The sequence below is a fragment of the Myxosarcina sp. GI1(2024) genome (assembly GCF_053543375.1).
In genome coordinates this window covers 361,389-476,731 of the sequence record NZ_JBKGTY010000002.1, presented here as the reverse complement: position 1 = coordinate 476,731, position 115,343 = coordinate 361,389, and the positions used below count along the sequence as shown (strand labels likewise).

Sequence of the window (115,343 nt, the reverse complement as noted above, 5' to 3'; positions counted from 1 at the left end):
CGATGACGCTACGGGAGGAGATAGACAGACACCTTAGCCATAGACCTAAGAAGACCCCCTTGGAGTTAGAGCGTGAAGCCGAGGCTAAACGTAAGAAGCAGATAGCTGAGGAATTTAGTGATGAGCTTATAGACATTATTTCTACTTACATTCTTAACCTACGGGCTAAAGAGCTATCGGCTTGCGTGAATATCCTAGTTGAAGCGTTATACACCCTAGAGAAAAGTGGATGCGACATCAGTAAGATATCAACTGGTACGTCCCTTAAAGACCGTTTACATAGCTGGCTACAGCAGGAAGATAGGCTTAACTTTGGTATGGCTCTATTAGTTCGTGCAGGATTGGTAGAGCGAGGATAGAAGGTTGTGAAGTGGGTAAACTTACCAGGGTACGACTATGATTGTTTAGAGTCTGACTTGGAATATGTCTACTTTATCCGTCAAGGAGATACAGACGCATTCAAGATAGGACTTACAACGGTTGACTCTGTTAAGCGGCTTCTAGCACTCCAGACAGGAAATGCAGAAGAGTTATCCTTAGCCCACGTTATTTATTGCTTTGAGTTTCACGCGCAAGACGTAAAATTATTTTTACATTACACATTACACATTGTCCCACCGAAGAATCAGAGGCGAATGGTTCGATTTAGGGGACAGTTATTATTACTGGCTAGCCGAGTACGGAAGCAACCTTCAGCTATTTAAAGGGTTAGAATAAAGAGGTATAACTTATAAGCATTACGCAGTATGCGTTACTAAGTTTTTAAAGTTATTCATTATACGCGAGGCGAAGCCTCAACGGAACGAAGTTCCTACGCGAAAAGACCCACCTACAAACTACTGGGGGCAGTAGAAAGTAAGTGGGAATTTTTGTATGAAGTAGCACTCGCTACGCTTGTTTATGTATATATTTATTGCTTATTCTTGACCATTATTTAGGGACTGTCCTACTTTGAGTAAAATCTGAGTAAAAGCAGCTATTAACGTCCTTGTCGCAAACCTGTAACTCTCGCTGTTTTTGACATACGGAGATATGCGGATGGCGAGAATCGAACTCGCAAGGCGTGAGCCACACGCCCCTCAAGCGTGCGTGTCTACCAATTCCACCACATCCGCATGATGGCGATCTTTAATTTATCACACAATTTACATCTCGCGCTAGAGTTTTGCATCGCGATCGCGGTTGAGAGTTACAGTGCAATAGATTAAAGCTGCTGACGACGATCTTTGACAATTTCCATGAATTTTTGACGCTGTGGTAAGGTAAGTATTTCTCTGGCCGCCAACATACTCTCAAAGCGCAATTGTTCTATTTCTCGACGCAACACAATTAATTCTTGATTTTTGAGCCGAACTAACGCTGCGGGTTGTGCTCCTGCCATCATTTGTGATAGTTGTTGCTGAAGTGATTCGAGCTTGTCTTTACGCTTACCTATTTGTTGTTGGTAGTCTCGACGAATGCGGTTAATTTGCTGTTTTTGTTGTAGAGTAAGATTTAATTGTTCTAATAAACTTTTAGCGCTATTGTCTCGATCGTCTTTATTTTTTCGGAGCTTCTGATGGGGAGAATTTACAGTTGAAATAGAAGCAGAATTCACTTTTTCGGATTTAGAATCAACTATTGGAGCGGAAGTCGGCAGGGTGAATACAACTCCAACAGCGAGAGGTACAACTAAAGCCGATAACAGTAAATGTTGCCATCTAAGCATAATTTTTCTCTGAGACAGCTAGAGATATTTAGCGAGCAGATACTGATAGAGCTGGCTGGGGTGAAGCTTGCTCGAGAGAGCTGCCGGAGCTTCCTTCGGCAGATTCATGAGCTGGCTGTAGCTTAGGCAACAACCAATCCATTTCTGGTTCCTCTAAGATTTCCAAACTCCTAGCTTTTAAAGTTTCGTTCCAGCTATTGACCAGAAACTCCTCTAATTCAATCGCTTCTACAGCTAATTGAGGTTTTTTGAAGCTTAAACTGGCTGCAGATAATAAACAGCCAGCCGCGATCGCGCTATAGATTCCCCACCGATAATCGAAGTGCAATCGCGCCTTTTCTCTAGGTTCTTGACTCAGTTTTTCCATCAGTTGCAGATCGAGGTCTGCTTTAGGATTGGGAGCGGCAGGACGATTATCTCGTAGAAAATCAACAAATTTCCGATTGCGGTTATTTGGAGGTACAGACATAATTTATCATTTTATTAAAAAAAAAGCTTAGTTGACGATTAATCTCGAGTAATTAGAGCGAGATCCCCTGCTGGATTAAAAAGTTTTTCATTGAGTTTCTCGCGTGAAACAGCCGAGATTTTACGGTTCCTATGGGAATATCTAAAATTTTAGCGACCTGTTTTTGCGGCAGATCTTCTAAATCGTGTAACACTAGAACTGCACGATGATCGAAGCTTAAATTCTCTAAGCCTCTCTGTACTAAATCTTGATAGTGTAGCTGCATAATATCGGGAGAAGTTTGAAGGTTACTCGAGCTATTGGGTGAGTTAGATTCTTCTTCATATGAAGCTAGTTCGACAAGATTGCCCCGTTCGCGATTTTTTGCTAGTTTGCGTCGACGATCGATCGCCACATTCCAGCAAATACGATACAGCCAGGTGGCAAAATGTTCGTTTTTTCTGAGTTTAGGTAAACCTTTCCAAGCTTTGATAAATACTTCTTGTACGAGATCGTCTAAAAGTGAACCACCACACAATTGATAGAGAGTCGAACGCACCCGTTGCTGATAGCATTGATAGAGCAAATAAAAACTGGCGCGATCGCCTCGTTGACAGCGTAAAATTAATTCTAATTCAGTTTTAGAATCGAGCTTATGGAGAGATTTTAAATCTTTTGAGCTAGCTTGTTGGCTAGCGAACACCTCAATCATGTTCGTTAAATATTTAGTTTTGTTTTATAGACTTAAGTTCAGTACTTTTGGTTCAAAAAGGCAGTTGAGAATATTTAGATAGCATATCGGCAGGATCTCGGTAAATAGCGAAACATCCTGCTTCTGTTAGTTCTTTCTCGCTAAAGCCGCCACAGAGAACGCCAATAGTACGAAGAGGAACTTTAGCTGCGGCGATCGCATCATAAGGACTATCTCCGACCACAATTACTTCACTTTTGTCGATACCATCAAGTTTACTTAAGGCAGCGATAAAAATATCTGGTTCTGGTTTGGATTTGTCTACATCGTCTGTAGAAGTAGCACTTTCGATTAAATCTTCGATTTTGAGTATCTGCTTGTAGTGTTCGATAGTTTCTTGTCTGGCAGAAGATGCCAAAACTATTCTTTTACCGTCTTCTTCGATCTTTTCAAATAATTCTCTAACTTTAGGAAAAGGACGTACCCGTGCGAGAAGATGTTCTTGATAATATTGTTTGCGGTAGCTAGAAATATCGTCATAAAACTTTTCGTATTCCGACTGAGAAAGTAGCTCGCCGATAATATATTCGCTACCTTTACCAATCTGCTGTCTTAGCGTTTCAAAGGAAAAATCGTAACCGTATTGTTTAAATGCTTCTACCCAAGCTTGGGCGTGCAAGTCAACCGAATCGACTAAGGTACCATCTAAATCGAAAATTATCGCTTTAATCATTGAATTTGCGAGCGAGTGCCAATCTCGATTAAAACTCTATTTAATTTTTTAATCATCCTCTAAAAGCTAGAGATTGATTCTAAGCAGATGATAGAGAGTAGGCAGGAGCGATTATGCCGTTAAAGTGAGGATAAGCAACTGTGTCACAATTATTACCAAATAGTCGTAAATTGTCTCGACGATCGACTCTTAACCATCAACAGGAAATACTACCCAAAAATGTTCGGGAACGAACTTAACCCTGGATTAAATTATTTATTGCCCCAACCAAACGCTCGATTTCCTCTGGTAAGGTTAAATAATGAACGCAGGCGCGAATGCAGTCGGGGTTGGCAATCGTCCTTAAGAAAAATCCTTGCTTTTCTAGAGAACCAACTATCTTTTTATGTTCGATGTTGGCTATTTGAAAAGAAACCAATCCTGCTTGGGGGGGAGAATTTTTCAAACAACTAACCCGAGAGATTTGTTGTAGGCTTTCCCATAACTGTTGACTAGATTTACAGATAGCTCGGTAACGTTCTTCGGGAGTTTCCCAACTGCGATGAACGGCAATCGCGCTACGCAATCCTTCATATTCGGGATATGCTGAAGTAGCCACCTCAAACTTGCGTCCGTCGCGTTTCCAGGCTGCGGGTTGCCCTTGAGAATTAGTTTCTACACTGCGCCAACCAATAAAAGTCGGTTGCAAGCGAGCGAATGCGGCTTCGCTGATATAAAGTCCACCAACTCCAGCCGCACCACAAAACCATTTGTGTCCCGTAAAAGCGTAGTAATCTACCCCCGATTCTGGCAAGTTTAAAGCTAGAGAACCTGCAGACTGTGCTGCATCTGCTAAGACGCGAATCGGTTGATGATTGGCGGGATAGTTATGACAAACTTCGACTATTTCTTTTAAGGGCAATACCTGTCCTGTATTCCACAGTAAATGACTTAAAACTACCAAACGAGTATTAGAGGTCAAATGCTCTTGGATGACTTCTACCGCATTTCCGCCATTGAGAGTATCTAAAATCGGACAGATAGCAATTTCTACTTGAAAACGCCGCGCAATTTCTTCAACCGTAGCAATGACTCCGGGATGTTCGCAGTCCGTCATCAACAGGCGATCGCCAGGCTGCCAATTGGTTCCCCACAAAGCGATATTACAGCCTGCAGTTACATTTTCAGTTAGAGTAATAGTTGCCGCCATCGTACCCAATTCCTCTGCCAATGACTGACGCAACCATGCCGCTCTTTGATTCAGCCAAGCATTAATTTTTTCTGAAAAAGGTCCTACTTCTTGAATGTATTGATGAGTTTCTAAAATTGCCTCGATCGCAGCTTGAGGCATGGTACCCTGACCGCCAAAGTTAAAATAAAATTTATTTTTAAGTCCTGGAAATTGCTCTCGGTGTTTTTTTAAATCTATTTTGGGTAAACTATTAATCATATTAAAGTAGCTCGGTAGCGAACCCTTGTTAGTATATCTCGACTTGGAGAAGACAACAGCAGTCGATCGACATCAACTGGCAAAAAATCCAGCATTGGCATGGCAACCTCATATTCGGTATTGGTTGGTAACGAAACAATGCTGTTAACAGACCATCTTTTACTCAATTACAAACGCTGTCGCCGCCGCACTTTCTTGGATATTTATGGCAATCGAGAGCGACGAGATCCAGAAAAAGAATTTTTACTTAAATTAAAAAGAGAAAATCAAACTCACATACATCAGGTTTTGGCAGCGCGATCGCAAACTTACCAACAACCTGAGGTATCGAGGCAAGATTGGCAACTCAACTCGCAACAAACAGTTGCTTTGATGGCTGAGGGAGTAGATTGTATTTATGGTGGCATTTTAGCGATTAACTGCACGGAATGGCGATCGCAACTCGATCGCAATATTAGTGAGCTAGGATATAGTGACGACTGGGAAAGTGTCTTGGGCAATTTAACCTTTTTGGCTACTCCCACTTTACTGCTCAAACAGCCCGGATTTTCCAAATTTGGCAATTGGCAATATATACCCGTCAATATCAAACTAGGTCGTCGTCCCAAACCAGAATATAAATTAATTGCTGCCTATAACGGACAAGTTCTAGCCGCCATTCAACAAGCAGTACCTCTGAAGTCTCAGTTAATTTTGCGTCAAAGTAACGATTACAGCATTAATTTAGAATACTGGCTACCTAAAATGCAGCTGACTGTAGCTGATTGCTTGCAAATCTTGGCGGTAAAAGCTCAACCAGAAGTATTTATTTCTCGACAAAAATGCAGTCTTTGCCATTGGTATACTTACTGTTATAGTGTGGCTCATGCTCAGCAGCATCTGTCCCTAGTTCCTGGAATTACTCCCAAACGCTATCAATATTTACAAGCAATGGGAGTTAATAGTTTAAAATCTCTAGCCGCAGTTGCACCATCCCAGCTTGAAGAGATTATGGATGACGATAGTGCCGATCGCTTGAGACAACAGGTAACAGCAATTATCGAGCAGCGAGCCATACTAAGATCGAGTTATAGTTGCCACAACAATAATATATTGCTTCCTACTGGGGCAATCGAGCTTTATTTCGATATCGAAGCCGAACCAGAACGCCAAATTGATTATTTACTGGGAGTTTTAGTGGTCGATCGCATTCACGACAAACAGCAGTTTTATGGTTTTTTAGCCGAAAGTCTCGAAGATGAAGGCAAAATTTGGCAGCAGTTTTGGAATTTTGTCTCTCAATATCCAGACGCGCCAATCTTTCACTATTCCGAATATGAGGTAGATACCGTCAAACGATTGGCAAAATTATACGGAACTTCTAAAACAGAATCTAAAGCTCTACTTTCTCGTTTTGTAGATTTGCACCAGCAAATAATGGAGTCGGTAGTTTTTCCCGTCGAAAGTTATTCTTTAAAATCTCTAGCTAACTGGATCGGGTTCAACTGGCGCGAAACTGAGTCTAGCGGCGATCTTAGTGTCTGTTGGTATGATAACTGGTTGGCTACAGGCGATCGCGCTTGGTTAGAGTTAATTTTGCGCTACAACGAAGATGATTGTCTGGCTACCTATCATCTTAAAGACTGGCTAGTAAATTTTTTAGCCTTAACAGAAAAAGTTAAGTAGTGAAGCTTTCTATAGACCTCTTGCATGAATAGTCAGAAAATGAGAAAAGTAGGACAGTAGCGCGATCGCGAATAAAAATATGACCTACGAACAAATCAAAAATTTGAGAGCCAAAGAATTTAAGCGTTTATGTGGGGTCAAGCCTCAACTGTTTAAAAAGATTGGTAGAGCTATTAAAGCAACAAGTACCTGAATCGAGAACAAGAGGCGGTCAACCAAAACTGAGTATCGAAGACCAATTATTAATGACCTTAGAGTATTGGCGAGAGTATCGAACTTATTTTCACATAGCTCAGTCATGAGGAGTTCATGAATCGACAGTGTGCAGAATAGTTCATCGAGTAGAAGAGCGATTAATTAAATCAAGGAAATTCAGTTTGCCAGGAACAAAAGGACTTTCATCTTCTGAAAGGGAATGGTCAGCAGTAATTGTGGATGTGGGCGAAAGTCCGATTGAGCGTCCTATTGATTTGTTCTAAAATAATTGCAACTATCAATGGGACTTGAATCGATGCCAAAATCACTCATTTTGAAGCTTTATTTGAGTTCAGAAGAACTAAAACAGCGTTATCGAAACAGTAGTGACCCAGTGGAACGTTCTCATTATCAAATCATCTGGCTTTTAGCTAGTGGTAAAACTGTGCCAGAAGTAAGTAGTATTACTGGCTATAGTACAAAATGGATTTATCAGTTAGCTAGTCGCTATAACCAATCAGGAGCGCAAGGATTAAGCGATCGCCGACATCAAAATCAAGGATATGCCTTACGTTCAGTCTCTTTTCAGTCACCAATTTTTTCCATTATGCCGGGTTTTACGTCTGCTAATGCTCCTCGCTCCCGATGGCGATGTCATGCTTGGGCAGGGCCCGGCGAATGCGGAGACGCCATTCGCGACCGACTGCCCATTGTTGCGCTGGTTCGGTCTGAATAGAGGTCTTGAGGATCATACCTTTGTTAGAAATTCTGTCGATACCCAGCACTGTCGGTTCGGTCAACATTGTGCTGTGCCATTCGGGGTCGTTGTAAAATGTTTGGGCCATTTCTTTAAGCACATCCAGGCATCTGTCAGGGTCAGCTTCATAAGCCACATTAATACTGAAAGATACCCGCGACCAGTTACGGGTTGAATTTTTTACCTGGGTGATGCTGCTGTTGGGGATGCTCACCAGCTCACCGTTGTCGCTGCGCAGTTGGGTAATCCGCAGGTTGAAGTTTTCGACCAAACCGGCGGCGCTACCAATATCGATCACATCGCCAACCGCATACTGATCTTCCGCCAAAATAAACAAGCCATTTACCAGGTCTTTCACCAAGTTTTGCGAGCCAAATGTAATTGTTAGACCCGCCACACTGGTGATGGCGATCAACGACACGGTAGAGACCTTTAGAAAGTGCAGAGCCAACAGGATCCCAATCAGCAACAGCAACTGTTAAAACCCGCAAATTACGACGCTTGATATCCCCAAACGCCATCAGATTTCCCAAATATAGCCCTTCTCGTTCGGTGGCGAAGTGGTCAATCAGATGACGGCTAATTCGAATGGCAAGACCTATAAAAAACCAAACAGAGAGCAGGCCGACAATGACTTTAAGCGGCTCACCAATGGGAGAATTAAGCAGTATATAGGGAGATACCCAAGCTACCCAAGCTACCCCGCCATACCAAGCTAAAATAACGAGCCAAAACAGCAGCCACTGGATAAAGTCTAGGATTGAGAGTCGGCGGTCTAGGGTAGAGGTCTGCTGTAGCTCCCGCAGAAGATTAGCTCGCTTTTGCTCAACCTGTCTGCGGATAGTCTCTGGACTGGCTTTGGTTTGGAATTCTTCAGCTGAAGAAGCGTGCTCTACTTCGGCGTTAATGACTTTTTTGCGCTGTCGAAGCTGTTTTTGGCGTCGCGAAATCGCAAATTTTAAGCCAAATACAACCACCGACAAAATTATTAGGGAAGAAACAATAGTGTTGACCCGCTGTCTGCTTTCGGGCAGATTTTCGAGCCCGCTGCGCAGATCCTCTTCCAAGGCGTCGCGCCATTTCATCGCTAGCTCATCTACCGGTACGCCAGCGTAGTTATCATCATATTCTGTAACCGTTGCTAGAATTAGAGGTTCAGGAAATTCGGCGTCTCTAACGTCGATAACCGGTAAATTGTGGAGCATAGATACCTCGAACACCAAGGACTCTGGGTCCATAGGGCGCTTGATTAAAAGCAAGAGCTTATCCTGGATTGCTGCGGCCCGCTGCTCTACAGGCATTTGCTCACCAATGCTATCGGGGCTACGATCGTAAACGGTGGGTGAGGCGATTGTGAATAATTTTCGACTGCTCAGGGGAGATTTGACCACGATCGCTTCAATATTGCCGTAGCGAGTGACTCCAGACGATGGGTCGGCGGTGTCTTCTAGGGTCAAATCTTCTAATAGTAAAAACTGGGCTGAGCCAGGTTGACCTGCTGCAAAGCTTATTCCTAGAGCTAGTAAAAATGCCAGGATAAAGCTTAAGAGTCGAGCTCTAAGAATAGACATAGACTTTGAATTGATTTTACCTTTCATTGTAAGCGTCCTTCAGGGCCTCACGGGGTGGCAACATAGTCAAAAGGATGAAACGATAAGCTTTTTAGCTCTGATACCCTGTTGATAAAAAGGCAGCTTATTAGGAGTAAGTATCATTAGTCGTTCAACCCAACAGTGACACATTTGAAAATTCTCAATCCACAAACTACCGTATAAACCTATCCAAAAATTGCTATGCCTTTTATCTTTTCTCTGATTTTCTTTTAAGCGACAGATAAACTCTCAGGAGTTACGCAGTTGGTGAAAGAGTTAACCAAGGAGAAGCCAAATAGGAACAAACCGCCTCTCGGACAATACTAATTTTGGCTTCATACCAACTGATGCCCGTGTTGAACCAGTGATTTTCTAAACGTAAAAAGGCACGAATTGCTAAACCAATGTGGTTGCGCTGAGCGCGAGAAGAGAGTACTTGAGCCTTTTCGACTCCGCAACATTGCTTGAGTCCTCGATGATACTCTTCGAGCGCTCATTCAAACTCAGCATACTGCAATCTTTGAAGGGGATTCATTTGTAGGTTATTAGTAGCCCAGTAATCAATGTCACCAACGGACAGCTCACGGTGCTGAACTAAATTCAGCACCCGTGTCCTTGTCTATGGCAACTAACTTGAATAACTTAATCAAGCCATAACCTTTGAGATGAACAATAGTTCCCGTTTCACTCAAGTTAACTTCGTCTACTCGACGATTGCCAAGGCGCTCGGGATTGACCAAGCGATTGCGCTTCAGTCGAGTCAACCAAGTCCAGCCATAACTGCGAATTAACTTGAGATTGTCTAGAGCACTGAACCAACTAACGAGTAGTTTTGGCACTTGACAGAGAATCTGTTCACGTTAGCCAAAATTTAACAGTTCCTCAAGGCATACATTTAGTTTGGATGCCGCCCAAATCTCCAGAACTTCAGCCAGCCGAAAGGTTATGGCCTTTGACCAACGAAGCGCTCGCCAATCAAACTTTTGACAATCTCGACGGTTTGGAGGAAGTTATCGTTCAACGATGCCGTACTTTACTTCGGCAGCCAAAATTGGTTCGAGGATTGACTAACTATCATTGGTGACCTGAAGATTGAATTTAATTGGGCATTTAAACGGATTTGATATTACTAATTTTTCTTGGTGGCCACAGTCTAGTTTGACAACAGCAATTTAATTAGAACTAATCAAACGGACTTCATATCATTCGCTGCTTGAAAATTTTTTGGATTCTCGCTTACCCATATCGTAATCGTCGCCGTCGGTTTGGGTTACGCTTTAACCTAATTGCTGGGTTGTATAATTACGGTTTAGATTTAGCGATCGCCTCTGGCACTGCGCGGAGCGCAATCGCCTGATTCATGCAAGAGAGATGCCATGAACTAGCGTTCACAACCCAAGAATGAAAATAGAGTCCTCAACGAATTTGCGTTGTTTCAGCTTCTATTTTCAAGTCAGACACCATGCGCGATCGCGCACAACAAAGAAATGAAAATCTGGTACACTTCCTTCCAGGCAGTTGATCTAGTTGATCTAGAGGTCGAATCGATATTAGTGCTAGGAGCCTGAAAGTCAGACGGATCGGGATGCCGATACCTAGCTTCAGTTTAGGAAACACGTAGAGGAGAATCTCTAATTAAGGGCATCTGATTAGCTGCCATTTTAGATATGAGGAACTCCAAAATGGAAGTTAACTACAATCATGGTGCGGGTTTAGATGTTCACAAGAAGTCTGTAGTCGCTTGCTATCTCACCGCCGACCCAGGAAGTGAACCAGTGCGTCAAACAAGTAGCTTTGGTACCATGACCCAAGAGTTGTTGTCACTTTCCGACTGGCTTTTGGCTCATGGAATTACTCATGTGGCGATGGAAAGCACTGGAGAATATTGGAAGCCAGTATACAATCTCAAAGATAGCCAACTTCACCGTTTTGGTGGTCAATGCCCAACACATTAAAAATGTGCCTGGGCGTAAAACTGATGTTAAAGATGCTGAATGGATTGCCGATTTATTACGTCACGGCTTATTAAGAGGCAGCTTGATCCCGCCCCTACCTCAACGAGACTTAAGAGATTTAACTCGCCAACGTACTAACCTGGTCCGAGAGAGAGCAACGGTAATTAACCGTCTTCAGAAGGTGCTGGAGTGGGCCAACCTGAAACTTGCTTCCGTAGTCACCGATGTAACGGGTGTCTCTGCTCGGAAAATGCTCAAGGCGATCGCTCAAGGGGAGACAGATACCCAGACTTTGGCTGAATTAGCTAAGGGACGTTTGCGTCGGAAACTCCAGGAATTGAAACAAGCTCTTTTCGGTCAACTGCGCTCACACCATCGCTTTTTAATTTCCAATCACTTAACTCATCTCGATTTCCTGGAAGAGCAAATGGCTGTTTTTGATGCTCAAATTAGCGAACAGATCCGCGCACAGACCACCTCGGGACAACTGGAAGTAACAAATGCACTGCTCTCAACTGAGTCAACCGAACAAAACTTATCTCAACTAGAAAATTTATCCCAGAGCTGGGAACAGGCTGTTGTTTTATTGGATACCATTCCTGGGGTGGGACGTCAAACCGCAGAGTTGTTGCTGGCGGAAATTGGTATGGACATGAGTCGATTCAAAAGCGAAGCTCACTTAGCGCTCGTGGGCTAAACTCTGTCCTGGTAATCACGAAAGTGCGCCTTCTGCGTTACTCTGGTCGAACTGGTCAGGGCAACCGTTGGTTACGCAGTGGTTTAATTCAAGCAGCTCACGCTGCCGTGAGGTATAAAGGTACCTATCTCAAAGCAGTGTATCAACGTTTGGTTCGACGCCGAGGTCAAAAAAAAGCCATTATTGCTGTTGCCCATAAGATTTTAACGGCGGCTTACCATATTTTATCGAAACAGGAGCCTTACAGAGAATTAGGGGAAAATTATCTAGACCAGCATCGTACTGACAAAATGCTCAATCGCTTACGCCATCGCATTGAAAAACTTGGCTACCAAGTCTCTCTGGAGCCTAAACTCAAAGGAGCTGGTTAAGCTGCGATCGCTCCTGACTGATAACCCTACCTCAAGATCAAGTTTATTTTCAGAGGAGAGGAGGTCTTATGAATCTAGTTCAGATTTTAATTCAATCAATTTTTCATCAACCAAAAACCTGCAAAAGATTCTGAGTCAGGCGAAGACTGTACCGCTAAAAAGTGTACGCCGTTAGCCTGTTGTTTTGCAGCTTCAAATTGTTTACCTTCTTCGACAGTAGCACGATTGGTTAAATTGAGTAAAATCCAACTGTCACTTAAACCGGTTTCTAACTGTAGTTGAGGACGTATATCGGTTTCGAGCTTTAAAAAACCCATTTCCAAACCAGACATCCAAGCAGCGAGGGGAATGGCGCGGGGAGAAAAAATTATCAAGCCAGGAATTTTGGTACTGGGGGAAACATCCGCTATGGATATGGAAAAAGATTCTTCAAATGCAATCTCCCATTCGTCCATCTCGTCAAAAGCAGCTGCTTCTAAATTGACAAACATCCATTTATCACTCCTGTCACCCCTTACCGCATCGGGGAGAGGAACGGCATTGGAAACGGGATACTGCACCGATATAGATTTGGCAGCTTGGGGATCGTACCCAGTCTGATTGGGATAGACTCGTTCCATTCTCTCTTCAATCCAATTTTGTAAAGCATAAGTACGACGACTGGGAAGGGGAACGATCTCGGCATCCTCACAAGCTTTAACGATCATGTTGTTCATTTGGCGACGAAAGAAACGGATTTTTTGCGGTGGAGTTTGAGCCTTGGCGATCGCTCTGGCAATGGCTTCTCGCAACCAAATTGAATTTACTGTCTTACTCGAACAGTATTCAGCATACTTAAATAAAGTATCGGGCGATCGCTTTAAATTTGTGGGACTCTCGCAAATTAAAACTTCCCAAAGCTTTTTACCTTCATCATCTAGAACTGGACGAGAATAATAATCTAGTTCCCAAATAGTTTTACTCATAGCGGTTAATTATGCTCGATCGCTTTTATATTCACAGTATTGAGTATATTGATTAGTGGACGAACAGCCAAATTTGAAGTGGAGTAAACTCTAGTAGTAGCAAAAGCAACGAAAATTACTACTTAAGATTTAGTTTGAACTAATTTTTGACGAAGTGAAAGTCAGCCCTGCCCTAAAATGATAAGGTACTGTTCACATTTAAATCATTTTATGGATGCCAATTTTGGTTGACCTATGGCAAGATGAGATTGTGCCTCTATCTATCAAAGGGAATATTTAAAAATTATGAGTGAACCATTTTACTTTGCTAACGGTCAACAAGCTCATAACGCCGACGGTTTAATTAAATTATGCCAGCAATTCCCCTCCGAGAGCAGTCAACATTTAATCGGAGAAGATTTTGAAAAATGGCTGACTTATATTGGTGAAACCAAACTCGCACGGTTTGCTACAGAGGCGCGTCAATCTAATTTGGACAATCGCCAGAAGCTGACAGAATTTTTGACTAAGTGCGATCGCTACAAAAATTTGCCATCACCTGAAGATAAACTGGCTATAGAAGAAAGACCGGGCAATTTCGTGGATGCGATTAGAAATTTCTTTAAGCCCAAAAAAAATAAAGTCTAAATATTTCCAGCTCTTAATTTCTAAATTTTTTGGTAATAACACTATTAATTTAATTTAGCATTGACCGAGTTTGACGGTTTGGCACTATATGACCTGCAACCCCCTAACTCTTTGACATAAACTGAATTTCTGGAATTAGGGGATCTTTGACGATGCCAATTCCCTGATAACCCCAACGTTGCAGAACTCCTTTAACTTGAGTGGGAGAAACGGATTCTACCGTTAAGCGATCGCTCATAGATTTGCCATGAGTGTTGATGTAACTTAAAGCCTCGTGATCGGCTTGAAATAATAGCAAATAGCTAACCTCATCGGCGCGATCGTTTGGTATGCGGGCGACTAAGTATTTACCATTTTGTTTGGAACGAATTAAATAATTAATTTGTAACAGCATTTTTATTTACTTCAAATCTTCTAATTGAATCCGAGGATCGACAGCTTTTAGGAGCAAATCTGCCAACAAGTTACCAATAATTAACATTGCCGCACCCATCATTAAACTAGCCATCACTAAGTATTTATCTTGGGCAGTAACTGCTTGAAGAGTCAAAGTACCCAAACCGGGCCAGTTAAAGAAAAACTCGGCAATAAACGAACCGCCCAACAAACTAGCAAATTCAAAACCAATTATGGTGATGAGAGGATTGATCGCATTGCGTAGGGCATGAACGTAAATAACTTTATTTTCGGGCAGTCCTTTAGCACGAGCGGTTTGAATGTACTCTTGTCGCAAGACATCCAACAGTTGTCCTCTAGTGAGGCGTTGTAGCCCTGCAAAACTAGTAATACTCAAAGCAATAGTCGGCAAAATCATATGCCAACCAATGTCTATTATTTTACCAAAGGGCGTTAATTGCTGATGATAGATACTGGTCATACCTCCTACTGGAAAAAGAGGAGAAGTGTACTGAGCAAAAATGAGTAATGCCAAAGCGGTAATAAAGCTAGGAAAACCCTGACCTAGATAGCTCAATACTCGCAAAACTTTATCCAAAAGACTGTTTTGATGGACTGCGCTAATAATTCCCAAAGGAATTGCAATTGTCCAGGTAATAATAATTGAAGAGACGGCGAGTAATAAAGTAGCGGGAATTCTAGAAATTAGTAGCTCGGAGACGGGACGAAAGTAAACAAAACTAGTCCCAAAATCAAAGCGGGTCAATACTCTGACTAACCAACGCCAGTATTGTACCAACGGAGGCTGGTCTAACCCAAATTGCTGATTCAGTTGCGCGATCGTTTCTGGCGATATTTGAGGATTTTCTCTTAAGGTATCGAGGTAGTTACCCGGTGCTAGCTGAATGATTGCAAAACATAAAGCAGAAGCCAAAAACAAAGTCAAAACTGCTTGGAACAGTCGCTTGAAGATATATAGAGTAGTCTCGCCCGTCAACAAACTCTTGATGCCGGTAAGTGGCGAATCTGAACCCTTGGTGATACTTCTACTACTATTCATAGGTAGAGGGTCAATAAAAATTTACTATATTCTAGAAATCTAGAGTAATTTAAATGTTTTAATTTTAATCTGCAAACGAAAGGATTAGACCTAAGTTTGTTTTCTCTACTTATTTTAGTTTTTGACTTCTAAATTTTAGGTTTTTATCGTGGGATTTCTAAGCGAAATAAGCTGCAATCCAGAATAGGCTATCTACTAAAATCGTGCTCAATACCGCTCCTGAAAATGCCCACCAGTGAAGCTCTTTTTGCTTTAAAGACCAAAAACCCACTAACAGCAAGATGTTTACCAGAACAATTGCCCAACTAATACCCCAAAGAGATTGAATTTGAGTTAATGCTCCTCTGAAAATTGGCGAAGCTAACGCTGGTTCTACTCTCATCAATTCGCGCCAGTAAGGAATTAAATCAGTTAGGTAAAAATACAGGTCGGTAATTGCGGTTCCCAATAGAGAACCCAAATAAAAATAGTTGCCGACTAATCCCCAACCCCGCCAGATACACCAGAGAGCAAAAGGTACGCCAATGGATTCGACGGGAATATGAATCAGGGGTTCCCAACGCAACCAGCCCCAGTAAATCGAACCTGCCAGCCAACTCCAGCTAAATCCTAAGATGATATCTCCCCACCATTTGGTTTGAGGGCGACGATATAAACCCCAACCCAATCCCAACCAAACTAAAGTCAGAATTAAGCTCAGTTCGGGAAAGGTTCTAACTATCGGTGCTTGCAAAAATACGGGTATAGATACTAAAAAAGAAGCCCCACCGAAAACTCGCCAAGCTAGGGTTTCGCAACTATGATACGAACTAAGGTTAAAAACGCTTTCAGTTGTAGGTCGAGTGGAACAATCGGAGCTAGAAGAACACGACACGGGCAAATAAATAATTAAATGGACTTGAATTGCTAAAACTATTAATCAATCGCAGAGCGATTATTTTAAGTTTTGTTACTTATCTTCACATTAATTCACGATATCATAGTTTTTTGAAAAGAAGATCGCCCCTGAGAACTAAAATAATAATCTAAATAATAATCTTGAGTGGAAATAAACTAGCATAAAGAAAAAGTATATCGACCCGATCGCTTCTTTTAGCATTTAATTTAGATTTTTTTTGTTTTTTTTGCTAATTTAAGCGCAAAAATCCAGATTGCGACTTCGCGAGCGACTACGATCGCCGTAAGAAATTGTTAAGCTCTTTTTAAGATTTCTCTTTCGCTCGCTTCAAGGGTTTAAGCTACCTAAAATAACCTAGAATTCTCTGGGAGTTATGTTAGTAGCGTCATAGACCGCCCAATTACTAATCTGCCGATTTTTAAGAATCGCTTCAGCTCCATTAACTTCGGCTTCCGTACCCTCTACTACAATGACATAGCTACCTTGAGATAAAAGCTCTTGATAATGTTTAGCTTCTTCTTCGGGAATACCCCAGCCAATTAGAGCGCCAACTAACCCTCCTCCAGTCGCACCAATACCGCTACCTAATAAAGCATTGCCTAATATTACTCCTGCTTCTACTGCAGGTCCGACACCTGGAATAGCCAAAATACTCAAGCTGCCAATTATACCTAAAAAACCACCAGTTGCCGCTCCCATGCTTGCCCCCAAACCAGCACCACCTTTAGCACGATCGCCAACTGATTTTAATTCCACTTCTCCATTTGCTGCCTCACCTTCAGCAGTTTTGGCGATCGCCGAAACTCGATCCATATTAAATCCAGCATCTCGCAATTCGATTAAAGCTTTCTCGGCTCTAGAATGAGTAGGAAAAGTACCGACAGCACGTTTGAATTTATTTGCAGTCATCTTTGTTTGTTCTCCGCTGTTTGTTTTGTCGAACGCTTCTATTAATACCTCAAATTTTGCCTCGGCTTGGGTCTGTCTTGGAGTTAGCTTCCTCGCTAGTCGCGTCATCGCTAAATTCTGTTGCGGCAGTATATAGAACAAGGAACGCTGACGGTGAGTAAAGGATTTTCAGGCTCGAGGGCACTAAATACCGTGCCGTCTTCGAACGCCAAACTCTCTGCCCTAGTGGTTAAAAACAAACCACCGAGCTCTAATCTGGCATTCGCACCGAATTGTGCGATTTTTTGGGTTTCTTCACCGATAGTAACCTTAGTTTCGGTATAATTGTCTGCTTTTATCGACAATAAATATTAAATATACTTAAGGGATTACGAACGGCAGTCTTAGCTAGTTTTAATTTTTAATAGCGATCGCTCCGAGCTGGGTTTGACTGGGTAGATCTCATCTACGCTGAGAGCAGTTCTCTTACCAAGGAATGGTAGTATATTTAGTTAGCATTTTGGATAAACTTAAAGTTTGCCAGCGATTAAATCAAGTGCATTTCCTAGATAAAGACCATTTAAAATCTGTGGTCTAACTAGCTAGTTATTAACCCTCAAAAGAGCTGTTATTTTCGTCGGTATAATTTATGACAACTTACTATTACGTTTTAGCCAGCCAAAAGTTTTTGTTGGAAGAAGAGCCTTTAAACGAAGTTATCGAAGAGAGAAAGCGTAACTACCAAGAGCAAAATAAAGAAATCGATTTTTGGTTGGTCGAACAGCCCGCGTTTCTAGAAACCGATGAATTTGCCGAAATTAAATCTAAGGTTCCCCAACCTGCCGCAGCGGTTATTTCCACTAACTCTCAATTTATTACTTGGTTGAAACTCAGATTGGAGTACGTACTAACGGGAGAATTTGAAGCTCCTTCCTCGACTTTTTAAATAACATAAGCTTTTATGAATTTAGCGGAACTGAATTTTCATGCCGATCTAACAGAATATTTAATAGAATTAGATCCTGTAGAATGTTTATTGGGTTGCTTCGGTCGAAGATTTATCAGTCAATTGGATTTTATATTTAATAATATAGTCAACCAAAATGATAATCTCACCGGGACAAAAAGTGAGAAACCGATTGTGGGCGGTAGGGGAGACGATTGGTTAAAGGGAGGCGAGGGTCGAGAGCGGCTCATCGGGGGAAGGGGAGACGATACTCTCTTCGGCTATCGTGGGAATGACAAATTAATTGGTGGCGAGGGAGACGATTGGTTAGAGGGAGGCGAAGGTCGAGATTCGCTCATCGGGGGAAGAGGTGAAGATATTTTTGCGATCGCTCCAGGTTCTACTCTCGATACCGTCAAAGATTTTCAGGCTGGAAAGGACAAAATTGGACTAAAAGGCGGCTTGACCTATTTCGATCTCTCTATTATTCAGGATAAGAATAACGTTTTAATTAGAAATACTAAGACCGACGAAGCTTTATTAGATATAGGCAACTCCAAAATCGAGCAATTTAGTAAAGCAGACTTTGTCCTACCGATACCGGATATCGAGCGACTTGTTATTTTTGGCGATAGTTACTCCGATACCGATATTGCTGATAATTCAGGAAATTTATACGATTTACTAAATGGAATATATCCACCTAGTCCCCCTTACTTTAAAGGTAGGTTTTCCAATGGTCCAATTTGGGCCGATATTCTCAATTCTCGCTTCGATCCTGCCGAAGTTGAAGTTCGTAGCTTGGCTGTGGGGGGTGCCCAAACAGGGCGTGATAACAACAGTGAAGTTGATTTTAATGTAGATTTACCTGGCGTTCTCGACCAGATCGAAAACTTTGTTGATGAAACAGATCCGGCGGATATTACTGCTGATGACGCTTTTGTAGTTTGGGCGGGAGGCAATGATTTTTTTGGCGTTTTCGAGGAAGCTGAAAATCCGGTAGAGGTAATATCTGAAGCAGTAGGTAACATCGCTACTGCAGTTACAACTTTAAGCGGTATAGGTGCCGAGACAATTGTCGTCCCCAACTTGCCAGATTTAGGATTGCTACCTCTTACCAACAGTGCTGGTGTAGGATTTTTAGCAACTGAGGCTACTATAGCTTACAATCACGCATTAGCAGGAACTATATCCAATCTCGAGCATAAATTAGACCTCGATATCATTGAATTGGATCTTTTTAACCTAACAGAGCGAATTGAGGTAAATCCAGAGGAATTTGGTTTTACCAATATTAGCGATCCCCTTCTCGGTAACTCTACGGCGGCAAATCCCGAACAGTTTCTGTTTTGGGATGAAGTTCACCCTACAACCCAAGGACACGAAATTATTGCCGATGTTTTTCAAGCCACTTTAGTTGCTAATATAGGTGCCAACTCGATCGCCAGTCTTTGAAAAAACATGATGCTGTTTAAATTGGGTGACAAGCAGGGAATTAAAGCCGTTACGGTTGCAGCGATCGCTTTTTTTCTCACTACGTTATTTTTGACTCTCCATCGCCACTTTACTTTTTATTCTTCTTACGACCAAGGGATCTTCAATCAGGTTTTTTGGAATGGCATTCATGGTAATTTCTTTCAAAGCAGTCTTTCTTCTCAACTCTCGACTAATGTAGTTCATAGCGGTGAAGTTCCTGCCGTCGATTATCATCGTCTCGGACAGCATTTTACTCCTGCTTTGCTGTTGTGGTTGCCAATTTATTATCTGTTTCCCCATCCAGCCACCCTAACCGTCTTGCAGGTAACTTTTGTCACAGCTGCAGGTTTAGTCTTGTATGCCTTAGCAAGAGTTTATTTACAGCCGGCGATCGCTCTTTTAATTGTCATTAGCTTTTACTGTGCCAATGCCGTTTTAGGACCGACTCTGGCTAATTTTCACGATATTTCTCAAATTCCGCTATTTATCTTTGGGTTGCTCCTAGCAATGGAAAAACGCTGGTGGTGGCTATTTGGCATTTTACTAATCTGTATCTTGGCAGTTCGTGAAGACAGCGGCATTACTTTATTTGGGGTAGGGGTGTATCTAATTCTCAGTCGTCGCTATCCTCGTCTGGGTTTGGCTGTTTGTAGTTTGAGCGTGATTTACATTATCGTTCTGACCAATTTAGTCATGCCCTTATTTTCCGACGATATTGCCAAACGATTTATGTTGGAAAGATTCGGGCAGTATGCCGAGGGCGATGAAGCTTCGACCATAGAAATTATGGTTAACATGATCCGCAACCCAGGATTGTTGCTAGTCGAGTTATTTACCCCGTTTTTCGGTACGGTTAAATATTTACTGGGACAGTGGTTACCTCTAGCTTTTGTACCCGCAGTAGCCCCTGCTTCATGGGCGATCGCTTCTTTTCCCCTACTGAAGCTACTTTTGGGTAAAGGAGAATCGGTGTTGGCTATTTCTCTGCGTTACGCCATGAGTGTTACCCCCGGGTTGTTTTATGGGGCAATTTTGTGGTGGGCAGGACAGGGATTTGGCAACCTCGACAAACCTGTGGCTAGTTGCCAACCGCGTCGGCTTAGAGGCGGATTTCGTCGTTTTTGGATTATCTGCATCATTCTGTCTTTATTTTTCACCATTACTTCTAACCCCAGTCGTACCCTTTACTTCTCGATTCCCGACTCGATCCGACCCTGGGTATATGTTTGTGCTCCGGAACAATGGGCGAGAGTGCCGCAAATTCGCTCGCTTTTAGCTAAAATACCTGACGATGCCAGCGTTTCGGCTACTACCTATTTAATTCCCCATCTTGCTAGTAGAAGAGAAGTCATTCGGTTGACCGGACTAGAAATAAAAAACGATCGCCAAGAAATAGAGCGCGTAGACTATATTATCGCCGACCTCTGGCGGCTGCAACGCTATCAAAATGCCTTTGAAGACGATCGCCACAGACTTCAAGATTCGATCGTTTTATTTGACACGCTGACTGCTCGTCAGGAATACGGCATCATCGGCTTTAATAACGGCGTAATTTTGTTACAAAAAAATGCTACCTCTCTACCAGAAGCAGAGGCAGCCTGGCGAGCTTACCTCGAAGCAATCGCGAGTCAAGAATAGGAAAAGTATCAGAGTACGCTCTTATTCCACAGATGCTTCTGGCTGTAACTCAGGGGCGCTTGTGGGAGTCGAGGAAAGATATTTATCAGTTTCTCGGACTCTCTTACTCAAGAAACGGCAAATTTCTAGGATAATGTGGGGACGTTGCGAAATTAAACTAATAAACCGTTTCTTCTCTAGTTTGAGAAGGGTACAGTTAGTCAGAGCGATCGCGCCGTTCCAGCGAGGAGCATCATCAAACAGAGCAATTTCGCCGAAGTACTCTTCGGCAGCTAAGCGCTCGAGCTCTTGTTGTTTGCCATCAACCTGTTTGACGAGCCGAACTCTACCGTCGGCAATAATATAGAGGTGAGAACCCCAGCTTCCTTCGGTGTATATAGTTTCGCCGGCTAAAACTCGCTCCGTTTCTAGTGCTTTGTCGATTAAAAATAGTTCGTCTAAAGAGAGGTTCTTAAACAGAGCGACATTTTTAAGCAATAGTAGTCTGTTCATAGAAGTATTGCTAGGAGGCAGTAAATTGACTGAGTTAGAGGCAGCTAGATCGTCACAGGGCGGAGTCTCTCTATCTGGATATTGAGTAGCAGGAGACGGGATTAAATGAAGTTCGCCGTTCAAAGGTGCGATCGCTACTTGAGAATGGGATAACTGGTGTTGATGAGTGAAAAAAATTTCTCTAGCAACCAACCGGACTACGGGATCGCGATCCCCAATAAGTGCCGAGGGAATTGTTGCCAGAGGGATTAAGGCACCAGTTCTAATCCATCTATCTTTTGATTCTAGTGCTTCTAGTAAGATTTTGTAGCCTTTAGTTCTCAACCATTGATGAGTGGGATAAACTGAATTGGACGATGGTTTGGATTCGAGAATGGGAATTAAGGGAGCGATAAAACGACGTTCGCCGAGCGAAGCTAAAACTTCAATGGCGTTGGCTACTTTTTTAGTATCGGTAGTCGCCAAGATCCGGTTAACGATATTAACCGTTCGCGAGTATCCCAAACAGGACAAAATATACAGTACTTTCTGAATCAGACGCTGGTGATAGTCGGCGATCGCCACAGCTAACAACCGCCAGTTAAGATCCTGTTGGGGAATCTGTTGTTGCCACTTACGAGTCAGAGAAAGCTGCTCGAATTCGGGAGCTAGATGTTGGAACAAAATATCGCTGGCTTGTTTGGTGCGAATCCTACCGATTGCGGCGATCGTGGCACTGACTACTTCGGGATTGGTTGAGGCTAGACTTTCGGTTGCCAAAGCCAGTCCCGATTGACCGTATACCGCCAGAGTAAGTGCGGCTTGTTGTCTGACTCTTGGTTCCCTATCTGCCAAACCCTGCTTGAGATAGGACAGCATCGCTCCACAACGAGTAACCTGGAGTAGTTTATATGCTGCAACTCGAACTAGAGGTTCGGGATGTTGGAGTTCGGCTACCGCTAGTCTGGCTAATTCTATTTCTCCTGGAAGAGCCAGTTGAGTTAGAGCTTCTAAGGCTTCTTGTTTGGTTTCGCTATCGGCTCGTTCGAGAATTCCTCGCAGTAGAGGAATCAAATCGCGATCGCCTCGATGGGCGATAACTCTAATAACAGCTTTAACTGCCGTTCTGTCTAATTCTAATTGCCAAACCGTTTCTGACGCACTGGCAATTGGGGAATTCTCATTGTCGTTAGCAATTGCCGCTACTGCTGCTAACACCCTAATTTCTAAATGCTCGTCGGCAAGTAACTCGAGCAGTTGCTGCTCTGAAAAAGGGTAGCAATTGACAATTAGGATTTCTAAAGCCATGGCTCTTACCTGCGCTTCCGCATCTCTGGTTAAGAGCTCTTCCCACTCTTGTAAGGACGGCTCGCTATTGAGAAATAACTTTAGTACTGTTTGACGCAGTTGAGCATCGGCATTGGGTAGTAGTGCGAAAATTTCGCTCGAAAATTGACTGGGATGCCCCAAACTTGGAACTAGCTCTAAGCCTTTAATTTGTAAGTAGCGATCGCCACTGCTGAGAAACTCGCCAATGGTGCTGGCAGATTGAGGCGGTAACTGAATTCCCTCTTCGCCAAAATCATCTAAATTAATGCTGTCAGAGCGAATGATTTTCTCCAAACTTTGAGCATAAAATTTGCCCATCGGCAACCTTATCAACAACAGCAGGATAGTCAGGCTAGCCGCCAGCCAGGTAATTTGCACCAAATCGAGATAGAGATGGGCGAACCACAAGACAATTCCTGCTAGAGTCAAACCGATAGAGTAAACAATGCCATCGCTTACAGCTCGAACTCTACCGATAAATTCTTGAGGAATAGCATTGTAGTTAAGTTGGTGAACGGGGAGATTAATCGCCTTATATAGAGCATCACCATTGACATGAAGACTAATAGCAGCAGGTAAATTGAAATTGAGTAGTAGTCCTAAAAAGCTGAGTAAAGTAGTCAGAGGATAAACGGCATTAAGCCGCGCTACTCCCAACCAGTGCAGTAGGGGACGAGTAACGCCGTAAAGAACTGCTACCTGGATCGAACTAATGACAATTCGCATTAGTCCCAAAAAACCCGTTAAAGCTCGTTCGTCAAAGTTTTGACCGTAAATATTCAGCCAGAGAAATTCCGAACTGACATAAATAATTACCAGTAGAAAGCTACTGCTGGCTAACAAAAGTACTAGGGGATAGCCTTTGACTAAATCCGGAAATGTTTTTAGAGACTCGATTAGTCCTGCGGTTTTTTGCTCTCTAACTACATCGACCTGGCGTTGAGAACTTTCTAGATAGAGTAATTGTCCGAAAGCGATCGCCAAAAGTAAGAGTAAAGGCAACAGCAAGTCCTTCGTCGTCAAATAGCGAGACAGCAAAATCGTCAAACCACCACCGATTAGGGTTCCTGCTGCCTGTGCGATGCCGATAAAAGGAGCATATCGCTTGTATTCTAAAGTAGTAAAGTAATCCGTTAGCAGACTAGGATAGAGAATATTATTATGAAAATCCCATTGAAAAAAGATAAAAATTAGCAGGATATAGTAAATCCAAGTAGCATTTAAAGTTAACAAAAACCACAAGCTAAGAGAAATTGTGGCAAAACCCAACAAAGCATAGCGAAATAGCAGCGGACGACTATAGCGATCGATCGCCAGAGAAAAAATTCCATAAGCTGGTATGGAAAATAATCCAATCGAGATAAAAGCTAGAGGTAGGTTTCCCGCTCCTACGTTACTGATAAATAGGGAATTAGCGATCGCCATGGCAACCACACTATAGCTTAAAACTGTAGCTGCCAATAGTAATAACTGCGCTACGAGGGTTTGACCGACAGTTAAAGCAGGCAAAGTAAAACGCTCGAAGATCTGGCTAGCTTGGGTCTTGGGGCGACCTACTATTTGATAAACTCGATTAAACATAAATTTTTCTCTGAGGTTGCGCTTAGGTCGTTTGCGTTTTGGTATCTGGCTCTAGTGTTTTCTCCGTCTCTGGGCTTTCCTCAGTAGTTTCTACTTCTGCTACGGAGGTACTAGATTTGACGAATAGGGTCAAACCAGCAGCAACGATCATACACACTCCACCCACGACTACGGCAAGTAAGCGGTCTTCATGAAGCAAGTTAGTCATGATCCAGCCAAAACCTAAGGAAACAGCAATTTCTGGCAAAACGATAAAAAAGTTAAAAATACCTTGATAAATTCCGCGGCGCTCCGGGGGAATGGCTCCGGTCAGCATAGCGTAAGGCATAGTCATCGCACTCGCCCAAGCAATACCCAAACCGATCATCGCGACGAACAATAAATACTTATTTTCAATTCGCAATAGTAAAATCGCACTCAGACCGCCACAAAGCAAACAGAGAGCGTGAGTTTTCTGGCGACCGAGCCATTTACCTAAGTAAGGCAAGATAAAAGAAAATGCCACACAGACAGCATTGTAAACTGCAAAACACAGTCCAGCCCATTCGATACCATCGCTATAGAGCACTGAGTTTTGGCTAGTAGCACCAAAAATATTGCGAGCCACGGCAGGGGGAAAATAAAGAAAAAAGCAAAAAATACCCAACCAGGTAAAAAATTGCACTCTTGACAACTGCTGCATCGTGGTGGGTAAATGCTGTACGGTATGCCAAGTTTCGCGAATACTGCTACCGATGCCGCCGCGTTTTTGCTGCAGTTTTTCAAAATTTTGCAAGTTTTTAGGAGGTTTTTCTGGGGTAGTTATTACTGTCCAGACTACCGTTCCCAAAAATAAAATTCCGCCGACGTAAAACGAAATTTCTACGGTTAGAGGGATCTGGCGAACTGTACTGCTAGCGTTTGCAACCCCGAAAAAATGATTGAGCGACCAAGGTAGAACCGATGCCGTGACAGCACCAATGCCCACCATTACGCTCTGCATGGCAAATCCGCGGGTGCGTTGTTCGTTGGGCAGTAAGTCACCAATAAAAGCTCGAAAGGGAACCATGCTCACATTGGCACTGGTATCTAAAATCCAGAGCAATCCTGCAGCTATCCAGAGAGAAGAGCTATGGGGCATGAAAATCAGACCGATAAAGCCTAAAATTGCTCCCATTAAAAAATAAGGTCTTCTTCTGCCTAAGGGCGTCCAGGTATAGTCGCTGAGATTGCCAATAATTGGCTGAATCACTAAACCCGTTAGAGGAGCAGCAAGCCAAAGAATGGGAATTTGATGGGCATCTGCTCCTAAGTGTTCGAAAATGGCACTCATATTTGCCATTTGTAGTCCCCAAGCAAATTGGATTCCTAAAAAGCCGAGGTTCATATTCCAAAGTCGTCTAAAATTCCACTCTTCGGTCAAACTTCCCTCTTGCGTGTCTTCTGAAAATTCGATTTTTTGTTCCTGAATAGACATACGATAATAATTAATTTTTTTGGGCTGAAAAAGCCTACATGACGATCTTATCAACGATAAGAGATTGGCAAATGATTGCTATCCAACAGAAGCAGCCAAATCAAATCTTTGAACTGGGAATTTTTACCAGCCAACTGTGGGAGCAATTTTAACGGATTCAATTAATATTTGGCTCGCTCGAGAGTACAGTCTTCGAGAATCAATCCAAACTCGTCCCCTCCCAATCTTCCTAAAATATCTCCTTGAGCGATCGTGCTACCGAAGATTTGGGCTAATTCTGCTAGCAGGCGATCGCCGACTAGGTGTACTGCCGTATCGTTGACAATTTTGAACCGATCGAGGTCTAAATAACACAATACTTTGTCCGTGCCATCTTTTCGCACCTGCTTGACTGCTTCTTGGAGTTTTTCATCAAATTGGCGACGATCGATCCCGTCAGCGAATCGTAAGCTGCCTGATAGGTAATTTGTTTAGAAAGATTGTGTTCGGTGGTAATCTCCCGTTGAATGCCTCGATAACCGACGAATTGATGGTGGCGATCGAAAATTGGGAGAGCATCTCATTTTGGAAGAAAAACTGAAAAAGAGTAGAAATAATTAATCACAATGACAGTCAAACTGAAAGAAGACTTAAGTTGAAAGCAAGTAGAGTATGCAATACTTCTCGTTTAACGAATGCCAGTTAGCTGTTGATGTTACGGGAAGGGTAGGGTTAAAGGTGAAAGGAAAAAAGTCTACGCAAGTTGTCAGCTCTATCTTTTCCTTTTGTCTTTTTCCCTTTTTCCAGACGCAACCAATCGATCGTGATGGCTTAACCGAGAAGTATTGAGAGTATTTTTACTTGTCATAATACTAAAATAACCGTCTAGATAAACCTTTAAATAAAGGCGACCGCTAAAACACCTACCGATCTCGGCGCGATCGCTCCTAAAATAACTTATCCGCTCTCTCTGAGTTAATCGCTAAAAATTAGTATGAGATGCGATCACCTCAGTTAGCTTGGCAATAACTTCGTCTACGGCGAGCGCGCCTAATTCTCCTGAAGCACGGGTACGAATGCTCAAAGTATTGCTCTCGATCTCTTTATCTCCCACCACCGACATTACGGGAATTTTTTGCTTCTCAGCGTTGCGAATCATTTTACCCAGTCGTTCGCCGCTACTATCGACTTCGGCGCGAATCCCTACCGCCAGCATTTTAGTAACTACTCGATTGGCGAAATCAACATGGGCATGACTTATGGGCAACAGACGCACCTGGATTGGTGTCAACCAGAGAGGAAAATCGCCGGCATATTCTTCGATTAAAATGCCAATCAGTCTCTCTAAAGAACCAAAAGGAGCGCGATGAATCATAATCGGACGCTGGCGCGAACCGTCTTCAGCAACATACTCTAATTCAAAGCGTTCGGGCAAATTATAGTCTACCTGTACCGTACCCAACTGCCATTCCCGTTCGAGGGCATCTTCAAAAATAAAGTCGAGTTTCGGTCCATAAAATGCTGCTTCGCCAGTGGCTTCAAAATGTTCCATGCCCAGTTTTTCCACGGCACGACGAATAGCATTTTCAGCCTTTTGCCAAGCTTCGTCAGAACCAATATACTTATCGGATTCTGGGTCGTGAAAACTCAAACGGGCTTTAAAGTTGGTTAGCTGTAAGCTCTTAAATACAGCTAAAATCAAATCTACTACTTTTAAAAACTCTTCATCGAGCTGTTCTGGGGTGACGAATAAGTGAGAATCATCTACGGTAAAGCCTCGAACTCTAGTCAAGCCCCCTAACTCTCCCGACTGTTCGTAACGATAGACAGTACCAAATTCTGCCAGTCTCAGGGGCAACTCTCGATAAGAACGCAACTCGCTCTTATATATTTGAATGTGAAACGGACAGTTCATCGGTTTGAGTACGAACCCCTGTTCGGCAGCAGCAGAGCGTTCGTCTTCTGCCATCAACGGGAACATATCTTCTTGATAATTTTGCCAGTGTCCGGAAATTTTAAACAGATCGACTTTAGCCAGGTGAGGAGTAACCACGGGTAGATAACCCCGTTTGAGTTGTTCCTGTTTGAGAAAGTCTTCTAGCTGCGATCGCAAAATCGTTCCCTTAGGAGTCCACAACGGTAAACCAGGTCCCACCGGATCGGCAAAGATAAACAGTCCTAATTCTTTACCCAGCTTGCGATGATCTCTTTTTAATGCTTCTTGTTTGCGACGCTTGTATTCTGCTAATTGTTCGGGGGTTTCCCAAGCAGTACCGTAAATTCTCTGTAATTGGGCGTTATGTTCATCCCCCCGCCAGTATGCCCCTGCAACGCTTTCTAATTCGATCGCCTTTGGGTCGATTTCGGCAGTAGTTTCTACATGAGGTCCGGCACACAAATCCCACCACTGGTCTCCTAAGTGATAGATGGTAATCGGTTCTTTAATGTCTGCCAATATTTCTAATTTATAGGGTTCTCCTAAGTCTTCAATACGACTTTTAGCTTCTTCGCGGCTGACTTCTTCCCGCACTACTGGCAGCTTACGATTAATAATTTTAATCATTTCTTTTTTGATTTTCTTTAAATCCTTGTCCGTAAACGGTTCGGGATTGTCGAAATCATAGTAAAAGCCATTTTCCGTCCAAGGTCCTATAGTTACTTGGGCTTTGGGAAACAGCTTTTGCACTGCCATCGCCATAATATGTGATGTGGTGTGACGGATTTTTTGGAGAGATTTCGATTCGCTAGTGCGAGGTAATTTAATTGGTTCTAGTTTTGCTTTCAATTCTTTTTCTGCAGTGGTCATAAGCAGTTCGAGGATGCCAGTAAACTTGTTTTATTCTATCGATGGTAGGAATGTTTTGTGACTATATGGGACTATATTGACTACGGAGACTGCTTCGAGTCCCATTCGATAAGTCCTAATGTATTTGGCGACTGTGTCGTGCAGCGCAATTGTCATCAAATCTAGCTAAGGATATCGCTCATGCCAATCGTGCTTCGCTCGAGAGACTTGGAGGGGAAGAAGAGAGTTAAAATTTTATCTAATCTACCTTTTACCTTCAACCATCTCAACTTTTAATCGATTCATTGCTACCCCACTTCAAAATCTGTTTGCTGCTAGGCATCATCTACTGAAGCTTGGAGCAGGTCGTACTATTAGAGCGCCAACAGTAGTTAAATTAATCAAATCTCAATAACTGGACTCTATTCCTAGTAGTATATTTATAAGTTATTGCCATTTATTTTTAAGGGCAATAATACACTTTTATTCGATCGTGATAAATTTTAAATACAATCATTAAGTTTTGTCAAAAACGCTAAGATAAATAGTGAGATAATAAGTTATTTTTAAATTTATGCCTTCAGAACAACCTACGGAAAAAGAATTGCTGAAATCGGTCTTAGAGCCGCTTTTAGAAGATTTTCAGTATTGGTTCGGGCGATCGCGATCCTTATTAGAATCAGAACGTCTAGCTTTTTTGTCGGTCGAAGAACAAGCTCAATTTTTAAGAAGAATCGCACGAAGCCAGCAAGAAGTCGGTACGGCTCAAATCCTGTTTAAAGCGACTAATGGAGAAGCGGGAATCGATTCAAATATGCTTCCTCCATGGCATCAGCTAGTAGTTGAGTGCTGGGGCTTAGCCAAGAAAAGGCGAGAAATGAAACCGGATGAACAGCTTTCCGATTCTTAACTATAGATATAAATGAGATTTGTTTGACGATCGGACGATCGAATCAAAATAGACTAGTTAAATTGAGAAACAACTCTATGTTACATTTACTTTACATTCTGGCTTTTACTTTTATCGCCCTGCTTGCGGTTAGTAATTTGATTCGCAGTTTAATTACCATTAGTATGAATGCTTCGAAAGTTCATCCCGGTAATTCTCCAACTTCGAGATTTAAAAGAAACTCTTTTGAAGACCAACAACACAGTTCTCTTCGCCAAATTCATCCAGAGTTATTAGACGAACGGGGTAAAGTTATCGAAGAACCTTTATTGGTGATGCGTTCTGTATCTGTAGAAGATGCGCGGCAAAAACTTGACGCACTCTATGATTCTTCGCCGAGTAAAACCAATAATGATTCGGAAGAATAAAACTTATCTCCTAACATGATAAATTAATCGATTCATTTGATATCGATTGAGGCTTTCAGGGAACAATAAGCTGGTAGTTTCTCTAAAGCTTCTGATAATCTATGGTTAGAAAACCCGACGAATATGCCATTCACTTCCTAATTTCTGGCGGTCATAAAGAAGAGGTTAGATTTGGCAGCGTACAGGAATTTCAAAAGTGGTACAGTAATGAGTTGATGGCAAAATCAGATTCTTCAGAATTCGTTAATGTTCCCATTAAAAACATTCAGGGAGAATATATGGTAATTCGCCCTGCTAGTGTTTTAGCGATTCGAGTAGAACCCGTATTCTTGGGTAGTGTAGAACGGTTTTAGCCAGTAGGCGTTCTCTCTGAGTGAGGCTTCGCTCTGAGAAATTAAATATTTGACATTTAAGACATTACTGTAACCCAGAGGAGCAATGATTCCTTTGGTATTTTTTTGTGGATTAGAATAACCACACTGGCGATCGATTATCTAGTTAGCTAAATAGCAATTCCCCATAAAATGAAATTAACAACTTATTGCTAGTTAGCGATCGCTTTTTTCCAGTGAAACACGACTGCTATAGTATACCGTTCGTACTCATCTACCAGATCTCGAGCGACCATAAATAAATCGATAACTTGACTCAATTAATCATGGTGCATCAAGAGAAACTATATGAAGGAAAAGCTAAAATTCTTTATTTAACAGAAGATCCTGAGGTGGTGTTGACTGTTTATAAAGATGACGCTACGGCTTTTAACGCCCAAAAGCGAGGACAAATTCGAGGAAAAGGTGAGATTAACTGTACCATCGCCCAAGCTCTATTTAAGTTATTAGAAAAAGCGGGTATAGCCACTCACTACATCGATTGTCCGAAGCGCGATCGTATGAGAGTCAAGTCAGTAAAAATTATTCCTTTAGAAGTAGTGGTGAGAAATATCGCTGCAGGAAGTCTCTGTCGCCAAACTGGATTGCCAGAAGGAAAAATTTTACCTTTTCCCTTGGTAGAGTACTATTTGAAAAATGATGAGTTAGGAGATCCCCTATTAACTCGCGATCGCCTCAAAATTTTAGCAATTATTAGCGATAGGGAATTAGCCGCGATCGAACAATTGGCTTTAAAAATTAATCAGCATCTTCAAGAATTCTTTACTAAATGTAAAATCACCCTGGTAGATTTTAAACTTGAATTTGGCAAAGACTCGCAACAGCAAATAATCTTAGCCGATGAAATTAGTCCCGATACCTGTCGGCTTTGGGATGCAGGAGAAACAGACCCCGAAGCTAGAGTAATGGATAAAGATCGTTTTCGTCGGGACTTAGGCGGAGTCGAGTCGGCATATCAACAGGTGCAGCAGCGCATCTTATCACAGATTGTAGATAGTTAACTAACGCTACCCCGCCTGTCTTGGCGAGCCTGGCGTTTACTTCGTCAAACCCCGAGCACAGCTATCATAGCTGGGAACATCCACACATCTAACCAGTCAAATTCAAGCGTACGGTATTTTTAGTTAGTGATTCTTGAGTTACTAAATAAAAAAGTAGCGAGTGAATTTGTAAAAACTAAAACAAAAACTGTTATATTATCGATCGCTTTACTGGGTGTGTGGACGTGCTAGAAAAACAAAAAAACCTCTATCTCTGGTCAACTGCGATCACTGCATTGGCAACTTGGTTAACTCTTGGCTTATCTCTGCCAGTCAAAGCAGAGAATAAACAACAAATAGGCGATGAGCTAACCCCAGAACCAAAAAATCTACCGCTCGATTCAAAACAGTTCGAGCCAGAGGCATCATCGCAACTAGCTTTGAATCGGCAAAAGCGATCGCCGAGCGACCCAAAACCCAATTCGGTTCTGGGTGGAACCATAACCGCTCAGGAGGAATTTCCACCAGTTCCACCACCCCAACCCACTCTTCCACCAGAAACAGAAACAGAAACCGAGACACCGCTAGAAATCCCTGAGGATAGCGACGACGTTGGGGATCCGATACCGCAACCCACTCTTCCACCAGAAACGGAGACAGAAACGGAGACAGCGCCAGAAATCCCTGAGGATAGCGACGACGTTCCCGATTTTTCTCCACCCGCGCCGGAGCAACCCCAACCCGAGACTCCCCCTCAACCCGAATCGACCTCAGAACCTCGCGTTTTAGTAGCCGAAGTGAACGTAGAAGGTGCTGATGAAGAACTAGAAGACATTGTTTACGAAACTATCGCTACCGAACCCGGCAGAACTACCACTCGTTCTCAATTACAAGAAGATGTCAATGCGGTTTACGCTACGGGCTTTTTCCAAAACGTGGAGGTAACTCCCGAAGATACTCCCCTAGGCGTACGAATTACATACGAAGTACAACCAAATCCAATTTTGAGAGACGTATCTCTAGAAACTCTCCCCCGTGATGCAGAAACTAGAGTTTTGCCTCCAGAAGTAGTTGACGAAATTTTCCAAAGTAACTACGGTCAAATCCTCAATCTTCAGGAATTACAACAGGGCATTATTCAACTAAACGAATGGTATAGCGAACAGGGTTACGAGCTAGCACAAATCGTTGGCTCTCCAGAAGTTAGCCCCGATGGAGAAGTTACCTTAGTAGCTGCCGAAGGTATAATTGAAGACATTAATGTGCGCTTTTTGGATGAAGAGGACGAACCCGTAGAAGGAAATACCCGCGATTTTATCGTTACTAGAGAGATCGAGTTAGAGCCTGGAGATGTCTTTCAGCGAGAAACTGCCCAAAGGGACTTGCAGCGAGTCTTTGGCTTGGGAATTTTTGAAGATGCCCGTTTTTCTTTTAGTCCTGGAGAAGACCCTAGTAAAGTTGTCGTTAACGTCGAGGTCGTCGAAAGTAGTAGCGGTTCGATAGCTGCAGGAGCGGGGATTAGCTCTTCTAGTGGTCTATTCGGTACGGTTAGTTTTCAACAACAGAATTTAGGTGGTAACAATCAGACCTTAGGTACGGAAATTCAAGTCGGAGAACGAGAACTGTTATTCGATGTCAATTTTACCGATCCCTGGATTGCTGGGGATCCGGCACGTACCTCCTACACGGTTAATGCTTTCCGTCGTCGTTCCATATCGCTAGTTTTTGATGGTGATAATAACGATATTGAAGTTCCTCAAGGTGACGATCTTGATGAAGATGTGGACGATTTTTTTGATGATGACGATTTTGATGGTGATAGTCCTCGTGTAGTTCGTACTGGCGGTGGGATTAGTTTTTCTCGACCCTATCCTCGCGATCCTTTTGCTCGTCGGGAATGGACTCTATCAACTGGTTTTCAATATCAACACGTTGCGATCAAAAATGATGATGGCGATATAACTCCCAGGTCTGTAGGAGAGGGTGATAATCCCAGTATTAATCTTGCCTTTAGCGATAGTGGAGAAGATGATTTATTTATTTTTCGCTTTGGGGCGACTCGCGATTTTCGCAACAATGCTTTGCAACCGACAAGCGGTTCTTTATTACGCTTGGGAGTAGAGCAAACCGTGCCAATTGGTTCGGGAAGTATTCTTTACAATCGGCTTCGAGCTAACTATAGTCGTTATTTTCCCATCAACTTGATTAATTTTATTGACGGTCCCGAAACTCTGGCGTTTAACGTTCAAGCGGGAACGGTGCTCGGCGATTTACCTCCTTATGAAGCCTTTGTTTTAGGTGGTAGTAACTCGGTGCGGGGTTATGGTGATGGTGAATTAGGCAGTGGTCGCAGTTACGCTCAGGCAACGGCGGAGTATCGTTTTCCCATTTTCCGCATTGTCGGTGGTGCGCTCTTTTTCGATTACGGTACCGTGTTGGGTACCGATGATAATGTTCCCGGAGAACCGTCCATAATTAGAGGTTTACCTGGAAGTGGTTATGGCTATGGTATTGGGGTTCGAATTCAGTCTCCATTAGGTCCAATTCGGATCGATTACGCGATTAATGATGAAGGAGACAATGAGATTCAGTTTGGTATCGGAGAGAAATTTTAAAGTGAGCAGAGGTGATAGAGCGATCGCCATGAGTGAGCAGCTAAAAAATACCGTGGAACTTTCAGGAGTGGGACTGCACTCTGGTGTTACTACTAGAGTAAAAATTGAGTTTGGCGATCGCGCCAGGGGTCGTTATTTCGTACGAGTCGATCTGCCCGAGCGACCCATAATTCCAGCTACAGTCGCCGCAGTCAGTCAAACTACCCTTTCAACGGAGTTAGCCGTGGCTGGGGCAAAAGTGAGAACTGTAGAGCATTTGATGGCAGCTTTGGGAGCCAACTACATTGCCGATGCCAGAATCGAAATCGACGGTGCAGAATTACCCCTATTAGACGGTTCGGCAAAAATTTGGTCTGAGGCGATCGCCGAGATGGCAATTGCTCCTGCTACTCCGACACAAACCATTACTCTAACAGAGCCGATTTGGATTAGAGAGGGCGATGCTTTCGTGGCGGCTTTACCAGCTCCCGAAACTCGTTTTACATACGGTATTGACTTTAAGGGTTATCCAGCGATCGCCAATCAGTGGCATAGTTGGAGTCCCAGAGAAAATAATTTTAATACCGAAATTGCTCCTGCTCGTACTTTTGGTTTTGCCGAACAAATCGAACAGCTACGACAAGTAGATTTAATTAAAGGCGGTAACTTAGAAAACGCCTTAGTTTGCAGCCGAGATGGTTGGCTAAATCCTCCGTTAAGATTTACGAATGAGCCAGCCCGTCATAAACTATTAGATTTAGTAGGAGATATTAGTTTGCTAGGAGAATTTCCTCAAGCTCATTTTATTGCCTACAAAGCCAGTCATAAATTACACCTTCGACTTGCTAGCCAACTAGCCTTACTTAAAAATAGCGCTCGCGGCTAATAATCTCAGAAGTTACTAACGGCGATCGCTAGTTCTCATCTTGGATCCGATTCCTTTAAAATCTATATAATTCATCATGTCAACCGTTAGCCAAGCCAACACAGCCCAACAATCCCTTAATATCCAAGAAATTCACAACTTACTTCCCCATCGTTACCCTTTCGCTCTGGTAGATAGAATTATCGAGTACGTACCTGGAAAAAAAGCTGTGGGAATTAAAAACGTTACCTTCAACGAACCCTATTTTGCAGGGCATATTCCCAACCGTCCGATTATGCCAGGTGTTCTCATGGCAGAAGCAATGGCGCAGGTAGGAGGCATCGTTTTAGTGCAATTGCCAGAAATGACGGGTAAATTTTTTGCTTATGCAGGTATAGATAAGATGCGTTTTCGTCGTCAAGTCATTCCTGGCGACCAATTGATCCTCACCGTAGAACTGTTATCTTTAAAGCAAAATCGCATTGCTAAAATGCAGGGGAAAGGAGAAGTAGAAGGAGAACTTGCCGTTAAGGGAGAAATGCTATTTTCTCTAATTGATTGATAGCCGTCAATAGAAACGAAGATTATCTTGAGTGCCTTAATTCATCATACCGCCGTCATTCACCCCAATGCCGAACTCGCTCCGACAGTTCGAGTAGCTCCCTATGCTGTCATTGGGGAAAAAGTTAGAATAGGCGCGAATACCACAATTGGCAGTCATGTAGTTATTGATGGACTGACTCAAATAGGTAGGGATAATCAGATTTTTCCTGGGGCTGCTATCGGCTTAGAACCTCAAGACTTAAAATATCAAGGTGCCAATAGTGGCGTTAAAATTGGCGATCGCAACCGGATCCGCGAATACGTTACCATCAATCGCGCTACGGGTGAAGGAGAAGCCACAGTTATCGGTAACGATAATTTGTTTATGGCATATTCCCATGTCGGTCACAACTGCGCCATTGCTAACGAAGTGATTATTGCTAACAGTGTGGCGATCGCGGGTCACGTTAAGATCGATTCGATGGCGGTCATTAGTGGCGTATTGGGCATTCATCAGTTCGTTCATATCGGGCGACTGGCAATGATCGGCGGCATGAGCCGCATCAGTCGCGATGTAGCACCCTATATGTTGGTTGAAGGCAATCCCGCTAGAGTGCGATCGCTTAACTTAGTGGGATTAAAGCGCAGGGGATTCGCTTCGAGGCAAATCACTCAACTCAAACAAGCTTTTCGTCTACTGTTTCGCGATGGTTTGCCTCTCGATAAGGCGCTCGCTCAACTAGATTTATTAGCCGATAACGAACATGTTCGACATTTACAAGATTTTATCAAACAGTCTAGTTCTCCAGGAAGAAGAGGACTGATTGTGGGCAAATAATCATCCATAGCAATGCTAGACTCTATTAATACCAAACCACTTCGAAATATCCGCCCAGTTTAGTGCTAAAAGTTGTAACCCCAATATATTTTATCTATGCTTGGTTACATCTACCTGTCGACACATTTCCCGCAAACAACAGCTAGAACAGTAAGGCAATTTACCCGTACATATATGTTTGCCAAAAGGAACCAGTAAACTATTAAGCTCAATCCAATATTTTGAGGAAAGTTTGGTTTCCAAAACAGCAGTAGTTTGTTCTGGGGTTTTAGTTTGGACATAGCCCCAACGATTGGTAACTCGATGAACGTGAACGTCTACACTAATATGAGGTTCTCCGCAGGCAATACCTAAAGTGAGGTTAGCGCATTTGACTCCGACACCTTTGAAACTCAGCATTACTTCCTGGTTGCAGGGTAAATCGCCATCGTATTCCCTAACTATTCGTTCTGAGATAGCTTTGATCTGTACTGCTTTGCGCTTAGCGTAAGTGCTTGCCTCAATTAAAGTTTCGATTTTATCCGTACTCAAACGACTTATTTGAGTAGGAGTATTAGCTAGGGCAAATAGACGACGCGAAACTGGTAAACTGACCTCATCATAGGTGCGAATCGAAATAATGCAGGCGATTAACTGTTCGAAAACAGAAGTGTAGCCCTCTTCGGCTAAAGCGAACATGGCAGCTTTAGGAAAAGGGCGTACTGCCTCGCGTAGCTTTAATATTGCTGCTTCAATATCCATCCCTTGCTTTTCGCTCATTTTATTATTCCGATGTTCTCATATTGCTTACCATAGAAGTACGAGCAAACGTTAGAACATTTTTCAGAGTTTCTTTTTTCTACTCCCATTCTCGATTCCCGATTCCTTCTTTATTAGATTAGTATCCTAACCTGCTAACGCATTGCTATATATCGAGCGAGTCTCCGAAATTTATTTTACGTAGTTAAATCTAGCTGGGAGCTTAATTCCATCTTTGGTTATAGATTTCTGAAACATTCTTAACTTAGCGATCGCTTGTGGTAGAGTTCGAGCTTTCTTTCTCAACTATACCAGTCGAGTTCAAAATCTTTTATTTTGGCAACATAGAACCAAACAAGCGATAAAAATCTGCTCTTTGAAATTCGTAACACTCGCAACTAATCTCTTCGAGGAGCTGCAAATTTATAATTATAATACTGCCACGGGAATAAACGATCGCACCTGCTTTTTGTAAATTCTGTGCGGTTACAGTTACGCTAGCACGACGAACTCCAAGCATTTTGGCGAGAAATTCCTGAGTCAGGGGTAGCTCATCACATTGAATCAAACTTCTGACTTGTAGCAACCAACGAGCGAGACGTTGTTCGACTGTATGATGGCGATTGCAGATAGCAAGTTGCGAAATCTGCGTAATTCTATGTTCGGCGCTGAGTAGCAGTAGCTTCTGTAGCTTACCTCCTCTATAAAATTCGCGTTTTATGACCTCAGCAGAAATTTTAGTAAGCGAACCCGGCAACTGAATCAGGGCGCGGTGATGACTGCGATTACCGCCTAAAATAATCGGCAGACCGAGTAAGCTATTTCTGCCGACTATACCGACTTCAGTAGTAGAACCGTCTTCTAAATATGAGACTAAGGAAACAATCGCCTCGTTAGGAAAATAAACTGTTTCGATCTCATCTAAACTTTCATAGAGAACTGTTCCTCGAGGAAGATTGACTTTGGTTAGTTTGAGAGCGAGCCACTGATACTCTTCTTCTGGTAATGCCGCAAGAATTTGATTGATTGGACGCGACGGACTATCGAGCATTGAGAATTAACTTTTAATCCTAGTTAACTTAAAGATTATAAACTTTAAGCTCTGAGCTTGGACTTTGGCAAGAAAGTCGTTAAAAAGTTTATTTAGTTGCTTATTTTTGGATTATACATTTGAGAACACCAAAGAATTGCCCCGGGTCGATCTTCTCACTAGCTTGTCAAAACTAGATCGTGTAACTGCCAGTCAAATATCTCAACTATCTTAGAGGTTAAATCATCCAGATAGAATGGTTTGGTAATTGTTTTCAAGGCATAGGTATCATTTAATTTAGTGAGAGTATTTTTATTGACCATTGCCGTAATAAAAATTACGGGAATAGTGCAAGTAAATAGATTATTTTGCAACCTTTCGTAGACAGCCAAACCATCAACTTCAGGCATAACCAAATCTAAAAGAATCACATCGGGTCGTTCTAATTCGGCTTTGGCAATCCCTTCGATTCCATTTGAAGCTGTCAAAATTTCCCAGTTCGTGTTTAACTCAAAGGCAGTTTTTACCAAATCTCTACTATCATCATTATCATCAATTACGAGAATACGTTTGATAGCCATAAGGAGCTATAACCTACCGGGATAATGGTTTATTAATCTAAAAGCTTTACAATTTTTTACTATTGCAACCGTACGCTAGCAGACAAACACATTTAAATTACAATAGTAGTATGTAGAAGTTTTTTGAACTAGAGTAAAAATAAAAGATAACTACTACAGCAGTTGGTTGGACAGACCAATAAATAATATTTTTGGCAGGGGTACCAAAAAAGTGAATAATTCCTTACCCTTATAGTCGATCGATAGATCTGTCCTGAAAATAGAAGCTAAAACAACGCAAATTCTTTGAGGACTCTATTTTCATTCCTGGGTTGTGAACGTTAGTTAATGGCATCTCTTGCATGAATAAACGACCGAAACCCTTTTCCTTTGACCTTTACCCTTTTACCATTAGCTTATGTAGTTAATGATGATTCGTGCAAGAAGTCTAATAGTAACTTCTGTCGATCGTGGTTATTCAGCAAAGGTCGCTACTTCACCGTCGGGACTTAACATTAGGCGAACGGTAAGGTTTTGTCCTCGAGATGAAGGACTAATAAAACTTTCTCCCATCAAAGGAATATTAGTGCGATCTAAATATACTTCCGAAGCTTTACCAATGGGAAAAATACGAGCGATCGCGCCCTCACTACCGATAACTAAACGATATTCTATGGTTTCTGTTAGTTGTTCTGGTGGCTGCCATTTTTCCTGAAAGTATTGGTTTACCTGCTGCAATTGAGTTTGAGCGGTAGAACTACTCAAAGCAAGCTGGGAATTTTTGGGAATTTCCTCAGCTTCGGGTGTAGTTTCAGAAAAATTATTGCTATTCTCGCTATCGAGCGATCGCGCCGTAACATCCGTATCTAGATCGCTGCTAGCAATACTATCTTCTGGATTGGGCACTAGGTAGTTAGCCGCCGGAGAAGGATTAGGATTGGGGGACTTAGTTTCGGGTTGAGATGTACTAGCAGAAGTAGATTGCTGAGGTTCTGAAGTCATTTCGGGTAGAACAGTAATAGTCGATTCGGTTCGATCTGAAGGAGGGACTGGAGGTTCTAAAGCCGATAAATCTAATGGTTCTGAAGGAGGATAGTCCGCCGGATCGGGAATATCGGGTTGGGGTTTGGGGACATCCACCGGCAGCGGTGGTGGTAGTTTTTCGGCTGATGAAATCGGTTCGCTTAATTGCGGTTTGGCTCTTGGTTCTTCAGTTTTCGATACTTGAGGGGGAACTACCCGTTCAAATTCGGGAATGGTTTCAGTAGATTGTGGTTCGGAAGATGAAGCTCGTTCTGGTTCTACCTGTTGAGTATTTTTAATTTCTAAAGTTGCCAAACCGAGAACTAAAATTGCCCCAACAGCACAACTACCCCAAACCAGCAGATTTTTACTAGGTTTAGACGTTTTTGATAGGGTTGAATTAGTAATTTCTCTTTTGTAGGCTTCTAAGGCTGTAGTGAGATCGAAGAGCTGCACCGTAGTCAAGTTAATTTTTGAAACAGAATCCTTGTCTGAAGATTTAAATAACAGTTGATGGTTGAGTAAGCCTGGCGATCGCAAATCTAATTCGATTTCAGTCTCAGAAATGAGGTCATCTACCTTTAAAGTAGGTACGAATGATGAGCTTAAATATTTTTGCAAACGGTCGAAAACCAATCGGTCGAGCCGTTCTAACTGTTGGCGATCGCCCTGGATGGTTACCTGCTCTCTCTCTGGTATTCGCGGATCGTCAAAACTCAACCGAAAATACGATTTATCTGCGGTTCTGACTGAATAATTAATTTCTAAGGTGCAAGTAGGAGGTGTAAAACGACAGACCTTTGGTGGAGAAGACATAATAAGACCAGATCGAGATGTTGGTTCTGAACTAACTGGCAGCATCTAAGGTTGCTAGCCACAGTAGACGATGACCATTGCTACCACTGTAGAACAATAAGTCTGTCAAAAGCTTCCAAGCTAGTTTAGATAAATCAAAAGTAACTGGCGATCGCTCCTCGGTTTGGCTGCGATAGAGATTGATAAATTTATTGAGGTAATCTTTAAGAAGAGTAACGCTCTCGGGTTCTCGATGTTCGGCTTCTATCTGTTCGAGAAGACTGACAGCACGACGAATTAATTCTCGCTCTCGTTCGGCTATGTGACAAATAATTAATACCAGCGATCGCGCCTCTTCTACATCCAGCGATTTATTTGCCATACCCGATCGCCATCGACTTAGATGCTCGCCTACTATTGCAGTCAAGTTCAGTTCTTCAGCCGCCTGTAATAAAGTTTCAGAATTTAGTTTGGCGATCGCCACTAAAGCTAGCAAGACTAAATCTAAATAAGCCTCAATCCGATCTAACTGCTGTCTATCGGGCACTCGTAGTTGCTGCAAATCTTGCCATCTCGACTCAGAAGGAGACTGCATAATGTTTAGTACATGGTAATTGATATCATATCTTATTATGTTGTTTATCCCCGATTGTTTTAGTTTTTAATGGCAGAAACCTCCCAAACCATTCAGCTACCCAGTAACGAGAGTGCCATCGCGCTAGCAGGAGACAACGAAGAAAATCTGAAACTATTATCTCGTCGCACGGGAGTCAAAGTAGTCTTGCGGGGACAAGATTTGATGCTGTTCGGTCAAGAAAAAGCCGTGGCTCGCAGCCTCAAAGTTTTGCATTCCCTCAAGCCTTTATGGGAGTCGGGAAAAGCGATCGTCGAACCAGATATTCTTACGGCATTTCAAGCTGTAGATACCGGACGCATCGAAGAATACGGAGAATTGCAAAAAAACGTTATCGCTCGTACCAAAAGAGGAGAATTAATTAGAGCCAAAACGTTTAAGCAAAAACAGTATATCAAAGCAATTCAAAAACACGCCATTACCTTTGGTATCGGTCCTGCGGGAACGGGAAAAACGTTCCTTGCCACCGTATTAGCCGTAACCGCCTTACTTAACGACGAGTGCGACCGCATTATCCTGACTCGTCCGGCAGTAGAAGCGGGAGAAAAACTAGGTTTTTTACCGGGAGACTTACAGCAGAAAGTCAATCCTTTTTTGCGTCCGCTTTACGATGCTTTATACGAATTTATCGATGCCGAAAAAATACCAGATTTAATGGAAAGGGGTAAAATTGAAGTGGCACCACTCGCCTATATGCGGGGACGAACTCTTTCTAATGCCTTTGTCATTGTAGATGAAGCTCAAAACACTACTCCCGCACAGTTAAAAATGGTGCTGACTCGCTTGGGATTCAATGCCAAGATGGTAGTAACTGGCGACATTACCCAAACTGACTTACCAGCAAATCAAGATTCGGGGTTGATTGTCTCGCGGCGAATCTTGCGCAATGTTGAGGGAATTGCTTTTTGCGAATTAACCCAAGCCGATGTCGTCCGTCATCCTTTGGTACAAAAAATTGTCGCTGCTTACGAACAGTACGAGAAGTAATCAGTAGTATGAATTAGCTTTAAATCTTTTGATATCCTATCTTGATTTAATAAGCAGCCGCTTTACATGCGGGTTTACGACTGTCATTAACTCCCGTTAATAAGCCCGTTTCAGGATCGACTAAAATTGATTCGGCAGCACCCCAAGTATCGAAAGGAAAAATTTTATAGCCTCTCATTTTTAAACCTCTAATGGTTGCTGCATCTATAGCATTAGGTTCGCTAAGAATTCGGTTGGGAAAACCCTGGTAGTGGAGACGGGGAGTATTAACTGCGGTTTCAAGATCCATACCATAGTCGATCGTATTGATAATTACCTGCAACACTGTCGTAGGAATGGTCGAACCTCCAGGACTTCCAGTGACTAGATAAACTTTTCCATCTTTAGTAACAATTGTCGGCGACATAGAACTTAAAGGACGTTTGCCTGGTTCGATAAGATTGGCTTCTCCCTGACGCAAACCAAACTGATTGGCTTTCCCTAACTTGCTGGTAAAATCGTCCATTTCGTTGTTAAGCAAAAAACCCGTACCGGGTGCAACTACCCCCGCACCGAAGTAAGAATTAATCGTATAAATTACCGCTACGGCATTACCGGCTTTATCTACTACCGAATAGTGAGTCGTGTTGGTTCCTTCAGTTTGAGTCTGGGAATAGACCGATTCGGGAGGTATGGCTTGGTAGTCGGGAATTTTAGTTCTCAAGGCAGCCGCATAATCTTGAGACAGCAAACGCTCTATAGGAAGCTCGATAAAAGCGGGGTCGCCCAAATATTGATTGCGATCGCCAAAAGCAAGTAACATGGCTGAGAAAATGTAGTACAAACTTTTGGGAGTCCGCCAATCCAACTGGGGTAAATCGTAACCAGCCAAGATATTTAACATCTGACAGACGGTAGTACCACCCCCTGGAGGAGGTGCAGAAATTACTAGATAGCTTCGATAGTTGCACTGTACTGGTTCCCTTTCTCTAATTTCATAATTCGCGAAATCCGCTAGGCTCAAAATACCGCCATTAGCTTGACTAGCTGCGACGACTTGGCGAGCGATTTCACCTCGATAAAATGCATCCGTACCTTCTTCGGCAATTAATTCTAAGGTCCTGGCGAGATCGGTTTGAATTAGAACATCTCCAGGCTGATAAACTCGATCGCCCTCAGTTAAAAATATCTCGGCAACATTGGGTTCTAATAGCTTTTTTTTTCCCGCTTTAAAAATATCTACATCACCCGGTTGCAAAACAAAGCCGTTTTTGGCTAAGTCAATTGCAGGCGCGATCGCGCGATCGCGCTCTATGGCACCGTATTCGCTTAAAGCATAATCTAAACCTCTAACAGTTCCAGGAACCCCAACCGCCAAATAACCTTGAGTACTCAATCCTTTAATCAGATTACCTCGTTCGTCGAGATACATATCTCGCTCAGCAGCTAACGGCGCAGTTTCGCGAAAATCGATAAAAGTTGATTCCCCATCGGCAAAGCGAATCAGCATAAAGCCACCACCGCCTAAGTTACCACAACAAGGATCGCTAACGGCTAGAGCATATCCTATGGCAACGGCAGCATCGATCGCATTACCTCCATCTTTTAACACTTGCAAACCAATCTCCGATGCTTCTTGTTGGGTAGAGACAACTGCACCATTATTACCTGAAGCTTTAGAGTCGATATTTTCGGCATTAGCTGGGTTGCAAACTGGTAACCAAGAATTATTACAGTTCAACTTACTCACTAGCCGATAAACTAAAGGACTATCGATACTGCGGTAAACACCAAAACCCAGGATTGCGATCGAACTAACAGCTAGAATTAGGGTTTTTTTTACTGACATCTAACTTAAAACAACGCGAGGTCTAAAGTTACCAAATTAATAAATAGCTCGAAGACAGGCAATAAGCAATAGAAAACAGCAATAATTAATTATCTCCCAGTTTCTGCTGACAAGGGTAAGTTATTTTATCCAGAAGTGAGCCAAGACTCAAAAACTTTTCGTTCCCGTTCGCTCATGTCAAAGGAAAGTAACGCGATCGCTTGAAACGATTAATAATTAGACTTATACCGTAGCTGAGGGAAGCCAATAGGCATTTTGAAACCCGAGTAAATCATGTTCGGGATTGACCCAATGTGGTTGAACCAAATCGTCTTGCTGATAGGCAAATCCTATTGAAGTGGGTTCTGTAGTAATCACATCGAGTCCGTCATCTGCGGAGCCTACTTTACCCTCAATTTCCACCCCATTATCTAATCTCATTAGTTCGTCACCTCCTTTGCCACCGCTGTCTAATTCAACTGGCGAAAATTCAGCCGTTTCTTCAGCGGCGAAGACAGAAAGAGCCGTCTGGTGTAAGTTTCCATCCCCATTCCAACGAAACTCGATGGTTTCTGGGTCAGTTCCTCGACCGACGAATAAGCCCAGGTCTTTCCCCGATTCGAATGAAGGACGTGAGGGGAAGTCGTCAGAGTCAATAATCCATCCTGCTGGTGCCAGTCGCGAACCTTCACTGCCAACACTTAGCTGTCGCGGATTGGCAATACCATCTTGAGTCACGGACAAGAGAGCTTTTGCACCTGGTTCTAGAGAGAAATCGATGCCGTCTTGGCGGTCAATTACCTGAGAATTTAAAGAGAAGCCAAACTGATTTACTTCTAATTCGTCATTAGACTCTAGGTCGACGGATGAAGTTGACACTAACTCCTCGGTGGAATCAATTTTATTTCAAAATTTGTCGCCATATCCCCCCCATTAACGCGAAGATGGTAGGGACCGTCTGAGGAATCCTGCCATAGAAAAACGCCCTCTTGCTCCCCAACTTCATACTCAGGCTTTCCTAATGTAAATGAATCTGAAGGTTCGATAATTCTAATCAGTTGGTCGGCAGGAATATTTTCAATCCTTTGCTCTTTACCGCTCGGCCATTCCACCACTAACTCCTCTACTATAGTATTTTCAGCAAGTCCAAAATGAATGCGCTGGTGATTTTGCGAACGATGGTGCATTCCACCAGACTGTTCGCGAAGCTGCGTAACTCCACCTGCCGTAACAAAAACTCGTGCTCCAATGCCGTCGCGATTAGACTTTACCCCCTCAAGATCGATTTCGAGCCAGTGATGGTCATTCCCTTGATTTTGGAACAGCTGAGCAGGACCATCATTATTAAGCAGTGGCGGTCCCTCACCGTTTGTTACCAATAGATCGAGAAAACCGTCTAAGTCGTAATCAGCACTCATCACTTCCCCTGCTACTCCCAAGGTAGAACCAGCTGCTCCACCAGCGTCTGGAACTGCTGCAAAAGTTCCGTCACCCTGATTTTCATAGAGAATATTCGGTAGGTTTCCCGCCGCTTCTGACGTAACAATGTAAATGTCTACGTCCATATCATTGTCAAAGTCTCCGGCAACAACATTCTTTGATGCGGTTGGGACGCTATTAATTTGCGCTTCTTGGCTTTTATTTATAAATCCCTGACCGGTATTAATTAATAGTTGGTCATCATTAGGTAATTTGGTATCATCAAAGCCAATAGCAGTTAACCCAGAAATAGATTCGGTAGCTCGAACGATCGCGCTAAGATTGTTCTTCTCCTCGGTTCTGGATAACAAGAGTTGCCAACGCTCTAAAGTATGATCGTAGCTAATATCTATCCCTGGAGCCGTCTCAGGTATATTAGTGGGATTGTCTGGCGATAGGGTAAATTGAAAACTAGTCGGGTTGGCACCACCACCAGCAAAATGATTCAGCTTGAAGGTTACATCCCCGGTTGTCTTGAATTGCACTCCATCCGGCTCTTCTCCTGCTGACAGCCAGGTTCTAAAACCACCCGAACTATCTCGATGTAGACCTGAAGGTCTCAAACCGTTTCGTGGTAAATAGAGGTCTGACAAGAGGTCGCCATTAAAGTCGGCAATCGCTGCATCTACAAACCCAGGAATATTAGGTAAGAGAGTAGCGGATAAGTCTTCAAAAGGAATTGAGGTAGTATCATAGATGCGCCCTGTAATGAAAAGATCTAGATTCCCATCTCTAGACAAATCTGATAGTTGAGCATAGGCACTACTGGAAACTTCCCAACCCGTAGCAGTGCCAGCATCTACAAATTTATCGTCAGTCTGTCGAAAAATTGTGGTCGGTGCCTCACCGTCAGGTCTTTCTAGTCCAGTTACTACCAGATCGAGCCGACCATCTTTATCGTAGTCATGCCAAAGAGGAGTGCGTCCGCGATTCTGAGGATAATCGACTCCCAGTTCCTCAGCTCGGTCTAACAGTTCCTGACAGCCTACACAACAGCAAGCAGCAAGATGCAGTTCGGGCGCGACGGTACTCCTCGGTCTTCTAGTTTTTTTCCGGTGTTGACATACAGTCGGTTTGAGCCAGATCCCAGTCCTTGTTTTGCTCCTACCAACTGCACCAAATCTTGGTCGCCGTCGTTGTCAAAGTCTGCCCATGCTGCTCCGTGTGTATCCCCTCCCCGTTCTTCGAATAGTATTTCAGAGGTAGCGTCGGTAAAAGTTCCATCACCTTGGTTTAAGTATAAAATGTCGCGGTCATAGTGATTAGTTAGCCAGAGATCGGGTAAAGTATCACCATTAACATCACCCCAAGCACCACCATAACTTTGACCTACATAAGAAATTCCAGTTATATCTGTGACCTCTTTAAAGCGAGCTCGATCCATATCACTAACACCTAGTATTTCAAGTAAATTGCCGTTATTAAATTTAATGCAAGCTCTTTCTACAAGTCAGTTCGAAAGAGAAGTTTAGACACTATTGTTATTTAATTTGGCTTTTATCGATCGATTTAAAAATAGATCGTAAATTTGATGAAACTGTGAGTTTTTTTATTAGCAATCGGTAATTTAAAGTCGATTTTAAAAAGTTCAATAAAGCAATTGCGCCTCTAGCTATGAGAAAAAACAGAGAACTATTATATTAATTACCACTCAAAAGCGATCGCAATTTAGCATTAAAAAAGTTTTGCCGACTCAAGAAAACTCTGGCGCAGTTACGTCCGGGCATACCTGAAATCGAACCTCCTGGATGAGTTCCCGCCCCGGTTAAGTATAAGTTTTTAATCGGTGTAGTGTAGTTGGCAATTTCTGGCAGGGGACGTAAGAAAATCATCTGATCTAAACTCATATCGAGATGATAGTAATTTCCTTTGTACGAACCTAGTCTTACTCCCAGTTCTGCAGGACTTTCCACGCGACGAGCGATAACCGCATCTTTAATATTAGGTGCGTAATCTGCCAACTTGTCAATTACTCGGTCGGCTACTCGTTCTTTTAACTCATCAGTCCAACCAGTTCCGTTTAATCCCGTTTCTTCCTTTCCTGCTATTTGGTAGGGAGCAAAAAATTCAATCCAGAGAGTATGTTTGTCTGCCGGTGCGAGAGTAGGATCTAATACAGAAGGAATATCGAGATACATTGAAGGATCGCTATCGGGAATTTGTCCCATCGCTGCTAGAGAATGAGCCCGTTCTACATGGGCGACAGAATCGGCAATCAATACGGTTCCGATTAGATATTGGTTATCTGTTCCCTCATAAGCCGTAAAGTGAGGCGGTTCGGAGAGGGCACAGTCGATTTTGAGGATCGTTTCATTATTATTTACTAACCCGCGCTCGATTTTCCGTTCTAAGTTGGCAGATATCGTACCCGGTTCGATTAACTGTAAGAATAATCGCCGCACATCCAGGTTAGAAATTATTCCTTTATTGGCTCGATGTGCCTTACCGCCAGCTATCTTAACTCCTACGGCGCGATCGCCATCGATAATTACTTCTTCAACAGTTTGTTCGGTTAAAATTTTGCCTCCCAGACTAGTTACTAACTTAACTAATGCTTGAGTTAACGCTCCCGTACCTCCTTGTGGTCTGGCTACACCGGGGTGATGGCGCATCGCCAACATCATCAAGCCAGAAGTCATCCCTTTTTGGGAAGGTGCCGCTCCGATTTCAGCCGCTAATCTAGCTAGAGGAGCTTTGACAATCTCGGTGTCGAACCACTCGTCGAGCAGGTCTTCTGGAGCAGTAATCATCGTCCGAATAAAGTTTAAGGCTTTATTTTTAGAACCAGCGATCGCCAAAACATCGGCTAAGTTCTGGGGACGATAATTTTTAGCAATATCGATAATTGATTGTGGTGACGCATTAAAAAAAGGCGAGACTGCACTCAATAAACGCGACCAGTAACCGACAAACTCTACATATTTATCAGCATCTTGCTGACTGTAGCGAGCGATATTGACGGCAGTTTTAGTTAGAGATTGGTGTCCTAAAAAATATCTACCGTCGGGATGAGGACAAAAAGTATGAGGATCGCAAGTAAGGTACTTTAAGCCATATTTATGCAACTCTAGCTCTTCTATAATCGGTCCGAGAAAGATAAATTCATGATCGATGGCACAGAGATTGAATTTAAACCTGGGTGCTTTATCCGGCATGGCTTCTTCTGTAGTAGCCGCACCTCCAGGAACAGGACGCTTTTCTAGTAGTAAGACACTATATCCAGCTTTGAGCAAATATGCGGCGCAGACTAGACCATTGTGTCCCGCTCCGATAACGATCGCATCATAGGTTTCCATCTCAGTTTTAATTCCTCGGTTTGCTTGGTAAAAAAATACAGTCTATATTGTACTGTCGTTAAAAACTAGCCAAATCGATTGACAGTCAGAAATTATTAAGTCGTCTTACAGTGGAGTAATTCGTGACTCCCGCGCTCGAAAAACTCGCTCGAAAGTATTGAAGAGTATTGACAAAATTATCCACTCAATGGATCTTTTATCGCAGTTTTCTTTTGCTATACTGAACTGATGCTTGCAATCTAAAAAAATTTATCCTATGAGTTTTGTCGTTAGAGTAATCGAGCCTAAAGGTATTTTAGACGGCACCAAAACCACTGAATTTGACTATCAACTCAATAAAATTATTGAAAGTGGAGTACAAATCGTCTTGGTAGATTTCAAAGACGTTACTTTCATGGATAGTTCGGGATTGGGAGCTTTGGTTAAAGCTTTAAAAACGGTAGAAGCTGCTAATGTAAAGCTTTTTTTGTGTTCGATTAACGAGCAAATTAAAATACTGTTTGAATTAACCAGTGTCGATCGCTATTTCAAAATTTACAGCGATCGAGAAGAATTTAAACAACAACTTCAACAACAGCGAGGGGAACTCGATCGCTCGATTAATTGACCCCTAGACTGCGATCTGGCTCGATCTGAAGCAACAAGCTCTAACCTATAGTAGTAAATTAAATTTAGTCTAAGCCGTAATTTTTAGCTGAAAAAATCAATTTGCAAAATAGACAAATCGTCTTCAAAGCGATAATTGGGATGCCAAAGTTTGACGTGTTTGAGTAGCTCCTGCAAATTACGATGCGGCATGTATTGATATTTTCTCAACAGCCTGACCAGCATATTGATTCCTTGATACGAATTCTCTATAGTTGGTTCTACTTCATAAACTCCATCACTAAAGAGATAAAGGCTAGAATCCGGAGCTATTCTACAGATAGAATTTACGTACTTCACATCTGAAAACATGCCAATTGGCACCCCCGGCGTTTTCAGCCGTTTTTCCTCTAAGTCATAATTTCCCTTGGGAGTCAGCAAAATCGCCGGAGGATGACCCGCACTCGAATAAAACAGCGTTTTGTGTCGTCGATTGTAAACACCGTACCAAATAGTAAAATATCGATCGTTGCGAGCGCTCATTTGAAAAGTGCGATTCAAACCATCTAAAACCGTACTCGGTTGATAATAGTCGACATTGCTTAAATTGCGCGATCGCAGTAAGTTGATTACTGACAGAGAAGGCAGAAAAGCACGCAAACCATGTCCCGAAACATCTAATAAATAAAAAACTAAATTATTTTCATCCAGCCAAAAATAATCAAAACTGTCGCCTCCTAACTGTCGCGACGGAATAAAACACACATCGATCTTGAGCGAAGGATGAATTAAGGGTTCGGGTAACATCGTACTGACATACTCTGCTGCTTCTGCCAACTCTGCTTCGAGTAGCTGTTTTTGCCGGATGAGATCGCGATTGAGTTGATGGAGGCGCAATCCAGCTCTTACCCTAGCTTTAAGCTCGCTCATTTCAATTGGTTTGCACAAAAAATCATCCGCTCCTGTATCCAAACCTTTAACTCTGTCGGCGACCGAATCTAGTGAAGTCAACAAAATAAAAAAAGTCGTCGCTAGTTCGGGATCGGATTTGAGCTGACGGCATACTTCCAAACCATTTTTGCGAGGCATAATCCAATCGCAAATTACTAAAGCCGGACAAATCGCACTAGCTTTAATTATTCCTTCTTCGCCGTCGCTAGCTAGAGTAATGTCGTAACCTTGGGCGCGGAGAGTTCTCTCTAGTAATAATTGAGTCGCACAATCGTCGTCAATAATTAAAATTTGAGCCATAGTAAACTAAGATTATACATTTCCCACGACCGCTCGCTAAAGCCGACAAGTTTTACCACCTCACTGGTATGGAATTTAAGTAGGCAGTTTTTCGCTCTCATATCGAAGCCGCAAATATTTATTAGACTAACAATTCTACGATCGGCGACTATAGATCGTATTAAGCGTTAATATTAAATAGTTTTGTTTAGTCTGATATGGGTTTTATCATAGCTAAAAGCAATTCCCGTCTTCTGAAACGTTCAGCACCATGTTTCTCGTACTCGCAAAATATTCATTATATTCATTATATTTATTAGATAATACATTGCTTCAATTTAATTCAACTCTACCGAAAACACCTCTTTTAAGAAAGCTTACTGCTAATGTCAACCTCAACGGGTATTAGCGACCAGCGAGACTATTTTAATGCTATGTATGAAACAAAATTTATTACTAGCGATCGCGATATTTCTTACTAAATAAATTAGAGAAATTTAGAGCGGCAATTGAGGTCAACCTTTCAATTGCAAGGATTTTGGCAAGAAACACGAGTTGTTCGACCAACTGTTGCAGTTCAGCTTGTCTAGCTAAGATAATCGATAGTCCAAATTATTCTGGGATCGATCGAAGACAAAATCGAACCAAGAAAATCGTCAGAGTAAAAAGATCGAGATGAATTATTCTCACCTTCGCCGTCTTCGGGTCAGTTGTCAATGGCTAGCTCAAAACTTAGAAAACCCTCAGGTAGTTATCTGTGACTGTCGTTTTCAATTAAGCGATCCTGAGTGGGGATATCGTCAATATTGCTGCAGTCACATTAAAGGTGCTTACTATTTAGACTTAGATCGCGATTTATCTAGTCCAGTAGGAGTCCACGGCGGACGACATCCCTTGCCAGATGTCAACCAGTTGAGCCAAAAATTTACCGCTATGGGAATAGTTCGCGATCGCACTTTAGTGGTAGTATATGACGATTCTCGGCTAGCTTTTGCAGCCCGCTTGTGGTGGTTACTTAATTTTCTCGGTCATCAGTCTGTAGCGGTACTCGATGGTGGCTGGCCAGCGTGGCAAGCAGGAGGTTATGAGATAGAATCAGCCACACCAGAACCGGGTCAAGGTTCTTTTTCTCCTGAAATACAACCAGATAAAGTCGTCAATCGAGAAGAGGTCAAAATCCGTAAAGATCTGCCTTCAACTTTATTAATCGATTCACGCGCTCGCGAACGCTATCTGGGAATTAGAGAACCAATCGACCTAGTTGCAGGAAGCATTCCGGGGGCGATTAATGCTCCCTGGAAACAGGTTACCGACGATAAAGGTTACTTACAACCGATTGAGGCACAGCGGCAATTATGGTCTAACTGTGACTCAGCAGAAGAAATTATAGTTTATTGTGGCTCGGGAGTAACGGCTTGTGTTAACTTATTGTCTTTAGAATTAGCGGGAATCGAAGGCGCTAAACTCTACCTTGGAGGCTGGAGTGACTGGTGTTCTCACTTAATTCGAGACTGATAATTTTTTTGATGCATTTTTGGTAACTTAGTGCATAATGAATTAAGTACACTATCAATAGCGTGCGATCGCAAATATATTGCTGTCAAACTCTATATATAGTAGCTAGTTCGTTTATTCTATATAGAGATTCTATTGGTCATGAACTCGTCTGCTGTCGAACAAACAGAAACAACTAAAAATTTGCTCCTAAATCAATTAAAAAAAAGTCAAAGACCAATGAGTTTGCAACAACTAGAAAGCGATTTGGCTAAAACTAGAAGTTTGTCTCATCGTACTCTCAAAGAAGCTGCCTGGAAACTTGTAGAAGAAGGAAAAGTTAAGTTTAATTCTACTTGGGATCTCGAAATTCTTTAGGCATTATGCTCTGAGGAAGTAGTAAGTATTTCTTCCTCAAAGCCTCTACTGGCTCCACTCTTTTTGCTCGGATATTCCTCGACTGATCGCTAGTAAAAGAAGATCTGATTTGTCTGCCTTAATGCTAACCAGGTAAGTAATAATGAATAATGTCTTTTACGTTTTATTACGGGAGACATTTTAGTTAAGATTGAAATTTATTTATGGCTTCCTCCTATTTAGCAGAGGTAAACAGCGATCGCAAACAACGAGAAAACGACTGGAAATTATTTTTAAGGTTAGTTCCCTATACTCGTAAAAATCGTGGGATACTGTTAATTTGTTTGACCTTATTAGTTCCCTTGGCTGTAGCGGGTTCGATTCAGCCTTTAATTATCGGACAGGCAATATCTCTCCTTAAAAATGAACCTACTTGGTCTTTTTTAAACGATTTTTCGGTTGACAGAGGAATAAATATCCTAGCAGGTATTCTGCTACTAACCGTAATTCTACGCCTGATCTTTTCTTCGATTCAAGGCTATTTAGTGCAAAAAATCGGACAAGAAATAACCGCCGCGGTCCGCAAAGATTTGTTTACTCACGTTACTTCTCTAGGTGCTAGTTTTTTCGATCGCACCCCAGTCGGAAAATTAATCACTCGTATCACCAGCGACGTAGAAGCATTAGGAGACGTTTTTGCCAGTGGCGCGATCGGCATTATCAGCGATTCAATATCAATTGTCGCAATTATAGTTACAATTTATTTTATTGACTGGAAATTAGCCACCATGCTGGTGTTGATGCTAATTCCCGTCACGGGCTTAATTATTTATTTTCAACGGCAGTATCGTAAAGCCAATTATCGAGCTAGAGAAGAGCTTTCGAGGCTCAACTCGATGTTGCAAGAAAACATTGCCGGGATTAATATAGTTCAGCTTTTTCGTCGCGCTAGATACAACAGCGAGATGTACCGCACGGTTAACGAGCGCTACCGCCAACAGGTAGATAAAACTATTTTTCACGACTCGGCAGTATCGGCAACTTTAGAATGGATTTCCCTAGTGGCGATCGCAGGTGTCTTGTGGTTGGGCGGTTTCCTGGTACTGCAAGAAAATCTCACCTTTGGAACTCTATCGGCATTTATCTTATACGCTCAAAGATTATTCAATCCCTTGCGGCAGTTTGCCGACAAATTTACCATGTTCCAAGCAGGATTTACGGCGATCGAGCGGATTGACGATCTGATGAGCGAACCGATAGAGATTAGAGATAGAGTAGCGTATAAAGAAGGTCACGGTGCGAAGGGACTAATCAACCCCGACGTATCCCATAAAGGAGAAATTCGCTTTGAAAATGTCTGGTTTGGCTATAAAGAAGACGAATACGTCCTAAAAAATCTCAATTTCACCATTAATCCAGGTGAAAAAGTTGCTTTAGTAGGACCTACGGGAGCGGGCAAAAGTTCGATTATTCGCTTGCTCTGTCGTTTATACGAACCCGATCGAGGCAGAATTTTAGTCGATGGCATCGACATCCGCGATATAGCTCAAGCGGATCTGCGTCGCTACATCGGCGTAATTTTACAGGAAAGCTTTTTGTTTGCTGGGGATATTAAACGTAATATTACTTTGGGAGACGATTATTCTTTAGAGGAAATTCGTCGTGCTGCCAAACTAGTCAATATCGATCGCTTTATCGAACAATTACCTCAAGGTTACGATACGGTGTTGCGCGAAAGAGGAACCAACTTATCGGGAGGACAAAAACAACTCCTGGCTTTTGCTCGCGTCGCCATCCGCAACCCGGACGTTTTAGTTTTAGACGAAGCTACTTCTAGTCTGGACGTGGCAACTGAAGCAATGATTCAAGAAGCTTTAGAACATCTACTGATCGAGCGCACGGCAATTATTATCGCTCACCGCCTCTCAACTATTCGCAATGTGGATAAAATTTTCGTACTCAAACGTGGTGAGTTAATCGAGTCTGGCAGTCACGAAGAACTATTGGCGACAGATGGACTTTATGCCAGCCTCTATAAATTACAGATGTTGGGAACTTAAGATTAACCAGAGAGACTGCAAACTAGCTGATTAAAAAAGATGATGTCCCCCTGGTTGATAGAAACTGAGTCTTCCCGCTCCCAGATATAAACTATTAGCTCGCTTTCCCATCGGAAACACGGTTACGCCGAACAAATAAACTCCGCCAAAATCAGGGTTTCGTCTGGGCTTTAACCCGATGGTCACCGTATTTCCTGGAGGAACGGGTTTGTTTAAAGTTATGGTAATTGCTTGGGTTTCTTCGTTCTGAGTGGCAGAGATTGCCAATTGTTCGATCTTATTATCGTGAGTGCCCAGAAATGCTTTGGTTCGATCTATACGAAATTTAATTTCTTCTGCTCCCTGCCGCTGTTGGATGACAATTTTTTTTAAAGGTTCGCCGATATCTTCTGGTAACTCGATATCAAAATAATAGACTGCCTGTCTAACTCTGATGCCATTAAAAGTAGTATAAGCATCGAGCAAGCGGGGTGACTGTTCGAAGGAAACCGTGCCATCGGGAGAACGAACTGCAACCGCATCGGGGATAGCGATCGCTTCTAGGGTTAACATTGAAGACAGTAGACCGAGTAAAAAAAATTTTTTCATAAACGGAATATTTATGTTGTCTTTATTTTTATCCTAACCACCAATAGAAAATTCGACCTCAATTGCACACTTTAAAGATTCTTGCTGGAGTTTTCTTTTAAAAAGATAAAGTAAACTATGCCGAGCGCAAATAAACAGGTTCACTTTTGTACCGATAATGGTTAAGATTTGAGGACGATTACATACATTATTAATTGGGAGTAACAGCCAATGACTAATACGCAGACACGTAAAGCCGAACACTTGCGTATTTGTCTGGAGGAAGACGTACAGTTTTGTCAACTAACTAATGGGTTAAATTCCTATCGCTTTACTCATTGTTGTTTGCCAGAGTTAAACCTCAGCGAAGTAGATTTGTCCACTACTTTCTTGGGTAAAAAGTTGGGCGCACCTTTGTTAATTTCCTCAATGACGGGGGGAACTCAAGAAGCAAAAACAATTAACTGTCGTCTGGCTGAGGTGGCGCAAAACTATCGTTTGGCAATGGGAGTGGGTTCCCAAAGAATTGCCGTGGAAAATCCCAATGTCGCTCATACTTTTGCCATGCGATCGCTCGCTCCCGATGCAGTTTTATTTGCTAATCTCGGTGCGGTACAGCTCAACTATACCTACGGTACGGAGCAGTGTTTGCGAGTGGTAGATATTTTAGAAGCCGATGCCTTGATTCTCCATCTCAATCCTTTACAAGAGTGCATTCAACCCAAGGGCGACACCAATTTTAAAGGTTTGCTCGATAAGATTCATCTTTTGTGTCAGAAGCTGGAAGTTCCCGTAATTGTCAAAGAAGTGGGCAATGGTATTTCAGCAGCAATGGCAAACAAGCTTATTGAAGCCGGAGTGCAGGCGATCGATGTCGCCGGTGCGGGTGGTACTTCTTGGGCGAAAGTCGAAAGCGAAAGAGCGGAAAATAACTTACAACGCCGACTCGGTAAAACTTTCGCCGATTGGGGAATTCCCACTGCTGACTGTATTGTCAGTATTCGCCAACACTATCCCCAGATTCCTTTAATTGCTTCTGGTGGTTTGCGCGATGGGATGGAAGTAGCTAAAGCGATCGCTCTAGGAGCAGATTTGGCAGGGATGGCTTTTCCTTTTTTACAGACAGCTTCAGAATCTCCTCAAGCTCTAGACGAACTAGTACAGTTATTAATTGCTGAGATCGAGACGGTTTTATTCTGTACCGGTAATGCTAATTTATCGGATTTACAGCATTCTGGAATGCTTAAAAAAATTGCCTAGCAGCTAGGCGATCGCAGCTGCTTTAAGATATCTGAACCTTATTCTCTGGCGACTGCTATATAATCCTCGGTAGGATAAAGTTCCCAACTAGATCGATTTAAAAGTTGTAAAACTCGTTGATGATACTTTAACAGGCTAGAACGATGACCGACGCTGACAATGGTAGTATTTGCTTGCTGCAACAACTGATATAGTCTTTTTTCATTGTCTACATCTAAGGCTGAGGTGGATTCATCTAAAATGGCAAATTTAGGCTGAGTTAATAGCAACCTGGCAAAAGCCAACCGCTGTTGCTCTCCTAAAGATAAAACATCTCCCCAGCTTAATTCCACATCCAAGCCACCTACCTTTTCGGGTAGATTCGCCAGATTTACTAATTCCAAAACCCGGTAAAATTCTTCGTCGGGAAGTTTGCTGTCGGTATGGGGATAGAGCAACTGCTGTCGTAGGGTACCCAAAATCATGTATGGTTTTTGAGGTAAAAACAGCATCGAGTCCGAACTCGGTCTGGTAATCTCTCCCGAACCTTGATTCCACAGTCCGGCGATCGCTCTAAGTAGGGAACTTTTACCACAACCGCTAGGACCGACAATTGCCATACTTTGACCGGGGGAAACTGCTACTGAGAGATCTTCTACCAGGGTTCTCTGACGGTCGGGAGTTAACAAAGTAACGTCTTCTAATGCCAAATGGGAATCTAGTGACGTATCGATAGTTGTCTCTTCGGACTCTAAATGTCTTGCGGTGCTTAAATCGGTTAGGGTTTCGTCAAAAGCAGCCAGACGATTGATTCCTGCAGCAAAAGCAGTCAGGCTCTCAAACTGCTGAATGATAATGGCTAAAGCTCCAAAAACCTGTAGAAAAGCGACAGAAGCTTGACTAATCGCGCCAAAATCTATATTACCTGCTAAAAAAATTGGTCCTACGACTAAATAAGGCAGCATCCTGACAAAATAACTGTGTCCTGTAGTAAAGAAGTCGAGATTACGTTGCCAACCAATTAAAACGTGAAAATTTCTTAACACCCGACTAAATCTCTGTCCGACGCTGACTAACTCCTGTTCTTCTCCCCCATAAAAAGCGATCGACTCGGCATTGTTACGCAAATGTACTAAACCGTAGCGAAAGTCAGCTTCTCGCTGTAGTTGATTGTAGTTGAGTCCGATCAATCTTTTACCCAGCAGTATGGTTACTAACGTACCGAATAAAGAATAAGCAATTAACACTAAGGTTAAAACCTGAGAAATCGTCCACAGCACCCCGATGAATGCTACTAGGTCAATTAGTGAATTTAAAATTACCAGCAGAAAACTCAAGCTGCTACCAGTAAAGGATTTGATATCTTCGGCAATACGCTGGTCGGGGTTGTCAATTTGCTTGAGATCGTTAATTCGATAGTAAGCTCGATTTTGCAAGTATCGCTGCAAAAAATTATTCGTGAGCCACTCTCGCCAATAAACTCCCAGTAGTTTAGTGCAGTATTGAAAAATTACTACGATCGGCGTGCCAATAATAAAAACTGCGGCAAATACCCCCAAAAATAGCCAAAAGGTAGACACCTCTCGCTCTACCAATGAGGTTTCAATGAACCTTACCACATAGGATAGAACGACATTCAAACCGCTAACCGAGATCGACAACAAAAGCAGCACCGCAAGTAAACCCCATTGGGAAAATCGCGATCGCAACTGGGAAAATTGCCAGGCAAAGGTAGCCATGGGAATTATTAAGGCACAAGCTAAAGCGATTAAATAAGTAGGAGAGGCGATCGCCCGATCTTTCATGGCGACCAAACCAGAAGCAACTAGTTGGGTAAACTCTGGAGCGATTAACTGCCCCAACCAAACCGTTCCCGCCACGGCTACAAATAAAATAGCAAACAAAAATACTAGCAGCATTGCTAGCATAAATAAGAACAGACCTGCTTTTCCTTTACTCGGATACCAATATGGCAGAGCAACTTCGATAAAACGTCGCCAGAGACGGCGGTCAACTCGGTTAATTGGAGGTGTGGTCGATACCATAAATTTATAAATTTAACTATTGACTAAACAAAAACTACAATTGTCGATCCGGTCGAGGCATAGGTTCTAGACTAATATGTCATCTTTGCAAACAAAGATATGTTAAAGATATAGCTTAAGTTTTTTAAGGTTGCCAACTTAATCTCTAGTTGTAGATAATAAATTTCGGGCGTGAATAGGTGAATCTCAACCAAATGTCCAAAGGAAAAGAAAGACGACAGTTGGAGACGGCTTGCTTAGGGGTACTTCTTGCCTACTAGTCGGTCCTTCCGGCACCGGTAAAACTTCCATAGCAACTCTATTTGCCCACAATTTTGCCCGTCAGGGTGGAAAAGTTGCCATTTTTCTTTTCTACGAGCTGGCTAGCTAGCACTTTTGTCACTCGCTCTCAAGGCTTAGGGATGGATATCGAGCAATTGGTGCAGCGCAATCTGATAAGCATTGATGAAATGAGCTTAGGTAACATTAGCTCTGGGAAATTTGCCGATCTGGTGCGAAGGCAGGTTTTAGAATGGGGAGCTGGCATAGTGACGATCGATACCTCAGCTCCATGCCCAGTTCTAAAAAGCTATTGGCTCAGATGTATAACTTGCTCAACTATTTAAGTCGTCAGAACGTACTGTCATTTTTAGTGGTAGCTCAACATGGAGTCATCGGTTCCAATCTTGAAGTACCCGTAGATATTAGCTATTTGGCGGATATGGTGCTGCTGCTGCGACATTTTGAAGCAGAGGGAGAGCTCAAACAAGCTATCAATGTCTATAAAAAACGCTACGGCGATCACGAAAGGCGTATTCGCCAGCTTTGCTTCCGACCTGGCAAAATTGAGATTGGAGAGCCTCTCAATCAGTTCTCTGGCATTTTAACTGGAACGCCAAGCTATAACGGTAAGGTTCAAAATTTGCTCAATGCTGATGAATAGTAACTCTATTGCTAATTCCCGTTCTAACGTTAACGAACACGTCGTAGTATTTGCTCGCGTCGGACAAAACCTCACCGTATTGCGGCAGACTCTCGAATAATTAATAATTGGCGGTTTGACATCACTGATAATGGTGCTGGCATTTCTCCAGAAGATCGGCAAAAGATATTTACCCTATTCGAACGAACGGGCAAGCTCCCAGCAGAAGGCAGTGGTATTGGTCTGGCACTTTGTCGTCGCATTGTAGAACTGCATTAGGGATTTATTGGAGTTCGCTCGCAACCAAACTAGGGCAGTACCTTTTATTTTGAGCTCCCAGCAGATACTACATAGCAAACTGATAAGTTTTAATAACCATAGCAATGTTATTTACGATTCTTTGGTGTTTGCTCGTCGCCGCGATCGCCAGGACGATTGAATAGCTGTCCCAGAGGATGAAAGCGAAATCCCGGTATCCTATAGTTTTGAGGCAAATAATCTTCTGGTATCGTACTCTGATTGCCATCCCGGATCGCAGAGTATTGAGGAGACAGAATTTCGATACCAGCTTCGTTACACTTGTCCTGAATATTTTGGTGCAGTTGGGAATAAGTTTTAGACATCATCGATGGTCGATCGGTATAGGCATTTAGCTCATAACTTACGGCAAAATCACCCAGGCTAGTTTGTAGGACAAAGGGGGCAGGCTCTTTAAGAATCGATGGACAAAGACAAGCAGCTTGAATTAGGATTTGGTGAACTTTACGCCAGGGTACATCGTAACCAAGAGTAATGGTCGTATGAAGGATTAAATGCTGATTGACATCTCGAAAGCTAGTGGTGAAATTCTCGATATTACTAACTAGTAGGTTGGCGTTGGGAATGGTAATTATCTTATTTTTTGAGGTGCGAATTCGGGTCGAAAGAATAGTTTTTTCCAGAATATCGCCTTTAACATTATCTATTTGAACAAAATCTCCTACCCGAAAGGCACGAGTATAAATAATGACAACACCTCCTACTAAGTTAGCGATCGCACTAGCACCTCCTAAAGTAAATAGCGCACCGATAAAAATAGAGATTCCTTGAAATGCAGGAGATTGAGCACCAGGTAATAAGGGAAAGATCACAGTAAAAGCTAAAGCGGCAATTAAGAAGATCGCCAGTTTTTCTGTAGGTTTAGCCCATTCTCGATCGAATTTGGGTAAAGTAAGGGTTTGTCTGTCTATAGCACTAAAGAACAGCTGACAGAAGCGAATAATGTAGTAGGCAACAATAATCGTCAAAATAATGGTAAATAAGTTAGGCAAATAAGCGATCGCAGCTTTGCCTGCGGTTCTCATACCGCTTTCTAGATAGTTGAAAATACCTCTTCCCACTCCTCGCGTTTGGGGAAAATAACGGGTAAGCGAAGAAAGATAAATAAAGAGAATGACAACTACAATGACTCGATAGATGAGCTTAATCAAACCCTTTAATAAATTAGCTTCTTGCTCTACAGATAATAATTGCAAACTCTGAATTCTCAGAGGACGTAATAAAGTCGAACGCCAAGTGTCAATCTGTCGATTAACTCTGGTCAAAATTTTACCAAGCAGAATTAAAAGAACGATAGCGACTATTAATTCGACTACTGCTGACAAAGCCGGCAATAAAGAATTTTGCCAATTGTTTCGTTCGCGATATCGAGCGATTGCCTCTCTTACTTTTTGAAGATATTCCTCAGCAAGTTCATTTAATGGGAGATTAGCTGCTCTAGCATCAGCTTCTAGCAAAGTAACTATTGGTTCCTCTCGGGCAGTAATTACCCTTAATCCTTCAAGTTCGACAATTTTGAGAGAATCAATGGGAATAGCCGAATTTTTGGCAACCTCTTGGACTTTTTGGGCAGTTTGTCTCGCTCTAGCCTCGGCAGGAAAACCTTCAATCTCAGAACTATAGTTAAATAGAATTTCTCCATCTAAAACAACCGGAACCTCTTCCTTATTATTTACAGCAGAGGACTGCCGTTCTGGAATTTCCGGAGCGATTATTCGATCGCTTTGAGAGCCAGCTTGAGCTACTACAATTTCCAAAGTATTTTCAAGTTTGCTCGACCAATACTCAATAATTACCCTTTGAGAAGCTACCGATGGGGTTCTAATAATAATTAAAAATGTTATTAACCACAATAAGCTCAAAACTTGCCAATACTTTTTCATAGTCATTCAGCTATCATGGGTTAGCTGCTTTTGTTTTTCAGTTCTATGTAAGTTTCGCTAAACAAGAGATTATAAGTAGTTTAAATTGCTCGGAAGAATTTAAAAATTATTCAGTTTTATCTAGACCAACTCTACTATCTTTGTTTTGAGCGTCACTCGCTCCCAAATTTATGACAAGCTTACAACTACTCTAATCAAAAAATTTACATTAGTTTTACTAATAAAATTAAAATGTTTATAAAAATGTTATTTTGTCCTTAATTTGCTTTTATTTCTCGAACGGTATAAATAGGGTAAAGGGGAAGAGGAAAAGGTAGATTTGTAAATTTTTCGTTCTCACAATTGCTCGATTTCTTCAAATTGTCTCTGAAAAATCTTTGGTCGAACAGATGTTCATTTAAGGAGTAAAAACATCCTGACTGCAGCGCGCAGAGGACTAATGGGTCTTAGACATTTAACCCTAATTGCCAAGTCAAGTCATATTATCTAACCATAGTGGCTCCAGAATCAATCAAAAAATTTCCGTGTTTACACGGAGTGATTCCAGCGTTTTAAGTAAGGTAATATTCTCTTCGACCAGCTTAATTCTGAACTATGGAAAATTTACCAAGAATTCGGTTTGAATCTAAGAAATATCCTTACATCAATCAGCTACTGATAGACCGAAGTGACCTGCGCGTTGAGATGAATACTAATCTCTATAACTCTTTTATTGTTAAGGGTTTAGCCGAATCGGTGTACCCTTGGGTTCTCGACAAACAGATCGAACTATTTCGCAAAGGATTAGAAGTAGCCGTAATGAATCGACAAAATTTAGATGACGGTCAGGTAGAAGTCCTTTTTGCAGCCAAATTTCCCAAAGAGAATTTGGGTAAATAAAATGTTATCCAACATTTTATTTAGCTCGACTTTTGTTTGATATCGAGCGCTCCCAAGCACATTATTGGGTACACAAATTACAGTCTGTGTTGGAAACGGCACTCGGTAAAAAAATGGACTTACCCAGCAATTCTCATTTTGAAACCTGAACGGAAGAAAATAGAGGGTAAAAGATAAAAATTGGGAACTTGTTCGCGAAACTTTTTCGCGAACAAAGTCGAAGAGTTAATTGATTGTGAGTCAAAGTAAGCTCCGGAGCAGCTATCATCCCTGAGCAAGTTCGTTTTGAGCCATGAAAAAGCCAAGTAATACTTGGAACAACCAGCTATTACTTTGTAGAGCTATAAGGGGCGCGAATTGGTTCAGGTTCAACAGTCGCGAAATTTAGCTAGAGTTAACCCCGTCAGGTGCTTTTCCCTCCCTCAGCATAAACTCGAACAAAGTCTGCCAACTCTCAAACCATAAATATCTGGTCAGTGCCCGAAGCTCGTTGAAGAAGGTTTGGCGAGTAACCAACATGGAGCGAACGGCACGATAAGTGATGTGGATTAAATCCAGAGTGGTGTGGAAGAGATAGGCTAATAAATTAAGGCAAAATAGAAGTTCTGCCTGGTGGTTTTGACCGTGACCAAAATTATGTTCGAGATGATAAACCTTAGTTTTGAGAATATTATTCCCTTCATTTTCTACCTTCCAGCGTGCACGAGCAGCAGTGACAATCTCGGACACATTCTGGGCATGAATTTCATGGCAAGTAGCAAAGGCATTGTAGTATAGAGTTTTCTGGTTGCTGGTATCTGTTACCGTCACCTCACACCAGTTTACGTCCAGGGCTGGTTGGGTGGCTCTGAGGGGAATTTTATTCACAAAACGATAGTGATCAGACAAACGCTTTCGTCCATGGAACTCAATCTCGGTCAGAGTTTGCACTTCACCGACTCGTTCGAGGTAATCCACCCAGTCATAAACTTCTGGATGGGAGCTTCGCTTACAGACGAAGATAAAATGATAGCCATGGTTCAAAGCCTTTTCACAGATGGGTTGGTTACAGTAGAGGTCATCCCCAAGTAAAGTTACAGGCGGGTCTTGTGGCTCACAGGCATGGGCAGCAATCCAACGCTTGGCAGCAGCGTTTTCACAATCTTGTTTGTCGTGACCATCTTGGGGAGTGATGAATTCAGGTTCTAAACTGATGACCTGTGGTCGTCCTGGAGCCACTAATACTGGTGTTACAGCAGCGTGAAAATAGGTGGTGCTGCCGTTTTTATGTGTCTGATGGCAACAGTGACAGCAGTGAATCTTCTTGGACGAGAAATATTCAGTGCCATCGAGAGTCAGTAAAAATTCTCCACCAAAGCACTGATAGGGCTTGAGATTTCCCGTTTTTGACAAACCGTCATAGACGGAGCGAAAGACCCCAAACACCGTTGAAGCTGGCACCGGGTCGAGCAGGGTACGAATCTGATTATCACAGGGGATGCGCTCGATCCCAAACAGACTAGCCGCATTATCTCTCCCTTTCTGGGTTTTCATCAAGCGTTGATGGTCTAAAAATGACCTCGATTGCATGAAAAAGACCGAAAAAGCACTTTTTATCGCTTCTTCAACCCTATATTTGGTGTTATTGCCCTGTTTTCTTTCATCGGGCAGCTCATCTAACTCGTCGGTTAGCATCGATAATAATTCAGGCATCCCTATTGCTAAACCCATGTTGCCACTCCAGCGAAGGTTAATGCCTTTTACTTTAAGCTAATTGCCCCTTCTTGTTTTAGTTCTCTATGTTGAATAGAGAACTAATTCCCAATTCTTCTGCTTGTAACGATTCTGGACTGGGTTTCAATGTCATGAAATCTTAAAATGAGAATTGCTGGGACTTACCAGCAAAGAAAATTCATAGCATTGAGCAGTTTATCGAGAAATTTCCTACCGTAAAACGAGTCATGATTGACGGTACAGAAAGACCAATTTCTAGACCAAAAGACCCCGAACAACAAAAATTAAATTATTCGGGAAAGAAAATCGCATTTTAAGAAGTTCTCGCGTTGTTTGTGAAAATGTCTTTGTAGGTGTCAAGGGTTACAATGCCGTGATTATCGTAATCGAATCGTTGATTTCGACGACTGCTTGATGCTTACCTGTGCAAGATTGTGGAATTTTTATTTCCTAACAAGTCTATTGACCCAACCAAAAAATGAGCAATTCAATTTTTATTCTTGAATTATTGGTTATTATTCATGCTCATTATGACTACGTATAAAATAGCAAATTATTTTAGCTGTTGGCAATGAAAGAGACAATTTGGCAAGTTGGCAAGGCAAAAGCAACTCACTTGAAAACTAAAGTAAAGTATAGTCAAATTTGGCAACTGCGACTAAAAGTTGATTTTCTTGTAATAACTGATGGAGATTTTAATTGTTGAAGATGAGCGCGAAATAGCGGAAATTATTCAAGAATGCTTGGAAGCTGAAGGATTTTACTGTCGCGTGTGTTATGAAGGTCATTCTGCTTTGCGACTCTTTTGCGAACGACAGCCCGATTTAATAATTCTCGATATCAGGTTACCTGGTATGGACGGTTTAGAAGTATGTACCCAAATTCGCCAAAAACTAGCAGCGAACGATCCCTATAATCCCTATATTTTAATGTTGACTTCTAGAGGAGAAGAAATCGATCGCATTATCGGTTTATCTACAGGCGCAGATGATTACTATGTCAAACCCTTTAGCCCTAGAGAATTAGTTGCTAGGGTGCGAGCTTTATTGCGTCGACGGCTGCGAGAAGGCGACCGCTCTTTATTGTTAAGAACTAAATCTTTTGCGCTCGACATCGAACAGCACAGTGTAAGTCGTTATCTCGATTCTGAAACGCCAGAACAGTTAGACTTATCTACTTCTGAGTTCAAATTAATGACTCTATTTGTTAAGTATCCAGGAAGAGTCTGGGAAAGAGGACAACTAATAGAAAAGCTGTGGGGAGACGATTTTTTCGGGGAAGAGCGAGTAATCGATACTCACATAGCCAGATTACGTAAAAAAGTAGAACCCCATCCTAGTAAGCCCAGATTTATTCAAACCGTAGTTGGCGTGGGTTATAAATTTGAAGATTCATAACGAAAAATGACCAAACTCAATCTACAAGCCCGACTCTTTTTTTCTCATATTTTGGTTACTACTGTCGCTGTAGTTGCCTCTTCTATAGTGGGTAATTTTTTTTCACCCCGATTTTTCCAAATCTATGTCAAAAATCTTGAAGTAACAGGGTTAACTATTTGCACTACTAACGTTCAACTGTTAGAAGTATTTAAAACAGCTTGGATTAGAAGCAACTTTTGGTCATTGTTAATCGGGACTTTAGCAGCAGCAATTCTCAGCTATTGGATTGCCAAACGGATCGTACGACCATTGAATCAATTGGAAACAATCGTCTATCAATTTGCCAACGGTAAACTAGATGAGCGAATGCCGAGTCTAGAGATTCCCGAACTAGATCGCCTAGCAACGAGTTTTAACCTCATGGCAGCTAGTTTAGAAGATGTAGAAGCAAAAAGACGGGAGATTATCGACGATCTAACTCATGAATTGCGAACTCCCCTAACGATTATTCGCGGACGTTTGGAAGAAATCGCCGATGGCATTATCGTTCCTAAGTCTCAAATTTATTTCCGATTAATTCGAGAAACTAAGCGTTTACAGCGATTAGTTAACGATTTACAAGAACTTTCCCAAGCTGAAGCGGGTAATTTAACTCTCAAGCTTCAGCCAACGAATCTGTGTTATATTTTCAAGCCGTTAATCGAGAGATTTACCGCTCAGCTACTAGATAGCGATCGCGTTTTGAATTTAGACTGTCCGACTAATTTACCTTCCGTCATGGCAGATAGCGATCGCCTCGAACAGATTTTAGTCAATTTACTTAGTAACGCTATTCGTCACACTCCTAAAGGCTCAATTACTCTCAAAGCTTGGTTCGATCTCAATCGAGTCTGGATATCTCTAACAGATACGGGGACGGGAATTCCTTCAGAAGAACTACCTCATATTTTCAAACGCTTCTGGCGATCGCATAAGTCCCGTTCTCAGAGATATAGCGGCATCTGTATTGGCTTGGCAATTTGTCGTCGTTTGGTAGAACTACATGGAGGGGAAATATTTGTCGAAAGTCAGTTGGGTGTGGGCACTACATTTAAATTTTACTTACCCAGGGGGGATTAACACAGTAAGCCGTTCCTCGCCCTTGGGGTTTACCGTTGGTCAATGTGCCAAGAGCGAACATATTCAATCACTATAGGTGCAGAGATAACTGCTCAAAATCGCTCGGCGTTTGTCAGAATTGTCATTAGACTGTCATAAACATGAAATAACTAACTGATAGATTATCGAGAGTTAAATATATAGATATTTGATTCTATTTGACCAAATAAACTTATGAATATTAATTCATCTCAGTTAAATATAGACAGTGAAATTTTAAATTTAAAACTTTTTACTAAAGCATTAGAGCACTTACACAATAAATCAGAATCATTACGACAGTCTTATATCGTTAGCAAACCCTATCCTCATTTGATTATTGATAATCTCTTCGAACCAGAATTACTCGATCGCTTGGTAGCAGAGTTTCCCAAAGCAGAATATCGAAATTGGCTAGTTTGGGATACTACTCATGAGTTAAAAACTACCTCCCGAGGTATTAATGGTTTATCAATATTTACCCAAATGTTTTGTCTATGGCTCAATTCCAGAGATGTTATCGATGCCATTGAACCAATTGTCGGTATTAATAATTTGGTAGGCGATCCCTTATTTCATGGTGCGGGATTACACGAAATGTATCAGGGCGGTTGGCTAGAGATGCACGCTGACTACACCAAACACTTTAATTTGCCTTTAATGCGACGCGTTAATCTGCTAATTTACTTAAACCGAGATTGGGATGCTAGCTGGGGAGGTGAACTAGCGTTACAAGATCCTAAAAATCCTCAAGTTCGAGTTAGCTACGCTCCTTACTTCAACCGTACTATTATTTTTCCTACTACTGCTAAAACATTTCACGGTGTACCTACTCCGCTATCTTGTCCACTCGATCGCAGTCGCAAACTACTTTCGATTTACTATTGGACTCCAGTTCCGATGCCTCTATTTCTAAAAGCTGGTACTCCTCTACTCTGGGCATCCCAACAGAAGCAGAATTTCAAGAAAATTTTGGGCAAAACTCTGGCTTCATAACTGAAACCGGTCTTTTTCGAGGCGATTAAACTAATAAAAAATCGCAATGGCGATCGCACTTAGAGCAAAACTCAAGGGGCGAGTAGCGATCTCTACAACTCTTTTAGCTTTGGCAATAACTGACCGAAGGCTATACCTCGATGACTTACTCTAGCTTTGGTTTCTGGAGTCATCTCGGCAAAGGTTTTTTGCTGTTGGGGAACAAAAAAAATCGGATCGTAGCCAAAACCATTATCGCCACGAGGAGCAGTGATGATTTCTCCCTGGCAGATTCCTTCTGTTTCGAGGGCAACCGAACCATCGGGACGAGCGATGGCGATCGCACAGATAAACTTAGCTTTTCGATGGGGATTATCTCCTAATTCTCTTAGCAATCTGGCAATTCGTTCCGCGTCGCTACTGCCATAACGAGCCGAATAAATACCTGGTGCGTCGTTGAGGGCATCTACTGCCAATCCCGAATCATCGGCGATCGCCCAGTGATTCATTGCTTTAGCTACTCCACAAGCTTTAAGACGGGCATTTTCGCTAAAAGTAGCTCCAGTTTCGGCAATCTCTATAGTCTTAGGTTTCAATTCTAATTGCCAATCCAAGCCTGTTAAATATTCCTCCATCTCCCGCAGTTTGCCAGGATTGCTGGTAGCTACAATTAATTTTCTCATTTCATCCCCAACCTCTCATTCTTGAGAAGAGATAACAAAAATCTTGACGTTATAACCCTCCCTTAAAAGTCTAATACCTAGGAGTTTGCCCAATCTTTTGCCCATTCCAAAATAAGGCGGACTTCTTGCAGATTGGGACCTTGGCAATAGAGGCGCAATACTGGTTCGGTACCGCTAAAACGAATCAATAACCAAGTATTTTCATCTAGCCTGAACTTGTAGCCATCCACATCCAAAAAATCTACCACCTTTTTACCTGCAACCTCAGTGGGAGTATTTTTTTGTAGGCGTTCGAGTAACTTGGCTCTGACATCCATATTTGCCAGGGGTAAATCGATGCGATCGTATTCACCATTAAAGTTAACTTTGTCGCACAAACGATTATAAATACGGTCTAATCCCTCACCAGATTGTACTACAGCTTCTAGTATATAGAGAGCCGATAATAGAGCGTCTCGTTCGGGAATGTGAGTTCCATACCCAATTCCGCCTGATTCTTCACCGCCGATGGTTACTTCGGCTTCAAGCATTCTTTCGGCAATGTATTTATAGCCGATGGGAGTTTGGTAGACGCTGCGACCATAAAACTCTGCCAGACGGGGAATTAAATCCGAACCGCTAACAGTTTTGACAATTTCTCCTTCAAAACCTTTGCGTTCTACTAAATGTTCGATCAAGATGGGAATTAAAATTTGAGAACTCAGAAAATTTCCTTCACCGTCAGCCGCCGCAATGCGATCGCTGTCGCCATCAAAAACTAAGCCTACTCTAATGCTGTTTGGGTAATTTTTAGCGGCTGCTTTGATGGTGCGAAATAAATCGGATAAATTTTTGGGTAGAGGTTCGGGGGCACTACCGCCAAATAGGGGATCGCGATCGCTGTTAATTTCCTCAATCGGACAACCCAAGAGACGTTCTAAACCTGTAGCTGCCGCACCGTGCATGACATCGGCAAATACTTTAACCTTTCCTGAAGATATTGCCCGATTAATTGCAGCGATATCGACTTTAGAGCGCAATCCCTGACAATAACTCTCCCAAGGATCGAAATACTCTAGTTTTCCAGGTACTTGAGCTTGAGGTAAGGATTTATCGAGTATGGCTTCAATCTGTTTAGTAATCTCTGGAGAAACGGAGCCACCATAGGCACTTTTAACTTTTAAGCCCAGATAGGCTGCAGGATTATGAGATGCAGTCATGACAATGGCTCCCAGCGCACCGCGAGTTTTTGTCGCCCAGCTAAAAGCAGGAGTTGGTGCATAAGAATCAGATAGTAAAACGTCAAATCCAGTTTCCTGTATTGCCTCTGCCGCTACTCTGGCAAAATCTTCCGCCATAAAACGGCGGTCGTAACCCACAATAATAGCTTCTTCGGTCGCTAAGTTACTATAATTATCAGCCAAAACTCTAGCAGCTAAAGGGGCTAGTAATGCCACTCGCTCGAAGGTAAAATCGGCGGCAATTACACCACGCCAGCCATCGGTACCGAATTTAATGGGATTGACAGTAAAAGCCATAATCTCAACTATGAATAATTTTTAGTATGACCACTTCAGATTAACCGCTTCTCAAAGCTTTGCAAACCTTTATTTAAAGCGATCGCGCTTCGAGAGAGTTTAAAACTGTTGCCTCAAATTCAGATCGAATTAGTTGACTGTAGAAGGCGGTGTATCGCTATTATCTTCTGGGTTATTATGAGCAATTGGTTCGATATTTTGAAGTAAATCCCGTAATTTCATCCGCTCGATATAGGGCCATCCTCCCTGTTCTTCAATATCTTTGACCAATTGATATAGTGCGTTCCGAGTTTCTGGTAAGGATAATTCGAAAAACTCGGTACGAATCTGACGATGAATTTTTTCTAGATTGCGCAATAGAGATAGCAGAAATAGAGTATCTTGTCGATGTTCTGCCGCTAAATTCCAGATATCGTTCGCAGTTTTCTGTAAAAGGGAATCGGAACTACTAACATTTGTGGTTTGGTTTTGATTCATGCGTCCAATATCTCATAGAAGTGAAGATTTATTTTTTTGAAGTTTAATTCTATATTATGCGGATTTAAGACACGATTACAGTTAGGGGAATTCGATCCCCAAATCGCTTTTCGATTGCATTATGGGTAGTGCTTATTTGGTACAGTAGATACCATCTGAAAAAATAGCTAAATTCTCAATATTAGCCTATTTATAAATTCGCACTCGATGTTAAATCGAAAATTGACAAAATGAGGTTAACCATGCGGTATCGTACTTTGATTGCTGCTTTTCTTGCAGTTTGTTTGGGTTTGCTTACAGCCTGTAGTGAAAAGCCTAGTGAGATTAATAGAAACGAACTAACATACGATGACATTGTCAATACTGGAATCGCCAATACCTGTCTGCAACTGCCAGAAAGTAGTCGCGGCACGATCGCGATCGAGCCAGGACAAACCTATACCTTACGAGATTTATGTTTGGAACCCAAAGAGTATTTTGTTAAGGAAGAACCAACTAATAGAAGACAAGAGACAGAGTTTATTGAGGGTAAATTATTAACCAGATTCACGACGACTCTCGACCAGGTTCGTGGTACGGTCGAAGCCAATGACGACGGTAGTTTAACTTTTACCGAACTCGATGGCATCGATTTCCAAGCCGCTACCGTTCAGCTTCCTGGAGGCAAAGAAGTACCTTTTCTGTTTACAATTAAAAACCTAGTAGCCACTACTAGACCAGGTTCGGGTTCGATCGATCCTTCTACCGATTTTGAAGGAGAATTTAAAGTTCCTTCCTATCGCGGACAAGTGTTTCTCGATCCTAAAGGTCGCAGTTTGGCTAGCGGTTATGATAATGCCGTAGCTCTACCTGCAAGAGCGGACGACGAAGAATTTATTCGCGCTAACGTCAAAGAATTCGTTGCTCGTCAAGGTACTATGTCTTTAAACGTAACTAAGGTAGATGGCGAAACTGGAGAAATTGCTGGCGTTTTTGAGAGCGAGCAGCCTTCAGCTACAGATTTGGGCGCAGAAGAACCAGAAGAAGTTAAGGTTCGCGGAATTTTTTACGGTAGAGTAGAACCAAAAGTATAAAAGTCCTCGACCGAGCCTGAGTAGCCAGGCGACTGAGAGAGAGATTTTTGATTCTAGCGGTAGCTAGCGATCGCTAACTCTCTCGATATAGCACGAAAACGCGGCGATGCTCGTGTTGTTTAGATATTAGATACGAGCATCGCCGCATTCTCATAAGACTTGTTTATCTAATTAATCAAATACACCAGTACAAAGAGTACCAGCCAGATAACATCGACAAAGTGCCAGTAAATTTCGGCTGCCTCTACCCCAAAATGGCTCCTGCTAGAGTAGCGATCTGATTTGCGCGATCGCCAGAGTACTGATAAAATTAGCAACACTCCTACCGTAACGTGCAAGCCGTGAAAGCCAGTGAGAACGTAAAAACAGCTAGCAAATAGGTTACTAGTTAAGCCAAACTCGGCATTAAAGTATTCATAAGCCTGTCCGCCTAAGAAAATAGCACCCATTAATGCCGTCAGTCCGAACCACACCTGTAAACCTCTAACATCGTCATTCTTGAGCGCGGTTTGTCCTCGGTGCATGACAAAACTACTGGCAACTAGAACCGAAGTATTGATGATGGGAACTAATAGTTCTAACTCAGGCATACCCTCAGGGGGCCAAATGGGCATAGTAGCACGATATATTAGTAAGGCGGCAAAAAAGCCCAAAAAAGTCATGCTGTCAGACACTAGAAAGACGTAAACACCAAACATCCGATGGTCGGGATGTCCGTGATGGCTCGCTTCTTGGTGAGAGTCGATCGCTATTTGAGATTGATTATCTAAAGCTGTTCCTTGCATAAATATTTCGAATAATTGATTTATTAGATGAAAATTTAGAGGGAGTTTCAACTGAAACTCCCTAGGGAATAAATTAACTTTCGGTGCTTACTGTTGCTAGCATTTCGTCTACATCTTCTTCGCCGTCGATACTTTCTGTATCGATACCATAGTCATAGGGACCTGCCCACAATACTGGTTCTTCTTCAAAGTTTTCAATTATCGGTGGTGAGGAAGTTTGCCATTCTAAGGTTAGGGCACGCCAGGGGTTACGACTGGCTTTTTTACCTTTAAGCAAACTCCAAATAACGTTGACAATAAAGGGAAAAGTAGAAAGAGCCAGGATATAAGAACCAATAGTACAAACTGTATTTAAAGCCTCAAACTGAGGATCGTAAAGCGCAATGCGGCGGTTCATTCCCTGAAGTCCTAATTGGTGCATGGGTAAAAAGGTAATATTAAACCCAATAAAGGTCATCACAAAATGCAATTGACCTAGGGTTTCATTCATCATACGTCCCGTCATCTTGGGAAACCAGTGATATACGGCTGCAAATAAGCCAAATACCGAGCCTCCAAAGAGAACGTAGTGGAAGTGAGCGACGATGAAATAAGTATCGTGGACGTGAATATCAAAAGGCACTGAAGCCACCATTACGCCACTCAAACCACCGATTAAGAAAGAAGAGAGAAAGCCGACACCAAAAAGCAAGGCACTGTTGAGGTCGAGTTTGCCGCCCCAAAGAGTAGCACACCAACTAAATACTTTAATTCCGGTTGGCACGGCGATAATCATCGTAGTCGCCATGAAGAACATTCGCAACCAACCAGGAGTACCACTTTCAAACATATGGTGTGCCCAGACGATTAAGCCCAAAAAGCTAATTGCCAAACTCGAATAGGCGATCGCGCGATAGCCAAAAACAGGTTTGCGTGAATGAACTGGTAATACTTCGGAAATTACCCCGAAGAAGGGCAAAATCATAATATATACCGCCGGATGGGAATAAAACCAAAACATATGTTGGTAGACGATGGGATCGCCTCCCCCCGAAGGATTAAAAAATGCCGTTCCGGCAATCAAATCGAAAGAAAGCAAGATTAAAGCTGCTGCCAATACGGGAGTGCCGAGTAAAATCAGTCCTGAAGTGGCCAACATCGACCAGCAAAACAGGGGCATACTATGAATATCCATTTCGGGCATCCGCATCAGCAAAATGGTAGTCAGAAAGTTAATAGCCCCTAAAATTGAAGAGGTTCCCAATAGTAAAATACTGAGTATCCAAATCTCTTCTCCCGATTTACCGCTAATTAGGCTCAAAGGTGGATAAGAAGTCCAACCCGCTTGCGGTGCACCGTCATAAAAACTACTCATCAGGAGAATCCCAGCAGGAGGAATCATCCAAAAAGCAACGGCATTTAGACGAGGAAATGCCATGTCTTCTGCACCAATCATCAAGGGGATCAAATAGTTAGCAAAACCAGCACCTGCAGGAATGATCCATAAAAACAGCATAATCGTGCCGTGCATAGTTAAAAGTTGGTTGTAAAATTCTGGCTGCACGAAATCTGGATCGGGAGTTGAAAGTTCGGTACGCATTACTTCGGCTAACGCGCCACCAATAAAATAGAAAAAGAACGCAGTAACTAAATATTGGATGCCGATTACTTTGTGATCGGTGCTAAAGCCAAAGTAATCTTGCCATTTCCTTTGAGGATGGACGCTTTGTTCGTTTTCGGTTACAGCGGTTTTTGCATCTGCTGTTGTACTCATGAAATCTCTAAATCTTGTCTAAATCTTGTTGCGTTGAAAATTATTTATTTTAATTGGGCGAGGGTATCATTAGCGATACCTACTTCCTCGGCGTAGCGAGCTAAAAATTCACTGTCAGTTTGTTGCCTAGAATTAACTGCTATGGGAGTTTGTCCGCGGTCGTTGACGGCAAAAGTGTTTTGTTCGATCCATTCTTGATATTCTGACTCTGTTTCTACGAATAGCTGAGACTTCATCCCACCGTGATAAGCACCGCATAGTTCGGCGCAAATAATAGGATATGTGCCTACTTTATTGGGTGTGAAAACCAAATTAGTTTCTCTGCCGGGGATTACATCTTGCTTGATTCGAAACTCTGGCAGCCAAAACGCATGAATAACGTCACCAGCACTCATGTTTAGCGAAACGGGACGATTGACGGGAACGTGCATTTCACCAGAAACCACACCACTCTCGCCATAGGTAAAAATCCAAGCGTACTGAATACCGTTGACGTTGATTTCTAATGGAGCGACATCTTGAGAACTTGCGGGTGATGCTCCCAAACCCAAAGCTACATCTTTATTAAGTTCTAAAGCGACTAACTTTTGCTGATGAAGTCCGTGATGGGAATGAGCGAGGTTTTGAGGACCGGGATCGCCCGACACCATTGGATCTAGTCCTCCCATAGTATTATATACTTCAAAACTATAGATAGCCAAAATTAAGACGATAACTGTCGGAATCGCCGTCCAAACAATTTCTAAAGGAACATTGCCTTCTATAGATGGTCCATCGGTGGTATCTCCTTTACGCTTGCGAAATTTAATTACCGAATAAAGCAATACTCCTTCAACTAATAAAAACAAGCCCGTAGCAATAGTCATCATTAAATTGAACAGACCGTCTACGTCGCTCGCTTCGGCAGAAGCCGCAGTAGGCATAAGTCCGTGATTTTGACCGTACCACAGACTTATTAGAGTCAGGGCGATCCCTGCGATCAGGGTAACGATATTACTAGGAATATTCACTGTAATTGATTTTTGGTATTGATATTATTTACGAAATTCAAGGAAGCTTGGAGGCTATGTTTGGAGTAGAAAGTCAATGGTAAGAGGATAATTTGAGATTGTCCTCAACATGCCAAACGCCGCTAACTCTCCTAAGTTTATCTGCCCCGTCTGTTTTGTCATAGCAGAGTCTCTCTAAAATAAAGCGCGATCGCCATAATCGACGCTCGATTACAAATGATTACACTCGATAAAAACTCCTATTGCTGATGCGATCGCTTGCCAAATAGTAGCTTCAAAATTATATCTTCTAGATTTTTCTGTGGTTTGAGATTTTAGGTTATTAATCTACTTACTAGGTTAAAACAAATTACAAATAGATCGCTAAGTTATCGAGTGGATAAAGAATTTCTTTATCTAAGCTCGCTAGATAGTATTAGTTTAAGTTGAATCTCTAACACAGTTTATTAGTAGCGCATAGCAGCAAACAGGTAGGGAAAGTTTAACTTTTTTTTAGGCACTATTAACTTTCGTTAAATGATTTTTAAATCAATCTGAAGAATGTCTAGATGCAGCTAACTCTAGGAAAAACGTCGCTAGAGTATTATATAGTGAAGCTGAAAAAATTATCTCTCGCTCTAGCTAGAATTCAACTCAAGCGCGATCGCTCCAGGGTTTTCTAAATTCATTCTATGTATCGCTCGCTATTATCTACACATCATATCAATCTACTATGACCGAATCAGTCTTCAAAACACAGATTCAAAACCACGAAACAATTGAAGTTACATTCTCTCCACAAGTAATGATTCGCCGTCTAGTCTGGAAAATGGCATTGGCCACACTCCTACTGATGGCGGTTGGCAGTGCCACGAGGGTAATGAATGCAGGTTTGGCCTGTCCTGATTGGCCTTTATGTTACGGTAAATTGGTACCGACCCAACAGATGAATCTTCAGGTCTTTTTAGAATGGTTTCATCGTTTAGATGCGGTCTTAATAGGGCTTAGCGCGGTCGCTTTTGTCGGTTTATCTTGGTGGTATCGGCGGCTGTTACCCAACTGGTTGCCAGGGGCAGCAATTTTTGCTTTGTTTCTAATTGTTTTTCAAGGAATCTTGGGAGGACTTACTGTAACCCAACTCTTACGTTTCGATATCGTTACCGCTCACCTAGGCACGGCACTGCTGTTTTTTAGTACTCTAGTAATTATTGCAACCGCTCTGATACCCTATAAAGGAACCCAAGCGGCAGGCAAGTTAAGCTGGATTGGTCTAACCGCAACAATTTTGGTCTATTTACAGAGTATTTTAGGCGGTTTAGTTGCCTCTCGTTGGGCACTGCATCAATGTTTTGGAAGCTTTCAACTTTGTAGCGTAATGAATGGTCACATCCTGGGAGTCGTACCCCCTACCCTCGCAACAATTGCTCTCGTTTGGTTTGCATGGCGGACTCCGGGACTGCACGCCACTCTTAGAAAATTAGCTAATGCTGCCGCTAGCTTGGTAACTCTGCAAATTCTACTCGGCATTGCTACTTTCAGGCTTCACTTACAGGTAGAACCGCTGACTGTAACTCATCAAGCAGTAGGAGCAAGTTTATTAGGAGTATGTATCGCTTTTACGGTTTTAGCAATACGAGATCGCCAAGAGCAAACTGCATAGAATCGATTTATTTTTTTGCCCTTCACTCAGACAATCAAAGTATATAGGAACAATCGTTATGACCGGGACAAGTATCGTCCGCAATAATCAAAATTGGCTGGAAGTTATTAAAAGTTACTATCAATTAACCAAACCGCGCATCATTCCCCTACTTTTAATTACCACTGCTGCCTCAATGTGGATCGCTTCGGCTGGTAGAGTAGATCCTTTCTTATTACTAGTTACCCTTACAGGCGGAACTCTAGCCGCCGCAGCTGCTCAGGTACTCAACTGCATTTACGATCGAGACATCGACTATACGATGACTAGAACTCGCAAACGTCCCATTCCTTCGGGTAGAGTTCGGTCAGTGCACGCTTTGATTTTTGCTATAGTTTTGGCAACTCTATCTTTTGCTCTTCTAACGACGTTTGTCAACTTACTGGCAGCCTTGTTGGCAATGTCTGGCATTGTGGTCTATATGCTGGTTTATACCCACTGTTTAAAACGTCATACTACTCAAAATATTGTCATCGGTGGTGCAGCAGGTTCAATTCCTCCCCTCGTTGGCTGGGCAGCAGTTACGGGAGATTTGAGCTTAACTTCCTGGCTATTATTTGCAATTATTTTTCTCTGGACTCCGCCACATTTTTGGGCTTTAGCCTTGATGATTAAAGATGATTATGCTGAAGTAGCAATTCCCATGTTACCCGTTGTAGAAGGAGAAGGAATTACAGCCAAACAAATTTGGTTCTATACTTTGCTGGTAATTCCCTGTACCTTCTTACTTATATATCCTTTGCATCAGTTAGGAATAATTTACGGTGCAATCGCCCTATATCTGGGATATATTTTTATTCGCAAAGCCTGGCAACTCAAACAAGCACCAGCAGATAAGCAGTTAGCCCGCTCTTTATTCAAGTATTCGATTTTTTACATGATGCTACTGTGTTTGGCAATGGTCATTGATAGCTTGCCGATTACTCGCAGTTTAATAGCTGGGATTGCGATTTAGAAGTTAGCCAGTTCCAACATTGAGCAAGGTTCTCGGCGCCAATAGTTCTGGCGAGCGGCATTCCGTTTTGCATCTATTCGTGCCGCGAGCGCCCAAGTATTTTTTAATTGCAATATAAGTGTCTATGTAGGTTGTTATTGTTTTGATAGACCGACAAAAAACCAGAGTCAAGTACTGACTCTGGTTTAGGGTTTAATCGCCCTCTGTATTCTTGATATTTTTTGATAGTTAAGATAGTTTAAGCTTCTGCTGGCTCGCTAGCTTCCGATTCTTCAGAAGAATCTGCCGTAACACCTAATTCTGCTTCAGCTAGTACTGTTTCCTCGGTTTCAGGTTCGGGTTCGCTAACAATTGCCGGAGTAACTATAGAAAGCACAGTACGCTCTGGATCTTCAAGTACAGTGGTGCCTTCTGGTAGAGTTAACTCCCCGACGTGTAAAGTTCTGCCGATTTCAAAATTAGAAATATCAACCTCAATAGTTTCGGGAATACTGTCGGCTTTACAGCTAATATTTAATTCTGTAATAACTTGTTCGACAATTCCGCCTTCTTTGGCACCCACCGCTTCTCCTATTAAGTTAACGGGTACGACAATTTCTACGGTTTGTTTGGCTGACACAGTAAAAAAGCTGAGATGATAGAGAGTTTTTTTCCAAGGATGAACCTGTACTTCTCTGATTAGTGCTTTGCCCGTCCAAGAAATGTCTGGTATTTTTAAATCGACGAGAGTATTGTTAATCGCCGCGTTTTTTAACAAGGTCTGAGCTTGTTTAGCGGGTATCACTAAAGATATGGACTCGCCTCCTTTATGACCATACAAGGAAGCGGGAATCGAGCCTTCGCGTCGTAAAGCTTTGGCTTTGCTACCTTCTGGTCTAGTTTGACATTCTACTGTAATATCCATGTTTTTTTAGGTACTGGTAACTAAATGATTGACGATAAAATTGAACGAATTATAGAGTCATAATGACAAAGTCAGAGGAAGCCTAGCCATCACTTGGTAAAGGAAAGATGACGGGATGTTGCCTCCTACAGGGCAGACTTTGTTCATAGGCTCATTCTCTTTTCCAGGGGTTGACACCTAAATAATACTTCAGTCGCTTCTAAGCCCCGCCCGCCCTCAATCTAAGCTAAAATTAAACTCTCAATCTGGCTTAAATCTTACTTCCCCATCGCCCGCAAGCTTACTTACATTTTTCTTCAATGGGAATACCATTAACATCGAGTAAAGCTCTTTTGGGTCCATGAATTGGATCTTCAACGATAATTGTTCGATCGCGACTAGCACCAACGGAAACGATCACGATCGGAACTTTCATAATTTCTGCTAAAAATTGAAGATAACGCAATGCTTCTTTGGGCAGATCTTCTAAAGAACGGCACTCTGTCGTCGGTTGCTGCCATCCTGGTAGAGTTTTATACACTGGTTCGCAAGTAGCAAAAGCACTGGCATTAGTGGGGAAATGATTACAAATAACGCCATTAATTTTATAGGCAACGCAGACCTTAATTTCCTCTAACTGGTCTAGGACATCCAGCTTGGTTATTGCCAGACAATCTAAACCATTAATGCGAACTGCATAGCGACCGATGACGGCATCGAACCAACCGCAACGCCGGCGACGACCTGTAGTAGTACCAAATTCTGCACCCCGATCGCACAATAAATTGCCAATTTCGCCTCCTAATTCGGTAGGAAAAGGTCCTTCACCAACGCGAGTGGTATAAGCTTTGGCTACGCCAATTACTCGGTCTATAGTGGTAGGACCAACTCCGGCTCCTACACACGCTCCTCCCGCAATCGGATTAGAAGAGGTAACGTAGGGATAGGTTCCGTGATCTAGATCGAGTAGAGTTCCCTGGGCTCCTTCAAACAAGATATTTTTTTTCTCTTGTACTGCCTCATAAATTTTGAGAGAGCTATCAACTACATGAGGGCGCAAACGCTCTGCATAAGTTAGATATTCTGCAATAATGAGTTCTGAGTCTAATGGAGGCAAATTATATAATTTTTCTAAAATTGCGTTTTTATAATCGATCGTCCACTTTAGCTGTTTGTGTAAATGTTCTTCGGAATTCATTAAATCTAAAACCCGAATTCCAGTTCTTTCTGATTTATCGGCATAGGTAGGACCGATCCCCCTACCAGTAGTACCGATTTTATATTCTCCTCGGCTCTCTTCCGACGCGCGATCGATCTGACGATGATAGGGCATCGTTACATGGGCGGTCTGTGAAATATATAAATTGTCTACCGATACGCCAAGAGCCTTGAGTTGGTCGATTTCCTCAATTAGCACTTGCGGATCGATTACCGTTCCCGAACCAATAATGCATTCTGTATTCGGATACAGAATACCAGAGGGGATCAAATGTAACTTAAAAGTTTGCCCCCGAACTACAACGGTATGTCCTGCATTAACTCCTCCTTGGGAGCGCACTACTACGTCTGCCGAGCGACTTAGCAGATCGGTTATTTTTCCTTTTCCTTCGTCACCCCATTGGGCACCGATAACGATAACGTTAGCCAAGGGTTTATTTACCAGCTAAAGTTTACACAAACTCTTATTATCTTCATTCATGGGTCAAACTGTCAACTTTTTTATTTTGCTGTTTGAACTAGAAATAACCGCACTTTACTTAGTAATAAAGCGCGGTAGCTCTTACGAGGGATAAATTTATAAATTTGAAGCAGTGGCGATTTGTTTAGTAAATTGCTGGATTGATCCGTTCTGCACCTTCAATCATCGAAGGAGCCGGTTCGGTAACGATAAAATTATCCAGATTAGCCTGCAAGCGTTCTTTTTGGCGTTCGCTCAAACCAGGAATGTTCAGTACGTCTTCTACGTTATCGTAAGGAGCATGTTGAATAATTTTGCTAGCCAGAGTAGGATAAAAACCTCTTAGCTGACGAAATTCTCTAACATTGCTGTTATTCAAATCTAGTTTTCCTCTTTCTAACTCGAGACGTTTGGCATCGGCACTGTTAACCCGTTCGGCAAGAATAGAGGGCGATCGCCAATTTAACAAATTTAATTCACTCGCTTGAGCTTGAGTAGCTTCCGTCAATGCCCAAGAACTAACAATTAGTAATAAGGCAGTAATAATACCTATTAATCTCTTCATCAACTTAATTCCTCCTAATTTAAACATATTTTACTTTCAGAGTCGCTCTCTGACTTAACAGCTTTGATGATTTTGTCAGAGATTACTTCGCCTCGACAGGGAGGGAGCGATTAGACGAGAGGATTCTCGCGATCGCCCACCAGCTTGCTTTGAGGCGGTTCTCGCTCTGACTTAGTCAGTTGTTGCCTTTAGATGGTTGTCAAGCCTCAAAAGACAAACTTAATTTTATTTAAAGATCTCCTTAATAATTATCATAATTGGTTCGAGTCACTTTTTGAACCACAATTTGCTGCCCGATCGGGATGCTCGACATGATGATAAATGTCGAGTACATTTTCGATTGAGCACATCAGCAACTAAAACCAATGAAACCAAATTATTGACAGCTAATAAATTGCTATTGAATTTACCCACAGACGCATTATCATTAAGTTCAGGATTGTTATTTTTTTATCAAAAGCCAGATTCTCAAAAATTACTAACCTTAAAAATTACTAACCTTAAAGGTTGTTTGAGAAGTCTACTTTGATATATTGAACCCCCCTAAATCCCCAAGATGAAGACCCCCTTCGGGTTCAGCAGTTTCGGGTTCAGCAGTTGCTCTTCAACAAAAATTCTCAAGATTAAGTCTTCGCACTGCTTCACCGTGCCACCTACAGGCACAAACGTCCGTACGTCGCCCAAACTTACGAATCCCCTTAAACTGCGCGTCAGTGTTCACAAATGCCTGTATCTCCAGGCAACGACCCCCTGAAAACTCACGCAGTTGCAGACCTGGAAATGGGCGTGTGGAGAACTTCCAACTATTCCCCCAGACTTTGAGGACTGGGGAGTAAAGATTCAGTAATAAACAAGTGGATATCACTTTTCAGATATCCTGTTAACAACAGAGCTTTGCAATAGATAGTCTAAAAATCGCTATGAGTAGTCGTTATCAACAAAAATCAGCTCCAAAAAAGTCAATCGTTCGGGAATTGACCATTTTAACTATTTCGATCGCCATATTTTGGGTCTTAGAAATTCTCGATTTTTTTGTATTTAGAGGTAGTTTAGATCGATACGGGATTCAACCTCAAGAATTTATCGGACTGCGCGGGATTATTTTCGCTCCCTTTCTGCACGGTGGATTCGGTCATCTAATCGCCAATACCATACCCTTTTTGGTTTTGGGGTGGTTAACTATGATCCAGGAAACCAGTGATTTTATTATCGTTTCTCTAATATCGGCAGTAGTGGGAGGCCTCGGAGTTTGGTTGTTCGCTCCTGCTAACTCAATTCATATCGGTGCGAGTATTTTAATTTACGGCTATCTTGGTTTCTTATTATTCAGGGGATACTTTCAAAAAAACATCCCTTCAGTCATTCTCTCCATAATCGTCTTTTTCGTTTATGGTGGCTATGTCTGGGGAGTTTTACCCTCTCAAATGGGTATTTCCTGGCAGGGACATTTGTTCGGTTTTATCGGTGGAGTAATTGCCGCTAGAGCGATCGCCAAAGAGAAGAAATATTACAAGTAAATTTGTCGCCATTTATAGCGATCGCTAGTTTTAATTGAGAACTTTATTTGCTTTATTGTTTCTCTCGATGGACAATGTTCGAAATTGAGCGTATCGATCTCATCCACCGCTGATTTTGGCTTTATAACCCAACTCAGTCAGGGTGTTCAACAGCTTTTGTTTGTGGTCGCCTTGAATTTCTAAAGTATCGTCTTTGATGGTACCGCCACTACCGCACTGACTTTTTAACTGCTTGAGCAATTTGCTTAGAGTTTCCGAATTGTGCTGAAATCTGGTCATTACGGTAACGGTTTTACCCTTACGTCCCGATCTCGTCGTCTGAATTCTAATATCTTGTTTTTCCGGGGGTAAATCGGGAACGGCTCTTTCTAATGCTGGGGAATTGTCAGTGCTTCCAAACTCCTGATAGACGATACGATTTTTTCCAGAATTGCGTTTAGTAGCCATTATTCCATCTAAAATGCTTTCTTTAATAGATTAGCAAGATTGGCAGTACTAATCATTGACGATCGCTAACCTCATTCCAATTATGCTATGGTGTCGCTCGAGCTTCTCAATGATGAAACTAGACTTACTGGTAAGCTAATATGTTGAAGAGCTTCCCGTAGTCAGTAAATAATTAGGTTGCTTGCTGCCAAGGTCGATAGCGTTGGGCGTAATAATCCAAAATTTGCTCGATTTGTTTCTGGTGGCGATCGCTTAGATTCTGGGGATATTCGAGCCATAAAGCTTCAATCTGACTTTTAGCGTAATCAAATTGCTCGCTCTCACTGCTTAGAGGACGGATAATCAATCCAGCCTCTACTTTCTCTACTTGTCGCAAATGAGCCGCTACTTCTCGATATACTGCTAGAGGTAGTTCGGGATTTACCAATCGATATTTAATTTTATTTTCCGTAACTGATGAGCGCATTCTGTTAACTCCATTGCACTATTAGCAATTGTTAGTATTGATATTCTGTATGCTCAGTTATTTAATCTGCCAAAATTCCTATTTTAGCGAGCGAAATCGTTGCATAATATAAAGATATACTAAGTATTTGACTAAGGGGGATCGTCAAAAAATTTGCCTAAATTACCCCATGTTATTGCGATCGCCATTCTAAAAACAAAATTGTAAGCTTAAAAATCGATTTAATATGAAAACTGTTTCCGATAGTAAAAGAGCTTTTTATACTCACCATACTCGACCAATTAATTCAGTTTACCGCAGGGTAATTGAAGAATTGTTAGTAGAAATGCATCTGCTGTCAGTTAATGCTGATTTTAAACCCGATCCTATTTATTACTTGGGAGTGGTGACTTCTTTCGAACGTTTGATGCAAGGTTATCAGCCAGAAAAAGATAAAGAGTCTATTTTTAATGCACTTTGCAAATCTACTGAGGGCAATCCTGAAGTTTATAAAGCCCAAGCGGGAACATTATTATCTCTGGCCCAAGATAAATCTTTTGAAGAGTTAATTGTTTGGTTGAGCAATCCTACCAGCGTAGAAGGCGTAGAAAATATTGTCGAACCGATTGAAGCGATCGCCAAAAATCCAAATTTTAAGTACAGTCGTCCTTTTGGAATCGGTTTGTATACTCTTTTAGAAGAAGCGAATTTAGAGTTACTTCAAGATGAAAAGAAACGCAACGAAGCTTTAGAAGCACTTGCAGAAAAACTCAATTTACCAGAAGAAAAATTAAAAAAAGACTTAGAACTTTACCGCAGCAATTTAGAAAAAATGGAACAGCTTCTGAAAGTAATTGAAGACGTTCTCCAAGCAGGTCGCAAGCAAAGGGAAAGACGAGAAAAAGACAAGCAAGCTAAAGAAACCGCTACTGAATGATTATCTTTGGTTTTGTGAGGTGAGCGCCTCTCACCTCGAGCGATTATCTTGAATTAGTTTTTCAATTAAGAACTGAATCAACTATTATTCAGACACCTTGCGTTCTACTTCAGTTAATCGGCGATCGATATTTCTCACGTCTTCTTTGAGTTCGATTAACAATGTAGCCAAGCGTTCGTAAAGGGGATCGCTAGGTCCAATGGCTTCTCCGGCGACTATTGGGGGATTGCCCGATCTAGATCTGGGTTCGGCTTGTAATTTATTAGGTCTAGAAAGATCGCTGCGTCTCGATTGTCTCAAACGGGCGATTTCTCCTTCCAATCGATTGATTCTAGTTCGTAAGCTACTAATTTCGGCATTTATACCAGTAATACTTTGTGCCGATGCTCTGGGATGAGTAATCAGTTGAATAGAAATAAATATGCTGGCAATTGATAATAGGCTAATACCAATACGGCTTAGAGAGCGCGTTTTAAACAAAGGTTTCATGGTTTTATTTCAACTAGAAGTTTACGATATCTAGTAGCTATTTTTCGAGCAATTTTAGATATCATTGAGAATTTTTTATACAGCGGCGTGTCATACTAATTACTATTGTGACAACCGTTTATTTTTGAGTGAATTAAGTTTTTATGTGCTTAATATCTCTAGATACCACTGTATTTCCTCTTTCTAATTTTAATATTTTAGTTATAAAGCGAGCGGCCGTCTCTTGGAGGAAACGGCTGATAACTATGGGCTAATAATTTCTAACTTTTGAGCGATGCGATCGCATCTTGGTTTGCATCGCCCTAAAAATTTGTTGTTAAAGGGTCAAAGATTGAGCGTCGGTTTCGATTAATTTAGCTAGATCTTGTAAGAAAGCAGCAGCTTGCACGCCGTAGATGATGCGGTGATCGCAGGTGATATTAACTTTCATCTGTCGCCGTACGCCAAACATTCCCGCTTCATTGGCTACGAGTTGCGGACGAGAGCCGCCAATAGCAAGAATAGAGCCTTGTCCGGGAGGTAAAATGGCATCAAAATTATCCACGCCAAACATTCCCAAGTTGGACAGAGTAAAAGTACCGGTGTTATACTCTTCTGGCTGGAGTTGTTTGGCTCTGGCACGAGCTACTAAGTCTTTCCAAGTACGAGACAAAGAATAGATATCCACTTCATCGGCACGACGCAGCACGGGCGTAATCAAACCTCCGTCGGGCATTGCTACGGCTAGGGCAATATTAATTTCCGAACTATATTTAATCGCACTATCGCCATATCCGGCATTGAGGATAGAATGCTGTTGCAAAGTTACCGCAACTGCTTTGGCTAGTAGAGCAGTCATGGTTACTCCTTTGGGTTTGATTTTTTTATAGAGTTCGTCTAAAGCGTCGGTAAAGATCGTATAGGAGACATGGTATGTCGGAACTTCCAGACTAGCTACCATATTTTGCACCACCGCTTTTTGTAAAGTATTTAGCGGTACGGTTTCTCCAGGAGTTACTCTTTCCGATTGAGATGTGGTCTGGGGTGCGGTTACTGCTGGAGAAAAAGTACGAGGAACCGATCGCTCGTCGGTTTTTTGAGGTTGGGAGATAGTAGGCTGTGGTTTTTTTTGTTCTGTGGTGGTTTTACCTGCGGCTCGTTCGATGTCAGTTGCCACAATACGTCCATAGGGACCGCTACCTTTACCTTGTAAGGTTTGTAAATCTACCTTAAGCTCTTTAGCTAGCTTTTTCGCTCGAGGAGAGGCAACGAGCCTGTCACTTTTGCCATTACTGCCATTGCTGCTAGGAGGAGCTGTAGTAGCCGTAGTAGCAGCTGCGGCAACAGGTGGGGTTTCTGGTGGTGGAGTTGGAGCAGAAGTGCTGGTTTCTCCGGATTTCGCTTGTTGTTGAGCCGCTTCAATTTCGTCTTCGGTTTCGGCAATCAAAGCGATCGCTTCACCTACAGGAGCTTCATTTCCCGCTTCAACTAAAATTGCCGCTAAATAACCTTCATTAAAAGATTCGACATCCATGTCGGCTTTGTCCGACTCGACCACTACCACTGTCTCTCCTTTTTCAACCTTATCTCCAGGAGATTTTACCCATTCGACAATTTTACCTTCGGTCATCGTGGAGCTAAGTGCGGGCATAAAAATATCGTGAATCATGGTAGCAGTCTATTTCCTGAATAATTACTAAATAAATAATATAGTTGTCTCAAACAAGATTGAATATAAACTCAATCGTACCATTTAGCGTCGGGCTAGCTGGGGAGTTTTTCCCGTCAGACCCGTCATGAACTTGAGAGCGAAAATTTTCAGAGGTTGGAAATGATTCATTAAGAATAAACCCCAACGGCGGATAGTAACTACAGGCAACCAGTTGTTAGAAAACAGGCGGTCTAACAAATCGGTAAACCCCAAAACGACAAGATTTTCCAGCTTACGCCAGTTCTGATAACGCTGTAGCACTTTCGGCGTGCCGATGTCTTCACCTTTGCTAGTAGCCAGCATCAGGATCTGTGCCAAACTAGCCGCATCTCTAATACCTAAATTCAAACCCTGTCCGCCAACTGGATGGCAGCAGTGAGCCGCATCGCCAATTAAAGCTAGTCGCGAATCGATGTAGCGAGCGCATTGCATTAACTGTACCGGGAATAAAAAGCGATCGCTGACTAATTGTAAGTCTCCCAATGCTCCTCCAGTATGTTTTTGCAGTTCGGACAAAAATTCCGTTGCTTCCAACTGCTGTAGAGCTTTGGCTCTAGCATGAGGATTAGTCCAGACGATCTGACAGCGATTTCCTAGCAACGGTAAAACTCCCATCGGTCCGGTAGTGTGAAATTTTTCAAAAGCAATATCGTTGCGCGCTGCGGTATGTTTGACCGTAAAAGCTACGCAAGACTGCCAGTATTTCCAACCGCGAGTTTTAATTCCTGCTAGAGTGCGAATGCGCGATCGCGCTCCGTCAGCACCGATAACTAACTTGGTTTTAATCGACTGGGATTTTTCCTCTAGTTTTACTTCAACAGTAGCAACGGAGCGATCGGTTTCTACATTGATTACTTCAGCAGGAGACAACCAACTAACATTGGGACAGTTTGCCTTGAGATGATCTTGTAGAGCGGTTAGTACGATATTGTGCTGGGCAACATATCCTAAATGTTCCGTATTTAAATCTCGAGTGTTAAATTTAACCGCCGAGATGCGATCGCCGTCAGAAAGGTCGATTTGAGTAAATTTGCCTAAATGAGGAAAAATTTCATCCCATACGCCAATTCCCTGATAGATGCGACTAGAAAGCAGAGAAAAAGCATATGCCTGCTGCTTAGCGGCAGCGGCAGCTAGAGTTTTGGCTTCAATAATAATTATTTTTAGTCCAGAATCTTTAAGGGCTGAAGCTATTGTCGTGCCGACGATTCCGCCACCGACTATAACTATATCTGATTCTAAGTGATTAATATTTTTGTATTGCTCTTGGGTCTGTTCTAAAAGCATTACTGAGGAAGATTTAAGAAAATGATATATATGTTTACATTTTCTCTTATTTTGACGCGCTCATCACCAGAGAACAAGAAACTAATTATTAAATTGCCATTTGTCACTCGTTAATAGTGCACTAAAAGATCGAACACAACAATTAGAGGAGCTTACCTGGTAAATCTTTATTACTGTCCGAATTCCAAACGAGCCCTTTCGACAATTGTCGAGGTGACTTCTTCCGACTCCGCAGTGCGGGCTAACTCCTCGATGCGTTGGCGTGCTTGGGGACGAACGAAGAAAGGAATTTTTCTCAGTTTTTCCTTTGCTTCCGGTGTCCAATGCAAATCGTCCATTAAATTGAAATTATTCATCGCTATTTTTGATTTTTGATATTGTAGACCTACTGCGATCTTACACTTCAAAACTCTCTAAACCTACTCGAGCTTAGGCAAAATTAACTATGAAACAGTAGGAGTAAATAAGAATTACTTGCTACTAACGATATACAATTTGACATTGCTGAGTAAATAATCGCCGCTTAAACGCTCATCAGCTTGAAATTCACGACTAACGACTCACTGATAACAATTATCTATCTCAATTTTTACGGAAAGCACGAGCTTTTACCATTTTCGCAAAAGACCTATCCTTACTTATTAAGCAACACCGATAATTTAATCTAATTTTCCATCAACCAATCCATTAAAACCATAAACTTCTCGATTACCAGCATAAGCTACTAACTCTACTTCTTTTTCATCTCCTGGTTCAAAGCGTACGGCAGTACCTGCGGGAATGTTAAGACGCATTCCTTTAGTGGCCTCGCGATCGAATTTTAGAGCCGAATTGACTTCATAAAAATGAAAGTGAGAACCCACTTGAATTGGACGATCGCCCGTACTAACTACACGAATCGTTTTAGTTTCTTTTCCAGCATTGAGTTCGATTTCACCTTCGGGAGTAAAAATTTCACCTGGAATCATGATATTTGTTAATAGTCGATTGTCGTTATTAGTCCTCAGCTTTTATTGAATCGGATGGTGAACGGTGACTAATTTCGTACCGTCGGGAAAAGTTGCTTCTACCTGAACTTCAGAGATCATTTCGGGAATTCCTTCCATTACCTCATCGGCAGAAAGTAAAGTCTTGCCAAAACTCATCAATTCGCTGACGCTCTTGCCTTCTCTAGCCCCTTCTAAAATTGCTGCCGAAATGTAGGCGATCGCTTCTGGATAGTTTAATTTCAGTCCTTTGTCTTTGCGCCTTTCGGCTAGTAGGGCAACAGTAAAAATAGTCAGTTTATCTTGTTCTTGAGGAGAAAGTTTCATCGGCGTAGTTATCGAGCGGAAAATACTAGTGAATAACAGTATAAAACAGCATTCGAGAAAACTAATTCGATTCTGTTTCTAATTGTTGCCGGGCTTTTTCCCATCTTTCTTCCGCATTCGCCATAACCTGTTCTAGTTTTTCGGTTATTTCTCCAGGATATTCCTCTAAAACTCTAGTTGAAAGAGACATCCGATTTTTGTATTCGTCAATTTCTTTGATAACTACTTTAATTTCCTGACCTACTTTGAAAAGTGTAGTTAGAGATTCAATGTGAGTATTGCTGACTTCGCGGATATGCAGCAAACCAGTCGCGCCACCGAGATCGACAAACACCCCATAGGGCTTAATATTGACAATTTTACCCGTCATCAGTTCTCCCTGGGCGATTTTAGTCATAGCCACAGCACGCATGGCATCCCGTTGAGAGAGGACTAACTTTCTTTGTTCGGGATTGACCTCTAAAAAAGTAGCGGTTAATAGTTGACCGACAAGGGATTCGAGATGATCTCGCTGTTGCAAGTGCGATCGCGGGATAAATGCTCTCAGTCCTTCAACTTCTCCCGTAATTCCGCCTTTATTAACTCCCGTAACTCTTATCTGAGTAGATTTACCGCTTTCGGCAATTTCAGCTATTCTTTCCCAGGCCTTATCGATCTCTAGTTGACGGACTGAAAGAGTAACTTGACCATCGGAGTTTTGTTCTCTGATAATCAGAAATTCTCGTTCTCGATTGAGAGGTAAAATTTCTGCTAAGTTATCGACTACGTCCAAAGCAGCTTCTCGAGCAGGTACGAAACCAGGTGACTTACCACCAATATCTACATACGCACCTTCAGGAGCGATTTGAATTACTTTGCCTCTTATTTTTTGCCCTTTAGCAAAATCATAATCGTATTGTTCGAGAGCATTGGCAAAATCTTCCATCGAGAAGGATTGAGAGGATTTGGCAGAGGAAGTAAAATCGGAATTCATGTTAAGTTCGATTGTTCGACAGTACGGCAGTAAAAATTCTTCAGGATTGAGAATTATTAATTTGGCTAAATAAGTCTAACACTTTTCCCCAGGCATCTTCTGCTGCTTCTGGACTATAACTGTCTCGGCGATCGCACATAAAGCCGTGAGTCGCACCTTCGTAGCGAAATACTTTATGGGAAATATTTCGAGCTTGTAATTCGGCTTCGATTTGCTGAGTTTGTTCGTTGGGAATTAAAGGATCTTCCGTACCGAAAAAGAGATAAATAGTTCCTGTAATGTTTTTAGTGCGAGTTATGGTTGGTTGTTCTTCTCCGGGACACCAAGTGGCAATTTGTGCGCCATAAAAAGAAGCAGTTACTCTCACCTCAGGTAAAGTAGCGGCTAGGTAAACTACATGACCGCCAAAGCAAAAGCCAATAGTGCCTACTCCTCCCGATTGTATTTGGGGCAAAGTGTAAAGATAGTTAATGGTAGCTTGAATATCGTTGAGTAATTCCGTCACCGAGGTTTGATTTTTATATTTTCTGCCGATCTCCATGTCTTTATCGGTATAACCCGTTTCAAACCCCGGTGCTTGACGCTGATATATGGCTGGAGCGATCGCGATATATCCTTCTTTGGCGATTCTTTCGGTAATATCTCGGATATGTTCGTTTACACCAAAGATTTCCTGAATCACGATGATGCCGGGATAAGTTCCTTCTGCTTCTGGCTGAGCTAAATAGGCATCGATCGCAACATCGACACTTTGAACTTTGATAGATTCAGTAGAAATTGCTGTAGTCATGGGATTAATCCTAGATACTCTTGCTGTCTAAATTCTAGAGCGATTGCCACCTCAAACCGAGATAAAATTCGTTTCTTTATTGTTAATTAAGAATTTAAAATTGCTCTGGTATCAAACTTCACTGCAAATCAAATTATTTTAGCTGTATCTTCGATCGGCATAAACGAGCAATTGTCTTGCTGGAATCGTCAAGAGTTGAGCTCTAACTAGCGATCGCTCGCAATAACTCGATATGGGAACTGCGCCGCGAGAACGCTTATGAACGCTTTAAATTTAACCGTCAAACAAAAAGACTTTCCAACCGAGGGAGCCATCGAAACTTACAGCCAACTCGATGAGTTTCTCGATATTTTGCAACTACTAATTCGCGAACCTTCGGTAGTTGATAGTGAAGACTCTTTTTTTCGCGTACTCCGTCGAGAATTAGAATAAGCGTGTAGATGTTAGTTACTATCATGGCGTTCTCGTCTACTTAACAAAGACGTTTTTGTCGCGGCTCAAAACCGAGAACGAAGTAAAACCTTATCTTTGGGTCGGACTGAATTGGGTCGTCTAGTTGCAGCAACCGAAGGACAAATTAACGGTACTACTTTGCAAATTCCCACCACTGGCTATTATACTCCTAACGAAACTGCCTCGCTGTCATCGATCGCCGCAGCAATTGAGTTATTAATGTCTTATCTCAATTAATCTTTTTCCAAATTAATAATTTCCACGGGTTCGATCGCCTCTGCTGGCTCAAAGCTAAATATACGAGAGTAAAAGTAAAATTCGCCGTCTAATGCCCTTTTAATATTTTCCGCACTGCGAAATCCGTGTCCTTCATTGGGAAAGGTCACGTAAGCTACGGGTAATCCTTTGGCTTTAATAGCCTCAAACATCATCTCGGCTTGATTGGGAGGAACGACTTTATCCTCTAATCCCTGAAAAAAGATAACGGGACATTCTAAACTGTCTGTATGATATATTGGCGAGCGCGCTTGATAAATTTCTCGCTCTTGAGGATATTGACCGACTAACCTATCGAAATAACGAGATTCAAACTTGTGAGTATCTCTGGCTAAAATCTCTAGGTCACACACGCCATAATGACTGGCACCTGCCTTAAAAGTATCGCGAAAAGTTAATACTGCCAGCGTCGTATACCCCCCCGCACTACCACCGGTAATAACTAATCTGTCTTTATCGACTCTACCGCGAGCGACTAAATATTTAGCTGCATTAACGCAATCATCTACATCAACAATGCCCCAATTATCCTCTAGTCGTTGACGATATTCACGACCATAACCAATACTGCCGCCATAGTTAACATCTAAATAGCCAAAACCCCGACTCGTCCAATACTGAATTCTCAAATTGAGATTGACCGAAGCGGCAGCGGTAGGACCGCCATGACTTTTGACTATCAGTGGCGGTAATTCTCCCTCTGGTGCGGTGTAATCTTTATTTTGCGGTGGATAGTACCAAGCGTAAGCGGTTAAATCATTTTCCGTGGGAAAAGCAATTGCCTCTGGTTGAGACAAATAGCCAGCATCGATTTCTAGTTGGCTGCTGCGTTTGAGGATCTGGGTTTCTAAAGTATTTAGGTTTAGTTTTACTACAGCTGTGGTTTCCGTAGGGGAACCACCGATAAAGACCACCTCACCATTACCGGTAGTTTGTAAGTCGGAAATACTGCTATAAGGAGTGGCGATTTCCTCAAATTGTTTGGTTTTGGTACGGATTTTACCTAAGTGCCAGCTGCCGTTGGCAGAATAAGCACATACCAAACAATCCGCACCGCTAAAAGCATAGGTAGATAAACCAAATACCCAGTGCGGATAGGCGAACTCCGCTGCCATCTCGTGTAGAATTTCTACCTTACCGTCTGGGTTGCGGCGATACAAGTTCCACCAATTAGTGCGATCGCTAGAAAAATATAATCTACCATCATCAGACCATTTGGGTTCGCAGATCGATTCAGCTCGATCTCCTGCCACTAGTTGGGGTTGACCTAAAGAGCCGTCTGAGTTTACCTCTGCCAACCACAAATAAGTACCATCCCAAGGCATATCGGGATGATTCCAACTCAACCAAGCGAGTTGTTTGCCATTTCGACTCAAACGAGGTGCGGCATAAAAATCATCACCACTAACTAAATTCTGAACTTTTCCCGTAGTTAGATCGATAGTGACTATAGTATTAACTGCCTCCCGATCTTGCTGAGAATGGTCTTCACAAATAGCAATTAGGCGATGGTTTTGGCGGTCTAAAATTAAATCTGCGTAGCGCAATGATGATTCTGTTGTTAATGCTTGGGGTGATTCTCCTTCTCTCTGTCGATAGAGACGATTATCTCCATAATGAGAAAAATAAATGTTCTCATCGGCAACTAAAAATGCACCACCTCCATATTCATGTACTTTGGTTCGGACATTATAAGGTGCTGGAGTAACATCGCTTACCCCTTCATTTCGCCAGTGGACTAAGACGTTGCGTCCTTTTTCTGTAGGACGTTTTTCTAACCAATAGATTTGAGTTCCATCTACAGCAACATTACTAAGTCCAATAGTTTGAGAGACAATTAGATCGGAGCTAATTGGCGATCTCCAAGAGCCGGAAGGGGCGACATTCATAAGTTTGAGCTATTAACGGACAACTAAAGTTTGAATTGAGATTAGCAATCCAATACTTAATTATTTTTACAGTTTGTGCGAGCAATTATTATAGTACTATCGCTAGTATGTTAAGTAAGATAGAAAAAATTGACTGTAGCACGACAATAGCATAAAATGAAGCGATATTTATGGAATCAGTCTAATTTATTGTGCTAACAATCGCTATCGTACTCAGGATTAATTGGCGATTGACACCAGACTAACAAAAATTTGTTCTCATCCAGCAATTTAGTTTTTGCAGTTTTTGTTGTTTGAGATTCACTTACTCATAAGTTGCTACGATCGATTATCTTAAAAGATCGTGTTAACTACATTTGGAGAGACAAATAAACAGTTCACTCGCGGACTTGTTGGGCTTTTATGAAAATTAGCCACAATTTTTGTTACAATAGTTAACAAATTAAGGTATTCTAGATTTAGTCGGAATCTAGTGACACGACAAGAAGCGGCTTAAATACATCTAGATATAGCAGCTGCAAAGTCCAAACTAAAGAGCCATAGCTCGAGGTAAGTCACATTTGACGAACTGTAACGATTCGGCAAAATATTTGTTTCTAAAATTTCTAGTTAACAAAAGTACAACAAAATCTCATTAACTAGACCGCAATCCAGTTTAAATTGAATGCCACTCCCGCAACTCAACTGCTGGTAGTTCCAACCAACTTCACTCAATCTCGGAAACTAACAACGCGTCATGAAAACAGCCAAAAAATCTAACGACCTGGTTAGAAGTTATTTGAAAGAAATAGGTCGCGTTCCTCTACTAACTCACGAGGAAGAAATTCTCTATTCTAAAAGAGTTCAAAAAGCGATCGCCATCGAAAGAATTAAAGAATCCCTTCAGGAAAAGCTAGGTCAAGAACCCACAGAAGAACAATGGGCACAAGCAGCAGAAATATCTCCCAAGCAGTTGCGTTCGATAATCGAAGCAGGCGAAGCCGCCAAACGCAAAATGGTAGAAGCTAATCTTCGCTTGGTAGTCTCTGTTGCTAAAAAATACCTCAAGCGCAATCTCGACCTTCTCGATTTAATTCAGGAAGGAACCATCGGCATGCAAAGAGGTGTAGAAAAATTCGATCCGACCAAAGGTTATCGTTTTTCAACTTATGCCTATTGGTGGATTCGTCAAGCGATTACCAGAGCGATCGCCGAAAAAGGTAGAACGATTCGTCTGCCAATTCATATTACCGAAAAGCTCAACAAAATTAAAAAAGCCCAGCGACAATTAGCACAACAAAAAGGCAGAACGGCAAGTATCGGGGAGCTAGCTGAAGAATTGGACTTAACTCCAAAACAGGTGCGCGACTATTTAGAAAAGTCCCGCCAACCAATATCACTCGATGTTAGAGTCGGTGATAATAATGACACCGAACTAGGCGACATGTTAGAAGATACGGGACAATCTCCAGAAGATTTTGCCACCTATTCTTCATTACAAAGAGACCTAGATAGGTTGATGGGAGATTTGACTAGTCAACAGCGAGAAGTAATTTCGTTGCGTTTTGGTTTAAATGACGGTAAACCCATGACTCTAGCTAAAATTGGTGATTGTTTGAGCATTAGTAGAGAACGGGTGCGGCAGATAGAACGGGAAGCACTTTCAAAACTACGCAAGCGCAAAACTGCAATTCGTGAATACTTGGCAAGTTAAAAAGCGACATCGCACTGCTGGTAGTTCGGAAAATTCGATTCCGGCAGTTCGGTAAGATCGACATAGACAAAAGACTATAATTGCTAAATTATGGATGTAAGTTTCAATGTATTGATGTAATCACTCTATTAAGAGTATTTTGCTTTGTTTGAGCTTGCTAGTTCGTATCAACACAATAGGAGCTGTATAGTGAATCAATCAAACCATTCTCAAGGTATTTATAACGCAAAGGGAGAAAATAACCAACTTTGGCAGTACGTACAATCTCTAAGTCCCGAAACTATTGCTCAGCTTTCTCAACCAGAATCACAGGAAGTATTTCAGGTAATCGAACGCAACATTATTGGAATGCTGGGTAGTCTTCCCTCAGAACAATTTGATGTAGCCATTAGCACTAATCGCGAAAACTTGGGACGTTTATTGGCATCAGCTATGATGAGTGGCTATTTTTTACACAAGGCAGAACAGAGAATGACCTTTGAAAAATCCGTGTCGGGACATCAAAACCACTCTTAAACGACAAACTAGAAATAGTAAAAAACAGATCGAGTGTGTCTGCTTAGGCAATCTATAAGGGTATAATTATTTGCTTAGTTCGTACGTGTATCGTGTTCGCCGAACTAAGTATTTTTTTGTGGAAGTTATTACGTATGCTAATAAGTAGGTAAGCATATTTATTTATAAAATAGCCAACGAGTAAATAAGTACAGGCTGAGACAATTAGACCAAGCAATAGCTCTGATGAAGATTTTATATTTAATTACGCCCACCTACTTAGCAATCTGTAGCTTTTTTTTTGCAATTTATTTAGGATAGCTGGTTCATGTTAGAAAGCTCATCTCTTCCCCACAAGCTAATCGGAGTAGGAGTAATTCGAAACAGTCGAGGAAAAATACTCATAGCTCGTAGACGCAACCGTGGAGAAATGGCTGGACTCTGGGAATTTCCAGGAGGCAAAATCGAATCGGGCGAAACCGTAGAGCAATGTATTCAGCGTGAAATTGAAGAAGAGTTAGCCATAAAAGTTAAGGTAAACCATCGCTTGTTAACCGTAGAGCATACTTACAAAACCTTTAAAATTACTCTGTACGTACACGACTGCCAATATATACATGGAGAACCACAACCCCTAGAATCAGAAGAAATTGTTTGGGCAGAAATAGTGGATCTCAATCAGTATCAGTTTCCTCAAGCGAATATTCAAATTATTAATGTTTTACAACAGAAAGATAACGTCGTGTAAATGCTAACGAAAATAGCAAGAATTTCTAAAATATAAAATAAATTTGTAAATTTCTTCTATAGAGCGACTAGGTTGGATTAAGTGAGATTTACTCTAGGCAAACGATGTTTGAATCCACAGATAATTTCCCAAGAAATAGTCTTTACCGCATTAGCCCAATCCTCAACGGAAATGACTGTCTGTCCCTCTGCGCCAATTAGAGTAACGACTTCTCCCGCTTGCAAATCGGCGATTTCGCTGACATCGAGGATTAATTGATCCATGGTAATCGTACCAATTTGAGATACTAATTGTCCCCGAACGATCACCTGTAAGCGATTAGAAAGTAGCCGAGGAACTCCATCGGCATAACCAATACCTACCACGGCAATTTTAGTTTCTCGTCGAGCGACAAATTGATGGTTGTAACTCACTCCCGTACCTGGGGCTATAGTTTTAACCTGAGTAACTCTCGATTTAACCGCCATAACTGGTTGGAGAGTGATTTTAGAAGTTAGATGACTGGCGGGATAGAGTCCGTAAAGAGCTAGCCCGACCCGAACCAAATCGTAATGCAGGGTGCGATCGCTCAACATTGCGGCAGAATTAGATATGTGAAGATAGGGAGGAATTAAATTCGCTGCTTTAAGCTGACTTACCACCTGAGAAAAACGCCGATGTTGTAGATTCATGACTCGATTGTCTGGGTCATCGGCAGTAGCCAAGTGAGAATAAACACTTTTAATGTTTAAATGGGGTAATTTACGTACGAACTCGACGAATTCCAAACCTCGTTGCCAGTCCGTTCCCAAACGAGACATTCCGGTGTCTAGTTTGAGATGAACTGCTAAGGTCTGTCCGACTTCAGCTAGAGTTTCAGCAAAAACTGAGGCTTGGTGAAAACTACAAATAGTCGGTTCCAAATGCCAAGCAGCGATCGCTTTGATATCTTCAGAGGCATTCACCGCACCTAAAATCAAAATCGGAGCTTTAATTCCTGCCTGACGTAGTTCGACTCCTTCGGCTAGAGTGGCGATCGCTAGAGAGCTAGCACCGTTGGCTAAAACAGTTTGAGCGACCATTACTGCACCATGACCGTAGGCATCGGCCTTGACAACTGCCATTAATTCAGTTTGAGGTGAAATAAACCTAGTTAAAGCCCGTGTATTGTCTGCTAGAGCCCGAAGATCTATTTCCACCCAGGCACGTTGACGATTTACCAACCAAGACAAGCGATCGTCTTCTCGTGAAAAATTTGTAGTTTTTTGCCAGCTCAGCATAGCCAGTTTTGTTCCTGATGAGGTTGCTATCCCCAAATATTAAACTAGATATTAATAAGGTCAAGAGAGTACTATTTGCTCTCGAGCAGATCGCATCAAATATCCAAGCTAAACTTCAGCAATTTAGTTCGTTTGTGTTACTATCTCAGATAAATAATAAAAATTAAGAGCATGGGCAAGGTTCTGGTATTAAATGCCTCCTATGAGCCGCTCAACATTACCAGTTGGCGCAGAGCGGTAGTTTTACTATTAAAAGGCAAAGCCGAGCAACTCGAATATAAAGGCAGACAAATCTATTCGGATTTCCCCCTTCCTACAGTAATTAGGCTACGCTATTATGTTCGAGTCCCCTATAAAGAAATCCCCCTAACTCGTCGCAATGTTCTAGAGCGCGATCGCCATACTTGCCAATACTGTAGAACCAAAGGAGATCAGTTAACTATAGATCACGTCATTCCCCGTTCTCGCGGTGGTGGTGATACTTGGGAAAATTTAGTCGGTGCTTGCGTTCGTTGCAATGTTAGAAAAGGCAACCGTACTCCCAAAGAAGCCAATATGAGTCTATTAACTCAGCCCCGTCGTCCTTATAGTAGCCTTCATTTTGAGATTATCAAACACACTAAAGGTAATTCCAATCAAGAATGGAAAAAATATGTCATTGGAATCTAACTGAAAACAGAGTTCCTCTGAGTAATTTTGTGGCAAATTAGATCTATATAATCTAATAATCTACTAATCTACTGTCCAGCAAGCTAAATAACTTGCAAGATCGACCATCTCATATTCTAAATAAACAACCGAATTGCGGCATGCCTCGTCATGGGCTAATTTTTATTTTATATAATTTGTATATGTCTTTAAATAACAATACTGCTCTAGAAAATTATTTAGTCGATCGACCAGAATCCGAATCGTCACAACAAAGCGATCGACTTTCTCACACCTCTGCTAAAGAAACTAAAGAAGAGCGAGAAGTAAAAAAGAACGGCAGCATCAAAGCTATAGTCCGCAAATTACAAAAGGTATTAGAGGATCGCAAGGGAGAACGTCAGATTATCGTCATTCAAGATTTTCCCGACCCAGATGCTCTCTCCAGTGCGTGGGCGTATCAGTTAATAGCAGAAAATTACAATATTAGCTGCGATATCGTTTACGGAGGAACTGTATCCCATCAGGAAAATATTGCCCTAGTCAGATTAACTGGTTTGCCGGCTCAAAGAATTTTAAACAATGCTTTACAGGCTAAAGATCTATCGGTTTACCAAGGCTGTGTATTGATCGATAGTCAGGGAACGAATAGTCAGCTATATCCGATAGTAGAACTGGCTAAAATTCCTTTAGTCGTAGTAATAGACCACCACAGCAAACAAAAAGAACTCGAAGCCGACTTTATCGACCTAAGACCTCAAACTAGAGCCACCGCCACCATTTTGACTCAATATATTAAGGAAGGAATGCTCGAATTTGATAGCAGCAACGACAATCACGTCAAATGTGCTACTGCTTTGATGCATGGTTTACGCTCTGATACCAATCGCTTGATGCAGGCAAAAGAAGAAGATTTTCTAGCCGCAGCTTATTTAAGTCGCTTTTACGATTCTCAATTGCTCAATGCTGTTCTACAATCGGCAAGATCCCGCCGAGTAATGGACGTAATCGAGCGGGCTTTAAGAAACAGAATTATTAAAAATAACTTTTCGATTTCTGGCGTTGGCTACCTACGTTACGATGACCGCGATGCTATTCCGCAGGCAGCCGATTTCTTAGTTACCGAAGAAGATATTCATACGGCGGTGGTTTATGGTATCGTCCATGATGAAGACGAAGATATCGAGCTGGTAATCGGTTCTCTAAGAACAGCCAAACTAACTCTCGATCCGGATGAATTTATTAAGGAAACTTTCGGTAAAGATACTCACGGTCGCTTTTTCGGCGGCGGTCGCTACATGGCGGGAGGATTCGAGATCCCCATCGGTTTTTTGGGGAGTTTTAATGATAATTCCGATTATGCCAGACTCAAGTGGGAAGTATTTGATATTCAAATCAAGCAAAAATTATTCCGCTTAGTACAGCCAGAAGATAATCTAATTCAAACCGATTAATAATAACACTCTCGTTCTGGAGACGAATTGAGTTGTTTGTAAGAGGTATTTAATGGAAATATATTTAATTCGTCACGGTATCGCTGCAGCCAGAGGAACCTATAGAGATGACGAACGACGCCCCTTAACAGAGATCGGACAGATTAAAACAACTCAAGTAGCCCAACGCTTATTGTCTATCGGAATAAAATTCGACTCGATTCTAACTAGTCCACTAGTGCGAGCTTATCAAACTGCAGAAATTTTACAACAAGTAGGATTGAGTTCCCAAATAGAAAGACACGAGCCACTCAAACCTAACGGAGAGCTTCAACAGTGCCTCAAGTATCTTCAGCAATGGCATCTAACTCATCAAGATGCCAATTTAGCTTTGGTCGGTCATCAGCCCGATTTAGCCCATTGGGCAGAAATATTGGTGTGGGGAAGCGTTAAAAATCAGTTGACTCTTAAAAAAGCCGGTATCATTGGTCTACAAATTCCGGCTGTCGGTACGCCAATCGCTAGAAGCAAGCTATTCGTCTTAACTTCCCCAAAGTGGTTAATCTAAATTAGTTATTTAAATTTTCATTTCTACGAAGCGCCGAAATTTGCCAATTAAGTGTTAGTTTGGTAAAAGCCGCCACTTAAGAACTTTATTATCTACGGTAGCTTCAGATATATTATCCTTATCAAAATATAGGAAAATTTATGACAGCTACAATTTGTGAATATAAGCCAGGTTTAGAAGGGATTCCCGCTACAAAATCTAGTATCAGTCATGTAGACGGTCAAAAAGGCGTATTAGAATATCGTGGGATCGATATTAAAGAACTGGCACAGAAAGGAAGTTTTTTAGAAACCTCATACTTACTTATCTGGGGAAAATTACCTAATAGAGAACAACTTCAAGAGTTTGAAAACGACATTCTGTTTCATCGGCGGATTAAATATCGCATTCGGGACATGATGAAATGTTTTCCTGAAAGCGGACACCCGATGGATGCATTGCAAACTTCAGCCGCAGCATTAGGATTATTTTATTCTCGTCGTGCCCTAGACGATCCAGAGTATATTCGCAAAGCGGTAGTACGCCTGATGGCAAAAATACCGACAATGGTGGCGGCTTTTCATCAAATGCGCCGAGGAAATGATGCAATTAAGCCTAACGACGAACTAGACTATGCTGCTAACTTTCTGTATATGTTGACCGAAAGAGAACCCGATCCTTTAGCAGCTAAAGTTTTTGATGTGTGTTTGACCCTTCATGCAGAACATACGATTAATGCCTCTACCTTTTCAGCCATGGTTACTGCTTCTACCCTTACCGATCCTTATGGGGTAGTAGCTTCTGCTGTAGGAACTCTAGCAGGTCCCTTACATGGAGGAGCAAATGAAGAGGTACTATTAATGCTAGAGGAGATTGGCTCGGTAGAAAATGTTCGTGCTTTTGTCGAAGAGCATGTAGCTCAGAAAAAAAGAATTATGGGTTTTGGGCATCGGGTTTATAAAGTGAAAGATCCGCGAGCCACAATTTTACAGGATTTAGCCGAACAACTGTTTAGCTCTACAGGCTACGATCGCTATTACGATATTGCTTTAGAGTTAGAAAGATTAATTGCCGAAAAGCTGGCGCACAAGGGTATTTATCCCAATGTGGATTTTTATTCGGGCTTGGTTTACCGCAAACTAGGTATTCCGACCGATTTGTTTACACCGGTATTTGCCATTGCTCGCGTAGCGGGGTGGTTGGCACACTGGAAAGAACAGTTAGCCGTCAATCGGATTTTTCGCCCCACCCAAGTTTATGCTGGAGAACACAATGCTCCCTACATTCCCATAGAAGAAAGATAAAATATCTATCCTCGGCAAGATATCCTTAGCAAGGTGGTTAAAAGTTGCTAAATTTGTATTATGGCGAATTCTCGGCTGCAAAAACTCTTTAACTACCTTCGTCCCCATTGGCGAATGGTTTCTGTTGGTATCATTGCACTGCTAATAGTCAATTTTTTGGGAGCTAAAATTCCCCGCTTAATTGGCGACAGTATCGATCGCCTCAGTAACGATTTTGATTTTTCCGAGCTATCCCGCTTTGCCTTGCTACTTTTGTTGTTTTCAGCATTAATGTGGATTTTTCGGATGCTGTCTCGCCTGTCAATTTTTGGCGTAGGCAGACAAGTAGAGTTTGGCTTGAAGCAAAAAATTTTTCAGCATCTATTGGGTATAGAACCCTCGTACTTTGTCAGCAATACTTCTGGAGATGTAATTAGCCGTGCTACCAGCGATGTTGACAACATTAGACGCTTAGTAGGTTTCGCGTTGCTCAGTATAATTAACGTTATTTTTGCCTATACCCTAACTTTACGGGAAATGTTGCCCATCAGCGTGCGCTTGACTTTAATTGCCATCGCCGTTTATCCCGTAATGATTATTACCGTACAGCTATTTAGCGGACAGTTGCGCGATCGCCAAAAAGAAGTACAAGAAAAGCTTGCCGATCTGAGCGAACTGATTCAGGAAGATATGAGCGGTATGGCGTTAATTAGAGTTTACGCCCAAGAAACTCAAGAAAGACTGGCTTTCGAAGGCAAAAATCGACAGTTATTACGAGCCAATCTCAAACTGGCAAAAATTAGAAATGTTCTCTTTCCCATCATTGAAGGTATTTCCTATATTAGCTTGCTGGTTCTACTCTGGTTGGGAACCGAAGCGATCGCCAACGGTGAGATTACTGTGGGAAATTTGGTGGCGTTAATCTTACTCGTCGAGCGTTTGGTGTTTCCCACAGCTCTGTTGGGATTTACCATCACTGCCTATCAACGAGGAGAGGTTAGTATCGATCGCGTCGAAGCCATTTTTCAAGCCGAACCTAAAATTAAAAATATTCCCCAACCAGTCGCCTTATCTAAAAAAGCGATCGCCGGCAAAATTACCGCTCGCAATCTTACCTATACTTACCCTGATAGCAATACTCCCGCTTTAGATCGGCTCAACTTTACCATCGAACCAGGAGAAACCGTTGCTATTGTCGGGGCAATTGGTTCGGGAAAATCCACTTTGGCTAACGCTATTCCTAGGTTGTTAAATATCGAACCAGGACAACTATTTTTAGACGATCGCGATATTACTCAGTTAGATTTGAATACATTACGCGGAGCGGTGGCTTATGTACCTCAAGATAGTTTTCTCTTCAGTAGTTCGATAAAAGACAACATTCGCTACGGCGAACCTTTAGTCGAATCTCCAGAAATAATGTATGCCGCCAAACAAGCTCAAATTCATCCCGAAATTATTAACTTCCCCCAACAATATGACACCCTAGTGGGAGAAAGAGGAATCACCCTTTCGGGCGGACAGAGACAGCGTACATCTCTAGCCAGAGCTTTACTTATAGATGCACCAGTGCTGATTTTAGACGATGCCCTTTCCAGCGTCGATAACGAAACAGCAACAGAAATTTTAAACAATCTTTCTCCTGAACGAGAACGCAGAACCGTGATTTTTATTTCCCATCAGCTATCGGCTGCGGCTACTTGCGATCGCATTCTGGTAATGGAGCGAGGCAAAATCGTTCAAGAAGGAACTCATCAACAACTCTTACAACAGCCTGGAATGTATCGCTCACTTTGGCAGCAGCATCAGTTAAAAGAAGTATTGAATTGAGGAAGAAAAGCATGAAGTAAAAATCAGCCTGAATGAGAATTAAACCGCTTTCTATTACTGTTGACGGCTCTTGTTTAGATAATTATCGATAATTGTTTATTGTTTACCATCCCGATTATGTAGCACCAATGCCCGTCGGTCATCGTTTTCCGATGGCTAAATTTCAGTTATTGAAAGATCTGTTAATTAAAGATGAAATAGTTACACCAGAACAAATCTATCAACCGCAACTTGGCGATCGTGCTTTGCTAGAGTTAGTTCATACTTCCGATTATGTTAGAGCCTATTGCGAAGGAAAATTAGACTACAAAGCCCAACGTCGTATCGGCTTGCCTTGGAGTCCAGAAATCGTTCGTCGTACTCGTATTGCCGTTAGCGGAACGGTTTTAGCCGCGCAACTAGCTCTCAAACATGGGTGTGTTTGTAATACGGCTGGTGGAACCCATCATGCTTTTTCTGGTTATGGTTCGGGATTCTGCATTTTTAACGACCTGGCGATCGCCGCTCGCGAATTACAGCGTCGGGGTTTAGTCAAAAAAATTTTAATCGTCGATCTCGACGTACACCAGGGGGACGGCACGGCACGTATTTTTCAGGATGACGATAGCGTATTTACTTTTTCGATGCACTGTGAAGCTAATTTTCCAGGAACCAAACAAAAAAGCGATTTAGATCTGCCGTTACCTATTGGGTTAGACGATGATGGTTACCTGCAATTACTCGCTAAATACCTCCCAGATTTGCTTTCTGAGGTCAAACCCGACCTGGTTTTATATGATGCGGGAGTAGATGTCCATACTGACGATGTCTTGGGAAAACTAGCTCTCAGCGACTGGGGAATTTATCGGCGCGATCGCCTAGTTTTAAGTACCTGCTTGGCAGGTGGTTATCCTGTTGCAGCAACTATTGGGGGTGGTTATGGCAAAGATATGTCGGCTTTGGTTTATCGTCATTCTGTATTATACCGTACAGCTAAAGAACAACTAGTAATTAATAATTAAGATGAAAAGTGAACGAGCCACATTTGGTGCAGGTTGTTTTTGGAAAACCGAAGATAAGTTTTTGGGGGTAAAAGGAGTGATTAAAACCTCCGTTGGCTATATGGGAGGAGATTTTCCCGATCCATCATATCTAGACGTTCTCGCGCGAATTACGGGTCATGCAGAAGTAGCGCAAATCGAGTACGACTGTTCGTTAGTCAGTTACGAGCAGTTATTGATGGTTTTTTGGCAAATCCACGACCCTACTAGTTTCAATCGCCAGGGAGCCGATCGTGGCGAACAGTATCGTTCGGTAATTTTCTATCACACTCCCGAACAGGAAATGATTGCCAGAAAATCCCAACGGCAAGTACAATTATCCGGTCATTACCAAAAAGATCTTGTGACAGAAATAAAACCTGCTACTGATTATTATTTAGCGGCAGAATTTCATCAACAATATTTGGCAAAACAGCGTCAAAAAACAGCCAGTCGCCAAACATCAACAGAATAAACAATTTATTAAGAAAGACAATCAATAGATAGCGGAAAAAAATTTTAAAGTTATTTGTGTATATTTGCTTATAGTGTGACAAACAAATTTATAACTAAGTTTGCCTCCCTCGAAACTACATTGGTAAGGATTCAGGTATCAGGGTTGACAAAAAGGAAAAAGAGATTAAAGTAGCCAATAATGAGCGAAGCTAATCACCCCTTCAAAGCCGAAGAACTGCGCCAGTTGTCCAATGAGAAACTGGCAGAAATCGTGACTACCCAACAAAAGCTGATTGAGAAGCTAGAAAAAAGAATAGAACAACTGGAACAGAGCCTCAACCTCGACAGCCAAACCTCATCGAAACCCCCTTCAACTGACTTGCTGAAAAAAAGCGAGAGAAAACCAGAAGTAGGGTTGGAAGAAGCCAAAAAAGAGACAAAAAGAAAACCAGGAGGACAACCAGGACATCAAGGGAAGACGAGAAAAGGATTTGGGCGTGTAGACCGCTACGAAGTATTGAAACCGACCATCTGCTCCAACTGTGGAAATCAACAATGGAAGACTAAGGGGGTACGAGTAGATACTCAACAGGTAGCCCAGTTGGTGGCAAAACCGATACAAGTCGTAGAGTACCAACGTCATCACTGTCAATGCGGCAAGTGTGGAGCAATAGAGGCAGCTCGACGGTCTCCCACAATGATTCCAGGTCAAGACTTGGGAGTCAGACTACAGGGGTTACTTTCCTGGCTGGGAAACTATGCTCATATGTCCTATGCTAAACAGCAAGAACTGTTGTGGGAACTGGGAGCAATAGAAATTAGTAGGGGAACTTTAGTTGCCACCAATGAACGAACGAGTACAACAAGCGAGTATCAACAGTGTTGAAGGGTTGAAAAAGTCGATTAATTCAGAGCATCCTCCTCTACATTGTGACGAAACCCCCTGCTCAGTTAAAGGAGTCAAAGAATGGCTCTGGGTTTTAGCTGGGTCAGAGTTCTGCCTGTTTCATGCCGGCGATACTAGAAAACGCAGAGAATTGGAAGCTGTATTAGGAGTATTCTATGATGGAGTTTTGATTAGCGACGATTTTAGTGTCTACAACGGCTATTCAGTAGCAGGACAACAAAAGTGTTTGGCTCATCTACGTCGTCATTTTCAAAAACTGTTAAAGACTAAAGGGGTAGATAACCAAGAAATTGCTACCACCTTTCTGTCTCTAATTGATGAGGCATTTAAGCAACATCGGGTTTGGCGACAGACCCATCAGGAAAGCCACTATCGAGATTGGGCAGAGGATTTCCGAAGGCGAGTGACTAGCGCAATTAAGACTTGGCTCAAGAATGCTGGTCATGAAGCTGGAAAACTGCTACGTTCGCTGCGTGATAAGGCGGAGCAATGGTGGTATTTTCTGACACATCCTCAGATACCCCCCGACAATAATCTAGCTGAACGATGTTTGAGAACTGCTGTAACCAAGCGGAAAGTTTGTGGTGGCTCTCGTTCCATCGAACGGTTTCAACATACAGCCAACCTGCTGAGTGCAATTCAATCTTGTCGTTTGCAAGGACGTTCGGTGATTACTTTTTTTCAACAGACTTTACAAGCTACAGTTGGACATTGTTCTTATCCTTCTCTTATTCCTCATGCTTGCACCTGAATCCTTACCTACATTGTATTGTATTAGTAAGTACTTTTTTTTTTGAACTCATTTTGTATTCTAGAATAGATTGCTTAAACTTAATCAAAATATCATTATTGTTAATTATCCTAACTAACTCTTATGTACACTACCTTAGATACAGTCAATTTACTCAATGTATCTATTCATAATATTACGACTAACGAGTTGTTAGCAGATTTAAGTATTAATGGTGGAGTAGTGGTGACTCCCAACGTAGATCACCTAGTAAAATTACAGAGCGACCGCGAATTACTCAAAGCATATTACCATTCTGAATATCGAGTCTGTGACAGTAAAATAATTCAATTTATTTCTTATTTTCTCGGCAATCCCATTAAAGAAAAAATTTCTGGTTCGGACTTTTTTCCTGCTTTTTGCGAGTACAATAAATACAACGAAAACATCAAAATATTTCTTTTAGGTAGTAAACCAGGAGTCGCACGACAAGCACAAGCCAAAATCAATCAAAGAATCGGCAGAGAGATAATTATCGATACTTTATCTCCCTCATTTGGCTTTGAAAAGGACGAAACAGAATGTCAAGAAATCATCGATCGCATTAATTCCTCATCAGCCACCGTGTTAGCAATTGGCGTCGGTGCGCCTAAACAAGAAAAATGGATCGCCAAATACAGAAATCGTTTGTCTGAGATCGAAATTTTCCTGGCAATTGGCGCGACAATAGATTTTGAAGCGGGATACAAACTGAGAGCTCCCCGGTGGATGAGTGAATGTGGCTTAGAATGGCTCTATCGCCTGCAAAGCGAACCGTATCGCCTCTGGAAAAGATATTCCATTGATAGCTTGCCTTTTTTCTGGTCGATCGCCAAACAAAAATTCGCTTGCTATCAGTTCCCCTATAGCGAGCGAATCAATTGTCTACCTCTAGGAGAAAAGTTACAACAGGCAGGCTTGCTATCTTCTCAACAAATCAGACAAACTTTGCGCCTGCAAGCTAATAGTAGGGGTGATCGCTTTGGCGAACTTTTGGTTCGACAAGGATATCTCAACTCCAAAACCGTTAATTTTTTTGCCGATGAATTACCCCAACTACTCAAGCTCTATCGCCAATTACGTTTGGGAGAATATTTGGATAGTGCGGGTTTGCTCGATAAAAAACAAATCGCAGAGGCTTTGCATCAGCAATTACTAGACAAAAAAAAGTTTGGTGAAATTGTCATGCAAAAAGGTTGGATTAATTTTACTACTCTCAAATGGTTTGTCGAACTACAAAAACAGCTCGCTCGAGTTTCAGCTTACAAAGATGCAAAAATTCATCAAATGTTCAGAGCAACTGTCGATAACCGTTGATAACCATGGTTAAATTGCTCCCATTTAAGCATTAAAGTTATCCCTAGTCTCAAAGCTAAGCTCTCGAAGCAATACTGAAATTTGGTCGCTAGTAGCCCGCTTGGCAATGCTAGATTTCTAACTGCCGTTGATAAAATTGACAAGATAATATTTCTGCTACAAATTTGATGAGTAAGGAATTAAAATTATTACGGCAAATCAGAACGCTAGATCCAGTCACCAATAGCGATCGCCGTCAAGATGTATTGCTCGTAGATGGTAGAATTGCAGCGATCGACGTTTGCTTAGCAAATTATCCTCAAGACACAGAAATAGTTGACGCTAGAGATTTAGTTCTGGGAACTGGACTAGTAGATCTTTACAGTCACAGTGCAGAACCCGGCAATGAAGCCAGAGAAACTTTACGCGACTTAGCAGAAGCATCCGCTGCGGGCGGATTTACTCAAATAGCGATTCTTCCCGATACGATTCCTGCCATCGATAATCCAGAGATACTTACCTCGCTGCGCCAGAAAAGCAAAAATTTACGGTACGCTGAACAATACTCTGGCGTAGAACCACTGGACTTAGATTCACATCCTGAAATAACCTTACCTCAGATTCATTTTTGGGCGGCTTCTGATGTAGCCAATACCCAAAAAATGAACGAACTAGCCGATTTAAAAGCAGATGCCGTCGGCTTTACCGGCGAATATAACCTGAGTAACCTACGTTCCCTCAAACAACTGTTGGAATACGTCAAACCCTGGCAAAAGCCAGTAGCGATCGCTTTGAGAGATGAGGGACTTATGAATCAGGGTGTAACTAGAGAAGGAGTGGCTTCGGTTCGTCAGGGTTTGCCTGGTAATCCCAGTTATTCCGAAACAGCAGCGATCGCTGCTGCCTTAGAGATTATCGCCGCCATCGGTACCCCCGTACATATTATGCGCGTTTCCACTCAGCGCAGTGTCGAGTTAATCGCCGCTGCCAAACAACGAGGAGTACCAGTTACTGCTAGTACTACCTGGATGCATCTCTTATTAGACAGTGAAGCAATTGACAGCTACGACCCTAATTTACGTCTCGAACCACCACTGGGAAACAAAAATGACCGTATGACTCTGGCTGAGGGAGTTAGAGAGGGAGTCATCGATGTGATCGCCATCGACCGATGTGCCTACACCTACGAAGAAAAAACCGTAGCATTTGGTGAGTCGCCACCAGGGGTAATTGGCACCGAATTAGCTCTACCGTTACTCTGGCAGAGATTCGTCAATAGTGGAGAATGGACGGCGTTAGAGTTGTGGCAAGCACTTAGTAGTCGTCCTCGTAATTGTCTACAGCAACCTAGTTTATCGATATCTGCTTCAGATAAAACCGAACTAGTTTTATTTGCACCACAACAAACTTGGATCGCCGATCGCACTAATCTCAAATCTCCTGCAAGCAATACCCCTTGGTGGAATCGGGAAATTAAGGGGAAAACGCTCCAGATCTGGACATCTTACTAATGTTAGTTGGATGGTCAACTTGGGTACTCTAAATTTACTATTTTAATTTAAATGTCGCATTTAGTTTGCCTAATTAAATGTCTAATTTGGAAAACGAAGTTTTGCTCCAGCAAAATGCGCTTTTCGAACGTATACAAAGCGTACTGCAAGAAAATCATCAGTTAAAGCAAGAGCTATCCCAACTAGAAGCCAGAGAAGAACTGTTTCGGGAAATTGCCGAAAACGTACGAGAAGTTTTTTTTGTTATCTCGGCGCAAACTGACGAAATACTCTACATTTCTCCAGCATACGAAAAAATTTGGGGTAGAACTCGCCAGAGTTTATATGAAAATCCTCAGTCGTGGTTAATGGCAATTCACATTGAAGATTCGCGACAGGCGATCGCTACGATCGAAACTCAATTTAGAACTGGAGATGAATTCGAAGAGCAATATCGTATTGTTAGACCAGACAACACCATTCGCTGGGTTAGAGTTCGGGCTTTTCCCGTGCGGGATGTAATGGGCAAAGTCAGTCGCTTCGTCGGTATTGCCGAAGATATTACCCAACGTTACGAGGCAGAATTAGCCATGAAAAAAAGTGAGGAGTAATTTCGCCTGACTTTTGAGATGGCACCTATTGGCATGGCAATTACCGACCTTAACGGCAAATTAAAAAAAGTCAATCAGTCTTTGTGTAAGGCGTTAGGTTATTCCCAAGCCGAACTATTAAATAAAACTTTCTCTGATCGAGATTGCCCATCCAGAAGATTGGGAGTTACAACGTAACTTACAGCAAGAGCTGATTGAAAAGCAAGACTCCGATTTACACATTGAAACTCGATATCTTACCAAAGATGGACGAATAATGAACGCGCTACTGAAAATAGTAATTATTCGTGACTCTATGGGCAAGGTACTTCATTTTAACAACCAAATTGTCGATATTAGCGATCGCGTTTCCATAGAGCAGCAGCTACTACACGATGCTCTACACGATGCTCTACACGATGCACTGACGGGATTACCCAATCGTGTCTTGTTTATGGATCGTCTGGCTCAACAGCTAAAAAAAGTCAAGAGCGGTGCGATGGCGGTGGAGTTTAATCGCTTGAGAGATCCTCGCCAAAACCCCAGTACCAACTCGCGCCAAGCTCCCGGCCTAGATAGTCAAGTCTATTTGTTTGCGGTCTTGTTTCTCGATCTAGACCGATTTAAAGTAGTTAACGATAGTGCGGGACATTCAATCGGCGATCGATTACTGGTTCAAATTGCCAGAAGATTGGAAAAATCCATCGCTCCTACCGATACGGTAGCTCGTTTGGGTGGAGATGAGTTCGTAATTCTGTTAGAAGACATCAGAGGTATAGAAGATGCTACTCTGGTCGCCAGAAGCATTCATCAAACTCTCACTTTTCCGTTTAAAATTGACAATTACGAACTGTTTAGTACTGCTAGTATTGGTGTTGCTCTTTCCGACCCAGATTACGAAAAACCAGAGGATATTTTACGCGATGCCGACTTGGCTATGTATAGCGCCAAACAGCAGGGTAAAGCTTGCTATGAAGTTTTCGCTCGCTCGCTGCGGGTTAGTGCTTGCTTGCAACTCCAGTTAGAAATGGATTTGAGACGGGCACTCGAACGGCAAGAACTTGAAGTATACTATCAGCCAATTACCTGCTTGAAATTAGGAACTCTTGCTGGTTTTGAAGCTTTAGCAAGATGGCGACATCCCCTTCAAGGCTACATCGCTCCCTTAGACTTTATCCCCCTTGCCGAAGAGACTAGTCTGATCGTTCCTCTAGGTAATTGGCTACTTCGAGAAGCTTGTCAACAACTCCACACTTGGCAGAATAAATATCCTCAAGATACACATTTAAGCATTAGTATCAATCTTTCAGGCAAACAATTTCGGCAGCCTCAACTAGTAAAAACTATCAATAGTATCTTAGATGAAACTGGTTTAGACGGTAAATATCTCAAGCTCGAAATTACTGAAAGTATCTTGATCGATAATTTAGAAACCGTCACCAAAATTATTTTGGAGTTGAAACAAAGACAAATTCAGTTTAGTATTGACGATTTTGGCACGGGTTATTCATCTTTGAGCTATTTACATCGTTTTCCTGTCGATACTATCAAAATAGACCGCTCTTTTATCCAGCGAATGCAGACTAATTTGGAAAATTCGGCAATTGTTAAAGCGATCGTCACTTTAGCTCATATCCTTAACATGGATGTTGTCGCCGAAGGAATTGAAACTACTGCCCAACTAGCTCAACTCAAACTATTAGAATGCGAATACGGACAGGGTTTCTTTTTTTCACCGCCACTTTGTAGAATAGAAGTTGAAACCCTAATTGCTAGTTTTCCACGCTGGTAAAGCTACAAAGCTAAAATTCAATTTCAATCAATATGCGGAAAACCGTATTTTACTAGGGTTTTCTGCTGCTTTATTATATTAAGATAGAAAATATAAGATAGAAAAAAATAAAAAATAAAAACTTATTAAGTCATAGCTAAATTTACTGTCAGTTGGCAGAACCAAGATAACAATTATGGGATTTTTCGATTCTCAGGTAGTTCAACAAGAAGCCAAGCAGTTGTTTGAAGACTATCAGTCTTTGATGCAGCTCGGAAGTGAATACGGCAAATTCGACCGCGAAGGTAAAAAACTGTATATCGAACGCATGGAACAGTTAATGGAACGCTACCGCATTTTTATGAAGCGTTTCGAGCTTTCTGAAGATTTTATGGCACAAATGACCGTACAGCAGCTAAAAACTCAACTCAATCAGTTTGGGATTACACCTCAGCAAATGTTCGAGCGAATGGAGATGACTCTGAAGAGAATGAAATCGGAAATTGAACCTTAAGCTTGAGTCTGACTGAGTTAGCATCAATCTTGGTAGTTGAGTCGAATATTATTACAGCTTTTTTAGCGATTAAAATTTGATTATTGCTCTGTATTGTTAGGGACTAGGAAACTTGGAAGCCGCAGGAAAATGCTGAACTGGTTCGTTTTTTAATGCCTCCAACATGAAAGAACGCCAAACTGGTGCGGCAAAATCTCCTCCAGTAATGCCCCTTCCCATGCTTTGATAGTCGTCATTTCCCACCCAAACCGCTGTTGCCAGCTGAGGTACGTAACCTACAAACCAAACATCTCGCTCGGATGAAGTAGTTCCAGTTTTACCCGCTGCAGGTCTACCGATATTGGCTTTTTTACCGGTGCCTTCATTAATTACTCCTTGTAACATAGCAGTGAGATTAGCAGTCGCCCATGGGTCTAATAGCTGTTGAGGTTTGGGAAGATTGGATAACAATACATTGCCCTGACTATCTGTTACTTGAATAATTGCTGTAGGTTCAGAATGCCAACCGTTACTAGCAAAAGTAGCAAAAGAACTAGCCATTTCTAGAGGAGTTACGCCGATCGAACCTAAAGGCAAAGATATTACTGGCTGAAGGGGACTTTCAATCCCTAAAGCCCGACAGATTTCAATTACTTTCTCTAAACCCACAGCCTTACCCAACTTGACCGCAGGAATGTTACGGGATTGGATTAAAGAATTGGCAATTGACATCGCACCGCCGTAATCTCCTTTCCCGCCATAATTTTGTGGACGATAGTAACCCCCAGGAACGCGATAGCGAACCGGCTCGTCGATAATAGTCGTACTAGGAGTATATTTGCCGCTTGCTAAGGCAGCATAGTAGACAAAAGGTTTAAAGGAAGAACCAGGCTGTCGGCGAGACTGAACTGCACGATTGAATTGGCTACGATCGTAATTAACTCCTCCTACTAAGGCTTTAACAAAGTGAGTACGCGGATCTACCGCCGCTAAAGCGATTTGATCGGCTCGTAAACCCCAATTTTGCAGTCGGCGATGGCTATTTCTGACCGATTGTTCCGCCATTTTTTGAAATTCAAGATCGACGGTGGTTTGAACCCGAATACCTCCTTGCAGAACTTTGTCTTTGCCAAAACGTTCTTCTAGTTCTGTAACTACAGCTTCGGTAATAAAAGGTAGTTTACTTTTGCGCCAAGCTGTTGGTTTTCCGACTAATAGTGGTTCATTTTTGGCTCGAGCCTCTTGTTCTGGGGTAATCCAGCCTAGTGCTTGCATTCGTCCTAATACCACCGCCTGTCTTTGTTTGGTCTGGGAGTAATTGAGAAAAGGACTGTACTGCTGTGGTGCTTGAATCAGACCGGCTAACACCGCCGCTTCTGCCAGACTCAACTCTGAACCATTTTTATTAAAGTAGGTTTCGGCTGCAGTTTGAATACCATAGTTATTATGACCCCAATAAATAGTATTGAGATACATTTCTAAAATTTCGTCTTTAGTAAAAACCTGTTCTAGTCTCAAGGCCAAAATTGCTTCAGCTAGCTTGCGGCTGTAAGTGCGTTCGCTAGTGAGAAACAAGTTTTTAACCAACTGCATCGTAATCGTCGAAGCTCCTTCACTAACTCCTCGATTGCGAAAATTTACTAAAGCCGCACGTCCGATACTGTAGGGATTGAGTCCTGGGTGGCGGTAAAAATTACTATCTTCAATCGCCAGTACTGCTCTTTTTAAATGTGGGGAGATTTGTTCTAGTGAGGCAATTTCTCGGTTAGCTTCCCCATGCAGACTAGTGAGCAGTCTACCTTTGATATCGTAAATATAGCTTGTTTCCGAAGGAACATAATTACGCAACACTCGAACGTCAGGAAGATTGCGAAAGCTAAAAGCTAGCCCGACTAATCCTCCAGAGACAATAGAAGTGGTAATCATGGCAATTCCCAGTATGGTACCGCCCGTTGCTTGAGCGACACCAGATACAAACTTGAGGGCGACCGCCGCTTTACCAAAAATTTTTGATTTTTGTCTAAATGTTCTAGACGACACGATATTTCAATTTCCTCCAGAAGCTCGAGATGCGCCGACCTTTATAATTTACTCTGCCGTGAGACGACGGAGCGTTCTGTAACTAAAGATAATAGATAATTGTTGGAAATAGCAGACTAACTTAAATCGGGCAAAAAAGTCGATAACTATCATTTAGTTGCGATCGAGATCGAGCAGAGCGACTATTTTAGAATAATTTAAGTTTTGTCGATCTAATTCGATAATCATAGCGATCGCAATTTTATTTTATTTTGCTCGTTAAAACTGCAACCTACCATTTAGTCTTTTGGGAGTCTAGTAAAATAAAGATCTCTCATCCCCTTAGCCAGTCATGTCCACTATAACCATTAACCTACCCCAGTCCTCCTACAACATTAATATAGCTTCTGGAAGTCTTTCCCAACTGGGGAACCAGATGAAAGAACTAAGGGTAGGGACTAAAGTTTTGGTCGTCTCCAACCCAGAAGTCTTTGACTATTATGGTCAAATCTGTCTGAAATCTCTACAGTCGGCTGGCTTTGAAACTGCCGTTCATTTAATTCCCGCAGGAGAACGGTATAAAAACCTTCAGTCTATCGAACAAGTATACGATACTGCCTTAGCTAATCGCCTCGAGCGTTCTTCTACTTTGGTTGCTTTGGGAGGAGGGGTAATTGGAGACATGACGGGTTTTGCCGCAGCAACCTGGTTGAGAGGAGTAAACTTCGTACAAGTACCAACTACTTTACTGGCAATGGTAGATGCTTCGGTTGGTGGTAAAACAGGAGTTAACCATCCTCAAGGAAAAAATCTCATCGGTGCTTTCTACCAACCGAAGTTAGTGGCGATTGACCCTAATGTTTTAGAAACTCTACCAGAAAAAGAGTTTCGGGCGGGAATGGCAGAAGTAATTAAGTATGGCATTATTTGGGATGAGGATTTATTTACTAAATTAGAACGAGCTGAAGATATAGATAGTTTTACCGCGGTCGCACCCGAATTGCTGCAAACAATTTTAGTTCGTTCTTGCCAGGCTAAAGCCGATGTTGTCAGCCAAGACGAAAAAGAAGCGGGTTTGCGAGCAATTTTAAACTATGGACACACTATGGGTCATGCCGTAGAAAGTTTGACTAACTATCAACAGTTCGTTCATGGTGAAGCAGTGGCAATAGGCATGGTAGCGGCGGGCAAAATTGCGGTTCGTATGGGATTATGGACGAAAGAAGAAACCGCACGACAGAATAAATTAATTGCTAAAGCCAGTTTACCTTTAGATATTCCTTCCGAGCTAAATATCGACGACATTTTAGAAACTTTAAAAAGCGATAAAAAAGTTAACGCAGGAAAAGTACGCTTTATTCTTCCGACTAAAATTGGTGCAGTGACGATTACCGACAAGGTGACTTCTAGAATCATTAAAGAGGCTTTGCTTTAATTTGTTGGGTACTGGAAATTAATATAAATCCCTAACTCCCAACTTGCGCCTTCCTGAGTCCGCGTCTTCTGGGGAAACATTTATCCTTAATTCAATAAATTTACCGAGTTACTTTAAATTGCCATCGCTCTAACTATCATTTCTACATCATTTATTACTGAATTTGTTCTCTAACGGTACTTAAACAAAAATCAAGCCCAAACAAAGCCCAAACTAGCTTTAT

At 42.1% G+C, this 115,343-nt stretch carries 109 protein-coding genes, 1 tRNA gene and 3 pseudogenes (1 of these 113 only partly in view); 57 read left to right on the top strand and 56 right to left on the bottom strand.

Annotated elements, in window-relative coordinates:
* A protein-coding gene (locus tag ACLFKQ_RS11300) for a hypothetical protein (protein WP_448999911.1) crosses the window boundary here: on the top strand, positions 1–359 show its 3' portion. It extends 76 nt beyond the left edge of the window; only the last 359 of its 435 coding nucleotides appear in the window; its start codon lies off the left edge, out of view; the stop codon is at positions 357–359.
* Positions 360–1,033: 674 nt separating this feature from the next.
* Here ACLFKQ_RS11300 and ACLFKQ_RS11295 read toward each other — a convergent pair.
* From ACLFKQ_RS11295 to ACLFKQ_RS11270, 6 genes are all read right to left on the bottom strand, one after another.
* Positions 1,034–1,115 (bottom strand) — tRNA-Leu (locus ACLFKQ_RS11295).
* Between the two features lie 89 nt (positions 1,116–1,204).
* The gene (locus ACLFKQ_RS11290; protein ID WP_448999910.1) at positions 1,205–1,708 is read right to left on the bottom strand and encodes a Spy/CpxP family protein refolding chaperone; all 504 of its coding nucleotides are present in this window, start codon (positions 1,706–1,708) and stop codon (positions 1,205–1,207) included.
* A gap of 28 nt (positions 1,709–1,736) precedes the next feature.
* A complete protein-coding gene (locus tag ACLFKQ_RS11285; protein WP_448999909.1) occupies positions 1,737–2,177 on the bottom strand; it encodes a hypothetical protein in 441 nt (146 codons plus the stop codon).
* Positions 2,178–2,229: 52 nt separating this feature from the next.
* Positions 2,230–2,868: a sigma-70 family RNA polymerase sigma factor gene (locus tag ACLFKQ_RS11280; RefSeq protein ID WP_448999908.1), complete on the bottom strand. Its 639-nt coding sequence runs from the start codon at positions 2,866–2,868 to the stop codon at positions 2,230–2,232.
* A gap of 52 nt (positions 2,869–2,920) precedes the next feature.
* Positions 2,921–3,580: an HAD family hydrolase gene (locus ACLFKQ_RS11275; protein ID WP_448999907.1), complete on the bottom strand. Its 660-nt coding sequence runs from the start codon at positions 3,578–3,580 to the stop codon at positions 2,921–2,923.
* A gap of 235 nt (positions 3,581–3,815) precedes the next feature.
* Positions 3,816–5,009 carry an aminotransferase class V-fold PLP-dependent enzyme gene (locus ACLFKQ_RS11270; RefSeq protein WP_448999906.1) on the bottom strand — a complete coding sequence of 398 codons (1,194 nt, stop codon included), beginning with the start codon at positions 5,007–5,009 and terminating at the stop codon, positions 3,816–3,818.
* Between the two features lie 138 nt (positions 5,010–5,147).
* Between ACLFKQ_RS11270 and ACLFKQ_RS11265 the strand changes: the two genes are divergently transcribed.
* The 3 genes from ACLFKQ_RS11265 (at position 5,148) to ACLFKQ_RS11255 (ending at position 7,605) form a co-directional block, all read left to right on the top strand.
* The gene (locus ACLFKQ_RS11265; RefSeq protein WP_449000343.1) at positions 5,148–6,674 is read left to right on the top strand and encodes a TM0106 family RecB-like putative nuclease; all 1,527 of its coding nucleotides are present in this window, start codon (positions 5,148–5,150) and stop codon (positions 6,672–6,674) included.
* 131 nt (positions 6,675–6,805) lie between these two features.
* On the top strand, positions 6,806–6,976 hold the full coding sequence (locus ACLFKQ_RS11260; protein ID WP_448999905.1) for a helix-turn-helix domain-containing protein: 171 nt from the start codon (positions 6,806–6,808) through the stop codon (positions 6,974–6,976).
* 194 nt (positions 6,977–7,170) lie between these two features.
* Positions 7,171–7,605, top strand: a complete 435-nt coding sequence (locus tag ACLFKQ_RS11255) for a helix-turn-helix domain-containing protein (RefSeq protein ID WP_448999904.1) — start codon at positions 7,171–7,173, stop codon at positions 7,603–7,605.
* On the opposite strand, the gene ACLFKQ_RS11250 is transcribed toward ACLFKQ_RS11255, so the two are convergent.
* The 3 genes and pseudogenes from ACLFKQ_RS11250 to ACLFKQ_RS11240 form a co-directional block, all read right to left on the bottom strand.
* Positions 7,496–7,954, bottom strand: coding sequence for a mechanosensitive ion channel family protein (locus ACLFKQ_RS11250; RefSeq protein WP_448999903.1), 459 nt, complete (start codon positions 7,952–7,954; stop codon positions 7,496–7,498). The genes ACLFKQ_RS11255 and ACLFKQ_RS11250 overlap by 110 nt on opposite strands.
* On the bottom strand, positions 7,908–9,197 hold the full coding sequence (locus ACLFKQ_RS11245; protein ID WP_448999902.1) for a hypothetical protein: 1,290 nt from the start codon (positions 9,195–9,197) through the stop codon (positions 7,908–7,910). The genes ACLFKQ_RS11250 and ACLFKQ_RS11245 overlap by 47 nt, the downstream gene beginning before the upstream one ends.
* 277 nt (positions 9,198–9,474) lie before the next feature.
* A pseudogene (locus tag ACLFKQ_RS11240) lies at positions 9,475–10,036 on the bottom strand (IS701 family transposase); the annotation flags it as partial.
* A 14-nt stretch (positions 10,037–10,050) separates the two neighbouring features.
* Here ACLFKQ_RS11240 and ACLFKQ_RS11235 point away from each other — a divergent pair.
* The 4 genes and pseudogenes from ACLFKQ_RS11235 (at position 10,051) to ACLFKQ_RS11220 (ending at position 12,241) form a co-directional block, all read left to right on the top strand.
* Positions 10,051–10,302 carry a transposase gene (locus tag ACLFKQ_RS11235; RefSeq protein WP_448999901.1) on the top strand — a complete coding sequence of 84 codons (252 nt, stop codon included), beginning with the start codon at positions 10,051–10,053 and terminating at the stop codon, positions 10,300–10,302.
* 583 nt (positions 10,303–10,885) lie between these two features.
* Positions 10,886–11,303, top strand: a pseudogene (locus tag ACLFKQ_RS11230) (IS110 family transposase); the annotation flags it as partial.
* Between the two features lie 120 nt (positions 11,304–11,423).
* Complete coding sequence (locus ACLFKQ_RS11225; RefSeq protein WP_449000342.1) at positions 11,424–11,870, top strand: transposase; 447 nt, start codon at positions 11,424–11,426, stop codon at positions 11,868–11,870.
* A gap of 23 nt (positions 11,871–11,893) precedes the next feature.
* On the top strand, positions 11,894–12,241 hold the full coding sequence (locus tag ACLFKQ_RS11220; RefSeq protein WP_448999900.1) for a hypothetical protein: 348 nt from the start codon (positions 11,894–11,896) through the stop codon (positions 12,239–12,241).
* A 95-nt stretch (positions 12,242–12,336) separates the two neighbouring features.
* Here ACLFKQ_RS11220 and ACLFKQ_RS11215 read toward each other — a convergent pair whose 3' ends face one another.
* Positions 12,337–13,206: a Tab2 family RNA-binding protein gene (locus tag ACLFKQ_RS11215; protein WP_448999899.1), complete on the bottom strand. Its 870-nt coding sequence runs from the start codon at positions 13,204–13,206 to the stop codon at positions 12,337–12,339.
* Positions 13,207–13,491: 285 nt separating this feature from the next.
* Here ACLFKQ_RS11215 and ACLFKQ_RS11210 point away from each other — a divergent pair, with 285 nt between their 5' ends.
* Entirely contained in the window at positions 13,492–13,833 is a 342-nt protein-coding gene (locus tag ACLFKQ_RS11210) for a hypothetical protein (protein ID WP_448999898.1), read from the top strand.
* A 103-nt stretch (positions 13,834–13,936) separates the two neighbouring features.
* On the opposite strand, the gene ACLFKQ_RS11205 is transcribed toward ACLFKQ_RS11210, so the two are convergent.
* From ACLFKQ_RS11205 to ACLFKQ_RS11185, 5 genes are all read right to left on the bottom strand, one after another.
* Positions 13,937–14,227: a hypothetical protein gene (locus ACLFKQ_RS11205; RefSeq protein WP_448999897.1), complete on the bottom strand. Its 291-nt coding sequence runs from the start codon at positions 14,225–14,227 to the stop codon at positions 13,937–13,939.
* Between the two features lie 6 nt (positions 14,228–14,233).
* Positions 14,234–15,289, bottom strand: a complete 1,056-nt coding sequence (locus ACLFKQ_RS11200; protein ID WP_448999896.1) for an ABC transporter permease — start codon at positions 15,287–15,289, stop codon at positions 14,234–14,236.
* Positions 15,290–15,446: 157 nt separating this feature from the next.
* A complete protein-coding gene (locus ACLFKQ_RS11195) occupies positions 15,447–16,163 on the bottom strand; it encodes a DUF3120 domain-containing protein (RefSeq protein WP_448999895.1) in 717 nt (238 codons plus the stop codon).
* A 378-nt stretch (positions 16,164–16,541) separates the two neighbouring features.
* Positions 16,542–17,096, bottom strand: a complete 555-nt coding sequence (locus tag ACLFKQ_RS11190) for a hypothetical protein (protein WP_448999894.1) — start codon at positions 17,094–17,096, stop codon at positions 16,542–16,544.
* Positions 17,097–17,206: 110 nt separating this feature from the next.
* Positions 17,207–17,440, bottom strand: coding sequence for a hypothetical protein (locus ACLFKQ_RS11185; RefSeq protein ID WP_448999893.1), 234 nt, complete (start codon positions 17,438–17,440; stop codon positions 17,207–17,209).
* 284 nt (positions 17,441–17,724) lie between these two features.
* On the opposite strand from ACLFKQ_RS11185, the gene ACLFKQ_RS11180 reads away from it, so the two are divergent.
* Genes ACLFKQ_RS11180 through ACLFKQ_RS11170 form a run of 3 tightly spaced genes read left to right on the top strand, consistent with a single transcriptional unit; the run spans position 17,725 to position 21,135 of the window.
* Positions 17,725–18,021, top strand: a complete 297-nt coding sequence (locus ACLFKQ_RS11180; protein WP_448999892.1) for an MgPME-cyclase complex family protein — start codon at positions 17,725–17,727, stop codon at positions 18,019–18,021.
* A 15-nt stretch (positions 18,022–18,036) separates the two neighbouring features.
* A complete protein-coding gene (locus tag ACLFKQ_RS11175; RefSeq protein WP_448999891.1) occupies positions 18,037–19,476 on the top strand; it encodes an SGNH/GDSL hydrolase family protein in 1,440 nt (479 codons plus the stop codon).
* Positions 19,477–19,485: 9 nt separating this feature from the next.
* Positions 19,486–21,135: a DUF2079 domain-containing protein gene (locus ACLFKQ_RS11170; RefSeq protein ID WP_449000341.1), complete on the top strand. Its 1,650-nt coding sequence runs from the start codon at positions 19,486–19,488 to the stop codon at positions 21,133–21,135.
* Positions 21,136–21,156: 21 nt separating this feature from the next.
* Here the strand turns inward: ACLFKQ_RS11170 and ACLFKQ_RS11165 are convergent, their stop codons facing one another.
* The 4 genes from ACLFKQ_RS11165 to thrS all read right to left on the bottom strand — a co-directional run bounded on the left by ACLFKQ_RS11165 (position 21,157) and on the right by thrS (position 28,757).
* Complete coding sequence (locus ACLFKQ_RS11165; RefSeq protein ID WP_448999890.1) at positions 21,157–24,516, bottom strand: cyclic nucleotide-binding domain-containing protein; 3,360 nt, start codon at positions 24,514–24,516, stop codon at positions 21,157–21,159.
* Positions 24,517–24,538: 22 nt separating this feature from the next.
* Positions 24,539–25,972, bottom strand: a complete 1,434-nt coding sequence (locus tag ACLFKQ_RS11160; protein ID WP_448999889.1) for an MFS transporter — start codon at positions 25,970–25,972, stop codon at positions 24,539–24,541.
* A gap of 161 nt (positions 25,973–26,133) precedes the next feature.
* On the bottom strand, positions 26,134–26,355 hold the full coding sequence (locus tag ACLFKQ_RS11155) for a diguanylate cyclase domain-containing protein (RefSeq protein ID WP_448999888.1): 222 nt from the start codon (positions 26,353–26,355) through the stop codon (positions 26,134–26,136).
* A 578-nt stretch (positions 26,356–26,933) separates the two neighbouring features.
* The gene (thrS, locus tag ACLFKQ_RS11150; RefSeq protein ID WP_448999887.1) at positions 26,934–28,757 is read right to left on the bottom strand and encodes a threonine--tRNA ligase; all 1,824 of its coding nucleotides are present in this window, start codon (positions 28,755–28,757) and stop codon (positions 26,934–26,936) included.
* Positions 28,758–29,310: 553 nt separating this feature from the next.
* Here thrS and ACLFKQ_RS11145 point away from each other — a divergent pair.
* From ACLFKQ_RS11145 to lpxA, 8 genes are all read left to right on the top strand, one after another.
* Positions 29,311–29,646, top strand: coding sequence for a DUF2605 domain-containing protein (locus ACLFKQ_RS11145; protein ID WP_448999886.1), 336 nt, complete (start codon positions 29,311–29,313; stop codon positions 29,644–29,646).
* Positions 29,647–29,723: 77 nt separating this feature from the next.
* A complete protein-coding gene (locus ACLFKQ_RS11140; RefSeq protein ID WP_448999885.1) occupies positions 29,724–30,053 on the top strand; it encodes a DUF2973 domain-containing protein in 330 nt (109 codons plus the stop codon).
* Between the two features lie 101 nt (positions 30,054–30,154).
* Positions 30,155–30,406, top strand: coding sequence for a hypothetical protein (locus tag ACLFKQ_RS11135; protein ID WP_448999884.1), 252 nt, complete (start codon positions 30,155–30,157; stop codon positions 30,404–30,406).
* Between the two features lie 305 nt (positions 30,407–30,711).
* Entirely contained in the window at positions 30,712–31,446 is a 735-nt protein-coding gene (gene purC, locus ACLFKQ_RS11130; protein ID WP_449000340.1) for a phosphoribosylaminoimidazolesuccinocarboxamide synthase, read from the top strand.
* Between the two features lie 224 nt (positions 31,447–31,670).
* Positions 31,671–34,040 carry a BamA/TamA family outer membrane protein gene (locus ACLFKQ_RS11125; protein ID WP_448999883.1) on the top strand — a complete coding sequence of 790 codons (2,370 nt, stop codon included), beginning with the start codon at positions 31,671–31,673 and terminating at the stop codon, positions 34,038–34,040.
* A gap of 28 nt (positions 34,041–34,068) precedes the next feature.
* Entirely contained in the window at positions 34,069–34,905 is an 837-nt protein-coding gene (gene lpxC / locus ACLFKQ_RS11120) for a UDP-3-O-acyl-N-acetylglucosamine deacetylase (RefSeq protein ID WP_449000339.1), read from the top strand.
* A gap of 76 nt (positions 34,906–34,981) precedes the next feature.
* Positions 34,982–35,446, top strand: coding sequence for a 3-hydroxyacyl-ACP dehydratase FabZ (fabZ, locus tag ACLFKQ_RS11115; protein ID WP_448999882.1), 465 nt, complete (start codon positions 34,982–34,984; stop codon positions 35,444–35,446).
* Positions 35,447–35,473: 27 nt separating this feature from the next.
* Entirely contained in the window at positions 35,474–36,265 is a 792-nt protein-coding gene (gene lpxA / locus ACLFKQ_RS11110) for an acyl-ACP--UDP-N-acetylglucosamine O-acyltransferase (RefSeq protein ID WP_448999881.1), read from the top strand.
* Between the two features lie 90 nt (positions 36,266–36,355).
* On the opposite strand, the gene ACLFKQ_RS11105 is transcribed toward lpxA, so the two are convergent.
* From ACLFKQ_RS11105 to ACLFKQ_RS11085, 5 genes are all read right to left on the bottom strand, one after another.
* Complete coding sequence (locus tag ACLFKQ_RS11105; protein WP_448999880.1) at positions 36,356–37,024, bottom strand: endonuclease III domain-containing protein; 669 nt, start codon at positions 37,022–37,024, stop codon at positions 36,356–36,358.
* Positions 37,025–37,334: 310 nt separating this feature from the next.
* Positions 37,335–38,054 carry a Crp/Fnr family transcriptional regulator gene (locus ACLFKQ_RS11100; RefSeq protein WP_448999879.1) on the bottom strand — a complete coding sequence of 240 codons (720 nt, stop codon included), beginning with the start codon at positions 38,052–38,054 and terminating at the stop codon, positions 37,335–37,337.
* 158 nt (positions 38,055–38,212) lie between these two features.
* Positions 38,213–38,614: a response regulator gene (locus tag ACLFKQ_RS11095; RefSeq protein ID WP_448999878.1), complete on the bottom strand. Its 402-nt coding sequence runs from the start codon at positions 38,612–38,614 to the stop codon at positions 38,213–38,215.
* Between the two features lie 453 nt (positions 38,615–39,067).
* Entirely contained in the window at positions 39,068–40,432 is a 1,365-nt protein-coding gene (locus ACLFKQ_RS11090) for a DUF4335 domain-containing protein (RefSeq protein WP_448999877.1), read from the bottom strand.
* A 31-nt stretch (positions 40,433–40,463) separates the two neighbouring features.
* Complete coding sequence (locus ACLFKQ_RS11085; protein ID WP_448999876.1) at positions 40,464–41,006, bottom strand: DUF3038 domain-containing protein; 543 nt, start codon at positions 41,004–41,006, stop codon at positions 40,464–40,466.
* Positions 41,007–41,075: 69 nt separating this feature from the next.
* Here ACLFKQ_RS11085 and ACLFKQ_RS11080 point away from each other — a divergent pair, with 69 nt between their 5' ends.
* Positions 41,076–42,032 carry a PhoH family protein gene (locus ACLFKQ_RS11080; RefSeq protein ID WP_448999875.1) on the top strand — a complete coding sequence of 319 codons (957 nt, stop codon included), beginning with the start codon at positions 41,076–41,078 and terminating at the stop codon, positions 42,030–42,032.
* A gap of 46 nt (positions 42,033–42,078) precedes the next feature.
* On the opposite strand, the gene ggt is transcribed toward ACLFKQ_RS11080, so the two are convergent.
* The 5 genes from ggt to ACLFKQ_RS11055 all read right to left on the bottom strand — a co-directional run bounded on the left by ggt (position 42,079) and on the right by ACLFKQ_RS11055 (position 48,614).
* Positions 42,079–43,860: a gamma-glutamyltransferase gene (ggt, locus tag ACLFKQ_RS11075; RefSeq protein ID WP_448999874.1), complete on the bottom strand. Its 1,782-nt coding sequence runs from the start codon at positions 43,858–43,860 to the stop codon at positions 42,079–42,081.
* Positions 43,861–44,082: 222 nt separating this feature from the next.
* Entirely contained in the window at positions 44,083–44,718 is a 636-nt protein-coding gene (locus tag ACLFKQ_RS11070; protein WP_448999873.1) for a hypothetical protein, read from the bottom strand.
* The gene (locus ACLFKQ_RS11065) at positions 44,718–46,271 is read right to left on the bottom strand and encodes a CRTAC1 family protein (protein ID WP_449000338.1); all 1,554 of its coding nucleotides are present in this window, start codon (positions 46,269–46,271) and stop codon (positions 44,718–44,720) included. Before ACLFKQ_RS11065 ends, ACLFKQ_RS11070 begins: the two co-directional genes overlap by 1 nt.
* 32 nt (positions 46,272–46,303) lie before the next feature.
* Positions 46,304–46,702: an FG-GAP repeat domain-containing protein gene (locus ACLFKQ_RS11060; protein WP_448999872.1), complete on the bottom strand. Its 399-nt coding sequence runs from the start codon at positions 46,700–46,702 to the stop codon at positions 46,304–46,306.
* Positions 46,703–46,958: 256 nt separating this feature from the next.
* A complete protein-coding gene (locus ACLFKQ_RS11055; RefSeq protein WP_448999871.1) occupies positions 46,959–48,614 on the bottom strand; it encodes a phytoene desaturase family protein in 1,656 nt (551 codons plus the stop codon).
* A gap of 256 nt (positions 48,615–48,870) precedes the next feature.
* Here ACLFKQ_RS11055 and ACLFKQ_RS11050 point away from each other — a divergent pair, with 256 nt between their 5' ends.
* Positions 48,871–49,221, top strand: coding sequence for an STAS domain-containing protein (locus ACLFKQ_RS11050; RefSeq protein ID WP_448999870.1), 351 nt, complete (start codon positions 48,871–48,873; stop codon positions 49,219–49,221).
* Between the two features lie 83 nt (positions 49,222–49,304).
* Here the strand turns inward: ACLFKQ_RS11050 and ACLFKQ_RS11045 are convergent, their stop codons facing one another.
* Positions 49,305–50,450, bottom strand: coding sequence for a PP2C family protein-serine/threonine phosphatase (locus ACLFKQ_RS11045; RefSeq protein ID WP_448999869.1), 1,146 nt, complete (start codon positions 50,448–50,450; stop codon positions 49,305–49,307).
* Positions 50,451–51,104: 654 nt separating this feature from the next.
* Between ACLFKQ_RS11045 and ACLFKQ_RS11040 the strand changes: the two genes are divergently transcribed.
* The 3 genes from ACLFKQ_RS11040 to ACLFKQ_RS11030 all read left to right on the top strand — a co-directional run bounded on the left by ACLFKQ_RS11040 (position 51,105) and on the right by ACLFKQ_RS11030 (position 54,340).
* Positions 51,105–51,944, top strand: a complete 840-nt coding sequence (locus ACLFKQ_RS11040) for a sulfurtransferase (RefSeq protein WP_448999868.1) — start codon at positions 51,105–51,107, stop codon at positions 51,942–51,944.
* A gap of 141 nt (positions 51,945–52,085) precedes the next feature.
* Positions 52,086–52,301 carry a hypothetical protein gene (locus ACLFKQ_RS11035; protein ID WP_448999867.1) on the top strand — a complete coding sequence of 72 codons (216 nt, stop codon included), beginning with the start codon at positions 52,086–52,088 and terminating at the stop codon, positions 52,299–52,301.
* Positions 52,302–52,504: 203 nt separating this feature from the next.
* Positions 52,505–54,340, top strand: coding sequence for an ABC transporter ATP-binding protein (locus ACLFKQ_RS11030; RefSeq protein WP_448999866.1), 1,836 nt, complete (start codon positions 52,505–52,507; stop codon positions 54,338–54,340).
* 30 nt (positions 54,341–54,370) lie between these two features.
* On the opposite strand, the gene ACLFKQ_RS11025 is transcribed toward ACLFKQ_RS11030, so the two are convergent.
* The gene (locus ACLFKQ_RS11025) at positions 54,371–54,928 is read right to left on the bottom strand and encodes a DUF2808 domain-containing protein (RefSeq protein WP_448999865.1); all 558 of its coding nucleotides are present in this window, start codon (positions 54,926–54,928) and stop codon (positions 54,371–54,373) included.
* A gap of 210 nt (positions 54,929–55,138) precedes the next feature.
* Here ACLFKQ_RS11025 and fni point away from each other — a divergent pair, with 210 nt between their 5' ends.
* Complete coding sequence (gene fni / locus ACLFKQ_RS11020; protein ID WP_448999864.1) at positions 55,139–56,167, top strand: type 2 isopentenyl-diphosphate Delta-isomerase; 1,029 nt, start codon at positions 55,139–55,141, stop codon at positions 56,165–56,167.
* A 38-nt stretch (positions 56,168–56,205) separates the two neighbouring features.
* On the opposite strand, the gene ACLFKQ_RS11015 is transcribed toward fni, so the two are convergent.
* A complete protein-coding gene (locus ACLFKQ_RS11015) occupies positions 56,206–58,191 on the bottom strand; it encodes an ABC transporter ATP-binding protein/permease (RefSeq protein ID WP_448999863.1) in 1,986 nt (661 codons plus the stop codon).
* A 550-nt stretch (positions 58,192–58,741) separates the two neighbouring features.
* Here ACLFKQ_RS11015 and ACLFKQ_RS11010 point away from each other — a divergent pair.
* Positions 58,742–59,113 carry a hypothetical protein gene (locus ACLFKQ_RS11010; RefSeq protein WP_448999862.1) on the top strand — a complete coding sequence of 124 codons (372 nt, stop codon included), beginning with the start codon at positions 58,742–58,744 and terminating at the stop codon, positions 59,111–59,113.
* Positions 59,114–59,191: 78 nt separating this feature from the next.
* Positions 59,192–59,371: an ATP-binding protein gene (locus ACLFKQ_RS11005; RefSeq protein WP_449000337.1), complete on the top strand. Its 180-nt coding sequence runs from the start codon at positions 59,192–59,194 to the stop codon at positions 59,369–59,371.
* Positions 59,372–59,478: 107 nt separating this feature from the next.
* Here ACLFKQ_RS11005 and ACLFKQ_RS11000 read toward each other — a convergent pair whose 3' ends face one another.
* The gene (locus tag ACLFKQ_RS11000; RefSeq protein ID WP_448999861.1) at positions 59,479–61,293 is read right to left on the bottom strand and encodes a mechanosensitive ion channel family protein; all 1,815 of its coding nucleotides are present in this window, start codon (positions 61,291–61,293) and stop codon (positions 59,479–59,481) included.
* 594 nt (positions 61,294–61,887) lie between these two features.
* On the opposite strand from ACLFKQ_RS11000, the gene ACLFKQ_RS10995 reads away from it, so the two are divergent.
* Positions 61,888–62,172 (top strand): hypothetical protein, encoded by a 285-nt coding sequence (locus ACLFKQ_RS10995; protein WP_448999860.1) that lies wholly within the window; start codon positions 61,888–61,890, stop codon positions 62,170–62,172.
* A 384-nt stretch (positions 62,173–62,556) separates the two neighbouring features.
* Here the strand turns inward: ACLFKQ_RS10995 and ACLFKQ_RS10990 are convergent, their stop codons facing one another.
* Entirely contained in the window at positions 62,557–63,882 is a 1,326-nt protein-coding gene (locus tag ACLFKQ_RS10990) for an ISNCY family transposase (protein WP_448998174.1), read from the bottom strand.
* Positions 63,883–64,571: 689 nt separating this feature from the next.
* Between ACLFKQ_RS10990 and ACLFKQ_RS10985 the strand changes: the two genes are divergently transcribed.
* From ACLFKQ_RS10985 to ACLFKQ_RS10975, 3 genes are all read left to right on the top strand, one after another.
* Positions 64,572–65,282 carry a response regulator transcription factor gene (locus ACLFKQ_RS10985; RefSeq protein ID WP_448999859.1) on the top strand — a complete coding sequence of 237 codons (711 nt, stop codon included), beginning with the start codon at positions 64,572–64,574 and terminating at the stop codon, positions 65,280–65,282.
* A gap of 6 nt (positions 65,283–65,288) precedes the next feature.
* Positions 65,289–66,383 (top strand): sensor histidine kinase, encoded by a 1,095-nt coding sequence (locus tag ACLFKQ_RS10980; protein ID WP_448999858.1) that lies wholly within the window; start codon positions 65,289–65,291, stop codon positions 66,381–66,383.
* Positions 66,384–66,596: 213 nt separating this feature from the next.
* Positions 66,597–67,397, top strand: a complete 801-nt coding sequence (locus ACLFKQ_RS10975) for a 2OG-Fe(II) oxygenase (protein ID WP_448999857.1) — start codon at positions 66,597–66,599, stop codon at positions 67,395–67,397.
* A gap of 92 nt (positions 67,398–67,489) precedes the next feature.
* On the opposite strand, the gene rdgB is transcribed toward ACLFKQ_RS10975, so the two are convergent.
* The 3 genes from rdgB to ACLFKQ_RS10960 form a co-directional block, all read right to left on the bottom strand.
* Positions 67,490–68,059: an RdgB/HAM1 family non-canonical purine NTP pyrophosphatase gene (gene rdgB, locus ACLFKQ_RS10970; protein WP_448999856.1), complete on the bottom strand. Its 570-nt coding sequence runs from the start codon at positions 68,057–68,059 to the stop codon at positions 67,490–67,492.
* A gap of 77 nt (positions 68,060–68,136) precedes the next feature.
* Entirely contained in the window at positions 68,137–69,576 is a 1,440-nt protein-coding gene (locus tag ACLFKQ_RS10965) for a phosphoglucomutase/phosphomannomutase family protein (protein ID WP_448999855.1), read from the bottom strand.
* Between the two features lie 129 nt (positions 69,577–69,705).
* Positions 69,706–70,053, bottom strand: a complete 348-nt coding sequence (locus ACLFKQ_RS10960) for a hypothetical protein (protein WP_448999854.1) — start codon at positions 70,051–70,053, stop codon at positions 69,706–69,708.
* Positions 70,054–70,295: 242 nt separating this feature from the next.
* On the opposite strand from ACLFKQ_RS10960, the gene psbO reads away from it, so the two are divergent.
* The gene (psbO, locus tag ACLFKQ_RS10955; protein ID WP_449000336.1) at positions 70,296–71,126 is read left to right on the top strand and encodes a photosystem II manganese-stabilizing polypeptide; all 831 of its coding nucleotides are present in this window, start codon (positions 70,296–70,298) and stop codon (positions 71,124–71,126) included.
* A 167-nt stretch (positions 71,127–71,293) separates the two neighbouring features.
* Here the strand turns inward: psbO and ACLFKQ_RS10950 are convergent, their stop codons facing one another.
* The 3 genes from ACLFKQ_RS10950 to ACLFKQ_RS10940 form a co-directional block, all read right to left on the bottom strand.
* Entirely contained in the window at positions 71,294–71,911 is a 618-nt protein-coding gene (locus ACLFKQ_RS10950; protein WP_448999853.1) for a cytochrome c oxidase subunit 3, read from the bottom strand.
* Positions 71,912–71,984: 73 nt separating this feature from the next.
* On the bottom strand, positions 71,985–73,664 hold the full coding sequence (gene ctaD / locus ACLFKQ_RS10945) for a cytochrome c oxidase subunit I (protein WP_448999852.1): 1,680 nt from the start codon (positions 73,662–73,664) through the stop codon (positions 71,985–71,987).
* Between the two features lie 44 nt (positions 73,665–73,708).
* Positions 73,709–74,674 carry a cytochrome c oxidase subunit II gene (locus tag ACLFKQ_RS10940; RefSeq protein WP_448999851.1) on the bottom strand — a complete coding sequence of 322 codons (966 nt, stop codon included), beginning with the start codon at positions 74,672–74,674 and terminating at the stop codon, positions 73,709–73,711.
* 712 nt (positions 74,675–75,386) lie between these two features.
* On the opposite strand from ACLFKQ_RS10940, the gene ACLFKQ_RS10935 reads away from it, so the two are divergent.
* Positions 75,387–76,313 (top strand): COX15/CtaA family protein, encoded by a 927-nt coding sequence (locus ACLFKQ_RS10935; RefSeq protein ID WP_448999850.1) that lies wholly within the window; start codon positions 75,387–75,389, stop codon positions 76,311–76,313.
* A 58-nt stretch (positions 76,314–76,371) separates the two neighbouring features.
* The gene (locus tag ACLFKQ_RS10930; RefSeq protein WP_448999849.1) at positions 76,372–77,307 is read left to right on the top strand and encodes a heme o synthase; all 936 of its coding nucleotides are present in this window, start codon (positions 76,372–76,374) and stop codon (positions 77,305–77,307) included.
* Positions 77,308–77,545: 238 nt separating this feature from the next.
* On the opposite strand, the gene ACLFKQ_RS10925 is transcribed toward ACLFKQ_RS10930, so the two are convergent.
* The 3 genes from ACLFKQ_RS10925 to psbU all read right to left on the bottom strand — a co-directional run bounded on the left by ACLFKQ_RS10925 (position 77,546) and on the right by psbU (position 80,433).
* The gene (locus ACLFKQ_RS10925) at positions 77,546–78,211 is read right to left on the bottom strand and encodes a 50S ribosomal protein L25/general stress protein Ctc (RefSeq protein ID WP_448999848.1); all 666 of its coding nucleotides are present in this window, start codon (positions 78,209–78,211) and stop codon (positions 77,546–77,548) included.
* A gap of 280 nt (positions 78,212–78,491) precedes the next feature.
* Entirely contained in the window at positions 78,492–79,838 is a 1,347-nt protein-coding gene (locus ACLFKQ_RS10920; RefSeq protein ID WP_448999847.1) for an adenylosuccinate synthase, read from the bottom strand.
* Between the two features lie 175 nt (positions 79,839–80,013).
* The gene (gene psbU, locus ACLFKQ_RS10915; RefSeq protein ID WP_448999846.1) at positions 80,014–80,433 is read right to left on the bottom strand and encodes a photosystem II complex extrinsic protein PsbU; all 420 of its coding nucleotides are present in this window, start codon (positions 80,431–80,433) and stop codon (positions 80,014–80,016) included.
* Positions 80,434–81,353: 920 nt separating this feature from the next.
* Here psbU and ACLFKQ_RS10910 point away from each other — a divergent pair.
* Positions 81,354–81,950 (top strand): rhomboid family intramembrane serine protease, encoded by a 597-nt coding sequence (locus ACLFKQ_RS10910; protein ID WP_448999845.1) that lies wholly within the window; start codon positions 81,354–81,356, stop codon positions 81,948–81,950.
* Positions 81,951–82,049: 99 nt separating this feature from the next.
* Here ACLFKQ_RS10910 and ACLFKQ_RS10905 read toward each other — a convergent pair whose 3' ends face one another.
* Together ACLFKQ_RS10905 and ACLFKQ_RS10900 are read right to left on the bottom strand one after the other, a co-directional pair.
* Positions 82,050–82,397 (bottom strand): translation initiation factor, encoded by a 348-nt coding sequence (locus ACLFKQ_RS10905; RefSeq protein WP_448999844.1) that lies wholly within the window; start codon positions 82,395–82,397, stop codon positions 82,050–82,052.
* 172 nt (positions 82,398–82,569) lie between these two features.
* Positions 82,570–82,863 (bottom strand): hypothetical protein, encoded by a 294-nt coding sequence (locus ACLFKQ_RS10900; RefSeq protein WP_448999843.1) that lies wholly within the window; start codon positions 82,861–82,863, stop codon positions 82,570–82,572.
* Positions 82,864–83,089: 226 nt separating this feature from the next.
* Here ACLFKQ_RS10900 and psb29 point away from each other — a divergent pair, with 226 nt between their 5' ends.
* Complete coding sequence (psb29, locus tag ACLFKQ_RS10895; RefSeq protein ID WP_448999842.1) at positions 83,090–83,779, top strand: photosystem II biogenesis protein Psp29; 690 nt, start codon at positions 83,090–83,092, stop codon at positions 83,777–83,779.
* 84 nt (positions 83,780–83,863) lie between these two features.
* Here psb29 and ACLFKQ_RS10890 read toward each other — a convergent pair whose 3' ends face one another.
* From ACLFKQ_RS10890 to ACLFKQ_RS10855, 8 genes are all read right to left on the bottom strand, one after another.
* A complete protein-coding gene (locus ACLFKQ_RS10890) occupies positions 83,864–84,268 on the bottom strand; it encodes a hypothetical protein (protein WP_448999841.1) in 405 nt (134 codons plus the stop codon).
* 316 nt (positions 84,269–84,584) lie between these two features.
* Entirely contained in the window at positions 84,585–85,916 is a 1,332-nt protein-coding gene (locus ACLFKQ_RS10885) for a dihydrolipoamide acetyltransferase family protein (RefSeq protein WP_448999840.1), read from the bottom strand.
* A gap of 84 nt (positions 85,917–86,000) precedes the next feature.
* Positions 86,001–87,245 (bottom strand): FAD-dependent hydroxylase, encoded by a 1,245-nt coding sequence (locus ACLFKQ_RS10880; RefSeq protein ID WP_448999839.1) that lies wholly within the window; start codon positions 87,243–87,245, stop codon positions 86,001–86,003.
* Between the two features lie 170 nt (positions 87,246–87,415).
* Entirely contained in the window at positions 87,416–87,601 is a 186-nt protein-coding gene (locus ACLFKQ_RS10875) for a PCP reductase family protein (protein WP_448999838.1), read from the bottom strand.
* Between the two features lie 303 nt (positions 87,602–87,904).
* On the bottom strand, positions 87,905–88,213 hold the full coding sequence (gene ureB / locus ACLFKQ_RS10870) for an urease subunit beta (RefSeq protein ID WP_448999837.1): 309 nt from the start codon (positions 88,211–88,213) through the stop codon (positions 87,905–87,907).
* A 42-nt stretch (positions 88,214–88,255) separates the two neighbouring features.
* The gene (ureA, locus tag ACLFKQ_RS10865; RefSeq protein ID WP_448999836.1) at positions 88,256–88,558 is read right to left on the bottom strand and encodes an urease subunit gamma; all 303 of its coding nucleotides are present in this window, start codon (positions 88,556–88,558) and stop codon (positions 88,256–88,258) included.
* A 61-nt stretch (positions 88,559–88,619) separates the two neighbouring features.
* Positions 88,620–89,531: a S1 RNA-binding domain-containing protein gene (locus ACLFKQ_RS10860; protein ID WP_448999835.1), complete on the bottom strand. Its 912-nt coding sequence runs from the start codon at positions 89,529–89,531 to the stop codon at positions 88,620–88,622.
* 40 nt (positions 89,532–89,571) lie between these two features.
* Positions 89,572–90,321 carry a dienelactone hydrolase family protein gene (locus ACLFKQ_RS10855; protein WP_448999834.1) on the bottom strand — a complete coding sequence of 250 codons (750 nt, stop codon included), beginning with the start codon at positions 90,319–90,321 and terminating at the stop codon, positions 89,572–89,574.
* Between the two features lie 258 nt (positions 90,322–90,579).
* Between ACLFKQ_RS10855 and ACLFKQ_RS10850 the strand changes: the two genes are divergently transcribed.
* Positions 90,580–90,753 carry a hypothetical protein gene (locus ACLFKQ_RS10850; RefSeq protein WP_448999833.1) on the top strand — a complete coding sequence of 58 codons (174 nt, stop codon included), beginning with the start codon at positions 90,580–90,582 and terminating at the stop codon, positions 90,751–90,753.
* A 96-nt stretch (positions 90,754–90,849) separates the two neighbouring features.
* Positions 90,850–91,011 carry a hypothetical protein gene (locus ACLFKQ_RS10845; RefSeq protein WP_448999832.1) on the top strand — a complete coding sequence of 54 codons (162 nt, stop codon included), beginning with the start codon at positions 90,850–90,852 and terminating at the stop codon, positions 91,009–91,011.
* On the opposite strand, the gene ACLFKQ_RS10840 is transcribed toward ACLFKQ_RS10845, so the two are convergent.
* Entirely contained in the window at positions 91,008–92,939 is a 1,932-nt protein-coding gene (locus ACLFKQ_RS10840) for a S9 family peptidase (protein ID WP_448999831.1), read from the bottom strand. The genes ACLFKQ_RS10845 and ACLFKQ_RS10840 overlap by 4 nt on opposite strands.
* Positions 92,940–93,675: 736 nt before the next feature.
* On the opposite strand from ACLFKQ_RS10840, the gene ACLFKQ_RS10835 reads away from it, so the two are divergent.
* From ACLFKQ_RS10835 to mutT, 3 genes are all read left to right on the top strand, one after another.
* The gene (locus ACLFKQ_RS10835; RefSeq protein WP_448999830.1) at positions 93,676–94,632 is read left to right on the top strand and encodes an RNA polymerase sigma factor, RpoD/SigA family; all 957 of its coding nucleotides are present in this window, start codon (positions 93,676–93,678) and stop codon (positions 94,630–94,632) included.
* A gap of 186 nt (positions 94,633–94,818) precedes the next feature.
* A complete protein-coding gene (locus ACLFKQ_RS10830) occupies positions 94,819–95,148 on the top strand; it encodes a DUF760 domain-containing protein (protein WP_449000335.1) in 330 nt (109 codons plus the stop codon).
* A 307-nt stretch (positions 95,149–95,455) separates the two neighbouring features.
* Positions 95,456–95,875 (top strand): 8-oxo-dGTP diphosphatase MutT, encoded by a 420-nt coding sequence (gene mutT, locus ACLFKQ_RS10825; protein ID WP_448999829.1) that lies wholly within the window; start codon positions 95,456–95,458, stop codon positions 95,873–95,875.
* A gap of 77 nt (positions 95,876–95,952) precedes the next feature.
* Here mutT and alr read toward each other — a convergent pair whose 3' ends face one another.
* Positions 95,953–97,134 (bottom strand): alanine racemase, encoded by a 1,182-nt coding sequence (gene alr / locus ACLFKQ_RS10820; protein ID WP_448999828.1) that lies wholly within the window; start codon positions 97,132–97,134, stop codon positions 95,953–95,955.
* A gap of 171 nt (positions 97,135–97,305) precedes the next feature.
* Between alr and ACLFKQ_RS10815 the strand changes: the two genes are divergently transcribed.
* From ACLFKQ_RS10815 to ACLFKQ_RS10750, 14 genes and pseudogenes are all read left to right on the top strand, one after another.
* Positions 97,306–97,803, top strand: coding sequence for an HNH endonuclease (locus ACLFKQ_RS10815; RefSeq protein ID WP_448999827.1), 498 nt, complete (start codon positions 97,306–97,308; stop codon positions 97,801–97,803).
* A 182-nt stretch (positions 97,804–97,985) separates the two neighbouring features.
* The gene (locus tag ACLFKQ_RS10810) at positions 97,986–99,236 is read left to right on the top strand and encodes a DHH family phosphoesterase (RefSeq protein ID WP_448999826.1); all 1,251 of its coding nucleotides are present in this window, start codon (positions 97,986–97,988) and stop codon (positions 99,234–99,236) included.
* 52 nt (positions 99,237–99,288) lie between these two features.
* The gene (sixA, locus tag ACLFKQ_RS10805) at positions 99,289–99,783 is read left to right on the top strand and encodes a phosphohistidine phosphatase SixA (protein WP_448999825.1); all 495 of its coding nucleotides are present in this window, start codon (positions 99,289–99,291) and stop codon (positions 99,781–99,783) included.
* A 140-nt stretch (positions 99,784–99,923) separates the two neighbouring features.
* Complete coding sequence (locus tag ACLFKQ_RS10800; RefSeq protein ID WP_448999824.1) at positions 99,924–101,066, top strand: citrate synthase; 1,143 nt, start codon at positions 99,924–99,926, stop codon at positions 101,064–101,066.
* A gap of 60 nt (positions 101,067–101,126) precedes the next feature.
* On the top strand, positions 101,127–102,875 hold the full coding sequence (locus ACLFKQ_RS10795) for an ABC transporter ATP-binding protein (RefSeq protein ID WP_448999823.1): 1,749 nt from the start codon (positions 101,127–101,129) through the stop codon (positions 102,873–102,875).
* A gap of 128 nt (positions 102,876–103,003) precedes the next feature.
* A complete protein-coding gene (locus ACLFKQ_RS10790; protein WP_449000334.1) occupies positions 103,004–103,876 on the top strand; it encodes a histone deacetylase family protein in 873 nt (290 codons plus the stop codon).
* Between the two features lies 1 nt (position 103,877).
* The gene (msrA, locus tag ACLFKQ_RS10785; RefSeq protein ID WP_448999822.1) at positions 103,878–104,369 is read left to right on the top strand and encodes a peptide-methionine (S)-S-oxide reductase MsrA; all 492 of its coding nucleotides are present in this window, start codon (positions 103,878–103,880) and stop codon (positions 104,367–104,369) included.
* Positions 104,370–104,549: 180 nt separating this feature from the next.
* A pseudogene (tnpC, locus tag ACLFKQ_RS10780) lies at positions 104,550–106,008 on the top strand (IS66 family transposase).
* Positions 106,009–106,131: 123 nt separating this feature from the next.
* Positions 106,132–107,343: a WecB/TagA/CpsF family glycosyltransferase gene (locus ACLFKQ_RS10775; RefSeq protein ID WP_448999821.1), complete on the top strand. Its 1,212-nt coding sequence runs from the start codon at positions 106,132–106,134 to the stop codon at positions 107,341–107,343.
* A 167-nt stretch (positions 107,344–107,510) separates the two neighbouring features.
* Positions 107,511–108,833, top strand: coding sequence for a dihydroorotase (locus ACLFKQ_RS10770; RefSeq protein WP_448999820.1), 1,323 nt, complete (start codon positions 107,511–107,513; stop codon positions 108,831–108,833).
* A 77-nt stretch (positions 108,834–108,910) separates the two neighbouring features.
* Complete coding sequence (locus ACLFKQ_RS10765) at positions 108,911–109,423, top strand: PAS domain-containing protein (protein ID WP_448999819.1); 513 nt, start codon at positions 108,911–108,913, stop codon at positions 109,421–109,423.
* A gap of 18 nt (positions 109,424–109,441) precedes the next feature.
* Complete coding sequence (locus ACLFKQ_RS10760) at positions 109,442–109,600, top strand: PAS domain S-box protein (RefSeq protein ID WP_448999818.1); 159 nt, start codon at positions 109,442–109,444, stop codon at positions 109,598–109,600.
* Positions 109,545–111,194, top strand: coding sequence for a putative bifunctional diguanylate cyclase/phosphodiesterase (locus ACLFKQ_RS10755; RefSeq protein ID WP_449000333.1), 1,650 nt, complete (start codon positions 109,545–109,547; stop codon positions 111,192–111,194). Before ACLFKQ_RS10760 ends, ACLFKQ_RS10755 begins: the two co-directional genes overlap by 56 nt.
* Before the next feature lie 175 nt (positions 111,195–111,369).
* On the top strand, positions 111,370–111,687 hold the full coding sequence (locus tag ACLFKQ_RS10750; protein WP_448999817.1) for a DUF1825 family protein: 318 nt from the start codon (positions 111,370–111,372) through the stop codon (positions 111,685–111,687).
* Positions 111,688–111,783: 96 nt separating this feature from the next.
* Here the strand turns inward: ACLFKQ_RS10750 and ACLFKQ_RS10745 are convergent, their stop codons facing one another.
* The gene (locus ACLFKQ_RS10745) at positions 111,784–113,706 is read right to left on the bottom strand and encodes a transglycosylase domain-containing protein (RefSeq protein WP_448999816.1); all 1,923 of its coding nucleotides are present in this window, start codon (positions 113,704–113,706) and stop codon (positions 111,784–111,786) included.
* A gap of 331 nt (positions 113,707–114,037) precedes the next feature.
* On the opposite strand from ACLFKQ_RS10745, the gene aroB reads away from it, so the two are divergent.
* Positions 114,038–115,120 carry a 3-dehydroquinate synthase gene (gene aroB, locus ACLFKQ_RS10740; protein WP_448999815.1) on the top strand — a complete coding sequence of 361 codons (1,083 nt, stop codon included), beginning with the start codon at positions 114,038–114,040 and terminating at the stop codon, positions 115,118–115,120.
* Positions 115,121–115,343 lie beyond the last annotated feature (223 nt).

What these genes read in the sequence shown, in the direction of transcription:
- ACLFKQ_RS11290 (WP_448999910.1), bottom strand. Translation starts at nt 1,708, where the DNA reads ATGCTTAGATGGCAACATTTACTGTTATCGGCTTTAGTTGTACCTCTC.
- ACLFKQ_RS11285 (WP_448999909.1), bottom strand. Translation starts at nt 2,177, where the DNA reads ATGTCTGTACCTCCAAATAACCGCAATCGGAAATTTGTTGATTTTCTA.
- ACLFKQ_RS11280 (WP_448999908.1), bottom strand. Translation starts at nt 2,868, where the DNA reads ATGATTGAGGTGTTCGCTAGCCAACAAGCTAGCTCAAAAGATTTAAAA.
- ACLFKQ_RS11275 (WP_448999907.1), bottom strand. Translation starts at nt 3,580, where the DNA reads ATGATTAAAGCGATAATTTTCGATTTAGATGGTACCTTAGTCGATTCG.
- ACLFKQ_RS11270 (WP_448999906.1), bottom strand. Translation starts at nt 5,009, where the DNA reads ATGATTAATAGTTTACCCAAAATAGATTTAAAAAAACACCGAGAGCAA.
- ACLFKQ_RS11265 (WP_449000343.1), top strand. Translation starts at nt 5,148, where the DNA reads ATGCTGTTAACAGACCATCTTTTACTCAATTACAAACGCTGTCGCCGC.
- ACLFKQ_RS11255 (WP_448999904.1), top strand. Translation starts at nt 7,171, where the DNA reads ATGGGACTTGAATCGATGCCAAAATCACTCATTTTGAAGCTTTATTTG.
- ACLFKQ_RS11245 (WP_448999902.1), bottom strand. Translation starts at nt 9,197, where the DNA reads ATGTCTATTCTTAGAGCTCGACTCTTAAGCTTTATCCTGGCATTTTTA.
- ACLFKQ_RS11225 (WP_449000342.1), top strand. Translation starts at nt 11,424, where the DNA reads ATGCTCAAGGCGATCGCTCAAGGGGAGACAGATACCCAGACTTTGGCT.
- ACLFKQ_RS11215 (WP_448999899.1), bottom strand. Translation starts at nt 13,206, where the DNA reads ATGAGTAAAACTATTTGGGAACTAGATTATTATTCTCGTCCAGTTCTA.
- ACLFKQ_RS11210 (WP_448999898.1), top strand. Translation starts at nt 13,492, where the DNA reads ATGAGTGAACCATTTTACTTTGCTAACGGTCAACAAGCTCATAACGCC.
- ACLFKQ_RS11205 (WP_448999897.1), bottom strand. Translation starts at nt 14,227, where the DNA reads ATGCTGTTACAAATTAATTATTTAATTCGTTCCAAACAAAATGGTAAA.
- ACLFKQ_RS11200 (WP_448999896.1), bottom strand. Translation starts at nt 15,289, where the DNA reads ATGAATAGTAGTAGAAGTATCACCAAGGGTTCAGATTCGCCACTTACC.
- ACLFKQ_RS11190 (WP_448999894.1), bottom strand. Translation starts at nt 17,096, where the DNA reads ATGACTGCAAATAAATTCAAACGTGCTGTCGGTACTTTTCCTACTCAT.
- ACLFKQ_RS11180 (WP_448999892.1), top strand. Translation starts at nt 17,725, where the DNA reads ATGACAACTTACTATTACGTTTTAGCCAGCCAAAAGTTTTTGTTGGAA.
- ACLFKQ_RS11175 (WP_448999891.1), top strand. Translation starts at nt 18,037, where the DNA reads ATGAATTTAGCGGAACTGAATTTTCATGCCGATCTAACAGAATATTTA.
- ACLFKQ_RS11170 (WP_449000341.1), top strand. Translation starts at nt 19,486, where the DNA reads ATGCTGTTTAAATTGGGTGACAAGCAGGGAATTAAAGCCGTTACGGTT.
- ACLFKQ_RS11165 (WP_448999890.1), bottom strand. Translation starts at nt 24,516, where the DNA reads ATGTTTAATCGAGTTTATCAAATAGTAGGTCGCCCCAAGACCCAAGCT.
- ACLFKQ_RS11160 (WP_448999889.1), bottom strand. Translation starts at nt 25,972, where the DNA reads ATGTCTATTCAGGAACAAAAAATCGAATTTTCAGAAGACACGCAAGAG.
- thrS (WP_448999887.1), bottom strand. Translation starts at nt 28,757, where the DNA reads ATGACCACTGCAGAAAAAGAATTGAAAGCAAAACTAGAACCAATTAAA.
- ACLFKQ_RS11145 (WP_448999886.1), top strand. Translation starts at nt 29,311, where the DNA reads ATGCCTTCAGAACAACCTACGGAAAAAGAATTGCTGAAATCGGTCTTA.
- ACLFKQ_RS11140 (WP_448999885.1), top strand. Translation starts at nt 29,724, where the DNA reads ATGTTACATTTACTTTACATTCTGGCTTTTACTTTTATCGCCCTGCTT.
- ACLFKQ_RS11135 (WP_448999884.1), top strand. Translation starts at nt 30,155, where the DNA reads ATGGTTAGAAAACCCGACGAATATGCCATTCACTTCCTAATTTCTGGC.
- purC (WP_449000340.1), top strand. Translation starts at nt 30,712, where the DNA reads ATGGTGCATCAAGAGAAACTATATGAAGGAAAAGCTAAAATTCTTTAT.
- lpxC (WP_449000339.1), top strand. Translation starts at nt 34,069, where the DNA reads ATGAGTGAGCAGCTAAAAAATACCGTGGAACTTTCAGGAGTGGGACTG.
- fabZ (WP_448999882.1), top strand. Translation starts at nt 34,982, where the DNA reads ATGTCAACCGTTAGCCAAGCCAACACAGCCCAACAATCCCTTAATATC.
- ACLFKQ_RS11105 (WP_448999880.1), bottom strand. Translation starts at nt 37,024, where the DNA reads ATGAGCGAAAAGCAAGGGATGGATATTGAAGCAGCAATATTAAAGCTA.
- ACLFKQ_RS11100 (WP_448999879.1), bottom strand. Translation starts at nt 38,054, where the DNA reads ATGCTCGATAGTCCGTCGCGTCCAATCAATCAAATTCTTGCGGCATTA.
- ACLFKQ_RS11095 (WP_448999878.1), bottom strand. Translation starts at nt 38,614, where the DNA reads ATGGCTATCAAACGTATTCTCGTAATTGATGATAATGATGATAGTAGA.
- ACLFKQ_RS11090 (WP_448999877.1), bottom strand. Translation starts at nt 40,432, where the DNA reads ATGTCTTCTCCACCAAAGGTCTGTCGTTTTACACCTCCTACTTGCACC.
- ACLFKQ_RS11085 (WP_448999876.1), bottom strand. Translation starts at nt 41,006, where the DNA reads ATGCAGTCTCCTTCTGAGTCGAGATGGCAAGATTTGCAGCAACTACGA.
- ACLFKQ_RS11080 (WP_448999875.1), top strand. Translation starts at nt 41,076, where the DNA reads ATGGCAGAAACCTCCCAAACCATTCAGCTACCCAGTAACGAGAGTGCC.
- ggt (WP_448999874.1), bottom strand. Translation starts at nt 43,860, where the DNA reads ATGTCAGTAAAAAAAACCCTAATTCTAGCTGTTAGTTCGATCGCAATC.
- ACLFKQ_RS11060 (WP_448999872.1), bottom strand. Translation starts at nt 46,702, where the DNA reads ATGGATCGAGCTCGCTTTAAAGAGGTCACAGATATAACTGGAATTTCT.
- ACLFKQ_RS11055 (WP_448999871.1), bottom strand. Translation starts at nt 48,614, where the DNA reads ATGGAAACCTATGATGCGATCGTTATCGGAGCGGGACACAATGGTCTA.
- ACLFKQ_RS11050 (WP_448999870.1), top strand. Translation starts at nt 48,871, where the DNA reads ATGAGTTTTGTCGTTAGAGTAATCGAGCCTAAAGGTATTTTAGACGGC.
- ACLFKQ_RS11045 (WP_448999869.1), bottom strand. Translation starts at nt 50,450, where the DNA reads ATGGCTCAAATTTTAATTATTGACGACGATTGTGCGACTCAATTATTA.
- ACLFKQ_RS11040 (WP_448999868.1), top strand. Translation starts at nt 51,105, where the DNA reads ATGAATTATTCTCACCTTCGCCGTCTTCGGGTCAGTTGTCAATGGCTA.
- ACLFKQ_RS11035 (WP_448999867.1), top strand. Translation starts at nt 52,086, where the DNA reads ATGAACTCGTCTGCTGTCGAACAAACAGAAACAACTAAAAATTTGCTC.
- ACLFKQ_RS11030 (WP_448999866.1), top strand. Translation starts at nt 52,505, where the DNA reads ATGGCTTCCTCCTATTTAGCAGAGGTAAACAGCGATCGCAAACAACGA.
- ACLFKQ_RS11025 (WP_448999865.1), bottom strand. Translation starts at nt 54,928, where the DNA reads ATGAAAAAATTTTTTTTACTCGGTCTACTGTCTTCAATGTTAACCCTA.
- fni (WP_448999864.1), top strand. Translation starts at nt 55,139, where the DNA reads ATGACTAATACGCAGACACGTAAAGCCGAACACTTGCGTATTTGTCTG.
- ACLFKQ_RS11015 (WP_448999863.1), bottom strand. Translation starts at nt 58,191, where the DNA reads ATGGTATCGACCACACCTCCAATTAACCGAGTTGACCGCCGTCTCTGG.
- ACLFKQ_RS11010 (WP_448999862.1), top strand. Translation starts at nt 58,742, where the DNA reads ATGCCCAGTTCTAAAAAGCTATTGGCTCAGATGTATAACTTGCTCAAC.
- ACLFKQ_RS11000 (WP_448999861.1), bottom strand. Translation starts at nt 61,293, where the DNA reads ATGAAAAAGTATTGGCAAGTTTTGAGCTTATTGTGGTTAATAACATTT.
- ACLFKQ_RS10995 (WP_448999860.1), top strand. Translation starts at nt 61,888, where the DNA reads ATGGAAAATTTACCAAGAATTCGGTTTGAATCTAAGAAATATCCTTAC.
- ACLFKQ_RS10990 (WP_448998174.1), bottom strand. Translation starts at nt 63,882, where the DNA reads ATGGGTTTAGCAATAGGGATGCCTGAATTATTATCGATGCTAACCGAC.
- ACLFKQ_RS10985 (WP_448999859.1), top strand. Translation starts at nt 64,572, where the DNA reads ATGGAGATTTTAATTGTTGAAGATGAGCGCGAAATAGCGGAAATTATT.
- ACLFKQ_RS10980 (WP_448999858.1), top strand. Translation starts at nt 65,289, where the DNA reads ATGACCAAACTCAATCTACAAGCCCGACTCTTTTTTTCTCATATTTTG.
- ACLFKQ_RS10975 (WP_448999857.1), top strand. Translation starts at nt 66,597, where the DNA reads ATGAATATTAATTCATCTCAGTTAAATATAGACAGTGAAATTTTAAAT.
- rdgB (WP_448999856.1), bottom strand. Translation starts at nt 68,059, where the DNA reads ATGAGAAAATTAATTGTAGCTACCAGCAATCCTGGCAAACTGCGGGAG.
- ACLFKQ_RS10965 (WP_448999855.1), bottom strand. Translation starts at nt 69,576, where the DNA reads ATGGCTTTTACTGTCAATCCCATTAAATTCGGTACCGATGGCTGGCGT.
- ACLFKQ_RS10960 (WP_448999854.1), bottom strand. Translation starts at nt 70,053, where the DNA reads ATGAATCAAAACCAAACCACAAATGTTAGTAGTTCCGATTCCCTTTTA.
- psbO (WP_449000336.1), top strand. Translation starts at nt 70,296, where the DNA reads ATGCGGTATCGTACTTTGATTGCTGCTTTTCTTGCAGTTTGTTTGGGT.
- ACLFKQ_RS10950 (WP_448999853.1), bottom strand. Translation starts at nt 71,911, where the DNA reads ATGCAAGGAACAGCTTTAGATAATCAATCTCAAATAGCGATCGACTCT.
- ctaD (WP_448999852.1), bottom strand. Translation starts at nt 73,664, where the DNA reads ATGAGTACAACAGCAGATGCAAAAACCGCTGTAACCGAAAACGAACAA.
- ACLFKQ_RS10935 (WP_448999850.1), top strand. Translation starts at nt 75,387, where the DNA reads ATGACCGAATCAGTCTTCAAAACACAGATTCAAAACCACGAAACAATT.
- ACLFKQ_RS10930 (WP_448999849.1), top strand. Translation starts at nt 76,372, where the DNA reads ATGACCGGGACAAGTATCGTCCGCAATAATCAAAATTGGCTGGAAGTT.
- ACLFKQ_RS10925 (WP_448999848.1), bottom strand. Translation starts at nt 78,211, where the DNA reads ATGGATATTACAGTAGAATGTCAAACTAGACCAGAAGGTAGCAAAGCC.
- psbU (WP_448999846.1), bottom strand. Translation starts at nt 80,433, where the DNA reads ATGAAGAGATTAATAGGTATTATTACTGCCTTATTACTAATTGTTAGT.
- ACLFKQ_RS10910 (WP_448999845.1), top strand. Translation starts at nt 81,354, where the DNA reads ATGAGTAGTCGTTATCAACAAAAATCAGCTCCAAAAAAGTCAATCGTT.
- ACLFKQ_RS10905 (WP_448999844.1), bottom strand. Translation starts at nt 82,397, where the DNA reads ATGGCTACTAAACGCAATTCTGGAAAAAATCGTATCGTCTATCAGGAG.
- ACLFKQ_RS10900 (WP_448999843.1), bottom strand. Translation starts at nt 82,863, where the DNA reads ATGCGCTCATCAGTTACGGAAAATAAAATTAAATATCGATTGGTAAAT.
- psb29 (WP_448999842.1), top strand. Translation starts at nt 83,090, where the DNA reads ATGAAAACTGTTTCCGATAGTAAAAGAGCTTTTTATACTCACCATACT.
- ACLFKQ_RS10890 (WP_448999841.1), bottom strand. Translation starts at nt 84,268, where the DNA reads ATGAAACCTTTGTTTAAAACGCGCTCTCTAAGCCGTATTGGTATTAGC.
- ACLFKQ_RS10885 (WP_448999840.1), bottom strand. Translation starts at nt 85,916, where the DNA reads ATGATTCACGATATTTTTATGCCCGCACTTAGCTCCACGATGACCGAA.
- ACLFKQ_RS10880 (WP_448999839.1), bottom strand. Translation starts at nt 87,245, where the DNA reads ATGCTTTTAGAACAGACCCAAGAGCAATACAAAAATATTAATCACTTA.
- ACLFKQ_RS10875 (WP_448999838.1), bottom strand. Translation starts at nt 87,601, where the DNA reads ATGAATAATTTCAATTTAATGGACGATTTGCATTGGACACCGGAAGCA.
- ureB (WP_448999837.1), bottom strand. Translation starts at nt 88,213, where the DNA reads ATGATTCCAGGTGAAATTTTTACTCCCGAAGGTGAAATCGAACTCAAT.
- ureA (WP_448999836.1), bottom strand. Translation starts at nt 88,558, where the DNA reads ATGAAACTTTCTCCTCAAGAACAAGATAAACTGACTATTTTTACTGTT.
- ACLFKQ_RS10860 (WP_448999835.1), bottom strand. Translation starts at nt 89,531, where the DNA reads ATGAATTCCGATTTTACTTCCTCTGCCAAATCCTCTCAATCCTTCTCG.
- ACLFKQ_RS10855 (WP_448999834.1), bottom strand. Translation starts at nt 90,321, where the DNA reads ATGACTACAGCAATTTCTACTGAATCTATCAAAGTTCAAAGTGTCGAT.
- ACLFKQ_RS10850 (WP_448999833.1), top strand. Translation starts at nt 90,580, where the DNA reads ATGAACGCTTTAAATTTAACCGTCAAACAAAAAGACTTTCCAACCGAG.
- ACLFKQ_RS10840 (WP_448999831.1), bottom strand. Translation starts at nt 92,939, where the DNA reads ATGAATGTCGCCCCTTCCGGCTCTTGGAGATCGCCAATTAGCTCCGAT.
- ACLFKQ_RS10835 (WP_448999830.1), top strand. Translation starts at nt 93,676, where the DNA reads ATGAAAACAGCCAAAAAATCTAACGACCTGGTTAGAAGTTATTTGAAA.
- mutT (WP_448999829.1), top strand. Translation starts at nt 95,456, where the DNA reads ATGTTAGAAAGCTCATCTCTTCCCCACAAGCTAATCGGAGTAGGAGTA.
- alr (WP_448999828.1), bottom strand. Translation starts at nt 97,134, where the DNA reads ATGCTGAGCTGGCAAAAAACTACAAATTTTTCACGAGAAGACGATCGC.
- ACLFKQ_RS10815 (WP_448999827.1), top strand. Translation starts at nt 97,306, where the DNA reads ATGGGCAAGGTTCTGGTATTAAATGCCTCCTATGAGCCGCTCAACATT.
- ACLFKQ_RS10810 (WP_448999826.1), top strand. Translation starts at nt 97,986, where the DNA reads ATGTCTTTAAATAACAATACTGCTCTAGAAAATTATTTAGTCGATCGA.
- sixA (WP_448999825.1), top strand. Translation starts at nt 99,289, where the DNA reads ATGGAAATATATTTAATTCGTCACGGTATCGCTGCAGCCAGAGGAACC.
- ACLFKQ_RS10800 (WP_448999824.1), top strand. Translation starts at nt 99,924, where the DNA reads ATGACAGCTACAATTTGTGAATATAAGCCAGGTTTAGAAGGGATTCCC.
- ACLFKQ_RS10795 (WP_448999823.1), top strand. Translation starts at nt 101,127, where the DNA reads ATGGCGAATTCTCGGCTGCAAAAACTCTTTAACTACCTTCGTCCCCAT.
- ACLFKQ_RS10790 (WP_449000334.1), top strand. Translation starts at nt 103,004, where the DNA reads ATGCCCGTCGGTCATCGTTTTCCGATGGCTAAATTTCAGTTATTGAAA.
- msrA (WP_448999822.1), top strand. Translation starts at nt 103,878, where the DNA reads ATGAAAAGTGAACGAGCCACATTTGGTGCAGGTTGTTTTTGGAAAACC.
- ACLFKQ_RS10775 (WP_448999821.1), top strand. Translation starts at nt 106,132, where the DNA reads ATGTACACTACCTTAGATACAGTCAATTTACTCAATGTATCTATTCAT.
- ACLFKQ_RS10770 (WP_448999820.1), top strand. Translation starts at nt 107,511, where the DNA reads ATGAGTAAGGAATTAAAATTATTACGGCAAATCAGAACGCTAGATCCA.
- ACLFKQ_RS10765 (WP_448999819.1), top strand. Translation starts at nt 108,911, where the DNA reads ATGTCTAATTTGGAAAACGAAGTTTTGCTCCAGCAAAATGCGCTTTTC.
- ACLFKQ_RS10760 (WP_448999818.1), top strand. Translation starts at nt 109,442, where the DNA reads ATGGCACCTATTGGCATGGCAATTACCGACCTTAACGGCAAATTAAAA.
- ACLFKQ_RS10750 (WP_448999817.1), top strand. Translation starts at nt 111,370, where the DNA reads ATGGGATTTTTCGATTCTCAGGTAGTTCAACAAGAAGCCAAGCAGTTG.
- aroB (WP_448999815.1), top strand. Translation starts at nt 114,038, where the DNA reads ATGTCCACTATAACCATTAACCTACCCCAGTCCTCCTACAACATTAAT.